Raw genomic sequence first — 115343 nt, forward strand, 5'->3', positions numbered from 1 at the left:
GGATTTTCTTTTCACTCGCCAAACGATTGTTGGGGATAACGCCTCCATCAAAGCGAACAACTTGCTTCACCTTGATGGTATGACCGAAGAAACGAGTCATTCTTTTCTCGCAACACTTTTTTCTGATGTCGATCTAGTTGACACGATAAAACCCTACCCCATTTTTATTAAGACACTGTGCAGTGAAGTAGAAAATATTCCATCACCACCAGCATCGTTTAATTTTGTCCTCTTTTTTGATGCGACAAAAATAGCCCTGAGACAAGCGAATGACACACAATGGGACGACATGTTTACCGAATTACGTCTACAAGGTTATCAGCTTGGCATTCGTAACCCATCCCTCGCCATCTTAAATCGAGTATCCATTGATCCGTTCATTTATGTTGAGTTTAATTTATCAGATAGCACTGTGACCGAAAGCATAAACCTTTGTAATCACCCATCGTTAAGCCAGAAAAACCTTTGGTTTAGTCACATCAACTCTCAACAGGACTTTACTCTGGTTAAAGACAAAACCACCGCCCAGTGGTTTAGTGGTGATTTTCTCTCGGAAAGTATTCCAGTGAAAGGACGGAAAATACCCACCTATCGCTTAATATTATCAAAGTTATTAACCATTTTAAAAAGCCAAGATGGCTCGTTAAAACAGATGGCAGAATGCATCGAAACCGATCCGACATTGACGTTTCGTGTCATCAAACTCACCAAAACCGTCACCTACTATCGCCAATTTAATGTGCAAAATGTACAACGTGCGATTGAAATAATCGGCTTTCGAGACTTGATTAAATGGGTAAGTTTGGCCATGTTCAGCAGCATAGATGGCAAACCCGATTGTTTATTCTCTATGGCCGTTCATCGTGCCTGCTTCTGTGAGTCCTTAGCGAAAAAACTATACCCTAGAGAAAATGGCGCGTTTTTAACCGGACTTTTCTCTTATCTACCCAGCTTTTTTGATGAATCGCTAGAACAACTACTGAAAGACTTGCCTTTATCCCCAGATATAACGGACGCACTGCTCAATAAAAAAGGCAACCTTGGCTACACCCTTAGTCTAGTCATGCACTACGAATCAGGGCGGTGGGATAATATTTTATTTGACTCCCTTGCTAAAAGTGGTGTGTCAAAACAAACGCTTCGAGAGCTCTACATTGAAAGCTTGCGTGACGCTAAAGAAATTTATTCGAAATGAGAGTGAGACATGATTGATATCGGTGTAAATATAAATCACAACGACTACTTAAAAGACTTGGAAGACACACTTCAGCAAAGCTACCAAGCAGGAGTGGAAGGCATCATTTGTATTGCCTCTGACTTAGCTGAAAGTAAAAAAATACAAAGTCTCTGCGAAAACCACCCGCGAATGTGGTTTACTTTAGGCTGCCACCCCCATCAGGCGAAAAGCTGGAGCGCTTCGAGCACAGAAAAACTCAATGAATTAATCGCTCAAAAACGTCCCGTTGCAGTCGGTGAAACCGGCTTGGATTTCAATCGTAATTACTCAACACGTGAAGAGCAAATCTCCGCCTTTGAACAACAAATAGACATTGCAAAAGAACATAATTTGCCTTTATATCTGCATGAACGCGATGCTCACCAAGAAATGCTGACAATATTAAAACGCCACTATCATAATGGGGTAAGGGGTGTCGTGCACTGCTTCACGGGTTCTAAAGAGGCTTTGAGTGCCTATTTAGACTTAGGGCTATACATTGGTATCACAGGCTGGGTGTGCGACGAACGCCGCGGACAAGACCTGCAAGAGGCAATTCCACATATACCGAACGACAAATTACTCTTGGAAACCGATGCTCCTTATCTCTTGCCTAGAAACATTCGCCCACGACCAAAGAGAAATCATCCCAAATATTTACCTTGGGTCGCCGCTGAAGTCGCACGACTAAAAGGCATTAGTGTTGACGAACTCGTTCAACACACACAAAAAAACACCAGCCGGCTATTTTTCTAAACCTTGCTGGTGTTTCCAGTTAATCAGTTATGTTTATTAGACAAACTCCATATCGTCGTAAGCTATTGCTAATGTTGAAATAGGTAATGGCGTTAGCGGCGTCACAGGGCAACTCATTAAACTCAGCTCACTAATATTCTCAACCTGTATTCCAACACTATTGAGACAAATATTCGCTACTTCATTCATGAAGTCTTCATCCAACGGCTGTTTCGTGAGATAGCGATTACGAATAATGAAAAATAAACCGCTCTCAATGAACTCAGTGGTGATGTCGATATCATTGACTCTAAAGACACGCTTAGACACCCCTTCGATCAAAATAGCTTTAAGGGCTTTACTAATCCCTCCTTCCAACCTTTCACCAAAACTATTGCCACCATAAAGGTAAGAGGCCCATTTAGGCTTGTTCATAGTCAGGCTAATGAAATATTTCACGAGTAAAGTGAGACGTTTATCAATTTCCTGATGCGTGGTTAACAACAAATCCAAATCGCGGAAAAGTACATCACTTAGCACTTTTCTCACATCCATCAGAGCCGTATCTTTACTATCAAAGTAGTTATAAAAGGTACCAATACTGACATTAGCGTGTTGAGCAATATCCTGAACAGAAACTTGATTCCACTCTCTATCAAGAATCATCTCTTGGATAGCTGAACGAAGTTTATCCAGAGTTTGACTACGTTTACTTGGCGACTTCATATTAAATCTCAATGTCATTTCTTCTTCCATCCATAGATAAACAAATTAACTTGAAGGATGAATATATACTGAAAAAGGTAAAATTTCTGCAAAAAATTAAGTGATTGAAAGATCTGTTGCGCAAAATATTGTCAGCTTTTCTTAGAAAAACAATCAATCTAACCACTCAAAAAACCTATAACAATGATATCTGTTTACTTAAAAGACTTTCCATATTAGTTTTGTAAAAAGGCAGGATGCTATCCGCAATTGGCTCAATTTGTTTACTGATATAGTGCTCATAATCTAAGTTTACAAGGTCAGCTTCACTTTCATAGGGTACCACACCCGTCACTTGGTAGAGATAATTTACCCGTTTACGCCCCTTATCAAACTCCAGAGGTTGACCTAGCTCAACTCGGCGCTGATCAATTATAGCGGCCGCTCGAACATGGGGCGGTTTGTTCTTCGTGTATGACGCCAAAGGACGACTAAGTTGCTTACTGTATACCAGCAAATGATCTAGCTCGCCCGCTCTTAATCTAGCAACCGTCTCTTGAATAAAGGTAATGGGGTTTTCATCATTGAAGATTTTCTCAAACAGTGTTTTTTGAAACTCTCGCGCCAATTTAGTCCAATCCGTTCGAGCAGCTTCTAGCCCTTTAAAAACCAATTCACCGCCAGTTAGCCCCGCATAGCGCTTTTTACTGCCCTCCTCTTGCCCTCGGATAGTCGGCATAAAGAAACGCTCGTAGACACGCTCAAACTCAAGCTCAAGATAAGAATCTATATGAGCGTAGTCTTGGCACCATTCGGACAACAGACCATTAATGTCGTCACAAAGTTGTTGCCCTAATAAACGCGGATCTTCTTTGTCATTATTGAGGGTGATAAACAAAGAGTCGGTATCACCATAAATCACCTTCGCCCCTTTCTCTTCCATCCATTGCTGTGTTCTTCCCAATAACTCATGCCCACGCATAGTGATCGAACTCGCCAATTCAGCATGATAAAAGCGACAAACATTTGATCCCAGTACACCATAAAACGAATTCATAATAATCTTAATCGCATAGCTTAAGATCGTGTTCCCTTCGCGCTTTGCTCGCTCCCTTGCCTGAGCAAGCTCAGAAACCAATTCAGGCAAAATGGCTTCTTTTTTATAAAAACTTGCGCCGAGATAACCTGGTACCAAATCCGTGCTCGTTTGCTTAACGGCGGGAGCCATATTGCCAGCAATAATCCGCGCTAACGGGTCGATATAAAATGTACGAATAATACTGGGATACAGGCTTTTGAAATCAAATACCAAAACATTTTTATACAACCCAGGAATCGACGACATCACAAAACCACCTGGGCTAGGAACAAACACATCTTCTCGCCATGCTGGCGCGACCCAGCCTGCCTTATGTAAGCGAGGCAAATAGAGATTTTCAAACGCGGCAACCGAGCCCCCCGTTTGCTCAAGTGGAATCCCTGTTAAATCCACACGGGTTTGCTGTAGTTCTATCAGTTTTAACTGATCGAAAATACGCAATACCAAATCACAATCTTGCAAGTTGTAATCAACAAACGCGAGCAAATCCTCACGGTGCAAACGCTCTATCTCTTGCCAGCGATCGCCACCATGGAGCAATTTCTCATCCTGTAGAATTTCTTTACTGACATTATTCAGACTATAGGATTCAAAATGATAGCCGCCCACTTTCAGTAGCGTAATGCCATCCAGTGCGACTCGCCCAGGGATGGCTGCAAAATACTTACCTTGGTTATCCGAAGAATGAATCCGCCATTTCTCGCCATTTACCCCGAAAGCAGGACGAATGCCTAGCGCTTGACAGCGCTTATCAATAAAGTTCAGATCGAAGCCAATTAGATTCCACCCGATGAAAATATCTGGAGCATGCTGACGAACATAATGGATAAAATCGAGCAACAGCGCTTTCTCGTTATCATAAGTACGGACATGAGGCGCGCTGATCATTTGATCCGTTACCACAAAAGCAATTCTCTGATCCCTAGCCGTTATGCCAATCGATAACAGACAATTATGGGTTACCGAGGTTTCAATATCTAACGACCACACCACCCAGTCTGGTTGCCAAGTTCCAGGAATCACTTTTGCTTTGCTAAAGCACCGTCCGCTAGCATCAGGAATACCGATGAATCTCACACTACCACGGACATTACGTTCCATAAGATAGCGATTATGGGCTTTGATATCTTCTTCGTAGACTTGATAACCATCTTTTTTGGCCAATGCCACCATTTGCTGATGTAAGGTCAAACTTTTACTTCGGATCAACCTGACAGGCTGATCTTGAAAGGAGCGAAAACCCGCCTCTGTTACCTTAACGCCAGACAAATGCTCTGGAAACACATGCGCAGGGGCGTCACTAAAAAACGTGGTGAATTGACGGTCCGGTAAAACCTGAACCGTCCCTTCTGAGGTTTTGACAAATAAACTCATCTCGAGCTGGCCATTCACCTCTTTCGTATGGCGACTGACAACATAGCCATTTTTTTCTACAAACATCTAGATAACCAAATTAAGTGTTAAATACCGCGCAACAAATGCATCGGCGGCACTTTTAACACAGTTCGACTGGCAAATACACCGACGGCTGTAATCAATAAAGCGCCAGCACCTGGGCCCAATAACCATAACATAGGATGCCAGCTTGGTTCTGAGTTAAAAATGTACACTTGAACACCGTATAAAGACGCCTCCGCCCCCATCGCAGCGATGCCACCGGCAAACACCCCTAAACAAGCAAATTCAATAATCAACGCTTGCCGAACCAAAGCACCACGCGCCCCGAGTACTCGTAACAAAGCCCCTTCTTCCATGCGCTCTTCTAACGTTGAACGAACGCTGGCCAGCAACACCAATCCACCAGCAGCTAAGATACATACCAGTACCAATTGAATGGCCTGTGACAACTGGGCAATAATGGATTGAATTTGTTTGAGTATGTCACCTACATTCAGTATGGACACCGTTGGGAATGTCGACATAGCATGATAGAAGGCTTGTGCCTGGCTGGGTTTAACAAAATAGCTGCTCACATAATTGGCTGGCGAATCATTTAATACGGATTTCGGTACAATCACATAAAAGTTAGGCCGCATAGAGCTCCAATCAACAGAGCGCAATGAGGTAATAGGCAAAGTATGGAACACCCCGCCGATATTGATCGTTAATTTATCACCCAGTTTTAGGCCGGCTTCTTTGGCAACCTTTTCCTCCACCGACAAGCCATTGGCTGCAAAATCCCCAGCAACGACCTTATTGCCCTCGCCCACTTGTTCTGCCCAGGTTAAGTTCATGGCCCGTTCAAATAGCTCTGGCTCAGGCTTATCATCAGGATACAATTTACTTACCTGCTCGCCGTTAACTTGCGTGATTCGGCCTCGCACCATAGGGTACCAAGAGGACGAAGCAATCTTTAGAGTGTGAGACATCTGGTTAATGGGCGCAATTTGATTGGCTTGAACATTAAACAAATAATGATTAGGCGCATCGGCTGGCAATTGCTTCTGCCAATCGGCAATCAAACTGGTTTTAATACCGACGAGCACCAAACCCAGCATGATAATCAGCGTAAACACCAAAAGCTGAAACAGATTGGGCACCAAGCGTCGGTATAACGCCGCCAAGCCAATTTGCCAACCACTGGTCGCCCCAGCCGTCACCGACCGCCCGAACTTAAACATGACCCAGCCTAATACAGACACAACCAAGCCAATGCCGACCATCGCAACCACCATGATAGTGGGTAGCATAACGCCCTGAGTGTATAAACACATCAAAGCGTACATGCCAGCAAAGCCGATTAAATACAACATAACGGAACCCTGCTCAACGCGGGCGGAAGGCTGTAAAACAGATAAAGGCGAAATGCGAATTAAGCGACGCATCAATGGCAAGCAAAAAGTAACCAAGGAAATCAGCCCCGTTGCCACACCCAACCACATTTTCCAAAGCTCAGGTTCTGGCAATGCCGTCGTCACTAGGCTTGATAGCAATGCGGCAATCATATTCTGGACAATCCAGCCAAACGCTAACCCCAGTACCGCCCCAATAACAAACAAAAACAACAGCTGTAGCAGAAATAAACGCGATAACGTTTTAGGCGTGGCCCCTAACGTTTTTAAAACCGCAACTTGCATCAAATGGCGCTTCACATAACGAGATGAGGCAAGCGCCATGGCGACACCCGATAACACCACCGCCAATGTCCCCGCTAACAATAAAAACGACTCCGCTCGATTAATCGTCTCACCAATTCGTTCACCCCGTTGTTTTGGGCTAATCCAACGTTGGCCATCCGTCAATTTAGGGGCGAGCCATGCTTGCAACGCATTGAGTGAGCTTGCCTCCCCAGCCACCAGCAAAGAATAGCGCACACGACTACCAGGAATAATCACATTAGTTGCCGCTAAATCGGCTTTATTCATCATTGCCCTGGGGGAAATAGAAAACGCGGACGAGCTCGCCCCCGGATCAAGAACCAAATACTTCGACACCGTTAATGTTTTGTCACCTACTTCCACTTTTTGCCCAATTGTCACCCCTAATAAACTGGCTAAGCGAGACGATATCCAAATGAAGCCCGGTTTCGGTGACTCACTCGATTTGATGCCTTGTCCAAACAACTTTGAGTCGATCAAAAAACGGCCCTTCAACGGATAACTGTTCGTCACAGCACTCACTTGAGAAAGCTGCAGCTTATCATTAGCAAAGACCATGGTGCTGAACGACGCCCGTTCTGCTACTGACAGTTTTAAAGACTCGGCCTTTTGCCGCCAAGATGGGGGAATCACCTGATCAGAACGTACTACCCGGTCAGCGGCGAGCAAAGAAGCGGACTCCTGCTCAAATGACAGACGTAAACGATCGATAAACAAGCTAATGGCCGTCACCGTACCAATGGCAATCACCAGCGCAACCAACAAAGTCACCACGTCGGTACTGCGCATTTCCTTACGCATAAAGCGCCAAGCAAAATTCATAATACTGGATCCTTCCGGTTATCTTGAGAGGATTCTTGCAGTCGACCTGAGGACATCACTAACTGACGATCACATTGCGTCGCTAGGTGATTATCATGGGTCACCATTACTAATGTCGTGCCTTCTGATTGGTTTAACTCAAACAGCAGCTTAATTATGATCTTTCCATTCTCCTCATCCAGATTGCCTGTTGGCTCATCGGCAAACAAAACCTTCGGCTCAGAAGCAAAAGCACGCGCGATGGCCACCCGCTGTTGCTCACCACCAGAGAGTTGTCGTGGGTAATGGGTTAAACGATGAGACAACCCCACTTTTTCCAACAATTGCAGCGCTTTTTGGCGCGCCATTTTGTCACCCTTAAGTTCAGCCGGTAACATGACATTCTCCAGCGCATCTAGGCTGGGCAATAAATGAAAGGATTGGAAAATAAAGCCAACATATTGACCGCGCAGCAAGGCACGCTTTTCTTCATTCAATGTTGTCAGAGAATGCCCGTACAAGGCAATGTCCCCTTGTGTGTTGACATCCAACCCCGCCAGCAGACCTAATAAAGTGGATTTGCCTGAGCCAGAAGCGCCGACAATCGCAACGGATTCCCCCTCCTTGATTTCTAAATCAATTCCTTTCAGTATAGTCAAATCACCTGTTTTTGAAGAAACAGTATGTGTCAGGTTTTTAACGTCAATGGCAACTTCAATAGCGGTTTGGCTTTCCATAAATAATGCGTCTCACTTAATAAGGTTTTATATGCGTATCACTCAACAAATAAGGGTCGCTTGTGTCGCCCTCATACTATTTTGCTCATATGCTCAGGCCGCCCAACCCCATAACCTACTGGTAATGGGAGACAGCTTAAGTGCCGCCCATAATTTAAGACAACAAGATGGCTGGGTTAGTTTACTAAAAACAAAACTTTCTCAATCACACCCACAGATTAGCATCATTAACGCCAGTGTGGGGGGCGAGACAACGCAAGGTGGCCTAGCCCGCTTTCCCGCGCTACTTAAACAATATCAGCCTCAGTGGATCATTTTAGAGCTCGGTGCTAATGATGCTTTACGTGGCTACCCACTGGATCAGACCACAAAAAATCTCAGCTCCATGATTGAGCAAGCTCAACAAAACAAAGCAAAAGTCCTGTTAATTGGCAATCGTATTCCACAAAACTACGGAAAACGCTATACAGAGATGTTTTTTGGGCTCTACAAAACCCTCGCCGCGAAATATAATGTGTCCTATGTGCCTTTCATGTTAAAAGGCGTCGCATTAAATAAAAACCTTATGCAAAGTGATGGATTACACCCGAATGCGAAAGGCCAACCGATCGTATTACAAACCATTCTTCCTTATCTTCTTCCTTTACTAGATAAAAACTGAGGGCACTATGAAAGCCGTTTTTTTAGATCGAGACTCATTTCCAAGTAATATGAAGTTTCACTACCCTGAAGGTATTTCAGAGGTCATTGAGTACCCCAATACTACCCTTGACGAAGTCGCTGAGCGTATTCAAGGGGCTGACATTGTGTTAACAAACAAAGTGGTACTGACAAAAGACGTTATCGAGCAGGCTCATGATTTAAAACTGGTTCAAGTCACCGCGACGGGGATTAATAATGTGGATGCTCAAGCCTGCAAAGAACAGGGCATCGCCCTACAAAATGTCGATGGCTACTCGAGCATCAGCGTGCCCGAACACACTTTTGCTCTATTACTTGCCTTACGTCGCAACCTAGTTGCTTACATTGATGATGTGCGAGCTGGCAAATGGGGAGAATCCAGTTTTTTCTGTTTTCTAGACTACCCAATTAAAGATTTGGCCAATACTAAGTTAGCCATTGTCGGTAAAGGCATCATCGGCAATAAAGTCGCAGAGATAGCCAAAGCATTTGGTATGCAGGTCATGTTTGCTGAGCACAAAAACGCTAAGGTCGTTCGTGAGGGTTATGTCCCCTTTAACGAGGCAATTCAGCAAGCTGATGTACTGTCTCTGCACTGTCCACTTACCGAGACCACAAAAGACCTGATTAGTACCACTGAATTTGAACAAATGAAGCCCGACGCCATCTTACTAAATATGGGGCGTGGTGGCATTGTTAACGAACCAGCATTAATCAAAGCACTGACAGAGAAGCGCATCATGGGGGCCGGCTTTGATGTCGCCACACAAGAACCCATGCCTCACCACCACCCGTTACAAGCCTTGACCAAGCTACCGAATTTCCTACTCACACCGCACATTGCTTGGGGAAGCAATGAAGCAATGCAAAAATTGGCCAACATCGCCATGGAGAAAATCGCTCAATTTATGAACCCAAGCTCATGACGCTAAACATTTTATTTCAAGACGACGATCTTGTGATCGTCAATAAACCCGCAGGGCTATTGGTTCACCGCACAGAGCTGGCAAAAGACGAGGAAGATGCCGTCGTCCAGCGGCTGCGTGATCAAACAGGAAAATGGGTGTTTCCAGTACATCGGTTAGATCGCGCCACCTCAGGTGTGCTTATTATGGCTTTTTCACCACACATCGCCCGCGCGCTGGGCGAGCAGTTTACCCATAATAAAAACCAAAAAATATATCATTGTTTGGTACGTGGTTTTTGTCACGACCAAGGTATTATTGATTACCCGTTAGTTAAAATCAGTGAGCCCAAAGGTATGCCGCGTTTTAAAGTGCCAGGGTCGGAAAAAGAGGCACAAACTGAATTTGAATTACTCGAACGCTATCAACTGCCCTACCCAGTCAGCCGCTACGACAGCATGCGATTGAGCTGGATAAAAGTAATGCCAAAACAAGGCCGTAAACATCAAATTCGCCGACATTTTAAACACACATTACACCCATTAGTGGGAGACAGTCGCTATGGGTGCCGTCATATCAATAAAGCAATGAACACATTGTGGCCTGAGGTGTTTCGATTAATGCTACATGCATCCAGCTTGTCTTTTACCCACCCTGCTACCCATCAAGCAATGACGGTCAGCGCCCCCTTTGACGGTAAAATACAAACCACTCTGGCTCGTTTAAAACCGCATCAAATCATATAGTCCAGAACCAAGCGATGTTTATGGCAATAAAGGGAAGTAAAACGAAGAGAAGAAAGGAAGAATGGCGGTCGCTCGCTAGTAGACAACGCCTATTGCAGGCGCTCTTGCGAGCCTACACGCCACTTGTAAACAACGGTATCCTGGATACCAGAGGGCATCTTGATCGAGGCCTCTTTGGTAACGGAATACTCAAAACCGCAAGACTTCAGAACACGGATAGACGCTTCATTTTCAGAACTCACCTGAGCGTATAACTCGTTAATACCATAGCAAGCCAAAATCGGCAGCAAGCTGCGCAAAGCAAATTGAGCAATCCCGCGGTTTGAGCACTGTTTAGCCACTCGATAAGACACTTCTGCCACCGTATGTTGTGGGTCGAGAAACTGGAAACTAAATCGACCGACTAACGCCCCATTGTGTAAATACACAAGAAACTGAACAAGGTTTTGCCCCCCTGATAATTGTTGCTTAAAATAACGCTCGTTTTGACGCATTAACACTTGAGATGGCAAAAACTCAGAGAACCAAGTTTTATTATGAAACTCGAATAATAAAATGGCCTCTAGATCAGTCTCTGAGGCTCGCTGTATTTTCAATAATCTATTCATGTTTGACCACGCTGTTCAACCTATAAAATTATAGTAGAAGAAAAAACTGAGTCCTGCCTCATTTTTTGTAAATCGTCATTATTTTTGCAATGTTACAATGCTTAATTCGCCACCATTTTACGATAAGAGATTGAATTACAATGAAATCACGCAACCTCGTTTACTCAACAGACCAAGGACGACTCTGCCCTCTTTGTGAACATCCTATTGATAATTGCACCTGTAAAAATAACCCTATTCTAGGAGATGGCAATGTACGCATCATGCTGGAAACAAAGGCAAGAAAAGGCAAAGGGGTCACCGTTGTTACTGGCTTAGCAATGACTACAGATGAATTAAAAGCCCTCGCTAAAAAACTGAAGGCGCAATGTGGCACAGGTGGTTCGGTAAAAGAGGGCAATATCGAGATCCAAGGTGACAATCGAGAAAAAATCAAACAATTACTCGAAAAGGAAGGTATCAAAAGCAAACTGGCTGGTGGTCGATAGCCCCTATGGAAAAACCATAGCACCGACTCCAATCACCGCATTTAAACGTACAATACATACAAAAATTTACATTAAAGTTTTTTTTATGGCTTTCGATAACAAAAATAGCAATATAACTGTTTGATTTTATGTAACAATGGCATTCAACTCATAGGTGAACCTATCTATGAGTTGAATCTTCAGCAAGCGCCAAAAGAAATAAATCACGGCGGCCATTTCTGTATTTGAGGTATAAATGTGGGATGAAAAACCAAAACAAGCACTAAAGTGGATGCAAAAAGCTGTGCCACTGATGCTTCAATTGGATATTTCACCAACCCCTTATAACTATGGGATTTGGTATGAGTATGTATCTAACCGTAACAAAGCGTTAAATCAGCTAGTTGATGAGACTCTAAGAAAGCTAGGTAACATCCCCAGCTTTTTATCCCGTGACCTTTTTCACGAGTTTGTACTACCTAACGAGTTTCATCAGAACAACAAAAACCAAAAAAGCGTAGAGCAAGTCGCTAATCAGCTTGAAATGTCATCTATTAAAATGGGGGACAACTTATCAGACTTAAATGCGGTCATCAGCAAAAGTAGAACCGCCCTCAAACATTCAGATAGTCCACATCAACTTAACAAAGTGATTGCCTATCTGGATCGTGGTTCTCGAAAAGCACTAGAAGCTTCACAGAAATTTCAGTCAGACCTATTAACGGCACAAAAAGATATTCAGCAACTCAAACTTGAATTAGAAACATTGAAGAAAAGCCTAGATATCGACCCTTTGACGAAACTGGAAAACAAAACGGCATTAGAACGCCACCTTTACGAACACTTACCAGAAGCAGAGGACGATATAAGTTTGCTTATCTTGGACATTGATTTCCTAGGCCGCATTAATAAAGACTATGGTCAGCGCGCTGGCACTTCGCTTATTCGCTATGTTGCCGCCCTATTGGAAACCCTACAATTAGAACAATCACACATTGCTCGGCTAGAAGGTGGAACCTTTGGCATTATGTTGTATAAATCAACGTCAGAAGAGGCGCACAACCATGCTGAACACCTACGTCATGAAATTTCACAACAAAAAATCCGACACAAACAGAGCAAGGAGACAATACCACAAGTGACTGTTTCCATCGGGGTCGCCACGTTAGTCGGAAAAGAAAGCATAGAGAGCCTCTTTACACGAGCAACCACACAGCTAAAACGGGCAAAACAGCAGGGCAAAAATTGCTTCTGCTTCCTTTAAGCCATATTTATTACAATATCGTTTACACAGACTCTGCTATCATGCGGATCATAATTACCCTTACACCCCTGAAATAGGACAGTTCTAATGGAAACAACTCATTCACAGGATCATACACTCTTTTTTGACGTCAGAGACTATGAATGTGATATGCAAGGCATTGTTAACAATGCGGTTTATCAAAACTATCTGGAACACGCTCGTCATCAATTTATCAAAAGCCGAGGGTTGGACTTTGCCGACATAACTGCACAAGGTATTCATCTTGTGCTCATAAAAGCCGAAACACATTACAAGCGTCCGCTAAAAAGCGGCGATCGCTTTTATGTTACGACAAAGACAGAAAAACTCTCGCGTTTCAAACTTTTGTTTCAACAAAACATTTACCGCGAAGATGACACGCTCATGCTGGAATCGCAAATGACCACCGCTTCTATCAATCCAGAAGGACGCCCTATCGTCTTTGCTGATTTAGACAAACTTCTTTAGAATGCGGCTTCCATAAGTCAACATTAGGTCGCCCCTAGCTCATGGTGTAACGCCCTACCTAATGTAAAAAAGTAGTCCTGAAAAGTGTGGTTAATACGTTGTCGCTGTTCTGCTTTCGGGTACAACCCTAATTTGGCCTCGTCAGAATAGCGGCTGCCTTTGACCAAAAAAGCACTTTTCGGCTGTGCATCCTCAATAAAAGCCTCAAAGGCTCTCGCACACATTTCTTCGGGCTTGGCGTAGTAGAGCACCTTCAGCTTTTCATCCATCAATTGCGAACAACGAAATAACTCACTGGGCTCACTGCCATTTTCACTGAGCATGATCGCTCTAAAACAGTCCGCCAATAATGTATTTAAACGATGCGGGTGAATAACATGATTTTCCAGCCAATGACTGGAAGCAAAATCCATATTTCCAGCCGTCACAAACATCTTCTCGCCAATATAATGATCGAAAGCATGAAACCACTCATGAGCCAAGCTTCCGGCACCCGCATTTTTCGCTAAAGACAACTGCCGCGTAGCAGGCACATAATGCGCAGCGACACCAGGTCGTCCGCCTTTTCCGTATTGCAACCCCAATGTACCACGCAATGAAATAAGCGGTTCTGGGCCTTGCAAAGCTGACATCAAATCGCACAAAGCTTGATAAAAATTCACCGCTGCTCTATCACGCTCCGCTGGCGTGACCCAACGCCCCATTTCTATTCCACGAAAATTGAATTGCCGACGAATGGCGACAAAATTCACACTACCATTCATTACATCCCACACTTTTTAACAAACAAACAACATTACTGTATATAAACAAGGGCTATCCATTTAGAGCAACCAGACACTATATTTAGTGTTTATCTGGTTTTAATGTCCTTATAGGTTAGGGGTTTTGTGGTTACCGATTGCTCAAGTAATCGATAAAACAATAGCCCTCTAGACCGAGATTTTCTTCTGTTAAATCTAAAGGTATATTCATCTAAGTAGTAATCGAGCTGCTTAGATTGAACAGCTCCTTGATAGGTTCCCAATAGCCAGCGCTTTAATAAAGAAGCTACTCTGTGAACCCCTGGCATAGTTTCGTGGGCTGGTATATTTGAACCAAGATGTACGGTCTTTTTTCTTGAATATCCCATGTTATCAACTGAACCATAAATGGCAGATCCGTCAGTGTGAATTCGACTATTCGGCTCAATAACATCTGTTATAAATTGCTCAACGTTGTTTTTTGTTGCTTTATCTACCTGTCTTAATCTAATGCGACCAAACCCTTTTGGTTCTATAAGCTCTATTGCAACCAATACAACAAATTTCTTCTTATCTTGTTGATTTATATCGACTACACCACCAACAAAGGTTTCGTCTACCTCAACAAGTCCAGATAATTTGTCTCTTTCAGGATTGATCATTGCGTAGCGTAATCGGTGTAATATCGCCCAAGCCGTTTGATAGCTGCCAAGTCCGAGTAAGCGCTGAATACCAAGTGCACTTACGCCATTTTTCTGATTGGTGAGGTACCAAATCGCAGCAAACCATTCTTTAAGAGGCGTTCTCGTTTTCTCAAAAATAGTGCCTGCTGTGACAGAAGTTTGTTTTCGACACTGAACACATTTAAGTTTATTTTTTGGAAGAGTATAGGGCACATTATGTACCAAACAATTGGGGCATATGAAGCCATTAGGCCAGCGAAGCGCGTACAGATAATCACGACAAGCTTGCTCATCGTGAAACCAGTCAACAAATTGGCTCCAATTTTTAGGGTAATCAATACCCGCTGTGAGTGAAGAAGATTTTTTGTTCATCACTATATATTGACATTGGTTGCTCTAAATGGATACCCCTTATATAAACACAGTACCAGTATAATCCGATAAAGCCAGTAAGTTAAGATATGGGCGCGTAAGAGATGTAAACGGAGACAGTCGCCCAAAGATCGGCACGAATACGAAGAAATAGATTAATGATGGAACACATCCAAAGCAGAAAACCAAGAAGAATGAATCAGCTGAGAAGAAACGATATACCCCAAAATTATAAACTGCCCTCCTCCAAGCAATAGACCTGCCGTGGACAACACAGTAAAGCGCAACCAACTTACTCGCATATTCCCAGCCAGAAAAGGCATAAACCAAGCGACAGGGCCCAGCACACGAGCAAACAGAATAGCCCAATTCCCTTTCTTATCCATTACTACTCGGCACAAAGCAACCTTACGCCTGAGTTTAGGTCGTAAACGACACAAAAACCGTTGCGCTCTTTGTCCATATCGAAAACCTACCCAATAACTTAACTGATCTCCCAGCCAACCACCAAGTAAGGCCATGAACACAGCAAACACATTATGATGGTAAAGCTGATAACCTGCGGCAAGGTAAAAAGGCTCTCCTGGTACAAAAATATTGATGCCAATAAACGAATCAGCAAAGGTGCCAAGTGCGAGACTTAACTCCTTAATCACGACTTAATTGTTCTCATGGTAGTGACCAAACTTGTACTCAATTTCGTTATTGTACATTTCACCAATAAAAAAGCGTCTGACATTCGCCCGAATGTATAAATACCCCATTTTTAGGACACCATCTTGCTTTAAGCGGCGTGGATCAAACTGAAAGGTCATCGCTAACATTCGAAAGCGCCAAGTCTTACTCGCTCGATTCACATAGTCACAGTCTTCGCATAAGTTAATTCTCTCATTAAAGCCACCTAACTCACGATGAAGACGTTTCGTGGAAAAGATACAAGCACCAACAGCAGTAGGGAAAAAGAACTGAGTCAAATAAATACCGACATTAAACATGCCATAACTTAGCTTCGTAGGTAGCCCTAATCTGCTCGCCCCCATATAAACCCCAGCGATCTCCAATTTGGACTTATCTAACTTTTTAATCGCCTTAGATAAAAAACGCTCATGCAAGCGAACATCGGCATCCAAAAATAAAATACGCTCATACTTCGCCAAGTTCGCCCCCACATTACGACCAAGACTTACCCCTCTTTTCTCCATTTTATGGACTCTGAATTCGTCAAAGCAAGTTTCATACTGGGCAGCGACCAATAGCGTGTCATCGTCACTATTCGAATCGACAACAATAACCTCAAAATCTTTGAATACCTGATTATTCAAATCTTCTAAAAGCTGTCCAATTCGCTTTTGCTCGTTGTAAGTAATAATAATGACACTTAATTTGTTCATCTGTTTTCCTCTCTCATTGCCTATAAAAGGCGTCATATTCACCATGGCTTACCCTCCTGTTTGGCAAAAATAGAGCTTGCTAAACAACACCAGACATATTCACCCTTGATAATAAAGGGCAAAGCTGACGGGAACCTTAACGGTTATAAATTTTGACTCCCAAGCCATAAGAGGTCATACAAGCCCCGATCAACAAACCTCTTTATCAACATGATGTCATCTATCGGTGAAAGAAAGTCGTGATTTTTAGGAAGCAATAAGGCTATTCAGTAACGCACAACAAAAGAACAGGAGATGCTCGGTGAATAACAAAGCCATCAGTAAAACATGTCTATATAACAAACCAATGACAACCTCTCGCCACGAAACGCTATTACCGCGCGATCTACGAAGCCAAGCAGCCCATCGAGTTGGTAGTGTGTAACAAGCTTTACGATGAACCATTCGTCCATACTATTGTCATAATTGTATGAGTGAAGACGTGCCATAATTCGAGCAACAGCGTTTATTTATCACCGACTCGATCCGTGCGTAATTACAAAGCTAAAGAAACGAAGACAAGAAGAGAGAGGCACATGAGCAATCCTTACAACAAACTAACGCCAGAAGAAGCCCGCGTCATTTTAGATAAAGGCACAGAACGCCCTTTTACTGGTGAATATACGGATACCATGGCAGCAGGCTTATACGTTTGCCGCCAGTGCGAAGCGCCACTTTACACCTCAGAGCATAAATTTATTTCCCACTGTGGCTGGCCTAGCTTTGACGATGAGATAGAAGGTGCTGTAGAGCGCATCCCAGATAGAGACGGACGCCGCACCGAAATCGTCTGCGCCAACTGCGGTGGTCACCTTGGACACGTATTTGAAGGGGAAGGACTCACCGCAAAAAACATCCGCCACTGCGTCAACTCCATTTCCATGAAATTTAAAAGCCAAGACTAACTGTCTTGGCTTTTAAACGCTCTATTCCACAAAGCAAAATATCAGGCATAAAAAACCCCGACTAGACGCCAATCTAATCGGGGTTTCTTGATAATGGCGGTAAGCAAATTCCGCTATAGGCTCCAATAAAGTGCATAAAAATACATTAAATCATTATATATCAGCAGCTTAAAAAAACACGTTTCCAATAGAGTCCAGCAGATACACTTAAACCCCACCTATATTGATGTACCTCTCCTTTTACATCCCCTTTAGCGATACAGCACTCGATGTTGGGGGCATCGAGATATCAGACTTTTATAGTACTTAAAAACTTCTGGTTCTGTGCTGCGATACAGTTCGATATTACTGGCTCACACTCGTAGTCTCTTGCAAAAGAACGGTGAAAGTCGCTGTCTCGCTCTAGAAACATAGCGCTTGGCCCATCGCTAAACTGGTCGGCGGTGATGTCGATAATCCAGCCGTCCCATCCAAGCCAAGCGTGTGTTTGGTACTGGCCGTTTACTGTTCTTTCGCCTGCTACATAGCGGACGTTTGCATATCCTTGGCTGATGAAAAAACAACCAAGGATATGACTCGCCGCAGCAACCTGTTGGGAAAGGCTCAAATAGATAGTTTCCTATTGGTTGCTTTGCCAGCTTTTCGAAGTAATTTCGAGCTTGCTGTAAATGCAGTTTTATCTGATCGACTTCAGGCAAAGCTACAGCTGGCCAGAGAATGCTCGTTGACCTAAAGATGAAAAGATAGCCTCACAATTAAATATACTTTCTTTTCGCGTTGTTAATGAGTCTTTATATCTCGTACATACAAGTTCAAATTCCGTTTGAAGTTCTAAATTTGGAACAATAACTTCTAATGATTTCACGTCCTGCTGATTGATACTTGATTGATTCACAGCATCTTTTGCAAGTTTAAGAACTTGATTTTTAACATATGGAGTTTGCAACTGATGGACCAAAAAGCATGGATTGATGATTTTTTCATTGGCCGAAAAGTTCATCATATTTGACTCAAAGACAGTAACTTCTTCCAACCTTTCAACAAAAGCACTTTTCCCCAAGTAATCACGACTATTAACACGGTTGATTAAAATACTTCTATCTTTTAATTGGTACTTTTCGATTTCGTTTTGCCCTAGATTTACGCGTTTTAGTTTTTCCTGTGGTGACAAAACGCCGTTATAAAAACCATCAATCCGAAGTATCCTTATTCCCGATCCATATTCAGTAGAAGGCTTATACAAACCATTTGTAGGACCCGACTCAATCAGACTTCCCAACGACTTAACCTCCCACCCCTTGGGATTGATCACTGGATCACCAAACATGTCCAAAAACACAGAACGCAGAAAGTCGTCGGCGAGGTCGATGGCTTGTTGGCGTTTGCGGCGGATGGCGTCGGCTTTGTCTAGGATAGCCGCGATGCGTTTTTGTTCTTCCAGTGGGGGAAGTGGGATTTCAATTTCTCCCATCACCTTTTTATTAACAAACTTAACAGTTCCACCAGTAAGGTATTGGTCGTAGTATTTGATACTTAGAAGACGATCAAAAAAATACTTTAGATATGAAACATCAATCAATTCTTGCTTTGGTCTGATTAAAAACACATTCCAAGCAAACAGGAAAGTGGAGCCAGTATCTATAATTAATGATTTCCCTATGGAACCAATATTTGCAAAAAGAATATCTCCTTTTTGTGGTACATATTTAGGGCTATATTTTTGAAAGTCCGACTCACTTAAATACTTAACACCATCAAAATCGACACAGTTTTCTTTAAGATGCTTTGATTGAATAATAGGATAGCCACTTTGCGAATATTCTACTTTATCCGCAGCCGTATTAATTCCTTGATGCATTACGTCAACTAAGTTTGATAAAGGCATTACAGGCCATGTCATAGCATCCCCTCCAGCTCTTTTAGGTCAGCCATGATGTCTTTTTCCAGCGCCATGAGTTTGCCAAGGATAACTTTTGGGTCTTCATAGACTTCTTCTTCGTATACGACTTCTTTGTAGCGGTTGATGGAGAGGTCGTATTTGTTGCTGGCGATGTCGGCGGCATCGACCACAAAGGCTTTCTGCGTTTTGTCCTGAAAATATGCTCCTGCATTTTCTGGATTAGCGCATCCCTGCGCGTCATCACCAAACTGCGAAAAATCAAAGTTGCTTTCAACGAGCTGACGATAGGCTTTCCATTTGGAGATGGCGTCAGGCAGGTCGTTAGTGCCTTCGCCTTTTAGTGGCGTGCGTTTATCGTCAAGGGAAAGGCCGTCTGCTTGAAGATCGTAGAACCAAACCCGCTCGGTGGTGCCGCCTTTGGTAAAGAGTAGAATCGCGGTGCTAACACCAGCGTAGGGTTTAAATACGCCGCTGGGTAGGCTGATGATGCCTTCCAGTTGGTTGTTCTCAATTAACTCTTGACGAAGTTGTTGGTGGGCTTTTGAAGAGCCAAATAACACGCCATCTGGCACGATCACGGCGGCACGGCCACCCAATTTGAGAGAGCGTAAAATGTGTGCGACGAACAACAACTCGGTCTTTTTGGTTTTCACCATGCTGAGCAGTTCGGGGTTGGTGTTGGTTTCGTCTAGGCTGCCTTTAAAAGGCGGGTTGGCTAGGATGACGTCAAAGAAGTTTTCTTCCTGCTGCGGGAAGTTCTCACGGATGGATTTGTTCAAAGTGTCTTGGTATAGAATGTTAGAGCCGTTTACCCCGTGTAGCATCATGTTCATGCTAGAGACGCGCAACATGGTGGTATCGAAGTCGAAGCCCCAGAACATGTCGTCACTGATGTGTTCGCGGTAGTTTTCCAGTAGGTCACCAGGGTAATGTTGGTTACCTTCTTCGTCTGTCCAAATATTTTCTGGACTGGTGTGTTTACGATTCAGGTATTCCATGGTGCGTGCTAAAAAGCCCGCTGTACCACAAGACGGATCGCAAATGGTGTCCCATGGTTGCGGATCGATAATTTCAATCATGGCGTCAATAATATGACGCGGTGTGCGGAACTGGCCGTTGATGCCGGCGGTGGTCAGCTTGCTGAGTAAGTATTCGTAGATGTCGCCTTTCACGTCGCTTTGGTTCAGCGGTAAGGAATCCACCATTTCTAGCGCAGCGACCAGCACAGATTCGTTTTTAATTTCGAGATCGGCGTCTTCCATGTAGTCACTAATGTGGCCCATGGCTTTGACTGGGGTATCTTCGCCTACTTGGTCTATGTCGGCCACTTGACCCAGTTTGGAAAAGTAAGGATAGACTTCGTTTTTCAGGTGTTTATGCAGGTCCTTCCCAGATAAGTTTTTGAAGTTTTTCCAACGCAGTAATTGACCTTCTTTGGTGTCCGGAAAAAGACGCACAAAGGCTTTGCCTGTGCGGTTGGCTTTGCGTTCTTCCGCTTCTTCCTGCATGTCGAGCATACGGGCAAACATCAGGTAACTGATCTGTTCAATCACGGTCAAAGGGTTAGTAATCCCCCCTGTCCAGAATTTTTCCCATAGTTTGTCGATGTCGTTACGGATTGGTCCGGTTAGCATAAGGTCTCTCTTGTATATCGTGTTTTAAACTGAAGTCGATTGATACGCCGCGCGCTGCTCTTGAATGCGGAGTATGTGTTCACGCTCGCGCTCTAACTCTCGTTGGAGTTCTTCTTCAGTCGGTAAAGTGGTGGTGTATTTTGAGGCAAACAGTTGTTTGCTCTCGTTGAGTACAGAATATTTGGCAACGGTGTTATTGCGCTCACTACACAAAATCAAACCAATGGTTGGGTTATCATCGTGGGCACGCTTTTGCTCTTCGTACATGCGAACGTACATATCCATTTGCCCCACGTCTTGGTGAGTCAGTTTGTTCATTTTTAAGTCGATCAACAGAAAGCATTTTAAATGAAAGTTATAAAATACTAAGTCGATGTAGTAATCACCATCTTCGGTACGAATGCGCTGCTGACGCTCGACAAACGCAAAGCCTTTGCCTAACTCCAATAGGAATTTTTGCAAGTTGTTGATGATGCCCTCTTCTAAGTCGCTTTCCTGATACGTTTTGTCCTGAAGATTCAAAAAATCGAGAATATACGGATCACGCAGATAATCTTGCGGCGAGTCTCCTAGCGGCGCTGTTTTATTAGCCGCTTCTTGCGTGAGTAATTGTTTATCTTTACTCGCTAACAAGCGCTCGTAATATAACACACCAATTTGGCGTTCTAGTGCTCGAACGCTCCAACTTTGTGAGACGGCCTCTTGGGCATACCATGTGCGAGCAGCGCTATTTTCAACACGTGCCAGTACATTGTAATGTGACCAACTCAATTCGAGAGACAGTGTCTCTCGAATTGGAAAAGCGAGATACATGCGGCGCATATTGCGCAAATTGGTCGTGTCGAAGCCTTTGCCAAACTCATCCGTTAGTCGTTTGGAAAGCTGTTGCAACTGTTGCTTACCGTATTCAGCACGCACTTGTCCTTGTTGCTCTTGCTCAACGATCAAACGCCCTATTTCCCAATACGCCATCACCATTTGATGATTAATGGTTTTTTTAACCTGCTGGCGTGCTTGATCGAGCACACTTTTAATTTGCGCAAACAGTGCGTCGTTTTGGTTAGTTATTGGCCCCATATTGAACATCCTGTTTGATAAAGGGTTTAAGTACAGAAACTAGATCTTTAACATCTGCTTCTTTAAATACACCATCAACACCATTTGGGCTGACACTCGTAAAAGGCGCTTCATATAGTTTGGCAATGTCGATAAAACCATAGTTGGTGATATAAGTTTTGAGTAGGTCCATGAATCTCACTTGTTGGGAAGTCAGATTCGGGTGACGATGCACAAAGTCGGTGAAGTGCTCACTGACTTTCTCTGGCTCTAGCCCTACCAATTCTTGCAAGGTGATATGCAGTTGATCGGCAGTCCGGCCATAAAATTCGTTCAGGGCATCCAAACTCACTGTGGGGTGCGTGGTTAAGATGGTTGATGTTAGATTTTTTAGGTCGTCTTCCGAAACCGCCTCATGGGCTTTGATTTTTTGCAGTATCGGGTTCGTCGCAACTAAGTTGTCTAGCAGCTCTTTGGCTCGTCGGCGATAAACGCTCACTTCATCTCTGTTATAAAGTTTATGCTCACGTACTTCTGTGACAACCTTGCCATCTTGAGTACGAGTTTTCAGTGGGTCATAACTGCCACTGGTATCACTCTGACGGAACTTCATAATACTGCGTAGCTGAGTTCGAGCGTTTTCTAGCTTAGTTATACTAGGGGCTTGCCAGAACTCAGCACTGTTTACTTCGTCGATGATAGCTTGCTTTTGGCGAACCGCTTGAATGTTAACCGCTAAGGTAGATATTTGCTCGATTAAGGTGTCTCGTCCATCTTCAAAGCTTGCTGACTGTTCAATAAAGCTGGTTTCCACGACAGCCATTAAACGATCCAATTGTGTTGCATGCTTACCTTTCAGTGGACGAACCGCCATCAGTGGCGCCACCGTTTCAGATAACAAATGCTGCGTTGTTGCATTCAGCGTTTGTAAGCTATCGGTTTGCAGAAGTGTATCGACTTGTCGCAACACTTTACGAACGGCCACACTGTCTTTTGGTAAATCAGCAATATCCGCTTTGATTAATTCAATGGCGGTATCGAAGCCTTCTCGGTGGTTATGTTTAAGGGCCTGAATCGCTAGATTTACACGAGCCTCAAAGCAGGTTTGCAGTAACGGCTTGCCACCCACATCTTGAGGTTCTTTGTACTCTTGTTCGAAAAATTCAAAATTACCGTAGTGATCGAAAATTAAAAACTCTGTTTTATCTTTGCCTTTACCAAACAAGTTTTTGCATAAGCGCGTTCCACGGCCAATCATCTGCCAGAATTTGACCGACGATTTAACCGTTTTCGCAAAGACGAGGTTCACCACTTCTGGCACGTCAATACCTGTGTCCAACATATCCACCGAGATCGCGATACGGAATTCGTTGTCGCCTTTTTTAAATTCTTTGATCAAGCTCTCTACATGGGACACTTTGTTATGAATGACTTTACAAACTTTGTTGCCATATTGTGGGTAGAGCTTGCAGAAGAGTTTTTCTAAATGCTCTGCATGTTTTTGGTTATTCGCAAAAACAATCGTTTTACCTACTAGCGAGTTGGTTTCATCCTTAATGCCATAATTCATCAAGTTTTCAAGAATCTCTTGGTCGGTTTTTTCACTAAAAATTTTACGCCCGATGTCTTTGCCTTGATAGCTAGCATTTTGCGCTTCTTCAAAGCCAAGATCGTCTTCTAACTGGCGTTTTTGATCATCGGTTAGGTCGTTGTAATGAATACCATCACGAAGAAACTCTGTGGTGACGTCTTTGACTTTAAAATCCACTAAATAAGGTGGCTCATGCTCGATGGCTTCTTTTAAGCCAAATTGATACGTCGGGTCCGTGGTTTCACAGCCAAACATATCAAAGGTATTACGGCTGATAAATTTGACTGGTGTGGCGGTCAAGCCCACCTGTAATGCATCAAAATAATCAAATATATCGCGGTAACGATTATAAATACTACGATGACTTTCATCGGCAATGATCAGATCAAAGAAGCCTACATCCAGCTGAGCAAAGCGGTTCATCATGCCGGGATAAGTGGACACGTAGATACGTGCATTTTCGTCAATCTTATTGGTTTCACCAATTTCACAGCGAGGCTCACTGGGTAAATTGGTTTTAAAGGCTTCACTCGCTTGGGTACGCAGCTCTTTGCGGTCACAAAGAAACAACACGCGCTTTGCCCAGCCAGCGTTTAGCATGAGATCTGCAAGCGCAATGGAAACACGGGTTTTACCTGTGCCCGTTGCCTGGATAATCAAGGCTTTACGACGCTGTTCTTGGAAAGTATGGGCAACCGATTTGATGGCATTGATTTGATACAGACGATCGGCAATGTTTAAGTTTGGATTGTTTTGTTCAAGTTGGTTATCACGGTACTGGCGTTGGTAAATGAGATAATCCAGACTGTCTTTACTGTAAAAACCATAAACAATTCGCGGTGCATTGTATTGTGCGTCGTCCCAAATAAAAGTCTCGTAGCCATTAGTGTAGAAAATCACTGGGCGCTGGCCAAACTGCCTTTCAAGCGAGTCAGCATAGAGCCGAGCTTGTTCTCGCCCCGCTTGATCTGAGCTATTGCTAGAACGTTTCGCTTCGACGACGGCGAGAGGTTTGCCATCGCTGCCCCACAACACATAATCTACATAGCCTTTACCAGAAGGGTTGTTCGGAAAAGCTACCTCGACTTCAATGCCGACTTGTTCTGAGTCTGACACATTCCAGCCAGCTTGCACCAGCATGGAATCAATTAAAAGCTCACGGGTTTTCGCTTCGCTCCATTGCAAGCTATCCGCAAGGGCTTGGCTTTCTTGCTTGCGTTTAAGTTGATCTGGATAAGCAGGCGCATCTAGGTGCTTAAGATTCTTAGTGCGCTCTTTTTCAATCTGTTCAAGCTGCTCGTCATTGAGCTTTTTCTGATTATCTAATTCTTCTTTGTATTTATTGATGGATCCAGACAAGGCAATGGCATTCGCACGATTGTCTTTTATATCAACAAACGCTGGGATGGTTGCCTTTTTCTTCATGTAGTATTTGATGGCAAGGTAGCAGGCGAGCTGATGGGCTATCCCCAATGCCATTAGAGCGGTTCGTAAATCCCCTTCCCCGCCATGTGCCGTTTCATTGCCTCGGGTACGTAGATAATTCAACTGATGAACAAGAGGTTTTGTCACACAGTTTTGGAACACAGTGTCACGTACCATGGTGTTCAAGGTTGATTCGGGTAAACGAGGCAGGCGCTCTTCTTTATAAATGGCCTTGGTCAGCTCCTCCGCAAAAGCGCGAAGACGTGTCAGTGCGCTGCCAGGGTCTATAAACAACACGGCTTCAGCCAAACCCGCAAGGTTTGCTAAGGTTTCGTTTTCAGGACGAAGAAACTCAAAATTTTGTGATTTCATAAATAATATTGTTTTCATACTCGTGCTATAGCGAAAGCTGTTCCAACTTCTATTTCACGTCGTATTTATCCATCCAGTTGGTTAGTGTTTGGTAGTTTTTAAGTCCTAATAACTCAGCCGCTTTGGACTTGCTGCCATTGGCATGCGCTAATGCTTTCGGAATATACTGCCTTACCAAATCAGAAATAATATTTTGAATATCAATACCTTGTGAAACATCTCTATCTAACAAACTGGTATTATTATGAGGTCTAACAAACAAGGCTTGTTTGATGTCTTCAGCCGATATTGCGTCTTCGCTACTCCATAGAGAATCCCGTAATAAAGTTGAACGTAATTCTCAAATATTACCCGGCCACTGTAGTGAAAGGATAATATTTTTTGCGTTTGTAGGAATTTTTTTATTTGTTAGGGCGACATCTTGCTCACCAAACTCATCTAAAAAAAGCGTTCCGCCATTAGCTTGTTGGAAATACCCTTGTCGACCAGCTTATGCGTCCGTAAAAGCGCCTTTTTGTGACAGTTGAAGCAGTAGTCCTTAAATCTGTTTCGCCAATCCATGAAAAAATACTTTTTCCACCACAAATACATCCCTAACAAAAACAACTAGTTACTGACTGTAAAGACTACTACAACTTTTCTAACAGCACATTAATAGATATAACTAATTTGGGCAATCCATACCTTTAGACCTAGCAACATCAGTTTTGCCCTTCTTTTTCGATCATTTCTCACCTAAGTTAGCGAGCTAAACGTACACAGTTTTTGTACCACAGCCTTATAGTATGTGTATTTTCACTAGATTACTGGTCTATAAATGCATAAATTCACAACACATTGTATATAGTGCGTTCGATTCATATTAGTAGACAAGGAACGTTTTATGGGTAAGCCCGCTGCGCGGTTAGGGGACATGCACGTACGCCCTAAAGTCGAGCCAGGCCTTGTGCCTCACGTAGGCGGTCCCATTGCTGGAGGGTCTCCAAATGTTTTCAAATGCGGCAGGCGATGAAAACTAATCTGCTTATTTTGGCTTTAAGCAGCAAGCTGATAATAAAAAACCCCGACTAGACGCTAATCTAATCGGGGTTTCTTTATAATGGCGGTGAGCAAGAGATTCGAACTCTTGATGCCTTTCGACATACACGCTTTCCAGGCGTGCTCCTTCGGCCACTCGGACAGCTCACCAAAACTTGTTAAATCTCGCCCTGCGTAATTTGTGCGCGTATCTTAATGGTGAAGTTATTGAATTGCAACTCTTTTTTATAAAAAGTCCCGTTGCAAGGATAATTTATTCTGTCACCCATTCTAGACGTGAGGCAAAGTCTGTCTCTTCAGGAATCTTCGGTGTTGAAGTGGGTGTTCCAACGTAGATTAGGCCCACAATTTGATCAGTCTCTTGTAAGTTGAGCAGGTCTTTGGTTTTTTGCGTGAAGCAGGCAGGGCCACTTCGCCACATAGCGCCATAACCTAAGGCATTTAGGCCAAGTATGGCTTGTTGAGCCGCCGCTGATGTCGCCATAATTTGCTCTATTGCTGGCACTTTAGGATGTTGCTCGATATGGGCATAAACCAGAAGAATCGCGGGGGCACGATGAGCTTTTTTTACAAAAGCCGCTTCTTTCTCTTCGGTTAAATCATGCACTTCACTTTTGGCGTGCTGCCAGTAGACCTGCCCTAGCTTGTCCAGCCCTGCTCCTTCGTAAATACGAAAACGCCATGGTTTGATTCCACCGTGATCAGGGGCACGGCAGGCAGCATCTAATATTGTCTCCCACTCGGCTTTACTTGGTGCGGGGGCTTCCAAGCCAGGCTGAGACACGCGATTTCTCATAAAAGTAATAATGTTGTTCGTCATAAGCTGTGGTATTCCAACTAAAAGTACATTCAACGTTCGTAAGCACAATTTCTTAATGATAATGAATATCATATAAGTGCTTTTTAGGTCTAGCGCTATTTAACAAAGCCGTATAAACAAAAAAGCCAAGTAACAAGACTTGGCTTTTTAGATGGTAGAGTCACTCGATAACGGCTGCTACTATTTCACTTGAAAATCGAGCATTCTCTGCAATGGAATCAAGGCCTTAACACGCGTTTCTTCATCCACATGAATTTCCCCTGTTCCGTCTCTCAGGGCATCTCGCAGCATCTCAAGAGAGTTTAATGCCATCCAAGGACAGTGCGCACAGCTACGACAAGTCGCTCCAGAGCCGCCAGTAGGCGCTTCAACAAAACGCTTCTCAGGAGATGCCTGTTTCATTTTATAGAAAATGCCACGATCCGTTGCCACAATGAAGGTATCATTAGTCATGGACTTAGAAGCATTGAGCAGTTGTGAGGTTGAGCCAACCACATCGGCAATTTCAACGACGGACTCAGGTGATTCTGGGTGAACGAGCACAGCGGCATCCGGATAAACCGCTTTAAGGTCTACAATTCCTTTGGCTTTAAATTCTTCATGAACAATACACGCACCATCCCACAGGATCATGTCGGCACCGGTTTCACGCTGAATGTAACCACCAAGATGTTGGTCTGGTGCCCAAATGATTTTTTCACCCTGCTCTGTTAGGTACTCAACTACATCCAATGCAATGCTTGATGTTACAACCCAATCGGCACGTGCTTTGACGGCCGCTGATGTATTGGCATACACCACAACAGTCCGATCAGGGTGCTGATCACAAAAAGCGGAAAATTCCTCGATAGGACAACCAATATCCAAAGAACAAGTAGCTTCCAGTGTTGGCATTAAGACAGTTTTTTCTGGGCTGAGGATTTTTGACGTTTCGCCCATAAATTTGACACCCGCAACAACCAAGGTATCCGCAGGGTGATTTGCTCCAAAGCGCGCCATCTCAAGAGAGTCAGCGATAACACCACCTGTTTCTTCTGCCAATTCTTGTATCGCATCGTCTGTATAATAGTGAGCAACCAAGACAGCATTTTTTGCTTTTAGCAGGGATTTGATTTCTGCGCGGATTTGCTCATTGTCTACAGATGACATTTTGAGCGTATTTTCAGCAGCAGAGAGGTGCTGTTGGACGGTGGCACGCAAAGCAACTTTATCAAGAAGTTCAGTCATACAACACCTCTTCAGGTAGGTACGTAAGAGCGTGTGATTCTGGTGGGTCGTACTGGATTCGAACCAGTGACCAATTGATTAAAAGTCAACTGCTCTACCAACTGAGCTAACGACCCGTAAATCACATAAGGTATATTATAAAAAGAAAGTTGGTGGGTCGTACTGGATTCGAACCAGTGACCAATTGATTAAAAGTCAACTGCTCTACCAACTGAGCTAACGACCCAACGGGTTGCGTATAATACAGAGCCCGTTGAGGATTGCAAGCTATTTTAGTTTAGCTTCGTCAGATAGCTTTTTGATAGCTTTGCCGCTTTGCTATCAGGAAAACGTCGAATCACTTCCTGTAAATAGGATTTTGATTTGTCGGTATTACCTAACTGATCATTAACAATACCTAACTTATAGAGAGCATCTGGCACTTTGTTATGGCCAGGAAATTTTTTTATGACGATATTAAACTGGTTAATCGCTTCTTTTGGTTTACCCAAAACAAGTTTTAATTCACCAAGCCAATAATGTCCATTCCCTGTCAGCTGGTTATCAGGAAAGTCTTTTACAAACTCAGTGAAAGACACCTCTGCTGTTTCAAACTGCCGTTCTCTAATCAGTTGATACGCATTGTTATAGGCTTGCCTAGCTTCAGGGGTAACTGGCTTAAGAGCAATCGGAGCAAGCTTAACATCGGATGCCGATGCACCATTCGCCTGCGCCCCCATATCAGAGATATTTGTCGGCTCGTTATCAGTCTTTGACGTTGATGGCGCATTACTAGGAGTAGCCGCTGGCATTGCAGACGGAGCTGCTGTTGGCACAGAACCAGGTGTCGCGGCTGGAGCAGCCGGTGCCTGTTGCTGAGCTAATTTTGCCATAAGCATAGAAACACGCTGGTCAAGATCTACATAACGATCACGCTGCTGCGACTTCATTTGATCAATTTGGTGTTGTTGATCCTCAAGTTTACCTGTAAGGGTTCTTACTTGACTCTGAAGCTGGTCGAGCTGAGTTAACAGCTGTGTTGCTGCGCTCACTGACAAATTCGTTTGATTCTGACCCTCAGCCATTGCAAGTGGTGCTGCTAAAAGCAGCACCACCGCAAAGGAGCGAAAAGTAAAACTATTCACGATCATTTTTCGTAACGAATTTCAACTCGGCGGTTTAGCTGCCAAGATTTTTCGTCATGACCGAAAGCAACGGGCACTTCTTCACCAAAGCTGACTGTTTCAATTTGAGAAGCAGGTACGCCTTGGATGGTTAGATAACGAGCTACCGCTTTAGCACGACGCTCACCCAGCGCCATGTTGTACTCGCGAGTACCACGTTCATCAGTGTTACCTTCTAAAACGGCATGTACATTTGGATTATCAATCAAATACTGAGCATGTTTTGCAAGTGCTTCACGCGCAGCAGGACGTACAATAGATTTGTCGAAATCGAAGTAAAAAACAGTGGGTACGCCATCAAGCATGGCTTTGCTGTTTTTCGCTTTGTCTTGTTGATTATCGACAACACTCGTCACTGAGTTATCTTGGTTTGCACCGTAGGTAGCACTTTTATCCGTATCCGCGGGAGCGGCTTGTTCAGTGGTCGCAGAACCTTCGTTTGTTGCAGTGGTTGCTGTAGACGCATCTGTATTTGCACCAGTCGTACTACAACCAGCAAGCCATGCTGCAGACAAACCAACTACTGCAAACTTTCCAAGTTTGTTTACACTCATTATTCACTCCTTCCAGTTATTTTAATTGAAGTACGGTGACCATGCTGGTTCACGTACATCACCATCAGTTGACGGTACTTTGTATTTAACAAGACCATCAACAGATACGACTGCCAGTATTTCTTTACCATGTTCGGTAGTTGCATACATTACCATAGTACCATTAGGCGATATGGTTGGCGATTCATCTAAGTCAGTATGTGTCAGTATTTTAACACGCCCTGTCTTAAGATCCTGTAACGCTATATGGTAATCACCATTGAGTTTTTCAATACAGACGAGGAAACGACCGTCTGGTGTTAAACGTGCTCGGTAATTACTGTCTCCTTCAAAGGTAATGCGTTCAACTTTTTTAGTCTTAATATCTAGGCGATAAATTTGCGGATTGCCACCTCTATCCGACGTAAAATAAATTGTCTTACCTTTCGGCCCCCAAGCAGGCTCAGTATCAATGGCGTAATTATTGGTCATACGCTCTAGTTTTTGCGTTGCTAAATCTAAGGTATAGATTTCAGCATTGCCATCTTTCGATAGCACTAAAGCCAATTTTTTACCGTCCGGAGACCAAGCAGGAGAGCCATTCAAACCTTTAAAACTCATTATCTGCTTTCTTTTCCCCGTCGCTAACTCTTGAATAAAGATCCTGGGGCGCATGTTCTTAAACATAACATAAGCAATATCACGTCCATTGCGACTCCATGCAGGTGACAGGATAGGCTCATTGGATTCGACAATAACTTGTGGACGATGGCCATCGGCATCCGCTACTTGTAACTTATAGAGAGGATGATGAGTACGATCATGCTGCTCCGTCACGTAGAGGATACGAGTGCTAAAGTCTCCGCGAATCCCAGTTAATTTCTTAAAGACCGCATCACTAATATAGTGTGCCGCATCGCGCAGGTGATTTTTCGTCACATCAATGGTGGTGTAATCATCCGCAGGCTTTTGCGTCAGTACGTTGAGTAGCTGGAAGCCGACACGATAGCGATCACCTTTAATTTTTTTAATAGAACCAATTAAGACATAATCCGCTTTTAATAAACGCCAATCTCGATAGTAAACATCCGACAATTTGCTGGGCTGGCTCAACATGCTAGAGCGAGGAATCGCCTTGAATAAACCGCTTCTCACTAAGTCGTCCTGAACGATTTGAGCGACGTCTTGTGGCAACGGATTTGTGCCATTATAGCCAAACGGAACAACGGCAATTGGCAAAAGTTTATCCGCCCCACTTGTCACTTCAATAACAAGCTGAGCCCTAGCAACGCTCGTAAAGAGCAAGCACGTAAATAATACTAAGCACCATTTTCTTAACATCATTAGTTTCTTAAGTCCTGTGGATTAAAAATGATCACAACGTTACGAAAGTTTCTCTCAAATACATAAGGATCCACTTTCGACAACTCTCGAATAACACCCATGTTTCTAGCCGCATTCACTGCGCGCTGATCAAACAAGGCATCCCCACTACTTTCAACGACTTGTACATTTTGCACCTCACCCGTCGGTAAGAAAGAAATTTGAAGTTTTGTCTTCATATTATTACGCGCGTTGGGCGGTCTTATCCAAGCTTGCGCAATACGATTATTAATTAAGCCACTAATAGACTGGACCAACTTAGCTTCTTGGGCGGCTTTCTTTTCCGCCTCAGCCTTAGCTTTTGCCTGCCTTGCCGCCTCTTTGGCTAAACGCTCTTGCTCTGCTTTTCGGGCAATCTCTTGTTTTTGGCGCTCAAGTTCTTTTTGACGTTTCGCCTCTTCTGCAGCTTGAGCTTTTTTCTTCGCTTCTTCTTGACGCTTTTTCTCTTCCGCAGCTTTCTGAGCGGCTTTTTCTTTCGCCCTTTGATCCGCTAACTGTTTCTGCCTAGCAATCTCTTGCTCTTTTTTCTTTTTCGCTGCAGCCGCTTCCTCTTTGGCTTTTGCTGCCGCCTCGGCTTTACGGATTGCCTGTTCTTGTGCTTTTTTGGCTTGAGCTAACTGTTTTTTCTGAGCTTCAAATGCTTTTCGCTCCGCTAGCTCTTTTGCTTTTTTCTTAGCGGCTAATTCTTTCTGTTTAGCTATCTCAGCCTGCTGCTGGGCTTCTTTTTTCTTTTCCGCTTCTCGCTTACCAATAATCGTCTTAGAAATATCGACCACAGTGGCATGCACAATAGGCGGACGCTTTGGCGCTGGCAACGAGTCATCACTAAAGTTAATCGTCACCACACCTATTAAAAGAATAGCCAGATGCAAGCCAACCGCCAGCACGATTGGTACACCGTATCCGTCTTTCTTAAAAAAACTCATCAAGTATTATCCGGATCCGTTACAAGACCAACATTCGGGACACCCGCACCCTGTAGGGCGACCATTAATCCAATAACCGCGCCATAGGAAACATTTTTATCCCCTCGAACCATCACAGGCGTACCTGGATTTTGGCTAAGCACCTTTCGCACGCGAGCTTTAAGCGCATCAAGCGTTATGGATTGTTGCTTACCGCCGACATCCAAATAAAACTGACCTTTGCTGTCCACGGAGGCAATCAAAACGTCTTTTGAATCCTCTTGAATGGCTGCGGCACTTGCCTTAGGTAATTCAACATCAACCCCTTGGGTAATCATAGGCGCTGTAATCATAAAAATGACTAGCAACACCAACATGACGTCAATGTATGGGACAACGTTAATTTCCGCCATTGGACGACGGCGCTTTTGTCTTCTGTTGGAGCGAGCCACTATGCTACGCCTCCCTCTCTCACATGAAGTTTACGATGCAAGATACTGCTAAATTCATCAGAAAAATTATCGTAACCTGCGGCTAGAGACTCAGAGGCAGCTGAAAAACGGTTATAGGCAATAACCGCTGGAATCGCCGCGAATAGACCAATTGCGGTCGCGATCAACGCCTCAGCAATACCCGGCGCGACCGTAGCAAGGGTCGCCTGCTGCACATCCGCCAAGCCAATAAATGAATGCATAATCCCCCAAACGGTTCCAAATAAGCCGACATAAGGACTGGTTGAGCCAACCGTTGCTAAAAAGCCTAGGTGCTTATCTAATTTTTCTTCTTCACGGTACAAAGCCACACGCATCGAACGCTGCACACCTTCCATCACTGCATCAGGGTCAACATGTTGACTTTGACGAAGACGAGTAAACTCTTTAATACCGGCAATAAAGATATTTTCAACCCCTTCAACTCGTCTACCTTCTTGATTGAGCTTTTTATATAACTTACTTAAGTCAATGCCAGACCAAAATTGGTCTTCAAATGCATTACGAACTTTCTTGGCTTGCTTTAGCACAAAAACCCGCTGAAAAATAACCACCCAAGATAAGATAGATGCAACCAGCAAGAGCAACATAACAATTTGCACAACTAAACTGGCACTGGCGACTAACCCCAAAATTGACATTCTTAACCTCTATTTAAAGTCCGACGGTAATTGATAATTAAAATGTTCGTAGGCGCGCTTAGTAACTTGGCGCCCACGTGGTGTTCGTATAACAAAACCTTGTTGTATTAAAAAAGGCTCAATGACATCTTCAATCGTATCTTTATCTTCGCCTAACGCTGCTGACACACTGTCCAAACCAACCGGACGTCCGTCAAACTTTTCAATCATAGTCAATAACATACGTCTATCCAAGTGGTCAAAGCCCTGACTATCAACACTGAGCATATCCAACGCTCGTTGAGCAATTTCTTGCGTCACAACACTTGCACCACTAACCTGCGCAACATCACGAACCCGACGCAACAGCCGATTGGCAATACGTGGCGTACCACGAGAACGCCTTGCCACCTCGAAGCTCCCTGTCTGATCCAAGTCCATACTCATTTTACTGGCTGAGCGAGCTACGATCGTCGTCAATGACTCCACATCATAAAACTCAAGACGTTGCACAATACCAAAACGATCTCGCAATGGTGATGTCAACAACCCTGCCCGTGTAGTAGCTCCGACAAGCGTAAACGGAGGAAGTTCGATTTTTATTGATCGAGCGGCTGGCCCCTCACCAATCATGATATCTAATTGGTAATCTTCCATCGCTGGGTACAATACTTCTTCAATGGCAGGACTGAGTCGATGAATCTCATCAATAAACAGTACGTCCCCTTCGTTCAAGTTCGTCAGCAATGCGGCCAAATCACCCGCCCGCTCCAACACTGGGCCTGAAGTGGTGCGAATTTCCGCCCCCATCTCATTGGCAATGATGTTTGCCAAAGTCGTTTTCCCAAGACCTGGCGGGCCAAAAATCAGCGAGTGATCCAGAGGCTCGTGACGCTGGCGGGCCGCTTGAATAAAAATCTCCATTTGCTCACGCACCACAGGTTGCCCAATATAATCAGACAAGGATTGCGGGCGAATGGCTCGATCAATCTGTCGATCGTTGCCTTTCAGTTCAGCTGAAATAATACGATCTGTTTCTATCATTTATATTACCTTAACATGGCTTTTAGAGCCGCTTTGATAACGTCTTCACTGCTGGCACCATCTACCGGGATGTTGGCTATGGCTTTTGCCGCCTCCTGGGGTTTATAACCAAGTGCAATCAGCGCCGCTTCCGCCTCTTGTCTTGGATCAGCCTGCACTTGTTTGAGCACAGCAGGTGCCGAAAATAAATCCGCTTTCGCCGCTTGGCCTAATTTATCCCTTAACTCAATAATCAAACGCTCGGCCGTTTTTTTACCGACCCCTGGAATGCGAGTCAGTGCCGTCACATCCGATTCTTGTACGTTTGCAATCAACTCTTCGGATGACATGCTCGACAGTACCGCTAAGGCCATTTTCGGCCCTATACCATTTACTTTTATTAGTACGCGAAACAGTGCTCGCTCCGCTTTATCAATAAAACCATATAATGTCTGCGAATCTTCTTTTACTTGAAAATGCGTAAACAAGACAACCTTCTCACCAATCGGAGGCAAGTCATAAATAGTTGTCATTGAGGCACTTATTTCATACCCCACACCCTGAACATCAACCAATAACTCTGGAGGTGTTTTCTCAATCAAGGTGCCAACAATACGTCCGATCACACAGACTTCCTTATATCTAATTCAGACCATCTTTTCGATGTGCGCCCTGCCCGTTTACCTACCCCAAACTCCATGCCACCCGACGTACGGGTATTGGCATGACACAAAGCGATGGCTAAGGCATCAGCCGCATCGGCTTGTGGTGGAGAAGGCAGAGACAAGAGTAATTGTACCATCGCCTGCACTTGGCTTTTATCGGCGTTACCATTTCCTACCACCGACTGCTTCACTCGCCGTGCAGCGTATTCATGTACAAATAGTTCTTGCAAAGAAGCCGCGACAATAGCCGCTCCTCTTGCTTGTCCCAGCTTTAGTGCCGAATTGGCATTTTTTGCTAGGAACACTTCTTCAATCGCAAACTCATTTGGTTTGTGCTCTTCCAACAAGGAACACACACTATTGAAAATATTTTTTAACCTAACGGATAATTCACCGCCTGGTAAACGAATACAGCCGCTAGCCACGTAGCTAGATTTCCCATTGATAACATCGATGATGCCAAATCCGGTGATGCGTGACCCTGGGTCAATTGCTAATATTCTTGTGCTTTTCAAAACCAGACCTATATCAATTTAGCATTGATGTATATTCCAACAGCCCTTTACAAAGTATGCAATCTATAAATTTAAAAAAACGTCTTTACACTGTTAGTTTTACGGATATTTTTCAATATCTTAGCACTAGTAAAGGTTAAAATAACAAGCTTTTACCCACGTGCAGAGACAAGAGCGCTTGCTCATGACTTCCCTAACATCATGCCTTATCACCAAACGCTAACTTGGTAAGAGTACACGAATATTTGATCTCTAAACATACAAGAACAAAAAAAACCTCTGGCAACCAAGGTCACCAGAGGTTTTTTAGAAAAATCAAACATCTTCAGTTCAAAACTTTTATGTTCAGTAAGCAGAATTAACCTTCTACAACGGGTTTTCTGACGCGAATGTTAAGCTCTTTCAGTTGCTTCTCGCTCACCTCACCAGGTGCTTGAGTCAATAAGCAAGTGGCGCTTTGCGTTTTAGGGAAGGCAATAACATCACGAATAGAGGTGGAACCTGTCATCAACATCACCAAACGATCCAAGCCAAACGCCAAGCCACCATGTGGTGGCGCACCAAATTTCAACGCATCTAACAAGAAGCCAAACTTCTCTTCTTGCTCTTCTTCGGAAATTTTTAATAATTCAAATACGGTTTCTTGCATAGAAGACTGATGAATACGAATAGATCCACCACCTAACTCAGTACCGTTCAAGACCATATCGTATGCTTGCGACAATGCTGTCAGTGGGCTTGCTTTAAGCTCTTCAGGAGAACAAGAAGGAGCGGTAAATGGATGGTGAATTGCAGTGATGCCGCCATCAGACGTTTCTTCAAACATTGGGAAATCAACGACCCACAAAGGCGCCCATTCGCAAGTATAAAGATCCATATCTTCACCTAACTTGCAACGCAATGCTCCTAGCGCTTCGTTAACGACGTTTTTAGAATCCGCACCAAAGAAAATCAAATCCCCATCTTGTGCCTCAAGACGCTCAAGCAACGATGCTCTCACTTCGGTGGGCAGGAACTTAACGATTGGCGATTGTAGACCTTCTTCTAAGTTCGATTTGTCATTCACTTTAATGTATGCCAAACCTTTTGCACCATAAATACCGACAAACTTAGTGTAGTCATCGATTTGCTTACGTGTCAGCGTATTACCACCAGGTACTTTCAGGGCTGCAACACGACCTTTAGGATCCTTAGCAGGGCCAGAGAAGACTTTAAAGTCTACATCGGCCATCAAATCCGATACAGACACAATTGTTAGAGGAATACGTAGGTCTGGCTTATCACTACCGTATGTTTCCATCGCTTCAGAGTATGGCATGCGTGGGAAGGCCCCTAAATCCACATTTAACAACTCTTTAAACAATTTCACGATCATATCTTCCGTCATCGCCATGATTTGCTCTTCGCTCATGAAAGACGTTTCGATGTCTACTTGAGTGAATTCTGGCTGACGATCTGCACGTAGATCTTCGTCACGGAAACATTTGGCAATTTGGTAGTAACGATCAAAACCAGACACCATCAACAATTGTTTGAATAGCTGCGGCGATTGAGGCAGTGCAAAGAAGCTGCCTTGCTGGGTGCGACTTGGCACCAAATAATCACGAGCCCCTTCTGGTGTGGCACGCGTTAAAATAGGGGTTTCAATATCTAAGAAGCCATTGTCATCCAAGTAACGACGCAACACGGACGTTACTTTTGAACGAAAACGCATTTTCTGTTGAATTTCTGGGCGACGCAAATCGATAAAGCGATTTTTCAAACGAACGTCTTCACCAACAGATTGGTGTTCATCAAGCTGAAATGGTGGTGTTTTTGCGGCATTAAGGATTTCAAGCTCTGTGCCCAAAACCTCTATCTCGCCGGTATTCATATTCGGGTTAACCGTCCCTTCTGGGCGAGCGCGAACCAAACCTTTTAGCTTCACAACAAATTCGTTACGAACGCTATCGGCTATGGCAAAGCTGTCGGCACGATCTGGGTCAAAAACAACTTGCGTGATGCCTTCGCGATCACGTACGTCCAAGAAAATAACACCGCCGTGGTCACGGCGACGATGAACCCAACCACATAAAGTGATTTCTTGTGAAATGTTAGAAGCATTTAACTCGCCGCAATAATGGCTGCGCATAATTTTTTTCCTATTACTGTCTCAGTGAGAGAGTGATGTGTTCTTACAATGTCTTTTTTGTTTCGCGGGTAAGTGATATTTCGATGGCACGACCAGTGTGTATATCATCGTCGTTACCATTTTGAGTCTACCGAACAAAAAAAAGAATCTTTTAAGGCGAAGCATTATATGCGAACCGCGCCGGACTCTCTAGAGCCAGAATCAAATTTGTCAACGACAAAGCATTCGGATAAGCGCCATCAGCACACTCTGGTTATTTCATAAACAACTTCTAGACCATTTTGCCGTAAACAAATCTCATCACCCTCTTCTTTTCCTATTAGCGCCTTTCCCACTGGACTAGAAGGCGTCACCAAAAAAACGCTTTGATGATGTTGCTCTACAGTGAGTCCGCCCGCACAAGGGGAAATAAAAAACCATTTAGTGTACGGCACATGTTTATCGACTTCATTCAGTTCTACCAGTGCCCATAGAGCAACCACATCATCTTCTTCAAACAGTACAACGCCCTTCTTTTCAAACGTTCGCCAATCATTCTCGCAGTCGAGCACACGCTGAGATTGCCCATGGGCGAGATAAGACGCTTCTAAACCGAAGGTATCGTATTTATTTTCGGCCACACTTTCTTCATTGGTAGCAGCATCATGTGCTTGCTTGGCCGCCCACACAGCCGTGTCAAAACGCTGGCGCAATGCATTTGTGATCGTTTCATATACTGTCAGTTTATTCATACCATCGATATACCTCGAATTACCTGCAGGCATTGTAGTCATTCGCCATTAGAAGAAAAGACATAATGAAAGCTTCGCCACTTCCCCCCTAAAAACAAGCTTAATAATGCACCTCAAAAAGACAAAAAATAAGAAAGTATCCTCTATTTTCAGAGAAACACATGTTATCAATCTTTCTAAGTTGACTTGATCAACTCAAAATAGTATTTTGATAATCATTCTCAACTACATGCAAGAGCACAGATCACCATGCAAGATTCCATAGGCGAATCGCTATACAAATTAATTCACAGCTATAAAAACACGCTTAGGGAGACGGCGATTCAGTCAGGTATCAAATTGCCAGTCGGGCACATCCGCCTACTCAAAAGCCTAAGAAAAAAAGAAAGCTGCAATGCTAAAGCGGTAGCTACTCAATTAGGCTTGGATAAATCTCAAGTGACGAGAGTAATTAAAGACCTTGTTGAACGAGGCTATCTCAGTAAGGAGCGCCACCCAACAAATCATCGCAGCAGCCTACTCGTCCTGACTCATTCAGGAAAAACACTACTGGATCACATTCAGACCTTTGAAAATACTATTTCACAGGAAATGGTCATAGGACTAACAGATCAACAAATAGACCAATTCATCCAGATCGCCGACACAATGCGGCATAATCTCGAACAAAACAATGACTAAGGAGTCAGCAATGAGCAGACCACAGCCAAGAGAACTCAGAGTGACCCGAAAAACACTGATCACACCTAATATGTTACGTGTCACACTAGGTGGCGAGAACATTCATACTATTCCTGAAGATCATGAAAGTGGTTACGTTAAACTGATATTTCCCCAAGGAGAAACAAAGCCACTCGTCCGAACCTATACAATACGTCAGCAGCGCCCAACAGAAATAGACATCGATTTTGTTTTGCACGAAGAGGCAGGCCCCGCTTCAACCTGGGCAAGAAACGTACAATACAATGAGACCATTATGGTCGGTGGTCCGGGCCCTAAAAAGATGATCACTCATACAACTGATTGGCAATTGTTAGTCGGTGATATGACAGCCTTGCCTGCCATTAGCGTCAATCTTGCTAAATTACCTGATAACGCAAAAGGCTATGCGGTAATCGAAGTGGCCAGCAAAGAGGACATTCAAGCACTTAGTCACCCTACTGGGGTTGAATTGAAGTGGGTTATAAACCCCCATCCAGGTCAGCACTCAAGCACCCTGCTTAACGCGGTTAAATCATTACCTTGGTTAGAAGGCATCCCCTCAGTATGGGCAGCCTGTGAGTTTAGCAGCATGAAAGCGCTGCGTGCCTTCTTTAAAAATGACAAAGCCATTAGCAAAGAAAATTTATATATTTCTAGTTATTGGAAACAAGGAAGCAATGAAGACCAGCACAAAATCGCAAAACGAGACGATGCAGAAACAGCGCCATAAGGAGCCCTCTCTTTGAGAACCTAAATAGCGACAATCATCGGATCAAAAAAAATGCCAGCTCAATTTGATGGGCTGGCATTTTTGTTATTAATACGCACTAGGCTTCAAGTTATTTAGAGCCAAGGCCCTTATAATCGAGTGCTTTCGATAAGCTGGTCTATCACATCATCAATACGGGTTTCTTTGATCTCCGATTCAGCAATATCCGCATTACCAACAAGGAAAACCACACCCGTTTGGCGAACTAATTGAGCTTCTTGCTCAGTAGCATCAGCTTTAACAAGGGCTACCACGCCTTTACGTAGCAATTGGCGCTCCAAGGAAACACTGTTTGCTAGTACGTCAGCGGACAAAGCAATGATAGCTGGCTTTTGCCCAAGGCGAGCAGCACGGTCTTCCCCGCTAACGTCTGACTCTTCATCCAACTCGGCAACGACTTCTTCGACCATACCCGCGCCCACAGTGACGTTAGTCAAACGGTCGATAACCACTAAGGCACCTGTAAAACGGCTATCTGTATATTGGTCAAAAGCAACGGGGGCATCAAACTGAATGACCGCATCACCAATTTCATTCAAACCTAACACGTCAATGTCGCTTTCTTCCAGCGTATTGACGTCCACACGATGGTTAAAATGATGGACTTTACCAGGCACCGTTTGTGTACCCAATTTGAAGTCATACAATTTGCCCGAGACCAATGGGTGGTCTGACATCCAAACCATAGAGGCTCGAAGTGTCGAACCAATTAAAGGCTCCTGACCAACGTGGGACAACATATCACCACGACTGATATCAATCTCGTCTTCCAGGGTAATAGTGACCGCTTGACCGGCTTTAGCAATCTCTAAATTGCCGTCGTAAGTCACAATCTCAGCGACTTTAGATTTTTTACCGGAGGGTAAAGCCACCACATCATCACCCGGCTTCACTGCACCAGCAGCGATGGTGCCTGAGAAACCACGGAAATCCAGATTAGGACGATTCACATACTGCACTGGGAAACGGAAAGCGTCGCGCTTCACATCGCGGTTGATCTCTACATTTTCCAGTATGGCCATCAGTGGCTGTCCAGCATACCAAGGTGTACTGTCAGAGGCATTCACTACGTTATCGCCACGCAAAGCAGAAATAGGCACAAATTTAATGTCTTCTGGACAGCGATTACCAAGCTGCTCAGTAAAATCCAAATAATCCGCTTGAATCTCTGTGTATTTGGCTTCTGAAAAGTCAACCAAATCCATTTTATTAATCGCCACGACCACATGCTTAATGCCTAACAGTGCGGCAATATAAGTGTGTCGACGTGTTTGTGTCTGTACGCCGTAGCGAGCATCAATCAAGATAATCGCCAAATCACAGGTGGATGCACCAGTGGCCATGTTGCGCGTATATTGCTCATGCCCTGGGGTATCCGCAATAATAAACTTACGCTTCTCGGTGGAGAAATAGCGATAAGCCACATCGATGGTAATACCTTGCTCACGCTCTGCTTGTAAACCATCGACTAACAGCGCCAAATCCACCTCTTCACCTTGGGTGCCAGACTTTTTGCTGTCACGTTTGACGGCATCTAAATGATCTTCATAGATCAATTTAGAATCATGCAGCAAACGACCAATCAGGGTACTTTTGCCATCATCTACGTTACCGCAGGTCAGCAAGCGAAGCAGGTCTTTTTCTTCGTGTTGTTTCAAATAACCAAGGATGTCTTGGCTGATCAATTCGGACTGGTGAGACATTCTTTCTTTACTCCAAACTTAGAAATAACCTTGTTTCTTCTTCTCTTCCATCGACCCAGAAGAATCATGGTCGATGACTCGGCCTTGTCGCTCTGAGCTCTTGGTTAACAGCATTTCCTGAATAATATCAGGCAAGGACGCCGCGTCAGATTCCACCGCGCCGGTCAGAGGATAACAGCCAAGTGTTCGGAAACGCACTGATTTCATATCAGGCACTTCACCTTCTTTAAGCGGCATGCGCTCATCATCCACCATAATCAAGGTGCCATCACGCTCAACTACAGGACGTTGTGCAGAGTAATACAAAGGAACAATAGGAATGCTTTCTAAATAGATGTATTGCCAAATGTCCAGCTCCGTCCAGTTGGACAAAGGAAAAACGCGAATACTTTCGCCTTTATTCACTTTACCGTTATAGATATTCCACAATTCTGGGCGTTGGTTTTTCGGATCCCAACGATGTTGCTTATCGCGGAAAGAATACACTCGCTCTTTGGCTCGGGACTTTTCTTCATCGCGGCGCGCACCACCAAAAGCCGCATCAAATCCATACTTGTCTAACGCCTGTTTAAGCGCTTGAGTCTTCATGACATCGGTATGTTTGGCACTACCGTGAGTGAAGGGATTAATCCCCTGCTCAAGGCCTTCTTTGTTTTGGTGAACGATCAGTTCCAAGCCTAGATTAGCAACCAGCTCATCACGGAATTTAATCATTTCTTTGAACTTCCACCCAGTATCGACATGCATCAACGGAAAGGGTGGTTTACCTGGGTAGAAAGCCTTCATGGCAAGATGCAGCATCACCGCTGAATCCTTACCAATGGAATAAAGCATTACCGGATTATCAAATTCAGCCGCCACTTCACGAATAATATGAATACTCTCAGCTTCGAGCTGCTTAAGGTGTGTCAATCTTGCTTCAGTCATAATTTCCCATCTCAGATTGTAGGACTCTAGCATTTTTTCCACTATAACATGCATAGAGGTTATAAAAACCATTCCAACTAGATCATGATGATATATAGATATTAAAAAAGGCTCATAAGGTGAGCCTTTATAGAAAGCGACAAGATAGAGAATGAAAATCAGTGACTAGGGCACCAAATCAGGCTAAGCATTAGGGAGATTGCGCATAATCATGCCGAATTGCAAATCATCAGGACAGCGATCCATGGGGATACGCACCTTATGACCAGAGCCTGGCGCAACGACCATAGACTCTCCATGGAGGGTCTCCATGGCTTGCAATTGTACAAATTGACTACCAGCGGGTGTCATTAACTCCAATGTGTCACCCACTTTAAAGCGATTTTTTACCTCCACTGTCAACCAGCCATTTTGCCAATCCAACATTTCACCAACAAACTGCTGCTGGGTGGAAATAGAATTGCCATTTTGGTAGTTCTGATATTGATCATGTACATGACGACGATAAAACCCTTCAGTATAGCCACGGTGAGCAAGCCCTTCTAGCTTGTTCATTAAGCCCATATCAAAAGCACACCCATACGTCGCATCATCGATGGCTTGGCGATATAGCTGGGCGGTACGAGCCGCATAAAAATGCGATTTAGTACGACCTTCGATTTTCAATGAGTGCACGCCCATTTCAATCAATTTTTCGACATGCTGAATGGCTCTTAGATCACGACTATTCATAATGTAAGTCCCATGCTCATCCTCAAAGGCTGGCATGAACTCCCCTTCTCGACCTTGTTCACGAAGCAATACCACCTCGTCAAACGGCTCCCCTATTCCCAAGGTGGTTTGCTCTTTTGGGTCAAACAACTGAGGAGAGGCTAAATGGCTACCATCAGCAGGGACAATATCGCCTGTTATTTCTTCTTTGGCAGCCTTGACATCATATTGCCAACGGCATGAGTTGGTACATGTACCTTGGTTTGGATCTCGACGATTAAAATAACCGGATAACAAACAGCGCCCTGAATAAGCGATACACAAAGAGCCATGAACAAAGGTTTCAATTTCCATGTCTGGCACCATGGTGCGAATCTCCCCGATCTCTTCTAAAGAAAGCTCTCGGGATAAAATGACACGAGTTAAACCGTAGTTGTGCCAGAATTTTACCGTTGCCCAGTTAACCGCATTTGCTTGAACCGAAAGATGAATATCCATATCCGGCCATTTTTCTTTAACCAGCATCATCATTCCAGGATCTGACATGATTAAGGCATCAGGCTGCATATCGATAACGGGCTCAATGTCCCGCAGATACGTTTTGATCTTGGCATTATGGGGAGCGATGTTACTCGCTACATACAACTTTTTGCCTTGTTGGTGGGCTTCTTCAATCCCCACTGCAAGGTTTTTCATGTCAAAGTCATTATTGCGTACACGCAAACTATAGCGTGGCTGCCCTGCATAGACCGCATCAGCGCCATAGGCAAAGGCGTAACGCATGTTTTTGAGAGTACCGGCGGGAGAAAGTAATTCAGTCATGAGATCAATAAATCAGAATAATAAGAATGGGCGCATTCTAATCATTTGTATGGCTGTGGCTATTTGCGAAACAAAAAAAGACCGACAAAGTCGGCCTTTCAATGACGTAGATCAAACGAGACCTAAGATACTCAGTTTGAACCTGAACTTAACTGCTGCTGTAGCATGATTTGATTGATCTGTTTGCGAATCCGTAAAATTTCAGAGTTAACTTGTGCTCGGAAGGCATCATTTGAATTGATCGCATCTTGGTGCTTGCTAAGCTCCTGCTTCATTGTCGTAAGATCAGATCCGCCGCCAAGTTTCGCAACTTTTTTCTGCAAACTAGACAAATCCTGAGACACTTGATCAATATCCAACGCTTGCGCATCGTTATTGTCACTTTGAGCCGCAATGTTTTTTTCAAGCTTAGCCAGTTTATCACTCATCTTAGTCAAGTTGCTTTTTAGGTCACTCATATCCGATGAGAGAGGCTTGACCTTATCCGTCACATCAGACACAGACTTGATCAACTTCTTATAGTTGTTTTCAAGATCATTAAACGAGTTGCCTTGCATCGCAACGCGTTGTCCCTGACTTGAAACATTATCCTTCAACAGTGCGAACTTTTTATTAAGGGCATCAATCGCATCACCATTATCTGCAATGTTTTTGCGGTTGCGATCATAGGCAACCGCCCAAAGCTTACGCACTTCACTCTCATTATCCTTAATACGATCTTCCAAGCTTTGGCCTTTCTTATTGGCTGACACATCTGCAGCAAGCAACTGGTTGTCCAAATTTTCAATCTTATTTTTCGCTCCTGACAACTCATTACGCAACTGTAGATTCTGCTGCCATAACCAGTAGCCCGCTCCTGCTGCAGCTGCCAGAATGAGGAAAAGTAGTAGATAAATACCAGCAAGGCTTGGCTTTTTGTACACCACAGATTGACTTGTGGTTGGTCTTGTAGGGGGTGGATTTAAACGGCGTTTAGGCTCCTGCTGCGGCCGTTGTTGTGGGCGTCTATCGCTGACTTCATCCTGGTCTAAAGTCAAACTTGGGATTTCGATGTCATCTTTTCTTGGCATGGCGTTATGGTATCTTCGCTATTAACAAAAATTATGAAACTAATAACCACAAAAACTTAATGATTATTATATTTCAAAGTTCGGTGCTACTATATAAGCACCATTAACTGCTTGATAACAAGCATTTTTCGTTAATACAAAGCAAGGAGAAAAGAAATGGCTTTTGAATTACCCGCTCTTCCTTATGCTAAAGACGCACTTGAGCCTCATATGTCAGTTGAGACCCTTGAGTACCACTACGGCAAGCACCATAACACATACGTAGTGAAGCTAAATGGTTTGATTCCTGGTACTGAATACGAAAACAAATCTCTAGAAGAAATCATCACTTCTGCTCCAGCAGGCGGCGTATTCAACAACGCAGCACAAATCTGGAACCACACTTTCTTTTGGAACAGCCTAAGCCCTAATGGCGGCGGCGAGCCTACTGGTGCGCTTGCTGAAGCGATCAATGCAAAATGGGGTTCTTTCGCGAAGTTCCAAGAAGCATTCAACGACAAAGCAGTTAACAATTTTGGCTCTAGCTGGACTTGGCTGGTCAAAACCGCTGACGGCTCTCTAGACATCGTGAATACGAGTAATGCTGGTAATCCACTAACAGAGGACTTAACACCAGTACTGACTGTCGACTTGTGGGAACACGCTTACTACATCGACTACCGTAACGTACGCCCTGATTATCTAAAAGGTTTCTGGGCATTGGCTAATTGGGACTTCGCTGGCGCAAACTTCGCAGCGTAATTCTCTTTTAGCAAGTTGTAATGCAGTCAAAAAACGCGGCCAAGTGCCGCGTTTTTTTATTATTAATTAGGCAACTATCGAAACAAGTTAATAAACACACTAAATAGTCATTATTTTTCAAACCCATCTAGGCTTAAAAAACCTCTAACTTAATAGCTTTTATTAATACATTGATCCCATCACTTTTGCATTTCTTTTTGTGCAATCAACTTAGCCTGAATAAATTCTGAGTGAGGCATGAACAGCAAGTCACTAATGGAACGAATACGATGATCTTCGTAAGCATCAACATCGCCATCGGCAAAGGCAACCCGCCATAAGCCAATCAATAACGCCATTTTCTGATCTAAAGAGGCATTATCATTTATCACTTTAGTAAACTGATAAAGATCATTCGCCTCCTTAATACCGGACTTAGCTTCCTCAAAAAGCATGTCCACATCATCTCCTAAATCTGTCACGCCTTTTAGGAAGTCTTTCATTTGGATGATTTCTTTTTCATTTACTTCATCGTCCGCCATGATGACTTCCATCATGAGAGCGGCTACCGCTCTTTGATAGGAAATACGTTCATGGGGCTCAGTTGGTACCTGAAAAAGGCTTTTTAATGCTTGTAACATGGACTCTCCAGTAAATTATCCAGAACCTGATGACGCAGCTCAGCAATTAAACGATTGGGGAATTGACGATAGTCAAGGTATGGGCACCAAATTTGATGTCCCCAAAAAGCAGCCTGCTGTTTCTCTCCCACAATGGTCGCACCTTCGTCAATGGCTATGTCTTGGCGAAAACTATTACCGACGATAAACACAACGCGCGCTTGTCCAACATTATTGCTTACCGCGTTATACTCCATAAGCTGTTGCTTATCCCAAACGATTGCACAACGAGAAAATAAACGCTCATCTCGATAATATCGCCAATCTTGTGGCGAGGGTGATAGCAACTTCGCCATAATGGTGAATATCTTACGCCAATGATTACCATTCAACTCAATTAGCAAAGGCACATTCGGGTTAGATAAAAACGCCTCATTATACTCCAGCGGCAAAACGGGCTTATTCGGCATAAGAAAAATACACTGCGCAGCCTCCTTTGGAGCGCCTAACCAAAAATGCGCTTCATTACTAAAATCAGACATTTCACACCATATATTGGCTTATTTTGTACAACCATAGTAACGAATTAATGTTCAAAGACGATGGAAAAAGAGAATATTCATTAAAAAAACAAATAACCTTCTAGATTAATCCTTTAATCCAACGAAAACACAATAGAATAAGCTTATTCTATTGTGTTATAATGCGAATTGTTTTCTCAGATAACTTCAAACGAGATTAGCACCATGACCGATATACTTTACCCCATTCTTGGTGGACTTTGCATTGGCCTTTCTGCCAGCATTTACCTATTAGCAACAGGTAAAATTATGGGGGTCAGCGGCCTCCTATCTCAAGCCCTGTTTAGCCCACCAAGCATGAACACAAAATGGCTACCTCTGCTATTTCTTATAGGCACCATTATTGGTGGCGCGAGTTATGGCGTATTAACCCATCAAACAGTCCCCTTTCCCGATCCCAGAAGCCCGCTTTTATTGATCGCGTCCGGTCTTCTTGTTGGCTATGGAACTCGCCTCGGCAGTGGCTGCACCAGTGGCCATGGCGTATGTGGCATTTCTCGCGGTTCCATTCGTTCGTTGGTGGCAACCGCCATATTTATGCTGACCGCCATTTTAACCGTTATGATCACCAAATGAGGCTCTTGTTATGATGATATTCATTACTTTATTGTGCGGCATTCTATTTGGTGTTGGCCTAGCTTTGTCGCAAATGACCAACCCTGCAGTCGTGCTTGGCTTTTTAGACATTCTCGGCAACTGGAATCCCTCCTTGATTTTTGTAATGGGCTCCGCCATTGTAGTAGGAGTTATAAGCTATGCCATTAAAAACGGACTTCAGGCTCCATGGTTAGCAAAAAACTGGTCTGTCCCAACCCATTCCCACATTGACGCCAAACTCGTTATCGGCAGCACCTTGTTTGGCATTGGCTGGGGGTTGAGCGGTTACTGCCCAGGGCCTGGACTAACCGCCTTGGTTAACAACCCTCAAGAAGGTTTTTATTTTATTGGCGCGGTTATCGTCGGAAGCGGAATTTTCTACATACAAAACAAACGGTTATCAAAAGCCTAACCCATCTAAGCATGGATTTTTTTAGCAATAAAAAATCCATGCTTTCTTCCTAGCCCCCCTCTACCTACACTTTCTTTTTTTGATGCAAAAAAACACTTGACGGAAGCACCATTGGGTTTTAAATTTCGCCCGCGTCATTGCTGAACATAATCCGCACCGCTTCAACTGCTGCGCTAGTCGCTTAAGGCCTTAGGGCCGGATAAGTAACAGCTTAAAGTAGGATGGAGGGAGGTAAAGGCGTTCTTACTTTTATACGGTTTATGTTTTGCCAGATAAGGAGCTTTAGCCCATGACTACTGACGTCTATTCTTTTTACACCCCAGAACGTTTCGCACGCTTCAAAGCATTTGCTGACACCAAAGAAACCCCTTTTGTTGTGATTGACACACAAATGATTGATGAAGCTTATAGAGAGCTGACTAAAGGGTTCCCCATTGCAGATGTTTTTTATGCCATTAAAGCGAACCCCGCACCCGAAATTTTAACCCTGTTACGTGACCGTGGCGCCAACTTTGATGTCGCCTCTCGTTATGAGTTAGATAAGCTGTTTTCTATTGGTGGCATTTCACCAGATCGTGTCAGCTATGGTAATACCATTAAAAAAGCCAAAGACGTTCGTTATTTCTACGAAAAAGGTGTGCGCATGTTCGCTACCGATTCCGAAGCAGACTTACGCAATATCGCCAAGGCTGCCCCGGGCTCTCGTGTCTATGTTCGTATTTTGACCGAGGGAACCGTGACAGCGGACTGGCCTTTATCGCGTAAATTTGGCTGTCGCCCAGATATGGCAATGGACCTATTGATTCTCGCAAAAGAGCTTGGTTTGATTCCTTACGGTGTCTCTTTCCATGTAGGCTCCCAGCAACGCGACATTGGAGCTTGGGACGCGGCAATTGCCAGCGTAAAAGTGATTTTTGAACGCTTAAAAGATGAAGATGGCATTCAATTAGAAATGATCAATATGGGCGGAGGTTTCCCGGCAAATTACATCGCTCGTACAAATGACCTTGCTACCTATGCGGAAGAAATTTCACGCTTTTTAGAAGAAGACTTTGGCACCGATTTACCAAGAATCATTCTAGAGCCTGGCCGCTCTTTGATATCCAATGCAGGCGTATTAGTCAGTGAGGTGGTGTTGATCTCTCGCAAATCCCATACAGCTCTTAACCGCTGGGTATTCACTGACGTAGGGAAATTTTCTGGTTTAATCGAAACCTTAGACGAAGCGATCAAATACCCTATTCATGTGGAAAAACAAGGGGAATTAGAAGAAGTCATTATTGCCGGACCAACTTGCGACAGTGCTGATATTCTATATGAACACTATAAATACGGCCTGCCACTGAACTTAGCCATTGGGGATCGTATGTATTGGCTATCGACTGGAGCTTACACCACAACTTATAGTGCAGTAGAATTCAACGGCTTTCCTCCCTTGGCATCTTACTATTTATAAGATGTGCACACAGTAAAAAACACCGCTAGTTGCTGGCTTTTTATGAGGCCAGCAACCTACCCCTTTATTTATTCATGTATTTTTAATTGGGTCAGCCTTTTTGCGTTTCCAAAATAAAGGCTCTTAGGGTGATTGCAGCTTCTCGACTCATATTCTCAAAACGCACACCATAAACATAAAAGTATTCTGAATTCATTTTTTCTAAGAATTCATTATCGACCAGACTAGCTTGAAGCTGATCGAGCATCTGTATCTCTTGAGAACGAATTTCACCATCAAGTTTTAGCGCAACATGGTAGCCAGCCACATTCAAACCCAAAGAGAGCTTAAGCTTCTGACTCACTAAACCAAAATCTTCTCTGGACACAAGCTTTGCACCACCAAGGCTAAGATCCACCAACACGCCTGAGGTAAAAGCAGGAATCGAATCCGGACCATCGACAGGCTCTAAACGACAAATTAGCTTTGTCTCTACCCTTGCGGCAGTTCGAATCATCGACGCCTCTACGTACTCAGGGTAGGCGATATGAATATGGGGCCCTGGCTCCAAATAACTTTTTGCCACCTTGCTACTAAACGCACACACCTCAGTATCTAGCATGACACGAATATTCACCAGTTGACTTTCACGAACCAGAATATTTTTGCCATTCACTTTGGGACAAGACAAAATGAGCGAGCGACCAGGTATCGCGCCTAAGACACGCACCATGTATCGACTTGGAGGAGAAATAAACTCCAACTGTACACTTGTCCCTATGGGTACATCCAATTCATCAAGATCTACTTGTCTTACTCCAGACATTCAATGCTCTCTTCTCATTTTTATGATCGATATCAAGACCCGTGAATCATTGTGGGCGAACTCCACCACGACAGATTTCAAGGTAAAAACGACTTAAAACCCCATTGCTTTTAGCTTTATAAGCGCCTGCTGGCTTGAGGATTCCACTGCACAGGTAGCAAATTCATCCCGTTCAACGTAATGCTTACGTAACCAGTCAAAAGTAGCCTTATCAGCATAGCGGCGATAATTAAATCGTAAACGCGAATCATCCCTTGCCACGTCATAGATTGCATGAGCTGTGCGGGCCAGTAATTCCTCTTCCTCTAACTCTTCTTGTAACGACAATGCACGAAGCCGACCAGGACTGATGGCATCTCTTAAGCTCACTTGTTTGTCGATATTGAAATACTGACAAAATGCTTGATAAACCATCCAAGTGCCTTTTTCACGCCCTTGCTTGCTATACCCCGCTATATGTGGCGTCGCAATGTCCACAATGGACAATGTCTCTAGGTCAAGCTCTGGCTCCCCTTGCCAAACATCCCAAACCAAATGCAAGTCGCCACGGCGCTCTTTATATAGCTCTCGCAACGCCGACTCATCGATCACACCACCACGACCGGCCGATATAATCGCAGTCCCCGCTTTTACTTGTTGCAATTGCCCCTTACCAATCATACCAATGGTTGGATAATCACCCTCTTTCGTCAGCGGTGCATGCAAAGAAATCACATCGCAAGCCATGATCGATGCCAAGGAAACAAACGGCACTGAGTCCTTATTTTGACTTGCATATTCTGCCTGCTTGATTGGGTCATAAACGCACACATCACACCCTAGCGCTGCAAAACGATCAAATACTGTCTTGCCGACATTGCCGTAACCAATCACGCCTATTTTTTTATTCAACCACCTGAGGTTTTTTGTTAATGCCAAAAAACCTAATCCACTAAAAACATAGTCCGCAACCGCATCGGCATTGCAACCAGGAGCACTACTAAAAGCAATGCCTTGCTCCGCCAAATACTCAGTATCAATGTGATCTACACCAATAGTAGCACTTCCAACAAAGCGAACACGGGAGCCCTTTAACAGCTCAGACGACACCTTTGTTACAGAGCGCACTAATAAGACATCAGCATCCTTAACTTGTTCTTTAGTTAATGTACGACCATTAACCAATTCAACCTCACCGAAAGCTGAAAACAACTTGGTCACGTTGGGCATATTTTCATCGGCAATTATTTTCATATTGCTGGTTCATGTACCTATTAAAGTCTGTATCTTGACAACGCATTGCCAACAAATACTGAGAAAAAGTGAAGGCTCGCTGAGGCAAGCCCGACATTAGATAACGCTTTACTTGCTCATAAACAGCACGCTCAAAAACACTGGCGTCATACTCAGGCAGCGCCAAATTATCAACGCTCACACGAAACGTCATACCCGCAGCCCAATGAAAAAGACACTCGACCGCTTGAGGTTTCACCTCTACGGTTTCAAAAAGTCGTTGCTGCTCTTCTGTACGTGTATCAGGCTCATACCAATACCCATAATCTTCGAGCTTACGCCGCTCTTCACCAGCAATACACCAATGACTGATCTCATGAAGCGCACTGGATGGATAATCTAGACGAAAGTACAATAAAGCTGGATGCGTCTTTGTGGCTGGAACATATAAGGGCTCATCAGCACCACTTACAAGCAAAGTGTTAAAATTCGATTGAAAACAGGCATCAAATGCCTCAACCAGCTGTTTGGCCGTTAGCAAAAGCACCACTCCAGTAACTGACAATATCAAAAGTGAAATTATTACACATTTACAATGTGTCGGCTATTTAGCATTTGACGCTTATTCACAGAAAAGTACTAGTACAGCCCAAAAAAACGCCTCATTAGATATCACCCAATGAGGCGCGTTGTGAATTTTGAATCAAGAACTTAAATCAAAGAACTTAACCTCTAAAGTAATGGGCAGGTACAAATGGCATTTTGGTTTGAATCAACGGAATGCTTTTACCCCGAACATTGGCAAACAAAGGTGTCTCATCCGTCAAGCTTTGTGTTTCAACATACGCCATGACAATAGGTTGCGACAGACTAGGTGAAAACCCCCCGCTGGTCACTGTACCTTTCACATCGCCAGCTTCATCAATGATCTCAACACCTTCACGAACTGGCGCCTTTCCATCCACCAAAAAGCCAACACGTTTGCGGTTTGGTTTGTTAGCGAATTCAGGCAAGACCACATCAGCCCCAATAAAGCCCCCTTCACGCTCGCCCCCAAGACGACGAACGGGTTGAATCGCCCAGTTTAGTGACGCTTCAACGGGCGTTGTGCTGGTATCGATATCATGACCATATAAGCACAATCCCGCTTCCAAACGCAGAGAGTCACGAGCCCCTAGGCCAATCCACTCCACTTCGGGCATATCAAGCAAGGCGTCCGTTAAAATTTGAGCATGCTCATTGGAAACGGATATTTCGTATCCGTCTTCGCCTGTATAACCAGAGCAACTTACCCATAACTCAATACCCTGCCATTCAAACTGAGTACTTTGCATAAACGTCATTTTAGCCGCATCAGGTACCAAGCGAGCAAATGCTTCACGAGCTTTTGGGCCTTGAATAGCCAATAAGGCTCGATTATCAATCACTTCAACTTCGCAACCAACAAGCGACGCTTTCATATGAGCAATATCATTGTCTTTACAGGCCGCATTGACCACCACAAAAAGCGCCTCTCCCCAATTCGCAAACATGAGATCATCAGAAATAGCACCATTTTCAGTAGTAAATAGAGCGTAGCGTTGCATACCTTCTGGCAAACCTAAGACATCGACAGGGACAATTTTCTCAAAGGCATGTTTGACATTGACACCACGCAGCATCACTTGCCCCATGTGCGAAACATCAAACAAACCAGCATTTTCACGAACCCATAAATGTTCTTTTTTAACACCTAGAGGATATTGAACAGGCATTTCATAGCCAGCAAACTCAACCATTCTGGCGCCTGCTGCAATATGCTGCTGATATAGAGGGGTACGTTTCATAAAACAAACCTTTCGATGATTTAGAGAATTTTTGTTTCCGATTGGAAACAGATTATCTAAAAAAACACCCATTTTACAAGTGATGCGTACAATTTAATCTAAACTAGAGATAATCCTGCTTCAGAAATCACCTATAGGATTAACCAAGTGGTCAGCATTTTTTGCTGATTTAAAATCTCTGACTTGCTTGTTTATTTCTTGTTTCCAATCGGAAACTTTTTCGCTATGATGATGCCAAGTTGACGCATAACAGTCGTTGATCGGCGCTCTTATAAAGATGATCTTTTTTCATCATCTTGGACGGCTCAGATGTTATCATTGGATAACGATTTATCGTATTGGACAGAAATGTTTATTTAAGAGGAATTACACCATGGCCAACACCGAAGCCTTTTTCAGCCAAACACTGGCTGAACGAGACCCAGAACTTTTCGCGACCATTGTTGAAGAACAGGATCGTCAAGAAACTGGCATCGAATTGATTGCTTCTGAAAACATCACCTCTAAAGCCGTTTTAGAAGCTCAAGGCTCTGTGCTAACAAACAAATACGCGGAAGGCTACCCACATCGTCGCTACTACGGTGGTTGTGAAGCGGTTGACGTTACTGAACAGCTTGCCATTGACCGTGCAAAGCAACTTTTTAATTGCGAATTTGCTAATGTTCAACCACACTCAGGTGCTCAAGCAAACGGTGCGGTTATGCTTGCTCTACTTCAGCCAGGTGATACGATCCTAGGTATGTCTTTAGACGCTGGCGGTCACTTAACTCATGGCGCGCCACCAGCTCAATCGGGCAAATGGTTCAACGCTGTTCAATATCAAGTGAACCCTGACACACTATTGATTGATTACGACGCGATTGAAGCACAAGCATTGGAATGCAAACCAAAAATGATCATTGCAGGTGGTTCTGCCATCCCTCGCGTGATCGATTTCAAACGCTTCCGTGAGATTGCTGACAAAGTTGGCGCTTACCTTTTTGTGGATATGGCTCACATCGCTGGTCTAGTTGCAACAGGCGCTCATCCATCTCCACTTCCACACGCTCACGTTGTCACCACCACTACACACAAAACACTGCGTGGCCCACGTGGCGGTATGATCCTGTCTAATGACCTTGATCTTGGCAAGAAAATCAATTCTGCGGTTTTCCCAGGCTACCAAGGCGGCCCATTGATGCATGTAATTGCAGGCAAAGCCGTCGCGTTTGGCGAAGCGCTAAAACCTGAATTCAAAACCTATATTGATCAAGTCGTTGCCAATGCGAAAGTATTAGCTGAAGTCATGATGGAGCGTGGCTGTGATATTGTGACGGGTGGTACAGATAACCACTTGATGCTTGTTGATCTTCGTCCAAAAGGCCTAAAAGGCAACGTCGTCGATAAGGCTCTTGAGCGTGCGGGCATCACTTGTAACAAAAATGGCATTCCATTTGACACTGAAAAACCAATGATTACCTCTGGTATTCGTATTGGTACGCCAGCGGCCACTTCTCGCGGCTTTGGTGAAGAAGAATTCCGTAAAGTAGGTCATTTAATCAGTGATGTTCTAGATGGCTTGGTTGAAAAACCCGAAGGCAATCCAGAAGTGGAAGCTCGCGTACTTGCAGAAGTAAAAGAACTTTGCAAGCGCTTCCCTCTTTATCGCTAATCACAAACAACCCGAGCCTGACATCTCGGGTTATTTTTTAAATGGGGCAAAGATATGAGCACTATTCCAGATAACCTAAAATACGCTGATTCTCATGAGTGGGTATTAGATAATGGTGACGGCACTGTGACCGTGGGCATTACAGACCACGCACAAGACCTTTTAGGTGACGTGGTTTATGTTGAATTACCTGAAGTCGATACAGAAACCGTTGCAACCGAGCAATTCTCCTTGGTTGAATCAGTTAAAGCCGCTTCAGACATTTATGCACCGGTCACTGGTGTCATAGTCGAAATAAACGAAGCATTAGAAGACTCACCTGAGTTGATCAATGAATCGCCATACCAAGATGCATGGATTGCTAAAATCAAACTTGCTGAAGACGCAGACCTGAGCAAGTTAATGGATGCAGACGGTTACGCGTCCAGCATCGAATAATCTGTTATCTGCTCTCTTACTGCTAGCACGTATTTTGCTGTTATATACAGTAAGAGAGCTCATCTCTTCTGCTTTATTTTAATAGGTGATTATTACCATGACCTCGTGCATCCGTGATTTGCAAAACAATGACGAATTTATCGCACGCCACATTGGCTCTGACATATCTGAACAGAGTCTGATGTTGCAGACAATTGGTGTCGACTCTTTAAATGCGTTGGTTGAAAAGACCATCCCCGAAGCGATTCGTCAAGCAAACCTTGACCTGTCTACCCAACCAGCCAGTGAAAGCGACGCACTAAAACAACTCAAAGCCATTGCTAACAAAAACACGGTGGCACGCTCCTTTATTGGCATGGGTTATCACGATACACATGTCCCTTCGCCTATTGTACGCAATTTATTGGAAAACCCAGGCTGGTACACGGCTTATACCCCTTACCAACCAGAAATTTCGCAAGGCCGCTTGGAAGCGCTATTAAACTTTCAACAAGTGATCATTGACTTAACCGGCATGGAAATCTCTAACGCTTCACTGTTAGACGAAGCCACCTCCGCCGCCGAAGCCATGACGCTCATGAAGCGCTCTAACCGCAAAAAAAGCAATACCTTGTTTGTTTCAGAGCAGCTACTGCCGCAAACCATTGATGTAGTAAAAACACGCGCCGAACTACTGGACATTGAAGTAGTTGTTGATAATAACGATAACCTAGGCCATTACGATGTATTCGGTGCCATTTTCCAATACCCAGGCACCAATGGCGAGGTTATCGATCTAACCGATCTTATCGCTCAAGCGCATAAGCAAAATGCATTGACCAGTGTTGCCGTCGATTTATTAGCCCTTGTGTTAATTAAATCCCCAGGCGATATGGGAGCGGATATTGTTTTCGGCAGTGCACAGCGTTTTGGCGTACCAATGGGATTCGGTGGTCCTCATGCAGCATTTTTAGCGACCAAAGATGCGTTCAAACGCTCTATGCCAGGCCGTGTTATTGGCGTTTCTAAAGATAGCCATGGCAAACCAGCCCTTCGCATGGCCATGCAGACTCGCGAACAACACATTCGTCGCGAGAAAGCCACTTCCAACATTTGTACGGCTCAAGCACTACTCGCTATGATGGCTGGCTTTTACGCCGTTTACCACGGCCCTGCTGGTTTGAAGAAAATCGCTTCTCGCGTTGCCGCATTGACCCACTGCTTTGCAACAGCTTTGCAACAGAAAGGCTTTACGACCAATGCCAACTACTTTGATACCCTTGTTGTCGATACCCAAGACAAAACACAGAGTATTATTGAGGCCACTCAAGCTAAGCTGATCAACCTTTTTCAAGTGTCTGATCGTGCGTTGTCGATTTCTTTCAGCGAAACCACCACGACAGAAGATGTGATCGATCTAGCGGCGTGTTTTGGCATAACATTAAACCAAAACGATATCGACTCAAGTGCGGCAGGCGTTGGCTTTGATGAAAGTTTACTGCGCCAAGATGCCATCTTAACGCACCCCGTCTTCAACTCCCATCACAGTGAAACCGAGTTGATGCGCTACCTACATCAACTTGAAGTCAAAGACATTGCTTTGAACCAAAGCATGATTCCACTTGGCTCCTGTACCATGAAGTTAAACGCGGCATCAGAAATGATTCCCGTCACTTGGGCCGAGTTCGGCAGTATCCATCCATTTGCGCCGCAAAACCAAGCAGCGGGCTACCACGCCCTGTTGTCTGAGTTGATCGACATGTTAGCAAAAGCCACTGGTTACGATACGATTTCTCTTCAGCCGAATTCAGGTGCCCAAGGAGAATACGCAGGTCTGCTTGCTATCGACAAATACCATAAGTCACGTGGTGATCACACTCGAAATGTGTGCTTGATCCCAAGTTCTGCCCACGGTACAAACCCTGCTTCTGCTGCTTTGGCTGGCATGAAAGTCGTGATTGTTAAATGTGATGAAAACGGCAACATCGACTTGGTCGACCTTGCCGCAAAAGCGGAAAAACACGCGGCGGAACTCAGCTGTATCATGGCAACCTACCCATCCACTCATGGCGTATTCGAAGAGCACATTCGCGAAGTATGTGAGGTTGTTCATAAATTCGGCGGCCAAGTATACATCGATGGCGCCAATTTGAACGCGCTTGTTGGTGTCGCTCCTCCGGGTGCATTTGGTGGCGATGTTTCCCACCTGAACCTACATAAAACCTTCTGCATTCCACATGGCGGTGGCGGCCCAGGCATGGGGCCAATTGGTGTTAAATCACACCTTGCACCTTTCCTTCCTGGCCATAGTATTGAACCGGTTATGGGCATGGCCGAGCAACATGGTGCTGTCTCCGCAGCCCCATACGGTAGCGCAAGCATTCTTGTTATCACTTGGATGTACATCAAAATGATGGGAGACAAAGGTCTACGTGATGCGACGTTTAATGCTATTTTGAACGCCAACTACATTGCTAAGCGTTTAGCCGATCATTACCCAGTGCTTTACACGGGGAAAAATGGCACGGTTGCTCATGAATGCATTATCGACATTCGCCCAATCAAGGCTGAATCAGGCATTAGCGAAGAAGATATTGCCAAGCGATTGATGGACTTTGGTTTCCATGCTCCAACGATGTCTTTCCCTGTGGCTGGCACCCTTATGATTGAACCGACAGAATCCGAGTGCAAAGAAGAGCTTGATCGTTTCTGTGATGCCATGATTCAAATTCGTAACGAGATCAGCAAAGTATTGGCGGGTGAATGGCCCCTAGCAGACAACCCATTAGTCAACGCTCCGCACACAGCAGACAGCCTATTGGATATGGAATGGAACCATGCGTACTCTCGAAAAGAAGCAGCATATCCATTACCTTGGATCAAAGGGCGCAAATATTGGCCGAGCGTTGGTCGTATCGACAATGTTTACGGTGACCGCAACTTGTTCTGCGAATGCCCACCAATCGATAGCTACGAAAGCTAAACCAGCGTTTTAAAAGTAACACACCCAAAAGGCAAGCCAGAAAACGGCTTGCCTTTTGGATTTTCATCCTCAAGCTAGGCACCAGTATTAAAAATCACCCGCATGGGGATCTAACACACCAAAAATAGCGACAGCCAAAATCACCAAGATCCCAAAACCCAGTTCAAGCATGATTGCTTTTTTTAGTGAGGCAATGCCTCCTTGTCGAAGAGCAGATTGACCAAGCATTGGAGCCAACACCACCCTATTACGAATCGCCAATCCTATCATTAGTGCAACCAAGAGTATTTTGCCAGTCAACATGGCCTGATAGGTATTTTGCAAACCAAATGGCAAATGCCCGAGAATCAATAATGTATTAATCATGCCAGAGCAAACAATAATACTAACAGATACCATACCAAGGCGAGAAAAACGCTGGACTGCCTTTATTAAAAACAAAGAATTCTCTGTATCGCTAAGAACTTTAAAAACAAAATAAAGAGCAAATAAGCCGCCAACCCAAGAAGCTCCCGCAAAAACATGAAGAATATCTGAGAGCTGATGAACAACGCCTCGCCATCCCTCATTCATTTGAGCATGCCCTGTAAAAGAAAAACTCACCAAAATAAGCCCTCCCCCAAGTAACAACAGAAACATTTTATATTTCTGCACCATCTTGGAGTTGGAGGCAAAAAAGTTGCTCAGCAGTAATATACATCCCCCTATCAGGCTAATTTGCCAAGCAAGGCCTGCTGATGTTTCAGTCACTACAGGCCACCATAGCGAGCCAGAGAACACATCTGACCAGCCATCACCGATCATAGCAACATTAATAGGAAGGGTAAGTAAAACACAAACAAACAACACCCAGACACAGGGAGTTATAAATTTAGAAATGGAAACCAGTAGCGTTTGAGCGACCTCTTTCTGGAGAAAAAGGATGGGATAAAAAAGCATCCCCCAAAATAAAGAACCAACCGATTCCAGCAAGAAACGATTGGTTACCAATGCCAAATGAACCGTTAAATCCACGCAGCTTTATTTCTTAATGACAAAAGTATAATGACCTTTTGTTTTATGGCCGTCTTTCGATAATGCGTGCCAATCTACTGTGTATTTGCCTTTAGCCAGCATATCAGGTAAAGGCACCACCATGGCTTTATCATCACTGCCGGACAACAATGCGTTCCCTGTTTTGATAGGCTGGTGATTCGCATTCATTAATTTTACACCCGTAAAATGAATATTAAGCCCTTCGCTAAATTTTAAGACTAGATTAGAAGGAGAGTTAACCGCAACACCATTTATCGCAGGAAAAGCAGATTTCAAATGAGCGTGCGCAAAAGCGGCACCAGACATTGTAATTGCGGCGGTTGCCATCATACCTAAAAAGATTTTTTTCATACTTTTTATACTCGTTAAAAACAGAAGTTGAGAGAAGTGTAGCTCGATATACAACAGCAAAGTAAGCATTTACTGTCTTACGAACGGGACTGGGTAATCAATCAGTTACACCCCCCAGCCTGACATCATTAACCCTAAATACGCTATCTGACATATAACCAACAATCACTTAATAATCGGAGGTTCGTTTTATGAAAGCAAAAACATTATGCCCCCAAAAAAAGTCATTTTTCAGTAAACAATAAGCAAGATAGGGCATTTTTATGAAATCACCCTATAAATAGCGACATCATTCACCCTCTCTTTGAAATCATCTTAACTTGCAAAAGAACAGCCCTCCAAGACAACTCAACAGGCTAGCAGAGGAACCGTGGGGGGGCATAAAATCACCTTTCATAGACGCGGATAAGATAAATAAATTATTTTATTTATTAAATTGTGATGGGAGAACTACGTGATGTCACCCAACTTGGATCTTCGCCAAATCGGTTATCACCAATCGAGCCCTCTAAAGATAAAAGAAAGATCAGTAGAAGAGTACCAAATACAGGGATTGCATTAAGCAAGATAAACCAACCAGAGCGATTTATATCGTGTAGACGGCGGATACTCACTCCTATGGTTGGCAATAAGGTCAAAAGATTAAATGCCAAAACAACCACTATAAATTGATCTACGGTAAACAATGATCTTGATAAGAAGGAGTGCAAAAAAAACAACAAAGCAAGCAATAGATTGAGCATCATATTACTCATCACAAAACACCAAAACTCTTTACGACACGAACGGCCTGAAAACACAGCATATTTCTTAAAGGCAACCAGATACCAACCCATATCTTTCCTTCTCTTTTCATTCAGTTAGCTGATAGATAAACGCTCTGTAAAGAATATAACAGCATGGAGTTAATCGCTAAAAAAATTGCGCATGACTAACAAGAAAAAAGAGAGAAAATTCAAAGGCTAGCCTAGAAAACCATAAAAAGCGTCATACCACTCCAAACTGACGGGCAAATTCATCAAGCTTTTTACTGCGAATCAATTTCAGTTGCTCCAACTCAGTTTTTGCTGATACTTTTGCCTCTGCGACAAGTTTAGGATCTTGGTTTACATCAGCTTTTTTTAATGCCTCTTCATAGGCATCTAGCACCTCATCAAAATGATCTTGATAAGCCTCCTCCACCATCGCAAGCGCTACGTGATAAGAACCATTAGCCGATTCTGCATTGCGTTTTATATGATCTAAAGAATTTTGAAAATACAAGGACTGTAAGGTCGCGTGGGGTGAAGAAGTGCCTCGAGATTGTCTCCTTTCATTTACAACAACGCCTGATGAAACAGGCTGTGTCGAAAAAACCGTGCTCGCCTGCGTATAGCTAACAGGCATTGTGTTCAAAACAAGAATAGCAGTGAGCGACTGCAACTTCTTAAAGAAAACTTTTTTCATGCTCACCTACCTCTATTAAAAAATAGCAACACACAATCTCCTCTATAAAAACGCGATTCGATTCTATGAAAAGTGAGTTTTCATTCTATGGAGCAAATATCATCAACACAATCCAATCGCTGCCATTGCACATTTAAACCTCACCCTTGCGCTTTTATGACAAGGTAATAAGCAAATAAACACATCAACCATGCACAAATTGCAAACAAACCCAAATAAAGGTAAGTATTTTGTCATGAAAACGTCATTGTTTCTGTGATCTACTGATTAAGATAAATTCGATCGGGCAGTGATCGATATTTCTACTACATATCAATCAGGTATCCCCTGACTCAATGAGGAACGAAAAATGACCCAGTCCATTGATAATACTCGTCGTCGTATGCTTGGTTTTATGGCCGGTGCCCCTTTACTCCCTCTAGCTGGAGGCATATTCACTTCCAAAGCATTTGCTGACAACATCACAGACTCTCCATTGGCTTCTGTCAGCTTTGTCCCAATGGCCGCGCCGTCGTTAAGCAACCCAGCCGCCATGGCGACAACCTATATCAATTCGGCAATGCAGCTTAAGTTCGAAGATGGCTCTAGCCGCCTAGTTAAACTGGACTACCATCCTTTTTTCATTTCTGGCGATAAAGTTCCTGATGGTCAAGGCGGAACAGTCGTTGCAGGCGGTTATTATGATATTAACAACCGTCCAATCAACGACCCAACAGCGGGTAATCGCCAATTTTTCTCAGACTGTCCAGATGGTTCAAGTCTATTAACGGTAGAAGGTGCAAACGTACCTGGCGTTTACGGCAAACCAGTATTTGCGGTGGTTCAATTTGAATACACCTCCCGTGACGGTGGCGGTAATAATATGTATGGTCGTCTCCCCTCTCCTATTGCTGTATTAACACTAGACCAAAACCAAGAAACGGGGGAATTGAAACTAGTGAAATATCACAATGTTGATACCTCCAGTGTTGGTGGTTTATGGATCACCTGCGGGGCGAGTTTGTCACCATGGGGCACTCACCTTTCCAGCGAAGAATATGAGCCAGACGCATCAAAAATGGATGATAAGCGTTTCAAGGCCTACAGCAAAAATTTATTCGGTAATGAAAACACGGCCACACCTTATAATTATGGTCACCTGCCAGAAGTCACCGTCAACAAAGACGGTACAGGGTCTATCACCAAGCATTACTGCATGGGCCGTATTTCTCATGAGCTGGTTCAAGTCATGCCAGATGAACGCACCGTCATCATGGGTGACGATGCCACAAATGGTGGTCTGTTCATGTTTATTGCTGACAAACCACGTGATTTATCTTCTGGTAAGCTATATGTAGGAAAATGGCACCAAACTTCTAACGAAGGCCCAGGTGCGGGTGATATTTCTTGGATCAAACTGGGCGAAGCCAATAGCGATGAAATCAAACGGCTGGTTGATGCGGGCATCAAATCTTCTGACATCATGGAAATCCATCATAAAGACCCAAAAGACCCAAGCTTCACTAAGATTGGCTACGGCGGCAAACCAAACTGGGTAAAACTGAAACCAGGTATGGAAAAAGAAGCAGCCTTCTTGGAAACACACCGTTATGCAGCGCTTGTTGGTGGCTCTTTAGGATTTACCAAAATGGAAGGTACAACGGTCAACATAAAGGACAAAAAAGCCTACTCAGCAATGTCTTACATCTATAAAACCATGACGGATGGCAGCAATGACATCCATGTTCAAGGACCAAAAGCTGGTGCCGTATACGAGCACAAGCTAACAGGCGGTCAAACAGACAGCGATGGCAACCGCATTGACAGTGAATGGGTATCAGTTCACATGCACGCTCCATTCAACCTAACGGGTGAAGACCTAAAAACAGCCGATGCAATTGGCAATACAGCCCATGCTGACCGTATCGCTAACCCGGATAATATCAAGTACTCTGAAAAGCTTCGCACTTTGTTTATTGGTGAAGACAGCGGCAATCATGTTAACAACTTCCTATGGGCCTATAATGTAGACAGCGGCGACCTATCTCGCATTATGTCTTGCCCAGCAGGCGCGGAATCAACTGGCCTGCATGCGGTTGACGAAATTAACGGCTGGACCTACATCATGAGCAACATGCAACACCCAGGCGACTGGGAAAGCCCATTGCATGACAAAGTAAAAGATGCATTAGATCCATATATCCGAGCTAACTACAAAGATCGTTATGGTGCTGCTGTTGGTTACATCACAGGGATTCCTAAAGTCTCTTAAGTAAGCGACTTTACAATGGTTTATCTGATCGAATAAACAAAAGGGCAACCATCTGGCTGCCCTTTTTTCTAAGCCATGAGCTAAGCAATTAATACCAATGAAAAAAACCATTTATCACGTAAAGTAGGATTGATAATAAAAGTGCACCAGCAAACCCAAGAGCAATCCTATTCTCATCTTCAATATTATCTTTAAAAAAATGCTTCTGGCATGCACCAAGAACGCAAACCACAACCAAAAACGTCACCCCTTGACTTATCCAAAAGTAGTTACCAAATAAAGGCAGTATAGGGCTTATGACTCCATATAAAACAAGAAATTTAGACGCAGCGAAACGATTTCCATCTGATACCAATATCGTCGCACTCATGGCTAACGCCGCAACACTCACACTTAAAAAAGCAATCACAGGCCACCAGACAGGCTCTGGAAAAGCCAACAGCTCATGAAATGAGGCCGATATTTTTTGTACAGAAGGCAAACTAAGATAAGAAGCAATAAAGCGTATTATCCCAAAAAGCATAAACCAACAAATAACACCTGAGAAGAAATAGCTGGGAGAGAACGCTGTATATCCTTTACGCTCCGCTAACTTAACAAGTAACACACCGACTAAATTAACTCCGCCAAAAATAAACAATGCATGCAAAAAGTCATGACCGTAAAAAATACTCATTGGCACCGTTATAGCAATAAAAATACTAGGACGAACAACACTATTTATGTATAAATAAACAAAAATCGGCTGTAATATCAGCATGATGATGGCTAACGTCTTTAATTCCATTTGCTTTTCCTTAAGTGTTCATAATCATTAATTTTTCTAAAAAAAAGCGCTTCAAAATTGAAGCGCTTTTTAAAACATATAAAACTATGCAAATCAACTAGATATTAATCGACTAGAGACAATGCAGTTCTAGCTAAACGATAAACCATCTTTAGCGTTTGCTCAAAAACCCAGCGAATAAAACTATAGGACAAATCTTTAACCTTAACGCCCGCATATCCAGAAAACTTCAGCATACATGCAAGGAGCCCAGTCGCAGCTCCCGCAAGACTTGGCGAACCAAGAGCTCCTTCTGATAAGATCATAGCTATTTTATCATATAGATTTAAACCGTTAGCTACTGCAGACTGCAACACTTGAGCTGCTCCATGCTTGGTATCATTTAATAGAGTCAATAACCCTTCGCTTAGACGATTCATCCAGAAAATAGATGGCTGTACCTGTGAAGCCTGTTTTACACTTAAAACAACTCTTTTATTTGAATGAAAACCAACTTCTTTATTAATAGACGTCCATGTTTTACCCTCACAATTACGACTATAACGCACCATTTTATGCTGAAGAGGGTTTATTAATTTATTATTATCAAGGCAATATTCAGCTGCATTATAGGGAACATGAACAAATGGCCATACAGGAACCATTGGAACGACATCGCCACCATTTACACAACGATAAATGTTTTTTAATCCAATTCTATTGGTTGCAGACAAAGCAAAATCAGTATACCCAACTTTTGGTGCTCCAAAACTATAAAGCTTCACCTCACAGGAATATGTTGACTTAACCCAATCGGCAACCATCAGGGCTAGCGCTCCTCCTAAACTATGACCGACACAGTGCAAAGTTCCACCAGGTTTCATTTGCTCTACATGTTTCGCTAGGGACCCCTTGATCATTTCAAAAATTTCATAAAAACCAGAATGCACTGTTTTCCCAGAATCACTAACGCATATGGATGTTCTAAAATCACTAGACCAATCACTGGCAGCGTCAGTACCTCGCATAGAAAAAACTAGGTCATTTTTAAAGGGATTCGATCGGCCGACAGTTGAAACCCCCTTGCCTACCAAAACGAAACCAGTCTCATTTCCTTTCATATGAGACACAAAACCACCTGAAGTAGCTTTAATCGGACCGTTTGACAAATCGAAACTGAAAAAGCCTTTTACTGTTGAAGTTATTTTAAGATCATAACCGCCAAATACTGATGATGGTTTTTTAACATCGTATGATAAAGCTGCCAGTTCAACGGATAAGCTCGGTGTTAATAAGCTCATATTATAATTCCTTTTATATATTTTCCCAACGACAAATACTTTCTACACTATATTTTTCAAGTTTATCATTGGGGTCTGTAAAGTCATGATCTATCGATTCTAAACTTAAATCACCATTCAAAGATGACATTCTTTTTTTATATTCATTAGGTATGTTAATTCCTCTTTGATTACTAAACCATAGAGTATGCATTACCCCTTCATATCGTGTTATAATAATCACACGAACTACTGGTTGATGAAAAATACTACCGGGTTGACGTGATTTTAATGACTTAGCTGGCATGGTAAAATAGCCACCATCGTCTGTATAAACACTATCAACTTCTTCTTCATCGTAAGTCAGGCTACGCTCAACTAGCTGATTTATTAGTGGTTTGCCACCTACAGTCAAACGCCCTTTCACCTCACAGCATAAATGAACCTTATATCGTATCAATCCAAACATCGATAATTCCCTGTGCATTACTTCATATAAGCGCACCAAGCTATCAAAACAACGCGGTACTTTCAATATATCTAGGAACAGCTTGCTTTATATTGAAATATCTTACAAAAACCTATAAGTATCAGACCAACTTCTTCATATGAAATTTTTTATTACTAACACATACCACCACGCAGAGCGATTTGTGTCGTGTAGTCTTCGCACCGTTAAAGACAACATGGGAAGCAAAATCAGCAAGCTGTAAATGACTTCAACTTTCCATGTCGTCAGATAGAAGGCTTCCAAAGCAAAAAACACCGCAGAGATCAACATATTCACTAAAAAGAAGGTCAAAAAGGCTCCTCGCGATGCTCTTCCTGAAAATTGCCAAAAACGCCGCCACCCATCAAAATACCCGTTCATATTTTTCTCCAACAAAACCGATCGAAGATGAAAATCTAGAGTTTTGAGGAGACAATAGCGTCCTAAATCAGGTTCTAGGACGTCCTTGATGGCTTTCTAGGTCATAATAGCGACCAAAGAAATAAGAAACGGAGTTTAGATGATTGCTATTCCCTTACCTTTTGTGGTCGCCCTGTTGCTAGGCATTTTGGCTATTATGCTGTTTATTCGACGTGAAGAGAACACGCCTTCAGCATTTGTCTTTATTGCTTTATGCACCCTAACAACAACAGTCGTTGGTCTACGTTGGACATTTGATTATCCACTGTTTCGTTTTTTCCAACCGATCTTGGCGTCATGTATCCCTGTTACCGCTTGGTACTGTTTTGCGAACGCTCATCAACGTCATAGATTTCGATTTTGGCATCTATTACCACCCATTTTTGTCTTTTTAGGCTCACTTACCTACCCCTTTTGGCAACCACCTTTAGACCCTCTTTTGACATTACTCTACGTAAGTTACGGCGTCGCACTGATTCGAGCCTCATATAGAGTAACCAACATTCCTGAGCAGGTGCGTTTATCCGATATTGAACAAGCACTAAAAGCAGAACGAGTGGCGGGGGCCATGTTGTTAATGTCGGCTTGTATTGATGGCGCGTTGGCCATTGATTTCTCGCTTTTCGCAGGCGTTCACGCCATTCATATCTTAGCCATAGGTCATGCCATATTATTGCCAATGCTCGCTATCGCAGTGATCAGGATTAGCCTAAGTATCGCACCAAGCATGACAGAAACAGCCAATCAAAATAAAGAAGAAACCACGGTAGAGGAACAACAAAAGAATAAGACTCATCAGCAAACAGACGACGAAGCGAAAACTATAATAGATCAAATAGACACCTTACTCACTAAAACAGAAGTCTTTTTAGACCCAGACCTCTCTCTAGACAGACTTGCCAGAAAGGCACGCATTCCCGCACGCCAGATTTCCAGCGCAATAAATCAAATGTATGGGCGAAACGTGTCTCAAGTGGTTAACGAATATCGTATTGAGCGCGCCAAACAGTTGCTCATCACAACAGATAAGCCCATCACTCAAATCTACTTAGATTCCGGCTTCCAAACCAAATCCAATTTCAATAGAGAGTTTGCCCGTGTCACTGCGCAGACGCCGAGCGCCTTTCGACGCTCGAACAGACAATAAATTAGGACTGACGTAGAAAAGACAAAATGTCCTGATACATGGCTTGGTGCAACGCCTTTCGTGAACGTCCTTTACCATCTCGACAAACAATCCCATCGCCTGGGTTTTCTTTGTCGATCATCGTTATCGCCCCTGGTTTACAAAGCTGGATAAAGCTAAAGTGCGCAGCATCAGGATAGACAATGTAATGACGTCTGTTTTTAGGGATATGCTTTGCGAGAAAGCCCGATTCTTCCGCTTGCGGTAAATCGCCAATATCGACACCAGCAGCGAGTATCAGAGTGGGTGTGGTCAAAGTTTGTAAACTGTGACGTAGCAAGCTTCGCGCTAGGCCCAAATCCAACGAAACGACTCGTTTAATCCGCTTGTCTTTTAGGCTGCCTGTTGGTTCACCGATTTGTGGCTTATCCAAGCCCAATTCAGGCATCAAACCACATATTCGAGGATTTGGCTTGGCAATGCATTCCTGCCTCAACTGGCTTCGATCAAATTGCGCGCCCGCTAAAAGCATGACAGTCCAACCTCCCAAAGAGTGGCCTATGGCAGTGATATCATGGCGATTAATATCACGACGCCACATGGATGAGTGTAACAACCAATCCAATAAACGTGATATATCTTTGGGGCGTTGCCACCATTGCGCAGCCGCTTGTGGTGAGTGATCGAACGTCGTGGTGCCAGGATGATCGATGGCTGCCACTATATAGCCATCGTGGGCCAACTTAGTTGCTAACCAATTCTGATTACGCCAGTTCCCCCTATAACCGTGAGAAATCACTATCAGCGGAAAACTTCCCGTCATCGGCGTCCCAATTCGGACCACATCTGTTCCAATAAACGCTGCATTTTCGGCAATTTTTTCCAATGGAAAACGCGTCTGTGACGGATACCAAATACTGGTTTTTAAGGGTCTATCACTGCCTGGATACAAAATAATTTGCTCAAAGCCCACCGCACCTTGTGCACTGACCTTACTGGTCATACCCATTGCAAGTAACATCAAAACCAACACTAATTTCATTACTTTACTCCTCATAGTGATTGCAAACACAATCACTATGAGGAAAAGAGAAACACAGAACGACCTAAAACAAGATCGAGGACATAATATAAAACACGGATTCGGCAAATAGGGTCATACCAAATAAATTTCGACTCGCTCTTTCCCTTTGCCTATATTTTTGCGTTTTAGTTTGATATGTCCCACTTCTGAGGTGCGGTTAATATGAGTGCCACCGCAAGGCACTTGAGCAAAATGTTCGACCTTCCAATAACGCCGCCCCTTTTGTACATCCGAAAAGTCTTTCTCGATGGGCAAATCCGCATCAAACAACGACTGAGCTTGAGCTTGTATCTCGGGTAACATGGGCGAGATGCTTTCTGGCAACTCAAAATCAATACGGCTTTTCGATTCTGAAATGTGCGCACCCATTTTTTCAAGATTGGGAATTGCTTTATAAAACAATTCAAGAACCACTTCCGCAGCGAAATGCAGACGCATCAAGTTGTATCGCCTTGGCCAATCTATTTTGACATCAACGGTTTGCCCAATCTGAAAACCTGCAGTCGACTCTAGCGTATAAAGAATCGATTGATCCCTTTTCTCAGCGCTGACTACCTGGTAACCGCCAATCGTGCCCCCATCACTTTCTTGGCCACCCGACTCCGCATAGAAAATCGTTTCGGCAAGTTCAACTTGGTTTCCATCCAGTTTGCTAATAGTCATCGTCAGTTCAGTCTGATACGGATCCACCCAAAATTGTTTTTTTGTCACGTTCCTTTCTCCTCAGCTACATCAAGCCAAAAGCTAATGCTTCATGTTACCCAGTAGAGAAAGGAAATACAGTCAAACGTGAACCTTTACAAGCAAATGATGACCTACCAGAGACCTTTGCACGAAGCCGCAGGCACGACCATCATAACAGTACTCTACCAATAACCCAGTACTTTCCACCATAGACCACCAACGATACCCCAAACCGAGAGGTTCACTAAGCTCATGATAAAGCCCATAATCCACCAATCTTCCATAGACACATAACCAGAGCCGAAGATAATCGGCGACGTCCCTGTGGCATAGTGAGTCAGTGACATCATCAAAGAAGAAGCACCAGCAAGCAATAAACCAAGGTACAAAGGAGGCGCGCCTAATAACAAACCCGCAGCGTAAAAAGCCGCAAACATGGCGGTGATATGGGCCGTCGTACTGGCGAAAAAGTAATGCACATAAAAATAGGTTGCCACCAAGATCAATACCGATATTTCCCAACTAAAACCTAAATGCTCAATATTGGTTTCTACCACGGTGGAAAACCAATGCACCAAGCCAAGCTTGTTTAAAAAGGTGGCCATCATCACCAAGGCAGAAAACCAAACAACGGTATCCCAAGCGGATTTTTCCTTAAGAACATCCTCCCAACTTAATACACCTGTGACTAAGAGCACCGACAACCCTAAAAAAGCGACTGCGGTTGTATTGACGGCAAATGCCGAGCCAAACAGCATCGCAGGTACACCGGCCCAAAGGATCAGTAGGAGAGCAAACACCGCCACCATGACTTTTTCACCGTAGCTCATCACCCCCATTTCACTGAGTTTGGATTTAGCAAAGGCACTCGCATCTGGCGTGCTTTTCACCTCTGGCGGATAAATGGCGTAAACCACTAAGGGCACAAGCGCAATACACACTAAGCCAGGCAAAAGAGCGGCCAATGCCCAAGTGCCCCAAGTGATGCTAATGTTCGCTCCAGTTGCATCGGATATTAGCTTCACAATCAAGGGATTGGGAGCGGTCGCCGTAATAAACATAGCCGAGGTAATCGGATTAATATGGTAATTCACCAAGGCTAAGTAATGACCAATTTTACGCGATGAGCCCTCTTCTGGTGAAGAACCAAAACTGGTTGCGATGGATTTCATAATGGGGTGAATAATACCGCCGCCACGAGCAGTATTACTGGGTGTCACGGGGGCAATCACTAATTCCGAAATAGCCAAAGCATAACCAATACCAATGGTTTTCTTGCCAAACAGAGAAATAAAATAATAGCCAATGCGATTCCCTAGCCCCGTTTTAGCAAGCCCACGTGAAATCATAATAGCAATACCGATCAACCATATAAGTGAGTTTGAAAAGCCACTTAACGCATCTTTGATTGCACCTGAAGGCGAATTATTAGTCACTCCCGTGAAGGCAACCAAAGTGATCGCTAAAATCGCAATGGCGCCAATGGGCATCACCTTACCAATGATCGCAACGACGGTCCCCACAAACAAAGCCAGCAAATGCCAAGCGTTGGCAGAAACGCCTTCAGGCACTGGCACGACAAACCAAAGCCCCAACGTGACAATGATCGAAATAATTCCTGGCACAATTTTTACGCCACCCACCTTCATAGAGATTCCTTTTACAGCAACATGAAAAAGACTTTAAAAGGACATAATAACGGGACAGCCAAAGTCTCGTGATGACTTATATCAGATAAGCTTTGATCATGAGTAAAATAGGAAAAACAAGATAATCGACTGACTCTATTTTATTGCTCGACAAAAGGTTACTGTCATGTATTCTTCATTTTTTTGACTTGTCTAGATAACCAAACCGTCACATATCTCCCCTACCATGGTTTCAACAAACCCATAATTTGTTTCTTTTTTTTGTCTTATAAATTTGTCTAGACAAACCAAGAAATATGAATGAGAACATCATGGCCATTTATTTAGATATTGCCCAACAACTAAAAAATGAAATTCACCATCAGTACGAGTCAGGTGATTTACTGCCACCCGAACAAAAACTAGCCAGTCGTTTTAATGTCAATCGGCACACCGTTCGTCGTGCTATTGATGAACTGGTACAAGATGGTTTAGTAAAACGATTTCAAGGGCTGGGTAATCAAGTGACCCGACCTGCTATTGGTTACTCTTTAAATAACCAGTCATGCTTTACCTACAACCTTTCAAAAGCTGGCTTAACCTTAGACACTCAGGTGCTTGAATGCTGTGACTATCAACTACCCCAAGACCTTGCCTTGCGTCTTAAGCTGAACGCAAACCAAGAGGTGTTGTTAATCAAAACCTGTCGCTCTATTAATAAGCAAGCCACCACACTGATCAAGCATCACTTATTTGGCGTCGACAAAGAGATTATGAGCCAATACCAATCGGGATCCTTACACAGCTTTTTAAAAACACACTATCACTTTCATGCCACCCGAGGCACCACACGACTTAAAGCCCGAATGCCAACCTTTGATGAATGCCAGCAGCTACAAATTGGTCGTGGGGTTCCTGTCATGGAAATCCATTCTCAATATTATCTGATTGAAAGCGGTGAGCTGATGGAGTATTCCATTAGCATCAGCCGCAGCGATATTTTTGAATACAGCGTGGAGCCTTAATGATGCCGAGTGAAAACCTTAACGAGTCAAACCAACAAGCGCGACAGCACTGGATGTCAGTAATAGCAAAGTCAAGTTCAGAAGCGCTCATCGACTTATCAGATACCTATATTAATGGGCATCGCTTTGAAACCATCCGCGCCGCCGAAGTGGGCCTAACCCAAGTTCGTGGGCGCATGGGCGGTACCGGCTCTCAATTCAACCTTGGCGATATGACCATGACCCGATGTGTGGTGCGTTCCAGCAATGGTTACTATGGCCACAGCTACATTGCAGGACGCAATAAAGAACACGCTACTCGCGCTGCACAACTGGATGCCATGCTACAAGACCAAACCTACCAACAAGACTTGATAACGAACATTATTCAGCCTTTGGCAAACCACTTAGCCGAGCAGAAAAAAAGGAAAGCGGATGAGGTCGCCCAAACCAAGGTGAACTTTTTTACTCTAGTGAGAGGGGAAGACTAACCATGATCAAACCTACCTTAGTAAAGGGTTTCCAACATTTCATTCATGACAGTCAAATAGCCTTTCGACAATTACTCAAAGCCATGAGCGAGCCCGGCACACTGGTTTCAGTGAATTCACCTGACCCCATCGATCATCTCAATGCCAGCACCTTCGCCATATGCCAAGCCATGCTAGACCAACAAACACCGCTTTGGCTATCACCCTATTTTCATACCACGAATATAAAACACAATCTGCATTTTCATACTGGCGTGTCCATTATTGACGAAAGCCAACAAGCCCTATTCGCTCTGCTTTGCCCCGATGATTTGGATTCATTTGCCGACTTGTCTCAACACTTTTCAAAGGGAACAAATGAATACCCAGAAACAGGCTGTACCCTGATCGTACAAGTCGGCAGCATAAAAGACGATCTCTCAGACGAGGGGAATTTACGCCTCACTGGACCTGGCATAGAAACGGCGAAATTCGTTTCTATCAGTGACCTTCCACTTGCGTTATTGGACTACTTATCAAACCAAACAGGAGAACGAAATGCCTCTTTTCCACTTGGTTTGGATTTTATCTTCGTCGATCAAACGCACTTAGTTTGCCTACCCCGAACCACTCAAGTGGAGGTACTTTAAATGTACGTTGCCGTTAAGGGTGGAGAAACCGCCATAAACAACGCACACAAATTACTCGACAAAACCCGTCGTGGTAGTTTGGACATTCCTGAATTATCAGTGGCACAAATCAGCGAGCAATTGCCTTTGGCGGTTGCCCGTGTGATGACAGAAGGTTCCATTTATGATCCGCAGTTAGCGGCTTTGGCCATCAAGCAATCCGCCGGAGATCTGGTTGAAGCCATTTTTTTATTACGCGCCTATCGCACCACACTCAGCCGCTTTTACTGCAGCGATCCAATCGATACCACACAAATGCAAGTTGAACGGCGTATTTCAGCTACTTTTAAGGACCTTCCCGGTGGACAACTGCTAGGCTCCACATTTGACTACACACACCGACTATTAGACTTCACTCTGCTTGCCGACGGCCGAACACCCGAAGAACTCGAAACAATCACTTCGACCAACCAAGAAGATGATGCCGAAGCCATGACACGTGTACTGCATATGCTGGAGCGAGAAAACCTTATGGTGGAGGAAGTCGATGAACAAACCACACCCACTGACATCACCCAAGACCCACCAGCTTACCCTTGTCATCGCAGTGCTCGACTACAAGCCCTAGCCCGAGGTGATGAAGGTTTTTTACTGGCACTGGGGTATTCCACTCAGCGGGGGTACGGGCGCAATCACCCTTTCGCGGGAGAAATCCGCACAGGGGACGTCACCATTAGCATCACCCCAGACGAACTGGGCTTCAGTATCGATATAGGTACTCTGCAAGTCACCGAATGCGAAATGATCAATGGCTTTAGCAAGTTAGAAAACGATGATATTAAGTTCACTCGCGGCTACGGGCTGGCCTTTGGACAAAACGAACGTAAAACCCTGTCCATGGCTTTAATCGACCGCGCCTTGCAAGCCGAGAAATACGGAGAAGAGCGTGTTTCTCCGGCCCAGCAAGAAGAGTTTATTTTATCCCATTGTGACAATGTGGAAGCCGCAGGCTTTGTTTCTCACTTAAAACTTCCCCATTACGTTGACTTTCAATCTGAGTTGGAATTATTACGTCGCCTTCGCAAAGAGAGGATGGATAACGAACAACAAGGAACCTCAGGAGAACAAGCATGAGCATTTCTTCTACTACATCGATAAACAAAGCCACTCTTGAGCCCATCAAAGACGGCTACAATTTTGCTTATCTTGATGAACAAACCAAACGCATGATACGCCGTGCGCTTCTCAAAGCCGTAGCAATCCCTGGTTATCAGGTACCCTTTGGCGGCCGAGAAATGCCCATGCCTTATGGTTGGGGAACGGGTGGAATACAATTAACCGCTGCGCTCATCGGTGAATCTGATGTACTAAAAGTCATCGACCAAGGGGCCGACGACACAACAAATGCCGTCAGTATTCGTGCCTTTTTTAAAGCCCTAACGGGAGTCAAGACAACGGAAAACACCGTAGAAGCCAGCTTGATTCAAACCCGCCACCGTATTCCAGAAACCCCATTAAAAGCCGACCAGATTCTCGTTTACCAAGTACCTATTCCTGAGCCGCTACGCTTTATCGAACCCAGCGAAGTGGAAACGCGAAAAATGCACGCCCTACAAGACTACGGCGTTATGCACGTCAAACTCTATGAAGACATCGCCCATTTCGGCCATATTGCGACCACCTACGCCTACCCGGTGCAAGTCAATGATAGATACATTATGGACCCATCGCCCATTCCAAAATTTGACAACCCAAAGATGCATCAAATGCCAGCCTTGCAGTTATTTGGCGCAGGACGCGAAAAGCGTATTTATGCCATTCCACCTTTCACTAAGGTCAAAAGTTTGGACTTTGAAGACCATCCGTTTGAAATACAAACATGGCAAGAGCGTTGCGCAATTTGTCACTCAGAAGACAGCTTCTTAGACGAGGTCATCATCGACGATCAAGGCACTCGCAGCTACATCTGTTCAGACACGGATTACTGCCGACAGCAGATAAGTAAAAACGAGGCGACTCCCTCCCAGGCTGGAGAAAAAACCCATGACTAATACCCAGTTGTTCCAACAAGATCGTTCAAATTCACCGTTACTCAAAGTGAACAAGCTGACCAAGCTGTACGCCCCAGGAAAAGGTTGTGAAGACATTAATTTCGACCTCTATCCCGGTGAAGTATTAGGTATTGTGGGTGAATCAGGCTCTGGAAAGTCCACATTATTAACTTGTCTATCCGCCCGCCTCGCGCCAAATGATGGCGAGGTACTGTATCTCAACCGAGAAAATAACTGGCTTAACCTATACCAACTATCAGAAACCGAACGTCGTTACTTATTAAGAACCGAATGGGGAGTGGTCCACCAGCACGCCCGTGATGGTCTACGCATGGGGGTCTCGGCAGGAGCAAACATTGGAGAACGCCTGATGGCCATCGGTGAGCGACATTACGGCAAAATCCGCGAAAAAGGCATGAAGTGGATGCAAGATGTTGAACTGGACGTGGACCGCATCGACGATAAACCCGCCACCTATTCAGGCGGTATGCAGCAGCGTCTTCAGATTGCCCGCAATCTGGTGACGCACCCAAGAGTCGTTTTTATGGACGAACCGACTGGTGGTCTCGATGTGTCGGTGCAAGCCCGCTTGTTAGACCTGTTACGTACCTTGGTTACCGAGATGAATCTATCGGTGATTATCGTCACCCATGATCTGGCGGTCGCCCGCTTGCTGGCCCAGCGTTTAGTGGTGATGCGCCACGGCAAGATAGTCGAAACCGGACTGACCGATCAGGTGCTCGATGATCCGCAACATGCTTACACCCAATTATTAGTGTCTTCCGTGCTGACCCCTTAATCCTCTTTAACAAGGTAGATTTAACATGACAACAATGATCAATGTGGAGCAGCTCAGTAAAACCTTCACTTTGCACAATCAAGGCGGTATACAACTGCCTGTTTTAGACAAGGTTGATTTACAGGTTTTTGCCGGTCAATGCACCGTGCTGCATGGTGACAGTGGTTCGGGTAAAAGCACCTTGCTACGTACTTTATACGCCAATTACCTGCCAAGCTCCGGTGCTATTTACGTTCGTCATCAGGGAGAGATGTTGGATCTGGCCAGAGCCTCTAGCCACCAGTTGCTGAGCGTCAGACGGGATACAATGGGATATGTCAGTCAGTTTCTGCGCGTGATTCCCCGTATCGCCACGTTGCATGTGGTCATGCAGCCGCTAAAAGAGCGAGGGATTGCCGACAAGGAAGCCAAAGACAGAGCCGCCGACCTACTACAAAAACTCAATATTCCTGAACGGCTATGGTCACTTGCCCCCAGCACCTTTTCAGGCGGTGAACAGCAACGGGTTAATATTGCCCGAGGATTCATTCAAGATTACCCGATTTTATTGCTGGATGAACCGACCGCTTCTTTGGATCAAAAAAATGCTGATGTCGTCGTGCAATTGATTAAAAAGGCGCTCGCCAACAATACCGCTGTCGTAGGTATCTTTCATGATGCGCACGTTCGTGACGCTGTTGCTGATCAGGTCTTTTCAGTCTATAGCGATACCTCCCATGCAAATGATCAAACACCATCGCACATAAATTGATGCTGGAGCACTCACCATGATCTTAACCAATGCTCGAATCGTCTTACCAAATGAAATCATCAAAGGCACCCTAGTCATCAATGAAGGGGTCATCACACAAATAGATCAAGGCAATGTTTCACTGCCTACGGCACTAGATTGCGAAAATGGTTACCTAACCGCTGGCATGATAGAGCTGCATACAGACAATATGGAGAAGCATTTCACTCCACGACCCGGCGTCAACTGGCCAGCCATCCAAGCCTTTAAAGTGCACGATGCGCAAATGGTTAGCGCGGGTATTACATCCGTGTTCGATGCTATCTCGGTGGGGGATGTCATCGAAGGCAGTGAACGATTAAATAACCTAAGCCGTATGGTAGAAGCACTCAATGAATCCCGTGACCGTGGTTTAACACGTGCAGATCACTTCTTGCATTTACGCTGCGAAGTCAGCCATAAAGATACGTTAGCAAACTTTCACGCCTTATTAGAACAAACGAACGTGCAGTTAGTATCGGTGATGGATCATTCCCCAGGGCAACGTCAGTTCGCCAATATAGAGAAATATCGTGAGTACTATCAAGGCAAATATAAATTATCCAATGCGGAGATGGAGGCCTTCATTACTCGCCAACTGGATGACAGCCAACGCTATAGTGCACAGTTTAGAGAAGCCATATGCGACACTTGTCACAACCGCCATATTCCTCTTGCCAGCCATGACGATGCCACGATTGACCATATTGAAGAGTCACATCATTTCAACATGGTGATTGCTGAGTTCCCCACAACGGAGAAAGCGGCAAAAGCAGCCCATGAAAAAGGTATGAGTGTTTTAATGGGCGCTCCCAACGTTGTTCGTGGCGGCTCTCATTCAGGCAATATTGCCGCTCATGAACTCGCTTCTGCTGGGGTATTGGATATTCTCTCCAGCGATTACTACCCCGCCAGTCTTTTGGAGTCGGCTTTTAAAATCGCACGATTAGAAGATAATGATTACGACATTCCAAAAGCGATGAACCTAGTCAGTCTTAATCCCGCAAAAGCCGTTGGTTTACACGACAGAGGTTTAATTGATTTAGGGTGTAAAGCGGATCTAATTTGGAGTAGCGCGAAGGAAGACCATGTGCACATTGAGCAGGTTTGGAAAAATGGTCAACGTGCTTTTTGACCCCAAGCCTCATCCATGTTGACGAGTATTATCACGATAAACCGTCTGTAAAGTGAAACATAGCGATGAAAAAAACAAGCAAAATCCTTTATTTAATTGGCGCTTCAGGCAGCGGTAAAGACTCTATTATCTCCGCGTTACGCCAGCATATTGACGTTTCTCAGGCGCGGCCAAACCTAATGGTTACTCATCGCTATATCTGTCGAGATTGGCACTCTGGCAGCGAAAATCATATTCAGTTGAGCGAAAAGGAGTTTTGTCAGCGCAAACAATTAGGGCTCTTTGCCCTAGATTGGCAAGCCAATGGCCTACGCTATGGTATAGGTCGTGAAATAGACCTTTGGCTGGCACAAGGGCAAACAGTGATTGTTAATGGTTCCCGTGGCTATTTACCCACCGCACGAGCGTTATACCCTGAGCAGTTAATGCCGGTATTGATCACAGTCGATGAGGCCACCTTACGTCAACGTCTTATCGACAGAGGACGAGAGTCGCTTGATGACATCGACTCACGCATTATTAGGAATCAACAACTCATGCGGGAACAAAAGTTACTCGCTGATTGCTATCGGATTGACAATAGCACGCAAATTGATCATGCCGTTAAACAACTGATGGCGTATATCAACCGTCTATTGGATCATCATTAAAGGAGTCAGTCATATGCTAAAGCGCCCTGAGAAAAGACCAAGCTTAGAGCAAACCAAAGCGGCGAAATCTCTATTAACGATTCGTATTCTTGGCTCGGGCAACGCAGCACAGGTTCCTGTGTGGGGTTGTCACTGCTTAGCCTGCGAGCGCGCCAGACGGGATCATTCCTTTCGGCGTGGCCCTTGTAGCCTTGAGATTCGCACGGAACTTGGCACCACACTCATCGATGCAGGCTTTAGTGATTTGGCCGAGCGCTACGACTTCGAAGAGATAACACGCATTGTGTTGACGCATTTTCATATGGATCATGTACAAGGGTTATTTCATCTCCGCTGGTCAGAAAGAGCGCAGAAAATTCCGGTCTTTCGGCCGGATGATGAGAAAGGCGCAGACGATCTCTACAAACACCCTGGCGTACTGGATTTTCAAGCGCCTTTTATTCCATTTAATACCGTTCAACTTCAGGATTTTTCCATTACGCCTTTACCTTTGATTCACTCTAAAATTACCTTGGGTTATGTGATCGAAAAAGACGATTTCACCTTCGCCTATCTGACGGATACCGTAGGATTACCAGATGCTAGCTTGGCCTTCTTAAGAAACAAAACCCTCGACTGTCTGATAGTTGATTGTTCCGAACCACCGACTCCAACCGCTCCAAGAAATCATAATGACATCAACCTTGTCCTTTGGATGTATAACACCCTAGAGCCCAGGCAAATGGTACTGACTCACATTAGTCATCGACTTGATTGTTGGTTGTTAGAACATAAGGAAGGTTTACCCGCCAATATAAAGATAGCCAGCGATGGACTGACAATATATCAAAGCACAGAATTTTCATCAGGAAGGCATTAAAAATATATGATAAAACGATATTAAACATTTTATATTTACATCCTTCCCTCTCTTTAATGGCATTTTAATATAGCATGACTCACTACGTTCTCTATTTATAAAATCCATTCAATTATCTTATAAAACCTTTCTGTTTATTCATTATTAAATCAGCATTTAACAAAAATGTAAGATAAATATGTTCTATTGATTTTATTAAAACTCATCGGAACAAAAATCATATGCAATCTGAAAAACTTCTTTCCATTGTCAATTTGGATAAAAGTTATGGAAACCATCATCCTGTTATTAAAAAACTCAGTATGGATTTATACGCAGGTGAATTGGTGGCCATCATTGGGCGATCTGGCGCGGGAAAATCGACACTTTTGCATATGATTAATGGCACAATCAGCACCACAGGTGGCGACATCATCGCCTTTCCCGATAGCGATACTCCTCAAAAAGCCCACTTACTCAAGGGCAAAGCGCTGCGCCATTGGCGCTCTCAATGCGGCATGATTTTTCAAGATTTTTGTTTGGTCCCTAGATTAGATGTGATCACTAACGTGCTGTTAGGAAGATTAAGCGATACGGGTACGCTGCGCTCTTTATTTAAATTTTTCCCCAAGAAAGACGTGGAACGTGCCATTGAATTATTAGAATGGACAGGGCTAATCAACCAGGCCTTACAGAGGGCGGAAAACCTATCTGGAGGTCAAAGTCAGCGTGTTGCCATTGCCCGAGCATTGATGCAAACACCCCGTATTTTATTAGCTGATGAGCCGGTTGCATCTTTAGACCCCAAAAACACTCACCGAGTCATGGAAGCCCTACAAGAAATCAGCGCACAAAATATTGCGGTGATGGTCAACCTGCACTCCATCGAACAAGTGAAACAATACTGTTCCCGTGTTGTTGGCATTGCTTCAGGAGAAATTATTTATAACGGCTCGCCAGATGGACTGACCGAGGACATTCAGCAACGGATTTATGCAAACCCGGCCTCTTAGGCATTCATAATACTTATCTCAACGAGGATATTCAGACAATGAAAACCAAACTCATTAGCCTACTTTTAGGCTCAACGATTTTAGCCTACAGTGCCACCGCTTCTGCCGCTGTTCGTGAATTAAACTTAGGCATTTTAGGTGGTCAAAATGCCACTGAGCAAATCGGCGATAATCAATGTGTCAAAGCGTTCTTAGATAAGAAATTAAATGTTGATACAAAATTACGTAATTCATCTGATTACTCTGGCATTATTCAAGGACTCATCGGTGGCAAAATCGATGCCGTCATCAATATGTCTCCGTCAGGCTATGCTTCTGTTTATATCAACAATCCTAAAGCGGTTGATATTATTGGTATTACTGCAGATGACAAAGATCAATCTAAAGGTTATCACTCTGTTGTCCTCGTTCGTGCGGATAGCCCTTATCACAAATTGGCGGATTTAAAAGGCCACTCTTTTGGTTTTGCTGACCCAGATTCAACCTCAGGGTTTTTGATACCGAACCATGTTTTTAAACAAAAATTTGGTGGCAACAAAGACAACGACTACAACCATTTTTTCAGCTCAACGACTTTCTCTGGCGGTCATGAACAAGATATTTTGGGCGTATTAAATAAACAATTTGATGGCGCCGTGACTTGGACATCCATGGTCGGCGATTATAATAAAGGTTACACCGCCGGTGCTTTTAGGCGTTTAATGCGTGTAGACCAGCCCGATTTAATGAAAAAAATTCGCATTATCTGGGAATCCCCATTAATTCCAAATGGCCCAGTGATTATCCGTCATGACCTACCTGCTAAGTTCAAAAAAGAATTAACTCAGGCGATTTATGATCTCGATAAAAATGACCATAGCTGCTTTGCTAAATCAGCAGGCGGTATGGTTCATATGGTTCCAGCTTCGGTCAAAGATTACCAAAACATAATCGATCTAAAACGTGAGCTTATGCAAGGTAATCGTTAACTCCAACGAAAACAGCAAAGACCAGACGCAGCCATTAAAAGAGAAACGCGGGATATGCCAAGCCAAACATTTGAATCTTATTATCAAAGTATTCGACAACGTCAAAAACGTGAGAGTTTACTTTGGTCTATCGGAATTTTAATCGTCTATTTTTATTCAGGTTATCTATCCGAATTTAGTTTATCAGTCGTTTGGCAAGGCATACCGCATTTTTTTGACTACCTGTCGGATATTTTGCCGACTCTGCATCTTCCGGTTTTATTTGCTGATGGTCACACCAAAGGGTCTTTTGCCTATTGGGGGTATCGCTTAAATATTCAGATTCCTCTATTAGGACAAACCATTGCCATTGCCATTGCCGCGACTTTATTTTCAAGTTTAATGGCAACCTTTGCCTCTTTTCCTGCTTCCAATAACACACAAATACATTGGTCATTACGTTATGGCTTACGCTCTATTGCCGCGTTTTGTCGAACAATGCCAGAACTTGCTTGGGCCGTCATGTTTGTCATGGCGTTTGGCGTTGGCCCCATTCCAGGCTTTTTTGCTCTATTCCTACATAGCTTTGGATGCCAAACAAAATTGTTTTATGAGACCGTGGAAGTTGCCTCTGACAAACCTGTCCGCGGCCTTCGTGCTTTAGGGGCCAGCCGATTAATGCGAATGCGTTATGGACTGTGGCCTCAGGTAGCACCCACCTTTATGTCCTATACCTTTATGCGCCTAGAAACCAATTTTCGTCAATCCACTATTTTGGGGTTAGTTGGCGGCGGGGGTATCGGCCAAGAGCTAATGACGTCAATTAAGCTCGACCATTACGATCAGGTCAGCATTGTACTCATACAAATTATTCTCGTTGTCTCATTACTGGATTTTATATCCGGCAAGTTACGTCATCGCCTATTAAAAGAGATGTCAGTATGATAAATCACAGCAATACAATCTCAACATCAGAGCGCTCTAATAATGAGCGGCAATATGCTGCAATCTATGCCAGCCGAAGAAGACATATGGTGATCACCTTCAGTCTGGGTCTGATTATCCTCTTCTATTATATCTTCTTTTTCTATTTCAATGGATTAACACCAGAACAGATGTTTCAAGGGCTTGATAAACTGGGGCAATATTTTGCTCGAATGTTTATTTGGCGCAATGTCAGTCAGTGGCCATTCGGCTACTATTTCACACAAATTGCAGTGACATTAGGCATTGTTTTCGCTGGCACTTTCACAGCAACATTACTCGCCCTGCCTCTCTCCTTTTTAGCCTCTCGAAGGGTGATGAACACGTTTATTTTAGCCTCTATTTCTGTTGTCATACGACGTCTTTTTGACATTATGAGGGGCATAGACATGGCAATCTGGGGGATGATTTTTATTCGTGCCGTGGGTATGGGGCCCCTGGCTGGTGTCATGGCGATATTTATTCAAGATACTGGGCTACTGGGTAAACTGTATGCTGAAAGCCACGATGCGGTTGATAAGCGCCCCAGCCGAGGATTAAGCGCCTTAGGAGCAAACCACCTACAAAAGCACCGATTTGGTATTTTCACTCAGTCCTTCCCGCAATTTTTAGCCCTAACACTTTACCAAATAGAGTCCAATACCCGCTCGGCAGCGGTTCTTGGGTTCGTGGGTGCTGGAGGAATAGGCTTGGTTTACGCGGAAAATATGCGACTTTGGAATTGGGACGTGGTGATGTTTATTACACTGGTTCTCGTCTTATTAGTAATGATCATGGACAAAGCCTCAGAACTCTTGCGCAAAAAATACATCATCGGCGAGGACATCCCGCTGTTTAATCAGCCAATACAGCATATAGAAAAATAAACACTCTTTATAGCATATTATCTGATCAATAAAGGTCTGCCAGAGCCGAAAAGAGAGACCACTTAGGCCTCTCTTTTGGTAACAATATAAAAAAGCCTTAACCCCCACACCCAAGCAAGAGTTAAGGCAAAACAGTACAAGAAAAAGCTAAAACGACTCTTTCTCTATCAGGCGTAAGAGTATTTCGGCAACCTCTTCGCGCCACTCAATCCATTTTTACCAATAACCAAGCGCCTTCCACCACAGGCCGCCCACCACGCCCCAGATCACTAAGTTGATCACGCTCATCAAAAAGCCCGCTTTCCACCAGTCTCCCATGCTAACGTAACCAGAACCAAAAATAATTGGCGAGGTTCCCGTTGCGTAGTGTGTCAGTGACATCATAATAGAAGAAGCACCAGCCAGCAGAAGACCAAGATATAATGGTGGTGCCCCTAGCGCTAAACCTGCAGAATAAAAAGCGGCAAACATGGCGGTCACATGAGCTGTTGAACTGGCAAAAAAGTAATGGGCATACAGGTATACGCAGACAAGAATCAAAGCAGACGCTTCCCAACCCAGACCAAAATCAGCAATGTTGCCCTCAATGACATGAGAGAACCATTGCACTAAACCTAGCTTATTTAGATAGGTTGCCATCATAACCAAAGCGGAGAACCAGACAATCGTATCCCAAGCAGACTTTTCTTGGAGCACATCTTCCCAAGTCAAGACACCGCTAACCAATAACACAGAGAGTCCCATGAAAGCCACTGTTGTGGTATTCACAGCAAAGGCTTCACCAAAAATCATCCCTGGAATGTTTGCCCACAACAACAGCAACATGGCAAATACACCAATCATGACTTTTTCGCCGTAAGCTATTGGCCCCATTTCTGCCAATTTCGCTTTCGCTTGCTGGCTGGCGTTAGGCGTTTCTTTCAACTCTGGCGGGTACAGCGCGTAAATAATCATTGGCAAAAGAAGAATACAGACTACACCGGGTAATAAAGCGGCTAATGCCCATGTTCCCCAAGTAATGCTGATCTTCGCCCCCGTTGCATCGGCAATCAATTTCACAATCAATGGATTGGGCGCGGTTGCCGTTATAAACATACCTGATGTAATGGTGTTAGCGTGGTAACTGACCAAGGATAGATAGTGGCCAATTTTACGCGATGTTCCTTGCTCTGGGGAGGAGTTAAAGCCAGCCGCAATGGATTTCATAATGGGGTGAATAATGGCTCCACCTCGGGCGGTATTACTTGGGGTTACTGGGGCGATGACCAAATCAGACAAAGCTAAGGCGTAACCGACACCAATGGTTTTTTTACCAAAAACAGAAATAAAGGCGTAGCCAATACGACGCCCCAGTCCTGTTTTGGTTAAACCGCGCGAGATGATAACAGCAATCCCGATTAACCAAATCAAAGAGTTAGAGAAACCACTTAGCGCATCTTTCATCGCAATCGATCGATTTGCATTGGTCACACCAGTCAAAGCAACTAGAGCAATCGCCACGACGGCAATCGCACCGATTGGCATCACCTTACCGATAATTGCTGCAATCGTTCCGACAAATAAAGCAAGCAAATGCCACGCATTCGCCGATACACCTTCTGGCACTGGGATAACAAACCAAATCAGCAGAATCAACACCACTGAAATGATCCCTGGTAAAATGTTTATACCGCCAACCTTCATCTCAACTCCTTCCAAAATCGATAAGCTCCCACTCGAGAGTGGGATGTCGGCGCGATTCTAGCATGAGAAATTCAACTATATGAATTTTTGAGACTTTAGAAACTTACATAACTAATTTTTTTGACTATTTGATCAATATGACACATAAAAATAAAAAAGGACTGGTATTTACCAATCCTTTCTATTAACTCAAGCTAGATGACATCATCCAAATTTTGCTTCGAGCTTTTCATTCATTAAAGTTTGCCATTCTCTATCTAGAGGTGCCTCAAACAACATACGCTCACCATTTAGCATAATATCTAAGCGTGTTGCATGTAGACACAAGCGCTTAAAGCCCAACGCTTTAGTTTCTTTTAAACACTCTGAAGGCGAGTACTTGTCATCGCCGACAATGGGATAGCCGGCGTGAAGCGTATGTACACGAATTTGATGGGTTCGTCCTGTAACGGGCTCACATTCCACCAAACTATACCCTTCAAACTGTCTGACCAACTTAAAGCGCGTTAGGCTTTCTTTACCGTCAGTATGGACTTTAACAACCCGCTCGCCAGATTTGAGCTCATTTTTCAGTAACGGCGCATTTACTTGAAGCTTGCGCTTAGGCCAACTTCCGTAAACCAGTGCTAAGTAGGTTTTCTGTACACCTTCTTTTTCCCGCAGCGCCGTATGCAGTTCTTTCAGAACGCTGCGTTTTTTAGCGATCATGATCAAGCCAGAGGTATCCCGATCCAATCGATGAACAAGCTCAATGAATTTTTCCTGTGGCCTCATCTGACGAATGACTTCCACTAAGCCAAAACTAAGACCACTACCACCATGTACGGCTAAGCCGGATGGTTTATTGACGACAATCAACCCCTTATCTTCATAGACAATGCGAGCCTCAATATCATTTTTTAAACGATCCGGTAATGCCGGTTTTTCCGACTCCGGTGCGACCACAATAGGTGCAATGCGGACGATATCGTCATGGGCCAATCGATAATCGGGTTTTGTACGTTTTTTGTTAACGCGGATTTCACCCTTTCTAAGCAAATTGTAAATTTTTCCCTTTGGCACACCTTTTAGTAAGGTAACCAAGAAGTTATCGATTCGTTGACCGGAATTATTGCCATCAATGGTGACATAACGTACCGCTGGACGAGGGGCTGAATTTTGTTCTGAATCCGACATAACCAAAGATTGGTTTCCTTTATAATTGAAGCACTTAGTTTTTACTGCTATATTCACATTCGCAGAGGGTAAGAGGCAACAAAACACCTCGAAGATAAGACGCTGAAAATGAAATATATAGCCGAAGCGACACTTCGGCCCCCTATCTTACCTCTGTAACAGTTAAGCTTAAATAATAAACCGCATGATTCGGATAATTCTGTCTCAGTGGAAGAATTTCTCATTAGTTGCACGGCCGCGCGTTCGCGTCGTTTGGTAAAAACGCAAAAAACGAGACTGGTATAGAGACTTTTTGTTATTGATTTGGCGGCGACCGCATAAAAACGTTTTATTTTAATAAACGCACCGCGCACTCCTTTGCTAAATACAACGAAATAGCACCTCAAGACTTGGGTCAGCGCATCTAACTGTGGCTCTCTTCCACTGAACACTTGTTCGCATCAGCTAACAGAGTTCACACATATAATGATTAGAATGTTAATAAATGCAACTCAACAAGAAGAGTTGCGAGTCGCCCTCGTCGATGGACAGCGCCTTTATGATCTTGATATCGAGTCTGGTTCACGCGAACAGAAAAAAGCCAATATTTACAAAGGCCGTATCACTCGTATTGAACCCAGCCTAGAAGCCGCATTTGTGGATTACGGCGCGGAACGCCATGGCTTTCTTCCGTTAAAAGAAATCTCCAAAACCTATTTTTCTAAAAAATCGAACCACGACGGCCGCATCAACATCAAAGATGTGTTAAGCGAAGGCCAAGAAGTTATTGTACAGGTTGATAAAGAAGAACGTGGTAACAAAGGTGCCGCACTAACCACATTTGTTAGCTTGGCTGGTCGTTACTTAGTATTGATGCCAAACAATCCTCGTGCTGGCGGTATTTCCCGTCGTATCGATGGCGATGACCGCTCACAACTCAAAGAAGCCATGTCAGGTCTCAACACACCTGAAAATGGCGGCTTGATCGTTCGTACCGCTGGCGTTGGCCGCTCCACAGAAGAACTGCAATGGGATTTGGATTATCTAGACACCCTATGGAGCTCCATTACCAAAGCCGCATCGGAAAAACCCGCTCCGTTCTTAATTTACCAAGAAAGTAACATTGTCATTCGTGCGATTCGCGACTATCTTCGTGAAGACATCGGCGAAGTGTTGATCGACGAAAAAAGCGCCTATCAAGATGCCATCAACTTTGTGATGCAAGTCATGCCGCATTTCAAGTCGCGCATCAAAATGTACACGGATTCTACCCCACTATTTAACCGTTTCCAGATCGAAACCCAGATCGAAACGGCTTTCCAACGTGAAGTCCGTTTGCCGTCGGGTGGTTCTATCGTTATAGACCCAACAGAAGCCCTTGTGTCTATCGACATTAACTCCGCTCGTGCTACAAAAGGCGGTGACATTGAAGAAACGGCACTACAAACGAACTTAGAAGCCGCTGACGAAATTGCCCGTCAATTACGTCTTCGCGATATTGGCGGCCTAGTGGTCATTGACTTTATCGATATGACCCCGGTTCGCAACCAAAAAGAAGTCGAAAACCGCATGAAAAATGCACTGGAAGCGGATCGTGCCCGTGTCCAGCTTGGCCGTATTTCACGCTTTGGCTTATTAGAAATGTCACGTCAACGTTTGCGTCCTTCCCTAGGTGAGACCAGTGGCATTGTCTGCCCTCGTTGTAATGGTCAAGGCTTCATCCGTGACGTTGAATCTCTAGCTCTGTCAGTACTTCGCCTTATCGAAGAAGAATGCTCTAAAGAGCGTACGGCTCAGATCCGTGCCGTATTACCTGTCTCTGTGGCAACCTTCTTGCTAAACGAGAAACGTACTAACATTGCGAAAATTGAGAAGCGTAATAGCGTTCATATTATCTTAGTGCCCAACCCGCACATGGAGACGCCACATTTCGAAGTTGAACGTATTCGTGATGATAGCTCCGTTGTCTCTCAAAATGAAAACAGCTACACCCTAGTTGAAACACCAGAACAACCACCTTATGAGCCTCGTCAGGTTAAAGAAAGTGCTCGACCACAGGCAGCAGTGACCAGCATTGCGCCCAAATCCCCTGCACCAGCTCATACTGCAACATCTCCCTCTCCTTCAGAACAAACTAAGAAGAGTGTGACGACACAAAAACCTGGCTTACTCAAGCGCATTATGACTGCGCTATTTGGTGATGCAGAGCCGGCCCCTGCTGCTGCGAAATCAACACCAGCGGGCAAAGCACAAACCAACAAGCCTGCCGCCAAAACTGAGCGCCATAGCGGTGGTGAGCGAAACACTGACCGCGACCGTAATAATGAGCGTCCAGCCAGCAAAAATTCGAACCGTAATAACCGCAATAAACGCAGCAAACATCAAAATGCTGATCGTGATAATGCAACTGAATCGAGTAAAGAAAATAGCCGTTCGACTCGTCAATCTCGTCGTGAGCAAGCGGAAGCAAGTGCAAAAGGCAGCCGAAACAACACAAATACACGCTCGAATAACAAACAAGATTCTCAAGAGGCGAAATCTGAAAGGAAAGACAGCTCTACTAAGGCGCCACGCCAGGAAAAGTTTGTTCCAGAAGTTGCCGAGCGTAAACGCGAGAAAAATGAAAACATCCGCCGTAGCGGCAAGATCAAAGATGAAGCGATTGAAGCTGAAAAGCTAAAAGAGCAAGAAGATGCCGCTTTGGTCGAAGCAGCAGCTCAGGCAGAAGAAACACGTCGCAACGATGAAGCCAGTAACGAAGATGGTACGCCTCAGCGTCGCTCTCGCCGTTCTCGCCGTTCTCGTAAGCCTGCTAACAGAAACGAGGACAGCAACACAAACGAAGAAAGCGAAGTAGAGCAAGCCGCTACTCAGGAAGAAAGCAAACAGGAAAAGGCACCTGAGACTCAAGAGCCTGCTCAAACAGAAAAAGCAGCCTCTTTCGATAAAAAAGCACCTGAAGAGAAGGCTCCTGAAGCAGCTCAACCAACTGAAGCTACTGAAGAGATTGCCGATGCACAGGCTACTCAAATGCCTACTGAGCAAACTACTGTAGTGAGCGAAGAGAAAGCCGAGACAGAAGACAAACAGTCTAATGCCGTACCAACAGACGCTGAGGAAAAAGCAGATGTCGCTCCTGAGCCACGCCCTGCTAAACCTAAAATGTCTGCGAAAGCGCAATTAGGCGATGTCCGTGCTACGCCATCTCAACCAGATCAGTCTGAAATGGTAGCCACTGAAAGTACTGAGCAGGCACAGTCATCTGAAGCAGTACAATCAACGGAACCGGCTGAAAAAGCGGAATCCGCTGATATCTCCGAAGAGGCCGCTTCTTCTCAAGAACCAGTTGTTGCTGATGAGCCTGTCGCAGTCACACAACAACCAGTTAAAACAGCTGAAGCAGAACTAAGTGAAGAGAAATTAGAACTGCCTGAAGCAGAAGCAAGTGATGCCGTAACAACAAACACTCAGACAACCTCTGCCGAAACAGAAGAAGTGTTAGTAGAAGAAGTGTTAGTAGAAGAAAGTAAGCCGTCTGAGCCTGAAGCCGCAAACACTGCCACTGAAGCAACAGAGCAAGTAGAAAGTGTGGAAGAATCCAAAGAGGAAGCAGCTGAAACACCAGAAGCCCCGGCTACAGGGAAACGCATTCGCACTCCCCGTAGAGGACGCGGCAAGCCCGCTGTGACAGCTAATACCGCCGATCAAAAAGAGCCCGTAGCGCTGCCTGAAGCCATTCTCGCACAGCAAGAAAAGCTCAAGCTAGAACAGGAAGAAAAACGTAAAGCCGCCACCTCTCGTCGTCGCTCTTCAACAGGACGAGTGAAAAACGATCCACGCCTTGAAAGAGAGAAAGAAGCATCTCAATCAATTAAGGCGGAAGCAGTGGAAGCAACTGATACGGAGTAACCCTTAGTCTTAACTAACGCTACTCCATAAAAAAACCCGCCTATTTGGCGGGTTTTTTATTTACTCAAGAAAGCTAAAAAAGGTCATCAACCTCTGTTTACCAAGATCTCTGGGTATCAGATCAAAGCAGAACATACTCTTTCTGACAGATAGAAGCACTATCCTCTATCCATTGCGTCAGACGGTCCATATTCATGGTTCCTTGCGTGCTAAACAAAGCAATTTGCCCAAAAGACTCTGAACTCAAATCTATCTGCGCTTCGTCAGAGTAAACCTGATCCAACCGACGAATAAGCTGTGCAACCACACCATCATTCGGCTCAATGATTTCACAGTTTGGCCCAAGAGCCATTTCGAACAGGTTTTTCACTAAAGGATAATGCGTACAAGCTAATACCAAGGTGTCTACTTCTTGCTCCAACATTTGTCGGCAAAGGCACTCAACGGTTTCAATCACCTTTGACTGAGACTCAGGCCAACCATCAATCGCAAACGCTAATGTAGGAGACGACATCACATTCACTTGACTATCTTCTCGCCAACGATCAATAAGCTCCTTTAGACGCTCACTCTTCGCTGTTAAGGGCGTCGCTAGGACAGCGACATGACGCTTTTTACTTACCCGACAGGCTGGCTTTACAGCAGGCTCGACTCCAATAACAGGCAAATGGGTACTTGCTCGCAGCGCTTCGATCGCCACCACCGTAGCCGTATTGCAAGCCACAACAATAGCCTTGGCATGCTGAGCTTCAAAGAAAGCTCCTATCTTGATCAAACGGGACTGAATTTGCTCTGGACTTTTTTCTCCATACGGTGCAAACGACTCATCCGCCAAATAAATAAGGTCCAGTGCCGGACTTTTCTGGCGAATGGCATTTAAGATCGTCAAACCACCTGCACCAGAATCCAATATGCCAATTTTCACTGAATACCACCCTCAACAATGCTTGCCATCGCATCTACCGCAGGTAATTTAACAGGCTCCCGCTCCAAGAACACACCATACTTATCTAATACCGACTGCTTTATTTTAGATTCAAGCTCTAACAATGCATCCGCTTTATGCTCTGAGTAATTCACTAATACTAAAGCCTGCTTATCGTAGACCCCCACCCCCTTGTGAATGACCCCTTTCCAGCCTGATTGATCGATTAACCACCCCGCCGCTAATTTAAACGCCTCTCCAAAAGGAAAAGACACCAAATTTGGAAAGCGACGTTTTAACTCTTCATGTTGCTCAGCATTAACTATAGGATTTTTGAAAAAGCTGCCAGCGTTAGCAAGCTTAGCGGGATCCGGCAATTTACTTTGGCGCACCGCACAAACAGCATCAAACACTTTTGCAAGCGTCACCTCACCTTGGATTTGCTGCTTAAGGCCACCATAGTTAAGAGAATAGGATGGCAAACAGTGCAATTGCATTTCAACGGCGGTAATAATATACCGCCCTTGCCAAAGCCCTTTAAAATGACTATCTCGATAAGCAAAACCACAAGACTCTGCTGTCAACCACTCAAGCGCCTCTGACATGACATCTAAGACTTGGACCCGCGTTAATACATCCTTAACTTCAACCCCATAAGCACCAATATTCTGTACGGGCGCAGCACCCACGGTACCAGGAATAAGCGCTAAATTCTCAATGCCATACCACTGATGCTCAACCGTATAAGCCACTAGCTGATGCCAGTTTTCCCCCGACGATACTTGCAAAAGAACACTATCTCCTGACACTTCAGCCGTCTTCCCCATTAGACGGTTAACTAAGACGAGACCAAGCACCTCATCGCTAATCAGTAAGTTACTACCTCCACCAATCACGGTCACAGGAATATCGATATGCTTTGCCCAGCGTAATGCCTCAGTCAAAAGGTCAAGGCTATCAATCTCGGCAAAATATTGTGCTTTATGCTCAAAACGGAAGGTATTATAAGGGGCTAAAGAGACATTTTTCTGAATAAACAGCGGTTGTAAAAAGGTTTCAAGGGAATCGTCAGTCATGACATTACAGCCTTGTTAATTGAAATTAAGAGTGAGCAGTAAGATGCTCAATAAAAGATTGAGACATGAGTTGCAAATGCTCTCGCATTTTCACAAAACCATCCTCTTTACCATAATAGGGATCAGCAACCTCACCCAAAGAGACACCCTCCGCAAATTCACCGAACATAACCAATTTTGCATGACTGTTATCAGGCTGTATTTGACGTAGATAGTTAAGATTGTCTTTGTCCATCGCGAGAATCCAATCAAAATAATCGAAATCCTCTAACACAACTCTTCTGGCTTTTTGGTTTGCGATAGTGATCCCAATGTCTCCCAGCGCTTCAATGGAGCGCGAGTCAGGACACTCACCAACATGATATGCCGCCGTCCCAGCCGAATCGACCTCAAGGTCAACACCATACTCATCTGCACAAGACTCTAAAATACCTTGAGCTGCCGGCGAGCGACATATATTCCCCAAACAAACGGTTAATATTTTGATACGTTTCATTTTGAGGAACTGGATTCCAAACGTTCATCAGTCGTTAAGGTGCGAGCCTCGGACTCAAGCAACACTGGAATATCGTCACGAATCGGATAAGCCATCCCACCCACTTTACTAATCAGCTCTGAGCCGTCTTTGCTCAATGTGAGCGGTGTTTTGGTCACAGGACAGACCAAGATATCCAATAGCACTTTATTCATGATGTTTCTCATTTTTGAATGTTGTTTAATTTTTGAAGTAATTGCACTTTCAATTCAGCTGGCAAGGCCAACTTAACAGGCAAAAACCACAGGTCATTATTGACTAGAGATAATGTTTTGCATTTTACAGCATCTTTTTCCGTCATGACCACAGGGCCCTGTTTTGGTATATCGTCCGCTTGATAGACATAATGATCGGCAAACCAACGCACACCGTCCACTTTATTCAACCCTAACGATCCTAAAGTTGATAAAAATCGCTCAGGGTTCCCAATCCCTGCCATCACACTCCAACTTCGGCCCCCCTTAACAAATGCCTCGTCAAAAGACAAAGAGCGAGAGCCATCTAGAGATAATAAGCAATCACTTTGTAACGCTGCAGGCATCACCGGAAAAGGCAAGCTATTTAATTTGGCGGTCAATTGCTCCGTTATACTAACAATGAAGTCCACACTCGCCAAACGCTCAACAGGCTCTCTTAACGGCCCCACTGGTAATAAATAACCATTGCCAATGCCACGCTTTGCATCAATCATCGCAATTTCGATATCTCGATTCAGCGCATAATGCTGCATACCATCATCACTGATGACAACATCTACGTCAAACCGCTCTAACAGACATTGAACCGCTTCTGCACGCTTGGAGTAAACCACCATAGGACAGTGGGTACGACGAGCCAACATAACGGGCTCATCGCCGACATCTTGTGCTAAGCTTGACTCCATTACATTTGTTGGAGCCGACAATTTAGCCCCATGACCACGGGACACAATACCAGGCTTAAAGCCCTCACTTCTTAACCATTCACATAAAGCCACCACCATGGGAGACTTACCCGTGCCCCCTGTAGTGATATTCCCCACGACAATAACTGGAACAGGGGCCGTGTAAGACAGATCAGGATTCGCTAAGAAGGCCGCTCGCTTTTTCTCCACAACGCGTTGTACAAGAGGCATCAGGGGCAAAAAAAGTTGCGTCCACTTTGCCTCACCATACCAAGAACGGGTCAGTAGCGATTCCAAGCTCACTTAGCTGGCTCTTTTTGTGTCGTATGAGCAATTTTCGTGATACCTAGCTGAGAGGCTGCATCATAAATTTTCAGCACCATCTCATAAGGAGCTTTAGCGTCCGCCGTGATAATTAAAGGTCTGGAGTAATCACCATGGGAGACTTCTTTTATGCCTTGTACTAGTGTATTGGTTTTTTCATTAATCAGTGTTTGTCCATTAATCACATACTGACCATCTGCGGTCACAACAATATCAACATCTTTACTGTTATCGTTAGCAGGAGCACCTGCTTCAGAAGATGGCAAATCAATAGTCAGCTCAGAGCGATGATTAAAAGTGGTACTGATGACAAAAAACAGCAACAACAGAAAGACCACATCAATCAGAGGTGTTAAATTGATTTGCACGTCATCTAATTTTTGACGACGAAACTTCACTGTGCGGCTCCTGATTTTGTTTCTCTTTCACCATGAAGAGCATCGACAAGCTTAGTCGAATTCTGTTCCATTGAGACAACCAACACATCGATTTGACGACTGAAATAACGATGAAAAATCAGTGCTGGAATCGCCACACCAAGACCTCCCGCCGTAGTTAACAATGCCTCTGAAATACCACCAGCAAGCAAAGCCATATTACCCGATCCCTGCTCCATCAAAACGGAGAAAACCTTAATCATACCAACCACAGTACCAAGCAAACCAAGAAGCGGAGCGACGGCCACAATGGTCCCCAAAAAATTCATAAACCGTTCGAGTTCATGTATGACATGGCTGGCAGCCTCTTGCATACTTTCTTTCATGGCAACACGCCCATGCTTTGAATTAAGCAGACCAGCAGCAAAAATAAAGCCTAAACCTTTTTGAGCTTGCATTGAACGAATATATTCGACGTTCATTTTATCTTCGCGAAGACGCGTCATTACCTCTAACAATAAATTTTTTGGGGTAACTTGTGATTTACGTAACGTCCAAAAACGCTCAATAATAATCGCAAGCGCTAAAATAGAACAGGCCAATAAAGGCCACATAAAAAAGCCACCAGTTTGAATAAAGGTTAACACTGCGCACTCCCTTCTAAATTTTTTGTTAATTTAACACAAACTCTAACGTTTCAACACGCTTGCAAGTGTCAGATTTAAAGAGAAAAAAGGCAAAAGAACAAGCCTGATGCCAGACATAAATATGATGATCCACATTGCGAAACTGTAACTGTTCATCAATTGGTACAACAATCCATTTCACTTGCAATGCAGATAAGCGTTTCGACATCGTCTTAGAAGGAACTTTCTTAAGCACCACCCAATCAATGTGATTCTTCAAAAGACTGTCTGCTGACAAGGTTTTCTTATAGGCATTAGGTAACAATATCCTCGGAGTCGCTTTGGGATCACCAAGCCATTGATTAATAAACTGACTAGATACATTGTCATGCCAATGATCGGACATCAACAACTCCCCTCCGCGCGTAGCCACCAGATAACTTCCTACGTGCCGCACAGTTAAAGATGCCGTACCAGCAAAAAAGCCGCGTGGTAACAAGAGCACTCCCCAAATAGCCACCACTCCAAACCAACCCCGTTTCAACGGTGTTTGCCATACCCAAAAAGCCAATACACCCAACAGTAAAACTTTTAATAGATCAGAAAAGATCAACTCAAATGACACTTGAGGCCAATAAAACGCCACGACCTCGAGACCATGAATAACTGGCTTTAATAATGAGTCGAGCAAAGCATAGCAGTAGCTACTGCTGGACAAATAACATGCAAAACAAGCAATGATCGCCCATGGGAACCAAACAAACGCAGCCAATGGAATCATGATGACATTAATTAAAATAGTCGCGACGGAAATATCAGATTGCCAACCAAGAATTAACACCGAAGACGCAGTAGAAAACATGATTTGCATTATCAGTAGTTGTGACCACTTCTTCCCACTCTGCACAAAACCAATTAACAAGCATACCAAACTAAATGACAACCATAGCCCTGGCTCCAGCACATTTCTTGGGTCAATGAGCAAGATCAACCATAATGCGAAACCAACAGTCCTATAAGGGGACAAACGCATCACGGACGCTCTGGATAACAGATACAGGCTTAGCATAATCCCTGCTCGCACCACAGGTGCCCCCCAGTTAGTTAAATACGCATAGACAAACAACAAGGGAATAATCAGCAAAGCATCCAATCGCCAAGCAGTCATCTTACCGGACAGCAAGAGTGACTCAGGTATCAATCGCCATGTCCCGCGACTTAGTAAGCGCCCAAAACCATAGACAAAACCCGTATGCAAGCCTGACACAACAAACAAGTGAGCCAAGCCCAATACTCGAACAAGCCATTTGTCTCGTTCACTCCAATCATCACTGTTTCCTAATAGCAAGGCTTTCGTGAAACGCCAGCTTGAAAAATTAGCAAAGTGCTTATCAAGGTAAGCATTAATCTGCTGCCTTAATGAATTTTTCTCAGTAACTATACTGTTATTGTGATGACGAGCCCGATTTGATTTATAACTAAGCCAATGAACATCTTGCAACGAGAGACGAGCCACTTGGTGTTCAATGTAAAGTTGTCGCTCTACCCATCCACCTTGCTTATTCGGCAACATGAAGCTGGCGACCTTTCCAACCAATATCGGGACTGCCCTTTGCCCACCACCCCATTCACTAAATGCTGTCTCTCCATGAGAAAACGGTATGTTTTTTACTGACACATTTGCAACACGTTGACGCTCTCCATTTGGCATCATGAGGACAAGAGTAGCCCTTGCTGCTCCCCAAAAAGGCTGCGTTGGTAATGGATTGGTATAAAGAACCTTCTCTTTAAGATTGACATAAACAAGCTGCCCTGTATTAGGGCGCCAATTCAGATTCGATGAATAAAACCCATCGATGACGATAGAAGTAAAGGAAATTAATACTAAAATAAGGGATAAAAAGCGATGATGGCGGATTAAGTAGAGACACAAGATAATGATATGAGTAGAATACAGCCACGAGTATTCACGCGGCACCACAATGGCGCCAATCAAAATTGACACAACACTTAGTAACATCAGACCTCCATGTCTTACGTTGCTAACTTAACATTGACAGCTTATGCCAAAGCGCTATATAAAAAAATTCATCCCAAATCCAGAAAAACTAAGACAAAACAAAGCCTTGGGGCTATTAGGAAGTCAGATTTATGAGCCTGACCTCTGGCATCTTAGTCGCCGATCTGTCGCAAAAGCCTTTTTAAATGGGTTGTTTTGGGCTTTTATCCCAATGCCCTTTCAAATGCTTGCATCAGCCCTCGTAGCCATTCCAATCAAAGCAAATATTCCTTTGTCTATTGCTCTTGTCTGGATAACCAACCCACTGACGATGCCGTTTGTCTTTTATTTTAATTACAAATTAGGCTCATGGATACTTGGCTCAGAGAGCCAAAAAAACTTCCATCTCTCCGTCGAGTGGATTTGGGCCAAACTAGAACACATTTGGTTGCCCTTGTACGTTGGCTCAGCCAGCGCTGGATTGGTTTGCGGCATCATAGCCTACTTCACTATTTTGTTTGTTTGGCGCTTACATGTCATCAAACGTTGGAAGCAACGCAAGACAAACCGCTCGTAATATTCTCAGAACCACAATTGCAAAGCATAAGCGAATAGCTTGAGCACAGAAAAAATGAAATAAAAAAGCCGCTTAGAGACTCTCTGAAAGCGGCTTTTTCGTTTATTCATACCGTTAAAACAAGCTATTTAGCGCAACAATATCATTCGTCATGCATTGATTCCACTTTCTCAGGGATCGGTTGGAGCTGGCCTTTTGACAAGCGGAATGCACTGTCCATCCAGCCAAGCATTTTCTCGTCATGAGTCACTACTAAGAAGGCCATGTTATGACTGATTTTTAATTCATTAATCAGCTTTTGAATCTCCTGAGAGGTGGTTTCGTCCAAGTTCCCCGTTGGCTCATCCATCAACACACAGGCAGGCTTGTTCGCTAAGGCTCGAGCGATAGCAACCCGCTGACGCTCACCACCAGAAAGTTGCGCGGGTTTATGATTACCACGTTCTGCTAAGCCGACCTGAGCAAGCAATTGTTTACCTTGCTCAATAGCAACCGATTTTGCAACGCCAGCAATCCACATTGGCATCATAATATTCTCAAGCGCAGTGAATTCCGGGAGCAAATGATGAAATTGATAAACAAAGCCCATGTCTTTATTTCTCATCATGGCGCGCTTTGAATCCTTAAGACTCGCCCAAGACACATTCGCCAACTTCACTTCACCACTGGTGGCCAGATCTAAGCCAGCCAACAAGTTTAACAATGTTGTCTTACCTGAACCCGATGCCCCTACGATGGCGCATGCTTCGCCTTTGTGCAAAGTAAAATCAATGGACTCAAATACGTTGACGATCTGCTTACCGTCTTTATAGTGTTTAGATAAGCTCTGGCACTCTAAAACAATGTCTTTACTCATAACGTAATGCCTCGGCTGGTTCTACTTTTGAGGCGCGCCATGCGGGATAAATAGTCGCAGCCACCGTCATGATAAACGCGCTGGAAACAATCACTTTAACATCAGACCATTCAAGCTGAGACGGCAAGTAATTGATAAAATACACATCTGAACTTAAAAATTGTACATGCAACAATGCTTGCAACCAATTCACCAAGGTACTGACGTTCAACGCTAAGGCAATACCACACGCTAAACCAACCAAAGTACCAACCAACCCGATAAACATACCTTGAACAATAAACACGCACATCACTTGTCGAGATGTCAGCCCCATTGTTCGCAAAATAGCAATATCATTACGCTTGTCGGTAACCACCATGACCAAGGTAGACACAATATTGAATGCCGCTACCGCAACGATTAACAGCAACAACAAGCCGATCATGGTTTTTTCCATTTTAATCGCATGGAATAAATTACCCTGTGTACTGGTCCAATCGCTGACGCGATTTTGTCCAGGAATAGCCCGAGCAATCTGCCAAATCTTAGTTGGAGCCATAAATAAATTATCAAAACTAATGCGCAGCCCTTCTATTTGATCAGGCTTATAACGCTTCAAGCGAGCAGCATCTTTATAATTTATATATGCCAAGGACGCATCCAACTGAGCGCCGACTTCAAAAATACCCACTACCGTAAATCGCTTGAGCTCTGGAGAAACCCCTGCAATTGATACATTTGCCCTTGGCAAAATGGCGGTAACCTTATCTCCCACCCCCACTTGCAGCATTTGAGCCAGTTGCGACCCTAAGACGATACCATAGCGTGTTGTATTAAGTGCTTCTAAGGATCCTTGTATCATGTGTTTGCCAATAATAGAGACCTTTTGCTCCATTTTTGGATCAATACCATTTAGCAATGCCCCATGCACACTTGAGCCCGCTTGGAACATCACTTGCGCTTCTGTATGGGGAGCAACTGCCTTAACCCCCGGCATCGCCTCAATCTTTTTCATATCCTCTTGCCAATGCGGCAAAGTGGGATTTCCCCACAAAGTGGCTTGAGGCACCATTCCTAATATTCGCTGCTGAAGCTCACGGTCAAAACCATTCATGACCGACAGCACCGTAATTAATACCGTCACCCCCAGAGCAAGCCCTGCGACAGAAGAAAAGCTAATAAAGGAAATAAAATGATTGGAACGTTTTGCTCTCGCATAACGCAAGCCAATAAGAACGGGAAGAAAGTTAATCAAAGTGAGTCCTTATATACGAAAAATGAAGGAGGCATAAAAGCCTCCCTCATCATTTACGGCGTCACCAAATGTTAGGCATTAAAATCAATACCGATACGACGACCTACGTCCTCGTATGCCTCAATGACACCACCCAACCCCTGACGGAAACGATCTTTGTCTAATTTTTCCTTAGTGTTGGCATCCCATAAGCGGCAGCCGTCTGGAGAGAACTCATCGCCTAAAACAACTTCCCCCTTAAACAAACCAAACTCTAACTTATAGTCCACCAACATCATGCCACCATCTGCAAACAATGCTTTTAAGACATCATTGACTTTAAAGGTAAGCTCCTTTGCTTTTGCCAGGTCACTGGCTTTTGCCCAACCAAAAGCCTCAACGTGAGACTCGTTGATCATTGGATCACCAAGCGCATCATTTTTTAAGAAAAGCTCAAAGGTTGGTTTCGTCAGGACAAGCCCTTCTTCCACCCCAAGACGACGACACAAACTACCTGCCGCCACGTTACGCACAACGCACTCTATCGGCATCATATCAAGGCGTTTAACAAGGCTTTCAGTGTCGCTTAACACTTTTTCAAAATGCGTGGGAATGCCAGCTTCTTGTAGCTTTGTCATGATGAAAGCATTGAACTTATTGTTCACCATGCCTTTACGGTCAAGCTGCTCAATTCTTTTACCATCAAATGCTGACGTATCATCACGGAATACCAGAACCATCTTGTCAGGGTCATCTGTTTCAAAAACAGATTTGGCTTTACCTGCGTATAGCTCTTGTCGTTTTTCCATTGGAGAGTCTCCGGTTTTTGCTGTGAGGGTTAATCTTATTTCGCTATAAAGCGTTGCACCAATTGGAACGACGCAAATTCTGGATCAGTCACTTTAGAGGCATCGATCACTAAAAACTTACCATCCCGCTGGGTTTCTACTTTATACGGAAACGTTTGCTCATCCAGCTTCGCACCTGACTGTGCCTCTTGTTTATCAATCGCCAACTTATTTGATTGACCATCAACGAAATGCAAGCCTGCCGCCTTTACCTGAGCAGCCAGATCGACTGTTGTTTTAAGGTGAACAGCAAAAATCCCTCTGTGATCCACCCAAATCGGAAAGGGTGAATTTTCACCACGTTGAGAAAGATAAGCTGACGCCTCACTAATTTGACGACCTAAATTGCCCCACAATCGAATGGCATCCGTATAGCGCTTAGGATCTTTCTCTGGGCTCTGCCAAGACGTGACATCTTTGCCTTGTTCTTGCTGTTTAAACTGCATTGATACAATCGTGTCATTCCCAGATGGCTTAAAGGTAAAGGAGAAGACCGTTTTCTCAGGAAAATTACGTGTAAACGTACTGGCAACAGAGCCCCAAAAACCTTGTTTTACAAACTCAAAAGGCACACTGATTATTTGGTTGTCTTTATCTGTTGCAATAGCTTCACCTTGCCCATGCAAAGCGCCTAAAAATCCCTTGACCATTTCTTTGGTTTTATCCAAACCCGCTGGCACATCAAATACCATCCGATCAGCCTTGTTAGAAACAGGAATTTTAGTCATTGGATAGAAAATAAAAGGGGCTCTGGGCGTAACAAATTTCCCCGTTTTTTGAAGATCTGGGATTTCGTTTGCATTAGGAATCACCAAATCATCCCGCACCTGAAGAGAACCTGGCGGCTCTTTCAATTGCGTTGTGTTAGAAACAGCATATTGATAATCGTTAGCATGATCAGTCAATATGGAACTACAGCCAGACATCGCCAACGCGAGCACTCCAGCACTGGCTAATTTAAAAGAAGTATTTTTCATTAAAGGATTCCTGCTTGAATCATCGCTTGTTTCACGGCTTCATGATGGGCTGAAGACAGCTCTGTCAAAGGCAAACGAATGCCTGTACCACACAACCCCATTTGAGCACATGCCCATTTAACAGGAATAGGATTGGATTCGACAAACAGATTCATATGCAAAGGTGAAATGGTTTGATCAATTTCATGAGCGCCTTGAGAATCTCCCGCTATTGCCAACTCTGCTGCTGTAGCAACCGCCTTAGGCGCAACATTCGCCGTAACAGAGATATTACCTTTGCCACCCAAAAGCATTAACCCAACCGCAGTAGGATCGTCGCCCGAGTAGACAAAAAAATCGCTCGGTACAGCCTCAATCAGTGCTTGCCCCCTTTCCAAATTACCCGTCGCATCTTTAATGCCAACAATATTGGGAACACTAGATAAACGCACTACCGTCTCATTTTGCATATCACAAGCAGTCCGGCTTGGTACATTATACAGAATTTGAGGAATATCAACGGCTTCAGCAATGCTTTTGAAATGCTGAAAAAGCCCTTCCTGAGTTGGCTTATTGTAATATGGCGTTACTAATAGACATGCATCAGCGCCAGCCTCTTTGGCTCGGCGAGTTAAATCTATAGCTTCGTGTGTGGAATTCGCCCCCGTCCCTGCGATGACAGGAATGCGGCCATTCACGGTCGCAATCACTTGACGGATAACATTGGCATGTTCCTCATGAGTCAATGTGGAAGACTCACCTGTCGTACCAACAGCAACAATGCCGTGAGTTCCTTCTTGGATATGAAACTCAATTAGATCATCTAACTTTTTCGCGTCAACCGCTCCATCTGATGTCATAGGGGTAATGAGAGCGACTAAACTGCCTGTGATCATTTTGAGCCTCCAATTAATTATAAGCGTGCATATAGTACCGTTCAGACTAAGGTTTAACAATCATTCAGGGACGTAAAGCACGAGTAAATTCCAAGGAAGCGATTTTTGAGGGGGATTTTTCTCTCGACTGTTGATAAGCTAATAATATTAAGCGATTTTTTACCTTAACCATAACGGAATCGGAGATGAAAGTATGTCACTAAAAGTTGGCGATATCGCCCCTGACTTTTTAGCAAAAGACCAGCACGGTGAAAACATCACCCTAAGTCAATTTAAAGGCAAAAAGGTCATTCTGTATTTTTACCCAAAAGACTCCACACCCGGTTGTACTGCCCAAGCCTGTAACTTACGCGACAACTATGAAGAGCTTCTGGAAAAAGGTTATGTGGTTCTCGGTATCAGCACAGACAGCGTAACTCGCCATCAAAACTTTATCGCGAAAAACGAACTTCCCTTCTCTTTAATTGCAGATACTGAGCGAGTGGTACATGAACTCTATGGAACTTGGCAGCTTAAAAAGTTCATGGGACGAGAATTTATGGGCACAGTTCGCACTACTTTTGTTGTCGATGAAAAAGGCGTTATCAGTAAAATCATAGAGAAAGTGAAAACAAAAGATCACACCGCTCAAATTTTAGACTAATTTCTGAAACCTCTTGCTCTCCAATGGAACGCTTCCTTTAATAGCGTTCCATAACCCCAACAAAATAAGCCGTATTGAAAATGGCATATAAAGACAAAGCCCAAAAGCCACCTTGTCACATTTTAACAAGGTGGCTTTTGGGTTTATCTTATGTGTAGCGGTCTATTGCCTGGTAAGGCGATCATTTCCCAACACTAACGGAGCAGAAGAACGATATGGATTTATATCCAATCCTCCACGACGAACGTAACGAGCATAAACAATCAAACTCTCAGGTTGGCAAAGCCGCATAATATCAATATAGATGCGCTCCACACATTGCTCATGAAAATCCGTGTGCTCACGAAATGACACGATGTATTTTAATAAACTCTCATGATCAATTCGGGGCCCTCTGTAATCAATAAACACAGACCCCCAATCAGGCTGATTGGTTACAGGACAATTGGATTTAAGCAAGTGGCTTACCAAGCGCTCTTCAACGATACCTGCATCACGATCAAGGGTCAGTAGATCTGCTTTCGGATGATACTCATCGATCTCGACATCCAGCTCATCAATACAATAATCAGGTGTCAGAACAACAAGAGAAGACATAGAGTCAACCTCTCGCAAAACAACTGTCACTGTCACACCAGCAGCATTGGATAGATCCTTCTCCAACGTTGCCTGAACATCTTCTTGCGAATCATACCGCATCTGATTCAAAGAATTTAAGTACAATTTAAAAGACTTCGACTCAATAATATTAGGAGAATTGCAGGGGAAACGAAATTCAGCCAGTGCAACAATCGGCTTACCTTTACTGTTTAACCATGACACTTCATAAGCGTTCCAAACATCTTCGCCATAGAAAGGAAGACGCTCAGAGGCGACTCCCATTTCAGACCATTTATCTACTCGAGCAATGGGATAAAGCAACCCTGGATCGTATTCAGAAACGTATTCAGTTTGCTGACCTAAGGGTAAAGTGCCCATATTTATTTCCTCAATTTCTAATGCCTTTGCCTTTATTAAGCAAATGCAAACCAAACGTAAATAACACTACGATAAAAATGCCGACAATCACGAGCGCCATGTATACATTAATATCAGAAACACCAAGAATACCGTATCTGAAAGCATTTACCATATAAAGAACAGGATTCAGAAGAGATACGTGTTGCCAGAAACTAGGCAACAAATCAATCGAATAGAATACACCTCCCAAATAGGTCAACGGCGTCAAAATAAACGTTGGCACAATAGAAACATCATCAAAATTTCTTGCGTATATAGCATTCACAAAACCACCCAGTGAAAACATAATGGCTGTTAAGCACACTACGGCAATCGTCAAAAACAAATTTTGCAAATGTAAGTGAGTAAAAAATAACGACAAGACAGTAACAATGGCTCCTACAAACAGGCCACGGGCCACACCACCTAACACATACCCTACCAAAATCACCCAATTAGGGGTCGGTGATACCAATAGCTCTTGAATACTATGCTGAAACTTTGCAGAGAAGAATGAAGACGAGACATTCGAATAAGAGTTGGTAATCACAGACATCATAATCAAACCTGGCACAATGTACTGCATATAGCTAAAGCCACCCATTTGGCCAATTCGACTACCGATCAAATTACCAAAAATGGCAAAATACAAAGACATGGTAATAGCTGGCGGCAATAAAGTCTGTGGCCAAATACGAGTGAAACGACGTATTTCACGACGTAGGATAGTATAAAAAGCGATAAAAATTTCCGAATTAGACATATTGCTTAACCTTTAATCAATTTGACGAAGAGCTCTTCGAGACGATTCGATTTATTTCTCATACTGATCACATTAACGCCTGCCTCATCCAGTGCTTTAAAAATATGATTAATCGATTGCCCTTTGATCACCTCTACTTCAATAGTGGATAAGTCCTTGCTTAGTTTTGTCGAATAACCATCAACATGCCAGTCATCACTCACTGGTTGATCAAGATCTAAAATAAATGTCTCTTGATTCAAGGTTTTTAATAGAGCTTTTACACTGGTATTTTCAACAATTTGCCCACTATTAATAATGGCTATATTGCGACACAATTGCTCAGCCTCTTCCAAATAATGGGTAGTCAGAATGATTGTCGTTCCCTGCTCATTAAGGTTTTTAATAAATTCCCACATAGAACGACGTAGCTCAATATCCACACCTGCAGTTGGCTCATCTAAAATAAGCACTTCAGGCTCATGAATCAGGGCGCGAGCAATCATTAGGCGACGCTTCATTCCCCCCGATAGCATGCGGGACTGCACATCTTTTTTATCCCATAGATCCAATTGCTTTAAATATTTTTCAGCTCTCTCTTCAGCGACTCGATTACTGATACCGTAAAAACCCGCTTGAGTCACAACAACATTAAAGACGGTCTCAAATACATTAAAGTTAAATTCTTGCGGCACTACGCCAAGGTACTGTTTCGCTTTAGCAAAATCTTTATCAATATCAGCCCCAAAGATAGACACTTTCCCTGAAGTCTTGTTTACCAGAGAGCATAAAATACCAATGGTTGTGGATTTGCCCGCCCCATTAGGGCCAAGCAAGGCAAAAAAGTCTCCCTTTTCAACATTTAGATTTATTCCCTTAAGGGCTTCAAATCCACCTTCATAACGCTTTTTAAGATCACTTATTTCAATTGCATATGTCATAATGGTATATCTCGTTAGGCTATTGCCAACTTAATCGTTACATTTAAATAGGTTTTTTACGTGGAATCTCGCAATCAATACATTCTTAACGCTTTTACAGAACTACGCCAACGCATCGCAGAGCACGACCCATTCCATAGAGAAGATCTGGCCGAAGAAGAAGTTGATTTTCTTGATAAATGGGATCAATTGGAACCCAAAATAGAAGCGAACAACGTAGACTATATATTTGATGCACAAGAGCTACTATCACGCTTTATTCGTTGCTACCCCAACCTAGTTCCTCTCATTAAGAGAGAGCTACTTTGGTTTGTTGGAGGCGAATGCTTGCATTTCTTAGGAGATGAAGAAATTTCGCTTTATCAACACCTTGAAGAGCATCTATACGAGCTAGACTCACAAGGTAAAACTTACAATATTTCAACAGAAATCAGCGTACTCAGAGGCGACTTAACACAACGACATTAATAAACATTCAGGGCAGTTGCGCTGCCCTGAATAAAATCACACTCGCTTAAACACAAGCGTCCCATTGGTGCCGCCAAAGCCAAATGAATTATTTAATACCACATCGATTTTACGCTTTTGTGGAGTCGATGCCACATAATTCAAGTCACACCCTTCACTTGGTTCTTCTAAATTTATTGTGGGTGGCGCCACTTGATCACGGATGGCTAAGATAGAAAAAATCGACTCTACCGCCCCAGCTGCCCCCAATAAATGACCAATCATTGATTTAGTTGAACTGATCGCAACATCTGATGCATCAGCCCCCATCAATAATTTTACGGCTTGCGTTTCTGCCAAATCACCAGCCATCGTTGACGTGCCATGAGCATTAATATAATCCACTTCATGAGAGGCAATACCAGCATCTTTAATGGCTGCATTCATGGCTGCAAATGCACCCTCTCCCGTTTCTGGAGGGGCCGTGATGTGATACCCATCATCACTCATACCAAAGCCGGCTAACTCGGCATAAATAGTCGCACCGCGCGCAACAGCGTGCTCATACTCCTCAAGAACTAAAATCCCCGATCCTTCCCCCATCACAAAGCCATCACGATCTTTATCCCAAGGACGACTTGCTGTTTTAGGGTCATCGTTACGAGTCGATAGCGCCCTTGCCGCACCAAATCCACCAACACCCAACGGTGTTATGGCCATTTCGGCTCCACCAGCCAGCATGACATCCGAATCCCCATAGGAGATCATCCTTGCAGCCATGCCGATGTTATGAGTACCCGTTGTACAAGCAGTAACGATGGAGATATTCGGCCCTTTAAAGCCAAAGCGTATCGCTACATGACCAGAAATCATATTAATAATGGCACCCGGCACAAAAAAAGGTGAGATACGCTTAGGACCAGATGCTTTTAAAAGGTCGAGGTTTTTTTCTATCATCGGCAAACCACCAATGCCTGACCCTATAGCACAACCCACGCGAGTCAAATCTGCCATTTCTGCATTCAGCTTTGCATCCTCAATAGCCTGCACTGCGGCAGCGATACCATATTGAATGAAAAGATCCATTTTTCTGGCTTCTTTAGCACTCATATATTGAGTCACATCAAAGCCTTTCACCTGAGCTGCAAAACGTGTAGAAAATTGACTAGCATCAAAAGAAGCAATATCAGAGACACCGCTTTTCCCTTCCAACACATTATCCCACGTGTCTTTTACATTGTTGCCAAGGGGTGTCACCATTCCCATTCCAGTGACGACAACTCGACGACGCGACATAGGATTCCTCCGAAAATAGCCCTAAACCTTCAGGGACTTATTAATAAGAAAAGCCGCTGTAACGAATACAAGCGGCTTTTCGGGAAACTCAATTCACTGAAAATTACAAGTTAGCGTTAATGTAGTCGTTCGCTGCTTGTACTGTAGTGATTTTTTCAGCTTCTTCATCAGGAATTTCAGTATCAAATTCCTCTTCAAGAGCCATAACCAATTCAACAGTATCTAGGGAATCGGCACCCAAATCATCAACAAAAGATGCTGAAGGGACAACCTCTTCCTCTTTAACACCAAGCTGTTCGCATACGATTTTTTTAACGCGTTCTTCAATGCTACTCATTAGAAGTTCCTACTTTACTCGTTAATAGCTCATTTTGAGCAATATTATAATGTTCGACAACCTAAACTAAAAGGCGTGATTCTCAACATGAACCGGAGACGTATTTTCGTTGAATTAAATATAAAATTCAACTCAAATTACGACATATACATGCCACCATTGACATGTAATGTTTCACCGGTGATGTAAGCTGCGCCATTAGACGCTAAAAATGCGACAGCTGCCGCGATTTCTTCTGGTTGACCAAGACGCGAAGCTGGTACTTTTGACACCAAATTCGCTTTGTGCTCTTCAGGAAGCACCTTAGTCATATCCGTTTCAATGAACCCTGGCGCAACACAATTGACTGTGATGCCTCGAGATCCAATTTCTGCCGCCAAAGAACGACTAAAACCTTCTAGTCCGGCTTTAGCTGCAGAGTAATTAGATTGTCCGCCATTGCCCATAGAGCCAACGACTGAACTAATGCTAATAACACGACCAAATTTTGCCTTGGTCATGCCACGCAAGCAAGCTTTTGTGACACGAAAAACAGATGTTAAGTTAGTATTAATTACTTGATCCCATTCATCTTCTTTCATTCGCATCATTAGGTTATCACGAGTTATCCCCGCATTGTTAACCAAAATTGTAGGCGCTCCGTATTCTGCGTTAATTTCTTTGATTACCGCATCAACAGACTCGCTAGATGATACATCCAACACCCAGCCCTTGCCATTTTCACCAAGATATTCGCTAATGCTTTGGGCACCAGACTCACTTGTCGCGGTTCCGATGACCGTCGCACCTTGCTGAACAAGAGCAGTCGCAATGGCTTTACCAATGCCTCGAGTTGCTCCTGTTACCAGTGCAATCTTGCCTTCCAGACTCATCATTGTCTCCAATTTTCGATTTACTTAGTTGCTATATGGTACTAAAAAATCCCGTCACAACCCCAGTTATGCAGAAATTGCTGCTTCAAAGCCACCCAGATCCCCTAAGGACGAAGCAGCCATACCTTTCACAATACGCTTATTCAAGCCACATAGGACCTTACCAGGACCACATTCTAAGGTGGTGCTGACTCCCAGTTCAGCCAGTAACTCAATGGATTGAGTCCATAATACAGGCTCGCTCAATTGAGACACCAAGTTAGCTTTAATCACTTTAGCATCAGATACCGCTTGAGCACTGAAATTTTGCACCAAAGTACACGTTGGCTCATGAAACTCGATTGAAGCAAGCTTTTCAGCCAACTTTTCACCGGCCGGCACCATCAGCTCGCAATGGGAAGGCACACTAACAGGGAGAGGTAGCGCACGTTTTGCTCCAGCCTCTTTAGCATGGCTCATCGCCTCTTCTACCGCCTTCACATGACCTGCAATCACCACTTGACCTGGTGAGTTAAAATTCACAGCACTAACAACCCCTGTTGCCGCCTTACAGGCCGCCATGACATCATCGTCACCTAATCCAATGATGGCTGCCATTGCCCCTTCACCAGCGGGTACGGCGTCGAGCATGTATTCACCACGCAGCTTAACGAGTTCCACCGCTTCTAAAAAGGAAATAACGCCAGAACACACCAATGCGGAATATTCACCCAAACTATGACCGGCAACATATGCTGGCTTAGGGCCGCCTTGCTGTTCCCACAAACGCCACAAAGCAACACTGGCCGTTAACAAAGCGGGTTGTGTTTTATCGGTTTGATTTAGCTTATCTGCATCATTTTGAACAAGGTCCCATAGATCATAACCAAGCACTTCTGACGCTTCAGCGAAAGTCTGACCAATAACGTCATACTTCTCAGCCAAATCCGCCAGCATACCCAACTGCTGGGAACCCTGCCCAGGAAAAACAAAAGCTAACTCATTACTCATTTAGACCCCTCATTATCAAGTCGCGCAGTTATAGCCTTAGCTAAATCCGCTTGCGCAATGTCAATTCCATATTCTATCGCCCCGATCATGGCCGCTAAATCCGACCCACCGTGACCCTTTACCAAATTACCGTTCACCCCCACAAGGCAAGCCCCATGTCGACGCTTAGTTTGGTAAAACGTCTCGAACAACGATTGATCGCCGCCTTGCTCCTTTAGCTGCTTCATCAAAAAAGACAACAGCCCCTCTGACGCTTTTAATACCGCATTTCCCACCATACCATCACAGACAATGACATTTTTCTCACCATGAAACAGTTCACTTCCCTCAGCGTAGCCTAAATACATAGGCCATGTTTTCTCAGAAAGCAATGTATCCGCTTGACGAATTACGGAACTACCTTTCGTACTTTCTACTCCAACATTCAGCAAACCAACCTTGGGCGCTTCACTGCTCAACACTTCAACATAAGCTGCACCAAGCTGTGCAAACCCCTCCAACATTGACGCTGGACAATGAACATTTGCCCCCAAATCCACCAGACAACGTAGCGGATCAGCGTGCAACTCGCGAATCAACGCGGGATACAACTTAGGCCGAATAACCCCTAATAAATGCCTTGCTAGAGCAACCACCGCTCCGGTATTACCAAATGTCACCACCACATCAGCCCCATCACGCAAGCTGTCAATCGCTTTAAATAAAGTACTGTCTCGACGCTTAAACAAAGACAGGACTATATCGTCCTCCGCATGGATTTCATCCAGACAGGACACGAGCGTTAATCGACTATGATGAATTTGGGGAATACATTCTGATGTTAAATAAGAAGAGTAGTAGAGAGTAATTTCTACATTAGGGTACTGAGAAAGCACCTCAAGCGCACTTTCAAATGCAATGCGGGGACCTAAGTCCCCGCCCATAGCGTCTAAAGCTACCCTGATCATGGGTATCTTAGTTACTCACCTTTAGGGGTGATAACTTGACGACCACGGTAGAAACCGTCTGCAGAGACGTGGTGACGACGGTGAAGTTCACCAGTAGTCTGTTCTACAGATAGAGTTGCACTTGTCAAAGCGTCATGTGAACGGCGCTGGCCGCGACGTGAACGTGTCACTTTACTTTTTTGTACTGCCATTTTTGGAGCTCCTAACTTTTACTTGGCTTAAAATTAGCCAATATACTAAATGGATTCGGTTTTTGTTCGTCATCCGGTGCGTCATCGGTAGACGAGGCATACTTTACAGCTGTTGGGTTGCAACCACTTTCTTCATGATAGGCGACGATAGGTAAAGCGAGTATGATTTCTTGCTCTACCATGTCTGCCAAGATTACTTCACCATCGGTCATGACAACAGGGTCATAATCACTCGGTATATTTTTCGCGTGCTCCTCGTCATAAACGAAAGCAAGCGACAAATCGACCGCCAGCTCCTGTGAAACCGAGTCCATACAACGTTGACAAACAACCTGAACAACGGTTTTTAAAGAACCAGTAGCAATGTAGCGCCTATCTTCATCAACTCTAAAGTCTAGATGAATAAACGCATCACCCTCATCAGACGCCAAGACAGCACAAAGCTCCTTAAGCTGGTTAAGGGGCAAGTACCCTTCAATCGCTGACTCATGGTGAGCGTATTTGCGAGGGTCAAAATATTTAGGTAATGAGTCATTCAACATGGCGGCAAATAATATGGTCAAGTGCTCGACTTGTCAAAGTCTAAGTGCACTCAAAGGCCTTTTTTTCACTGTTTTTCACTTTCAGGAAGAAAAAAACGTAAAATAACACGCTTCTCTAATCAACTAGCGATTTTTTATGACCAAAAAACTCATTCTCGGCTCATCATCCCCTTATCGTCAAGCTTTATTAGAACGACTCAACTTGGCATTTCAGTGTCACTCACCCGACATTGACGAAAGCCCAAAAGAACACGAAATGCCAGAACAATTAGTTAAACGACTGACCATCCAAAAAGCACAAGCCGTTTGCCAAGACTTAAACCGCCACGACCTTCTTATTATCAGTTCAGACCAAGTCGCGGTGTTAGATGGCCATATTCTTGGTAAGCCGCATACGATAGAAAATGCGACGGCTCAATTATTGCGCTTCAGTGGACGAAAAGTCACTTTTTTAACTGGCTTATGTGTTTTAGATTCAGAAACCATGACACACTCATATACACTCAATGAATACCATGTGTATTTCCGAGAACTTAACCGAGAAGAGGTTGCTCGTTATGTCTGTATAGAGCAACCCTTGGATTGTGCAGGCAGTTTTAAATGCGAAGGACTGGGCGTCGCCCTCTTTGAAAAAATGGCAGGTGATGACCCCACGAGCCTAATAGGGCTCCCTTTAATCACGCTCTGCAAAATGTTACGCCAATACGACGTCTCACCTTTCTCTTAAGACAAGAGATTTAAAAACAAGAGACAAGACACGCTTGCCTTCCCTTATCACACCCCTTTAGGAAAAGAGAAGTGAATGGGGTTTTCAGAAGTGAGCTCCTTCAGTGCTCTTACTGTTACCTCATAACCAAACTCTATCAGCTCAGTGGCACGCCAGAACTCATAAAAACCAGAAAGATCCTTAGGAATTGAGATCAATAAATTGGGAGAATATCCTGCAAGTTTATACTGAGCTAAAGACTCTTGCATGGTTTCAAACATCATATTAACGGTTTGAATCCGCCCCCAACTAACCGCATTATTTTTACGAGCCAAGTTTGCGGTAGAAGCCTTCTGCTCCTCCTCATCGGATTTATGACGACCAAACAACCCCTTAAAGGTTAACCACCATTCAGGCGTATTACTTTGCTCAACCAAAGATTCGGAGGTTAATTCTTGAGCTGGACCATTGAGATCAACCGCAACTAAATAATCCGCACCAGCCGACACGGTTGGAATAATCGGCAAAGGATTCAACACCCCACCGTCCACATACACTCGTCCATTCAATTCAACAGGCGATACAATAGAAGGAATCGCCGAAGAAGCGCGCATTGCATCGATGAGATCCCCTTTTTGAAACCAAAACTCTTTTTGATTGAGAAGATCCACCGCAACAGATGTAAAAGGAATAGGCAGTGATTCAATAGTAGGACGGCCGATAATCTCTTCGATCACCTTAAAAAAGCGATCCCCTTTAATATAAGCCCCATTTCGAAATGACATATCCAACATGCGAAGCACTCGCACCTTATCTAAGGAAGATGCCCACTCAGAAAAGTCAGACAATCGCCCCGCCGCATAAACCCCGCCGATGACAGACCCAATAGAACACCCAGAAACACTTATAATTTTATAACCATGATCTTCAATCGCTTTTATAACACCAATATGCGCATACCCTCTTGCTGCGCCACTGCCCAGCACCAAAGATACTGTTTTCTTCATACTCACAAGCCTTAGGGTAAAATATAAACAAAGGAAACACGATCTTGACCAAGAGACGCTCGCCCCATATCCGCCACATTAATGAAACGCACTTTAGACTGCAATCTTTCCCCGATCCCTAGCTGCATCTGCTTAATAAATCGATCCCCTCGAGATATAGCACTATAACCCGCTTCCGCCTTACTGGAGACATACCCCACAACGTGTTGAGTCGGCAACAAATCGCTCAAAAAGCGGCGAATTCTAGGTATATCCTGAACGTCAAACTGTGCAGCCACCTCAAAATCCGCTTTGCCCGTTGCATTGGTAGAAATATCGCTCACCCATACCATGATGTCGCCTGCACCACGCTGATTAATATACAATACCTGATAATCACCAAGACCATCCTGCAACGACATCAGCATCTGATTGTCATCAGCGCCATACAGCAAATACTGTTTAAAAAAATTATTGGCCCACGCATTACTACTACCACAGTTACGACCATCACATTCAAACAACAGACGCCTATCTCCCTTAAGCATCACGGATTTGTAGTAAGCCAAAACGCTACTTAAGGGTTCATTACGATTAATTTTATACAAGGAGTAGCTGTTTTCGCCTTTCACCCGAATCACTGATTCTGGCTCCCAACCCCGACCTGATCGACGAATTTTCCCTAAAGGCACTTCGATTAAAGCAGCCTCCTCAGTACCACTTTTTACTAGCTGAGCCCCTCGGTAAGGCTCAATATTGGATAAATCCGCCAACGCGACGCAACTCACCAACATCGAACATGCGACTATAACTTTCTTAAAATTGACCATGAACCTTACCTGCCAGCTAAATCACCATTGTATTGGTGTTAGTTTTGATCAATGAACTTCCTCACTTCCTCTGCAACCATTGGTGCTGTATCGCGCTCCAGATGAAAATGATGATTCCCTTCTAACCATTTAAGCTTAATCCACGGAAACTGAGCCGCACGAGCGTTAACAAATGCCTCACCTTCGCGGTTTGCATACACCCCCTCTTTAGCAACTAAGGACAAAGCGGGGCATTTTATTTCAGAAATAAGCGCAGCCACACCCTCTTCGTCCATTCTATAAGGGGATGGAAAAGACAGCTTATGATCATGGCGCCACCCCCAACGATCGTCATCGGTTAAAATAGCCCCACGTTCAACCAACTCACTTGCCGCCTCACGAGACAAACTGGTAAAGCCATACATACGCGCACCGACCATATCATCCAAAGTCTCGTAGCGAGCAAAACGCCCCTCTCGATGTTTTGCCATACGCTGAATCGAGCGCTGTAACATTGAAACACGCTCCGAGGGCTTCGCTGTCAAAGGCCCCATATTATCCAACACGACCAAGCCTCGCACTTTTTCCGGCGCAATTGCAGCCACAATCATCGCAACAGCGCCCCCCATACTATGACCAACCAACCAAGTACTTTGATTCGATAAATTCAGAATGGAAACCACATCTAACGCGTAATCCCAAAGATGATAAAACGACCCTGCCACACGATGGTCCGATAACCCATGACCAGCAAGATCAATCGAACTATGAGTCAAACCAGACAAATAAGGAGTGAGACGATTAAAACTGGCGGCATTATCCAGCCAACCGTGCAAACATAAAACTTTGACTGCCGAAGGATTGGATGACAGTGTCTGCAACCCTGCGATTTTGGTGTGGGCTAGATTAAAAACAACATCACTCCCCATGAAACCTACTCCTTAAAAACAACCTCTACATAACACGGCATTCAAAATTATTTAAGAGACCTTTCTTCGCCCCTAACGACAAACATCTTCCTGAGAGATAAACCAACGAAATTGACAGCACGCCGTAGCAAAAAGCTCCCCTTCAAGGGCGGCTAATGATGCCGTCCCCATTGAAAAGTCATGTGGCAACGGCTCATCTGCCAATAAATCAACCAACTGATAAGCAAACGGCTGATGAGTCACCAATAAAATAGACTCATAGGGCTGTTCATTTAGCCATAACGCTACATCCAGCGCCTTTCCACTCGGCGTAATCATCGAGCAAGTTTGTCCTTCTAAAGACGCTCCATTGCCATCGTTAAGTTGATTTAACTCTGTCAAAAAATGTTGTGCCGTTTGTTGAGCTCGAACATATGGACTAACGAAGACAGCGTCCAACGATTCACCTTTTTTTCGAAACGCCCCAGCTGTCGCAATAACCTCATCCACCCCAAGTGGCGTCAGCTCGCGAAAAGCGT

Annotated in this window: 118 protein-coding genes, 3 tRNA genes and 1 pseudogene (2 of these 122 cut by a window edge); 40 read left to right on the forward strand and 82 right to left on the reverse strand. The window is 44.1% G+C overall.

Going from position 1 to position 115343, the window contains the following annotated elements:
• Window positions 1-1195 carry the 3' portion of an EAL and HDOD domain-containing protein gene (locus MSP8886_RS14455; protein ID WP_067017675.1) on the forward strand. Its footprint begins 11 nt before the window's first position, so only the last 1195 of its 1206 coding nucleotides appear in the window; its start codon lies off the left edge, out of view; the stop codon is at window positions 1193-1195.
• A gap of 9 nt (window positions 1196-1204) precedes the next feature.
• On the forward strand, window positions 1205-1972 hold the full coding sequence (locus tag MSP8886_RS14460) for a TatD family hydrolase (protein WP_067017679.1): 768 nt from the start codon (window positions 1205-1207) through the stop codon (window positions 1970-1972).
• A gap of 36 nt (window positions 1973-2008) precedes the next feature.
• On the opposite strand, the gene MSP8886_RS14465 is transcribed toward MSP8886_RS14460, so the two are convergent.
• The 4 genes from MSP8886_RS14465 to MSP8886_RS14480 all read right to left on the reverse strand — a co-directional run bounded on the left by MSP8886_RS14465 (window position 2009) and on the right by MSP8886_RS14480 (window position 8391).
• Window positions 2009-2695 carry a TetR/AcrR family transcriptional regulator gene (locus tag MSP8886_RS14465; protein ID WP_067017681.1) on the reverse strand — a complete coding sequence of 229 codons (687 nt, stop codon included), beginning with the start codon at window positions 2693-2695 and terminating at the stop codon, window positions 2009-2011.
• Window positions 2696-2852: 157 nt separating this feature from the next.
• On the reverse strand, window positions 2853-5195 hold the full coding sequence (locus MSP8886_RS14470; protein WP_067017683.1) for a DNA polymerase II: 2343 nt from the start codon (window positions 5193-5195) through the stop codon (window positions 2853-2855).
• Between the two features lie 20 nt (window positions 5196-5215).
• Complete coding sequence (locus tag MSP8886_RS14475; protein ID WP_067017685.1) at window positions 5216-7675, reverse strand: ABC transporter permease; 2460 nt, start codon at window positions 7673-7675, stop codon at window positions 5216-5218.
• Window positions 7672-8391: an ABC transporter ATP-binding protein gene (locus MSP8886_RS14480; protein ID WP_067017687.1), complete on the reverse strand. Its 720-nt coding sequence runs from the start codon at window positions 8389-8391 to the stop codon at window positions 7672-7674. The genes MSP8886_RS14475 and MSP8886_RS14480 overlap by 4 nt, the downstream gene beginning before the upstream one ends.
• Window positions 8392-8422: 31 nt before the next feature.
• Between MSP8886_RS14480 and MSP8886_RS14485 the strand changes: the two genes are divergently transcribed.
• From MSP8886_RS14485 to MSP8886_RS14495, 3 genes are read left to right on the forward strand one after another with little or no spacing between them, the layout of a single operon-like run.
• Entirely contained in the window at window positions 8423-9052 is a 630-nt protein-coding gene (locus MSP8886_RS14485) for an arylesterase (protein WP_067017689.1), read from the forward strand.
• A gap of 7 nt (window positions 9053-9059) precedes the next feature.
• Complete coding sequence (locus MSP8886_RS14490; protein WP_067017690.1) at window positions 9060-9998, forward strand: D-2-hydroxyacid dehydrogenase; 939 nt, start codon at window positions 9060-9062, stop codon at window positions 9996-9998.
• Window positions 9995-10723, forward strand: a complete 729-nt coding sequence (locus MSP8886_RS14495; protein ID WP_067017691.1) for a pseudouridine synthase — start codon at window positions 9995-9997, stop codon at window positions 10721-10723. The genes MSP8886_RS14490 and MSP8886_RS14495 overlap by 4 nt, the downstream gene beginning before the upstream one ends.
• 89 nt (window positions 10724-10812) lie before the next feature.
• Here MSP8886_RS14495 and MSP8886_RS14500 read toward each other — a convergent pair whose 3' ends face one another.
• A complete protein-coding gene (locus MSP8886_RS14500) occupies window positions 10813-11331 on the reverse strand; it encodes a GNAT family N-acetyltransferase (protein WP_067017692.1) in 519 nt (172 codons plus the stop codon).
• 140 nt (window positions 11332-11471) lie between these two features.
• Between MSP8886_RS14500 and yciH the strand changes: the two genes are divergently transcribed.
• The 3 genes from yciH to MSP8886_RS14515 all read left to right on the forward strand — a co-directional run bounded on the left by yciH (window position 11472) and on the right by MSP8886_RS14515 (window position 13551).
• A complete protein-coding gene (gene yciH, locus MSP8886_RS14505; protein ID WP_067017694.1) occupies window positions 11472-11819 on the forward strand; it encodes a stress response translation initiation inhibitor YciH in 348 nt (115 codons plus the stop codon).
• A gap of 235 nt (window positions 11820-12054) precedes the next feature.
• Window positions 12055-13062, forward strand: a complete 1008-nt coding sequence (locus MSP8886_RS14510; protein ID WP_067017696.1) for a GGDEF domain-containing protein — start codon at window positions 12055-12057, stop codon at window positions 13060-13062.
• Between the two features lie 87 nt (window positions 13063-13149).
• Entirely contained in the window at window positions 13150-13551 is a 402-nt protein-coding gene (locus tag MSP8886_RS14515) for an acyl-CoA thioesterase (protein ID WP_067017698.1), read from the forward strand.
• Between the two features lie 23 nt (window positions 13552-13574).
• On the opposite strand, the gene MSP8886_RS14520 is transcribed toward MSP8886_RS14515, so the two are convergent.
• The 4 genes from MSP8886_RS14520 to MSP8886_RS14535 all read right to left on the reverse strand — a co-directional run bounded on the left by MSP8886_RS14520 (window position 13575) and on the right by MSP8886_RS14535 (window position 16740).
• Window positions 13575-14315: a CLCA_X family protein gene (locus MSP8886_RS14520; protein WP_067017700.1), complete on the reverse strand. Its 741-nt coding sequence runs from the start codon at window positions 14313-14315 to the stop codon at window positions 13575-13577.
• 89 nt (window positions 14316-14404) lie between these two features.
• Window positions 14405-15349: an IS1595 family transposase gene (locus MSP8886_RS14525; RefSeq protein WP_067017702.1), complete on the reverse strand. Its 945-nt coding sequence runs from the start codon at window positions 15347-15349 to the stop codon at window positions 14405-14407.
• Between the two features lie 155 nt (window positions 15350-15504).
• Window positions 15505-16005: a DedA family protein gene (locus MSP8886_RS14530; RefSeq protein WP_067017704.1), complete on the reverse strand. Its 501-nt coding sequence runs from the start codon at window positions 16003-16005 to the stop codon at window positions 15505-15507.
• A 3-nt stretch (window positions 16006-16008) separates the two neighbouring features.
• Window positions 16009-16740, reverse strand: a complete 732-nt coding sequence (locus tag MSP8886_RS14535) for a glycosyltransferase family 2 protein (RefSeq protein WP_067017949.1) — start codon at window positions 16738-16740, stop codon at window positions 16009-16011.
• A 301-nt stretch (window positions 16741-17041) separates the two neighbouring features.
• Between MSP8886_RS14535 and MSP8886_RS22675 the strand changes: the two genes are divergently transcribed.
• Entirely contained in the window at window positions 17042-17164 is a 123-nt protein-coding gene (locus tag MSP8886_RS22675; RefSeq protein WP_281197850.1) for a hypothetical protein, read from the forward strand.
• A gap of 151 nt (window positions 17165-17315) precedes the next feature.
• Window positions 17316-17684: a methionine-R-sulfoxide reductase gene (locus MSP8886_RS14540; protein ID WP_067017707.1), complete on the forward strand. Its 369-nt coding sequence runs from the start codon at window positions 17316-17318 to the stop codon at window positions 17682-17684.
• Window positions 17685-17973: 289 nt separating this feature from the next.
• On the opposite strand, the gene MSP8886_RS14545 is transcribed toward MSP8886_RS14540, so the two are convergent.
• The 23 genes and pseudogenes from MSP8886_RS14545 to MSP8886_RS14650 all read right to left on the reverse strand — a co-directional run bounded on the left by MSP8886_RS14545 (window position 17974) and on the right by MSP8886_RS14650 (window position 38907).
• Complete coding sequence (locus MSP8886_RS14545) at window positions 17974-18291, reverse strand: hypothetical protein (protein ID WP_067017709.1); 318 nt, start codon at window positions 18289-18291, stop codon at window positions 17974-17976.
• Window positions 18292-18384: 93 nt separating this feature from the next.
• Window positions 18385-19584, reverse strand: coding sequence for a restriction endonuclease subunit S (locus MSP8886_RS14550; protein ID WP_067017711.1), 1200 nt, complete (start codon window positions 19582-19584; stop codon window positions 18385-18387).
• Window positions 19581-21218: a type I restriction-modification system subunit M gene (locus MSP8886_RS14555; protein WP_067017713.1), complete on the reverse strand. Its 1638-nt coding sequence runs from the start codon at window positions 21216-21218 to the stop codon at window positions 19581-19583. The genes MSP8886_RS14550 and MSP8886_RS14555 overlap by 4 nt, the downstream gene beginning before the upstream one ends.
• 24 nt (window positions 21219-21242) lie before the next feature.
• Entirely contained in the window at window positions 21243-22295 is a 1053-nt protein-coding gene (locus tag MSP8886_RS14560) for a PDDEXK nuclease domain-containing protein (RefSeq protein ID WP_067017715.1), read from the reverse strand.
• Window positions 22279-25662 carry a DEAD/DEAH box helicase family protein gene (locus tag MSP8886_RS14565; RefSeq protein WP_067017951.1) on the reverse strand — a complete coding sequence of 1128 codons (3384 nt, stop codon included), beginning with the start codon at window positions 25660-25662 and terminating at the stop codon, window positions 22279-22281. Before MSP8886_RS14565 ends, MSP8886_RS14560 begins: the two co-directional genes overlap by 17 nt.
• Window positions 25663-25711: 49 nt before the next feature.
• Window positions 25712-25924 carry a helix-turn-helix domain-containing protein gene (locus MSP8886_RS14570; protein WP_067017717.1) on the reverse strand — a complete coding sequence of 71 codons (213 nt, stop codon included), beginning with the start codon at window positions 25922-25924 and terminating at the stop codon, window positions 25712-25714.
• A 78-nt stretch (window positions 25925-26002) separates the two neighbouring features.
• A pseudogene (locus tag MSP8886_RS22810) lies at window positions 26003-26134 on the reverse strand (hypothetical protein); the annotation flags it as partial.
• A 628-nt stretch (window positions 26135-26762) separates the two neighbouring features.
• Window positions 26763-26850 (reverse strand) — tRNA-Ser (locus MSP8886_RS14575).
• Window positions 26851-26953: 103 nt separating this feature from the next.
• Entirely contained in the window at window positions 26954-27520 is a 567-nt protein-coding gene (locus MSP8886_RS14580; RefSeq protein ID WP_067017719.1) for a nitroreductase family protein, read from the reverse strand.
• A 180-nt stretch (window positions 27521-27700) separates the two neighbouring features.
• Window positions 27701-28747 (reverse strand): quinolinate synthase NadA, encoded by a 1047-nt coding sequence (gene nadA / locus MSP8886_RS14585; RefSeq protein WP_083200971.1) that lies wholly within the window; start codon window positions 28745-28747, stop codon window positions 27701-27703.
• Window positions 28748-28787: 40 nt separating this feature from the next.
• Window positions 28788-28863 (reverse strand) — tRNA-Lys (locus MSP8886_RS14590).
• 34 nt (window positions 28864-28897) lie between these two features.
• Window positions 28898-28973 (reverse strand) — tRNA-Lys (locus tag MSP8886_RS14595).
• Window positions 28974-29019: 46 nt separating this feature from the next.
• Entirely contained in the window at window positions 29020-29877 is an 858-nt protein-coding gene (gene ybgF / locus MSP8886_RS14600) for a tol-pal system protein YbgF (RefSeq protein WP_067017721.1), read from the reverse strand.
• A complete protein-coding gene (gene pal, locus MSP8886_RS14605) occupies window positions 29874-30464 on the reverse strand; it encodes a peptidoglycan-associated lipoprotein Pal (RefSeq protein ID WP_067017723.1) in 591 nt (196 codons plus the stop codon). Before pal ends, ybgF begins: the two co-directional genes overlap by 4 nt.
• 21 nt (window positions 30465-30485) lie before the next feature.
• Window positions 30486-31787 carry a Tol-Pal system beta propeller repeat protein TolB gene (gene tolB, locus MSP8886_RS14610; protein WP_139063155.1) on the reverse strand — a complete coding sequence of 434 codons (1302 nt, stop codon included), beginning with the start codon at window positions 31785-31787 and terminating at the stop codon, window positions 30486-30488.
• Window positions 31787-32752, reverse strand: coding sequence for a cell envelope integrity TolA family protein (locus MSP8886_RS14615; protein WP_067017727.1), 966 nt, complete (start codon window positions 32750-32752; stop codon window positions 31787-31789). Before MSP8886_RS14615 ends, tolB begins: the two co-directional genes overlap by 1 nt.
• A complete protein-coding gene (tolR, locus tag MSP8886_RS14620; protein ID WP_217491166.1) occupies window positions 32752-33183 on the reverse strand; it encodes a protein TolR in 432 nt (143 codons plus the stop codon). The genes MSP8886_RS14615 and tolR overlap by 1 nt, the downstream gene beginning before the upstream one ends.
• The gene (tolQ, locus tag MSP8886_RS14625; protein WP_067017729.1) at window positions 33183-33863 is read right to left on the reverse strand and encodes a protein TolQ; all 681 of its coding nucleotides are present in this window, start codon (window positions 33861-33863) and stop codon (window positions 33183-33185) included. The genes tolR and tolQ overlap by 1 nt, the downstream gene beginning before the upstream one ends.
• Before the next feature lie 9 nt (window positions 33864-33872).
• Window positions 33873-34886, reverse strand: a complete 1014-nt coding sequence (gene ruvB / locus MSP8886_RS14630) for a Holliday junction branch migration DNA helicase RuvB (protein ID WP_067017731.1) — start codon at window positions 34884-34886, stop codon at window positions 33873-33875.
• Window positions 34887-34891: 5 nt separating this feature from the next.
• Window positions 34892-35491: a Holliday junction branch migration protein RuvA gene (gene ruvA, locus MSP8886_RS14635; protein WP_067017733.1), complete on the reverse strand. Its 600-nt coding sequence runs from the start codon at window positions 35489-35491 to the stop codon at window positions 34892-34894.
• Window positions 35488-36045, reverse strand: a complete 558-nt coding sequence (gene ruvC / locus MSP8886_RS14640) for a crossover junction endodeoxyribonuclease RuvC (RefSeq protein ID WP_067017735.1) — start codon at window positions 36043-36045, stop codon at window positions 35488-35490. Before ruvC ends, ruvA begins: the two co-directional genes overlap by 4 nt.
• A gap of 358 nt (window positions 36046-36403) precedes the next feature.
• Window positions 36404-38176, reverse strand: coding sequence for an aspartate--tRNA ligase (gene aspS / locus MSP8886_RS14645; protein WP_067017737.1), 1773 nt, complete (start codon window positions 38174-38176; stop codon window positions 36404-36406).
• Between the two features lie 239 nt (window positions 38177-38415).
• Entirely contained in the window at window positions 38416-38907 is a 492-nt protein-coding gene (locus tag MSP8886_RS14650; RefSeq protein WP_067017957.1) for a GreA/GreB family elongation factor, read from the reverse strand.
• 249 nt (window positions 38908-39156) lie between these two features.
• Here MSP8886_RS14650 and MSP8886_RS14655 point away from each other — a divergent pair, with 249 nt between their 5' ends.
• Both MSP8886_RS14655 and MSP8886_RS14660 read left to right on the forward strand, forming a co-directional pair.
• Window positions 39157-39588 (forward strand): MarR family winged helix-turn-helix transcriptional regulator, encoded by a 432-nt coding sequence (locus MSP8886_RS14655; protein ID WP_067017739.1) that lies wholly within the window; start codon window positions 39157-39159, stop codon window positions 39586-39588.
• Window positions 39589-39598: 10 nt separating this feature from the next.
• A complete protein-coding gene (locus tag MSP8886_RS14660; RefSeq protein ID WP_067017741.1) occupies window positions 39599-40339 on the forward strand; it encodes a siderophore-interacting protein in 741 nt (246 codons plus the stop codon).
• Window positions 40340-40467: 128 nt separating this feature from the next.
• Here the strand turns inward: MSP8886_RS14660 and cysN are convergent, their stop codons facing one another.
• From cysN to MSP8886_RS14680, 4 genes are all read right to left on the reverse strand, one after another.
• Window positions 40468-42081, reverse strand: coding sequence for a sulfate adenylyltransferase subunit CysN (cysN, locus tag MSP8886_RS14665; RefSeq protein WP_067017743.1), 1614 nt, complete (start codon window positions 42079-42081; stop codon window positions 40468-40470).
• A gap of 18 nt (window positions 42082-42099) precedes the next feature.
• Window positions 42100-43008: a sulfate adenylyltransferase subunit CysD gene (gene cysD / locus MSP8886_RS14670; RefSeq protein WP_067017959.1), complete on the reverse strand. Its 909-nt coding sequence runs from the start codon at window positions 43006-43008 to the stop codon at window positions 42100-42102.
• Between the two features lie 183 nt (window positions 43009-43191).
• A complete protein-coding gene (gene trhP, locus MSP8886_RS14675) occupies window positions 43192-44541 on the reverse strand; it encodes a prephenate-dependent tRNA uridine(34) hydroxylase TrhP (RefSeq protein WP_067017745.1) in 1350 nt (449 codons plus the stop codon).
• 131 nt (window positions 44542-44672) lie between these two features.
• Window positions 44673-45611, reverse strand: a complete 939-nt coding sequence (locus MSP8886_RS14680) for a hypothetical protein (protein ID WP_067017747.1) — start codon at window positions 45609-45611, stop codon at window positions 44673-44675.
• A 156-nt stretch (window positions 45612-45767) separates the two neighbouring features.
• Between MSP8886_RS14680 and MSP8886_RS14685 the strand changes: the two genes are divergently transcribed.
• Window positions 45768-46352 carry a superoxide dismutase gene (locus MSP8886_RS14685; protein ID WP_067017749.1) on the forward strand — a complete coding sequence of 195 codons (585 nt, stop codon included), beginning with the start codon at window positions 45768-45770 and terminating at the stop codon, window positions 46350-46352.
• 179 nt (window positions 46353-46531) lie between these two features.
• Here MSP8886_RS14685 and MSP8886_RS14690 read toward each other — a convergent pair whose 3' ends face one another.
• Together MSP8886_RS14690 and MSP8886_RS14695 are read right to left on the reverse strand one after the other, a co-directional pair.
• Window positions 46532-46972: a tellurite resistance TerB family protein gene (locus tag MSP8886_RS14690; protein ID WP_067017751.1), complete on the reverse strand. Its 441-nt coding sequence runs from the start codon at window positions 46970-46972 to the stop codon at window positions 46532-46534.
• Window positions 46957-47493 (reverse strand): DUF6942 family protein, encoded by a 537-nt coding sequence (locus MSP8886_RS14695; protein WP_067017753.1) that lies wholly within the window; start codon window positions 47491-47493, stop codon window positions 46957-46959. Before MSP8886_RS14695 ends, MSP8886_RS14690 begins: the two co-directional genes overlap by 16 nt.
• Before the next feature lie 204 nt (window positions 47494-47697).
• Here MSP8886_RS14695 and MSP8886_RS14700 point away from each other — a divergent pair, with 204 nt between their 5' ends.
• The 3 genes from MSP8886_RS14700 to MSP8886_RS14710 all read left to right on the forward strand — a co-directional run bounded on the left by MSP8886_RS14700 (window position 47698) and on the right by MSP8886_RS14710 (window position 49997).
• Complete coding sequence (locus MSP8886_RS14700) at window positions 47698-48108, forward strand: YeeE/YedE family protein (RefSeq protein WP_067017755.1); 411 nt, start codon at window positions 47698-47700, stop codon at window positions 48106-48108.
• A gap of 10 nt (window positions 48109-48118) precedes the next feature.
• Window positions 48119-48541 (forward strand): DUF6691 family protein, encoded by a 423-nt coding sequence (locus tag MSP8886_RS14705; RefSeq protein WP_067017757.1) that lies wholly within the window; start codon window positions 48119-48121, stop codon window positions 48539-48541.
• Between the two features lie 289 nt (window positions 48542-48830).
• On the forward strand, window positions 48831-49997 hold the full coding sequence (locus tag MSP8886_RS14710) for a type III PLP-dependent enzyme (RefSeq protein ID WP_067017759.1): 1167 nt from the start codon (window positions 48831-48833) through the stop codon (window positions 49995-49997).
• A gap of 91 nt (window positions 49998-50088) precedes the next feature.
• Here the strand turns inward: MSP8886_RS14710 and MSP8886_RS14715 are convergent, their stop codons facing one another.
• The 4 genes from MSP8886_RS14715 to gcvT form a co-directional block, all read right to left on the reverse strand.
• Window positions 50089-50802 (reverse strand): flagellar brake protein, encoded by a 714-nt coding sequence (locus MSP8886_RS14715; RefSeq protein ID WP_067017761.1) that lies wholly within the window; start codon window positions 50800-50802, stop codon window positions 50089-50091.
• Between the two features lie 93 nt (window positions 50803-50895).
• A complete protein-coding gene (locus MSP8886_RS14720; RefSeq protein ID WP_067017763.1) occupies window positions 50896-52035 on the reverse strand; it encodes a 4-phosphoerythronate dehydrogenase in 1140 nt (379 codons plus the stop codon).
• Window positions 52016-52561 (reverse strand): elongation factor P hydroxylase, encoded by a 546-nt coding sequence (locus MSP8886_RS14725; RefSeq protein ID WP_245659107.1) that lies wholly within the window; start codon window positions 52559-52561, stop codon window positions 52016-52018. Before MSP8886_RS14725 ends, MSP8886_RS14720 begins: the two co-directional genes overlap by 20 nt.
• A gap of 178 nt (window positions 52562-52739) precedes the next feature.
• Complete coding sequence (gene gcvT, locus MSP8886_RS14730; RefSeq protein ID WP_067017767.1) at window positions 52740-53840, reverse strand: glycine cleavage system aminomethyltransferase GcvT; 1101 nt, start codon at window positions 53838-53840, stop codon at window positions 52740-52742.
• Between the two features lie 373 nt (window positions 53841-54213).
• On the opposite strand from gcvT, the gene glyA reads away from it, so the two are divergent.
• The 3 genes from glyA (at window position 54214) to gcvP (ending at window position 58891) form a co-directional block, all read left to right on the forward strand.
• Window positions 54214-55491, forward strand: coding sequence for a serine hydroxymethyltransferase (glyA, locus tag MSP8886_RS14735; protein WP_067017769.1), 1278 nt, complete (start codon window positions 54214-54216; stop codon window positions 55489-55491).
• Between the two features lie 54 nt (window positions 55492-55545).
• Complete coding sequence (gene gcvH, locus MSP8886_RS14740) at window positions 55546-55929, forward strand: glycine cleavage system protein GcvH (RefSeq protein WP_067017771.1); 384 nt, start codon at window positions 55546-55548, stop codon at window positions 55927-55929.
• A 97-nt stretch (window positions 55930-56026) separates the two neighbouring features.
• Entirely contained in the window at window positions 56027-58891 is a 2865-nt protein-coding gene (gene gcvP / locus MSP8886_RS14745; protein WP_067017773.1) for an aminomethyl-transferring glycine dehydrogenase, read from the forward strand.
• Between the two features lie 87 nt (window positions 58892-58978).
• Here gcvP and copD read toward each other — a convergent pair whose 3' ends face one another.
• The 4 genes from copD to MSP8886_RS14765 all read right to left on the reverse strand — a co-directional run bounded on the left by copD (window position 58979) and on the right by MSP8886_RS14765 (window position 61723).
• Entirely contained in the window at window positions 58979-59905 is a 927-nt protein-coding gene (gene copD / locus MSP8886_RS14750) for a copper homeostasis membrane protein CopD (RefSeq protein WP_067017775.1), read from the reverse strand.
• Window positions 59906-59911: 6 nt separating this feature from the next.
• Window positions 59912-60277: a copper homeostasis periplasmic binding protein CopC gene (gene copC, locus MSP8886_RS14755; RefSeq protein WP_067017961.1), complete on the reverse strand. Its 366-nt coding sequence runs from the start codon at window positions 60275-60277 to the stop codon at window positions 59912-59914.
• Between the two features lie 431 nt (window positions 60278-60708).
• Window positions 60709-61113 (reverse strand): DUF805 domain-containing protein, encoded by a 405-nt coding sequence (locus MSP8886_RS14760; RefSeq protein ID WP_067017777.1) that lies wholly within the window; start codon window positions 61111-61113, stop codon window positions 60709-60711.
• Between the two features lie 151 nt (window positions 61114-61264).
• Window positions 61265-61723 carry a helix-turn-helix domain-containing protein gene (locus tag MSP8886_RS14765; RefSeq protein ID WP_067017779.1) on the reverse strand — a complete coding sequence of 153 codons (459 nt, stop codon included), beginning with the start codon at window positions 61721-61723 and terminating at the stop codon, window positions 61265-61267.
• A 349-nt stretch (window positions 61724-62072) separates the two neighbouring features.
• Here MSP8886_RS14765 and MSP8886_RS14770 point away from each other — a divergent pair, with 349 nt between their 5' ends.
• Window positions 62073-63974, forward strand: coding sequence for a PhoX family protein (locus MSP8886_RS14770; RefSeq protein ID WP_067017781.1), 1902 nt, complete (start codon window positions 62073-62075; stop codon window positions 63972-63974).
• Between the two features lie 88 nt (window positions 63975-64062).
• Here MSP8886_RS14770 and MSP8886_RS14775 read toward each other — a convergent pair whose 3' ends face one another.
• From MSP8886_RS14775 to MSP8886_RS14790, 4 genes are all read right to left on the reverse strand, one after another.
• On the reverse strand, window positions 64063-64761 hold the full coding sequence (locus tag MSP8886_RS14775; protein ID WP_067017783.1) for a hypothetical protein: 699 nt from the start codon (window positions 64759-64761) through the stop codon (window positions 64063-64065).
• A 104-nt stretch (window positions 64762-64865) separates the two neighbouring features.
• Window positions 64866-66041 (reverse strand): lipase family protein, encoded by a 1176-nt coding sequence (locus MSP8886_RS14780; RefSeq protein WP_067017786.1) that lies wholly within the window; start codon window positions 66039-66041, stop codon window positions 64866-64868.
• Between the two features lie 13 nt (window positions 66042-66054).
• A complete protein-coding gene (locus MSP8886_RS14785; RefSeq protein WP_067017788.1) occupies window positions 66055-66489 on the reverse strand; it encodes a DUF6795 domain-containing protein in 435 nt (144 codons plus the stop codon).
• Between the two features lie 135 nt (window positions 66490-66624).
• Complete coding sequence (locus MSP8886_RS14790; protein WP_067017790.1) at window positions 66625-66891, reverse strand: DUF805 domain-containing protein; 267 nt, start codon at window positions 66889-66891, stop codon at window positions 66625-66627.
• Between the two features lie 139 nt (window positions 66892-67030).
• On the opposite strand from MSP8886_RS14790, the gene MSP8886_RS14795 reads away from it, so the two are divergent.
• Window positions 67031-68077, forward strand: a complete 1047-nt coding sequence (locus MSP8886_RS14795; protein ID WP_067017792.1) for a helix-turn-helix domain-containing protein — start codon at window positions 67031-67033, stop codon at window positions 68075-68077.
• 1 nt (window position 68078) lies between these two features.
• Here MSP8886_RS14795 and MSP8886_RS14800 read toward each other — a convergent pair whose 3' ends face one another.
• From MSP8886_RS14800 to MSP8886_RS14810, 3 genes are all read right to left on the reverse strand, one after another.
• Entirely contained in the window at window positions 68079-69098 is a 1020-nt protein-coding gene (locus tag MSP8886_RS14800; protein ID WP_067017794.1) for an alpha/beta hydrolase family protein, read from the reverse strand.
• Between the two features lie 114 nt (window positions 69099-69212).
• A complete protein-coding gene (locus tag MSP8886_RS14805; protein WP_067017796.1) occupies window positions 69213-69851 on the reverse strand; it encodes an alanine--tRNA ligase-related protein in 639 nt (212 codons plus the stop codon).
• 155 nt (window positions 69852-70006) lie between these two features.
• Window positions 70007-71473: an anion permease gene (locus tag MSP8886_RS14810; RefSeq protein WP_067017798.1), complete on the reverse strand. Its 1467-nt coding sequence runs from the start codon at window positions 71471-71473 to the stop codon at window positions 70007-70009.
• A gap of 311 nt (window positions 71474-71784) precedes the next feature.
• Between MSP8886_RS14810 and MSP8886_RS14815 the strand changes: the two genes are divergently transcribed.
• The 14 genes from MSP8886_RS14815 (at window position 71785) to phnE (MSP8886_RS14880) (ending at window position 83607) form a co-directional block, all read left to right on the forward strand.
• Complete coding sequence (locus tag MSP8886_RS14815) at window positions 71785-72477, forward strand: GntR family transcriptional regulator (protein ID WP_067017800.1); 693 nt, start codon at window positions 71785-71787, stop codon at window positions 72475-72477.
• Window positions 72477-72947, forward strand: a complete 471-nt coding sequence (phnG, locus tag MSP8886_RS14820) for a phosphonate C-P lyase system protein PhnG (protein ID WP_217491165.1) — start codon at window positions 72477-72479, stop codon at window positions 72945-72947. The genes MSP8886_RS14815 and phnG overlap by 1 nt, the downstream gene beginning before the upstream one ends.
• 2 nt (window positions 72948-72949) lie before the next feature.
• The gene (gene phnH / locus MSP8886_RS14825; RefSeq protein WP_067017802.1) at window positions 72950-73576 is read left to right on the forward strand and encodes a phosphonate C-P lyase system protein PhnH; all 627 of its coding nucleotides are present in this window, start codon (window positions 72950-72952) and stop codon (window positions 73574-73576) included.
• Window positions 73577-74689: a carbon-phosphorus lyase complex subunit gene (locus tag MSP8886_RS14830; RefSeq protein WP_067017804.1), complete on the forward strand. Its 1113-nt coding sequence runs from the start codon at window positions 73577-73579 to the stop codon at window positions 74687-74689.
• Window positions 74686-75606 carry an alpha-D-ribose 1-methylphosphonate 5-phosphate C-P-lyase PhnJ gene (locus MSP8886_RS14835; protein WP_067017806.1) on the forward strand — a complete coding sequence of 307 codons (921 nt, stop codon included), beginning with the start codon at window positions 74686-74688 and terminating at the stop codon, window positions 75604-75606. Before MSP8886_RS14830 ends, MSP8886_RS14835 begins: the two co-directional genes overlap by 4 nt.
• Window positions 75599-76405 (forward strand): phosphonate C-P lyase system protein PhnK, encoded by an 807-nt coding sequence (phnK, locus tag MSP8886_RS14840; RefSeq protein WP_067017808.1) that lies wholly within the window; start codon window positions 75599-75601, stop codon window positions 76403-76405. Before MSP8886_RS14835 ends, phnK begins: the two co-directional genes overlap by 8 nt.
• Window positions 76406-76430: 25 nt before the next feature.
• Window positions 76431-77156, forward strand: coding sequence for a phosphonate C-P lyase system protein PhnL (gene phnL, locus MSP8886_RS14845; protein WP_067017810.1), 726 nt, complete (start codon window positions 76431-76433; stop codon window positions 77154-77156).
• A gap of 16 nt (window positions 77157-77172) precedes the next feature.
• Window positions 77173-78309, forward strand: coding sequence for an alpha-D-ribose 1-methylphosphonate 5-triphosphate diphosphatase (gene phnM, locus MSP8886_RS14850; protein ID WP_067017812.1), 1137 nt, complete (start codon window positions 77173-77175; stop codon window positions 78307-78309).
• 65 nt (window positions 78310-78374) lie between these two features.
• Window positions 78375-78959, forward strand: coding sequence for a ribose 1,5-bisphosphokinase (gene phnN / locus MSP8886_RS14855; RefSeq protein WP_067017814.1), 585 nt, complete (start codon window positions 78375-78377; stop codon window positions 78957-78959).
• A 13-nt stretch (window positions 78960-78972) separates the two neighbouring features.
• Window positions 78973-79818 (forward strand): phosphonate metabolism protein PhnP, encoded by an 846-nt coding sequence (gene phnP, locus MSP8886_RS14860; RefSeq protein ID WP_067017816.1) that lies wholly within the window; start codon window positions 78973-78975, stop codon window positions 79816-79818.
• Between the two features lie 221 nt (window positions 79819-80039).
• Complete coding sequence (phnC, locus tag MSP8886_RS14865) at window positions 80040-80810, forward strand: phosphonate ABC transporter ATP-binding protein (protein WP_083200974.1); 771 nt, start codon at window positions 80040-80042, stop codon at window positions 80808-80810.
• A gap of 38 nt (window positions 80811-80848) precedes the next feature.
• Complete coding sequence (phnD, locus tag MSP8886_RS14870; protein ID WP_067017820.1) at window positions 80849-81778, forward strand: phosphonate ABC transporter substrate-binding protein; 930 nt, start codon at window positions 80849-80851, stop codon at window positions 81776-81778.
• Window positions 81779-81832: 54 nt separating this feature from the next.
• Window positions 81833-82702 carry a phosphonate ABC transporter, permease protein PhnE gene (gene phnE / locus MSP8886_RS14875; RefSeq protein ID WP_067017822.1) on the forward strand — a complete coding sequence of 290 codons (870 nt, stop codon included), beginning with the start codon at window positions 81833-81835 and terminating at the stop codon, window positions 82700-82702.
• Window positions 82699-83607 carry a phosphonate ABC transporter, permease protein PhnE gene (gene phnE / locus MSP8886_RS14880; RefSeq protein WP_067017824.1) on the forward strand — a complete coding sequence of 303 codons (909 nt, stop codon included), beginning with the start codon at window positions 82699-82701 and terminating at the stop codon, window positions 83605-83607. The genes phnE (MSP8886_RS14875) and phnE (MSP8886_RS14880) overlap by 4 nt, the downstream gene beginning before the upstream one ends.
• A 216-nt stretch (window positions 83608-83823) precedes the next feature.
• Here phnE (MSP8886_RS14880) and MSP8886_RS14885 read toward each other — a convergent pair whose 3' ends face one another.
• Entirely contained in the window at window positions 83824-85290 is a 1467-nt protein-coding gene (locus tag MSP8886_RS14885; RefSeq protein WP_067017825.1) for a DASS family sodium-coupled anion symporter, read from the reverse strand.
• A gap of 204 nt (window positions 85291-85494) precedes the next feature.
• Window positions 85495-86466, reverse strand: coding sequence for a 23S rRNA pseudouridine(955/2504/2580) synthase RluC (gene rluC, locus MSP8886_RS14890; protein WP_067017827.1), 972 nt, complete (start codon window positions 86464-86466; stop codon window positions 85495-85497).
• Window positions 86467-86931: 465 nt separating this feature from the next.
• Between rluC and rne the strand changes: the two genes are divergently transcribed.
• Entirely contained in the window at window positions 86932-90354 is a 3423-nt protein-coding gene (rne, locus tag MSP8886_RS14895; protein WP_067017829.1) for a ribonuclease E, read from the forward strand.
• Window positions 90355-90475: 121 nt separating this feature from the next.
• On the opposite strand, the gene murI is transcribed toward rne, so the two are convergent.
• From murI to MSP8886_RS14935, 8 genes are read right to left on the reverse strand one after another with little or no spacing between them, the layout of a single operon-like run.
• Window positions 90476-91279, reverse strand: coding sequence for a glutamate racemase (murI, locus tag MSP8886_RS14900; RefSeq protein ID WP_067017831.1), 804 nt, complete (start codon window positions 91277-91279; stop codon window positions 90476-90478).
• The gene (gene murB / locus MSP8886_RS14905) at window positions 91276-92355 is read right to left on the reverse strand and encodes a UDP-N-acetylmuramate dehydrogenase (protein WP_067017833.1); all 1080 of its coding nucleotides are present in this window, start codon (window positions 92353-92355) and stop codon (window positions 91276-91278) included. The genes murI and murB overlap by 4 nt, the downstream gene beginning before the upstream one ends.
• Window positions 92356-92380: 25 nt before the next feature.
• A complete protein-coding gene (locus tag MSP8886_RS14910; RefSeq protein WP_067017835.1) occupies window positions 92381-92851 on the reverse strand; it encodes a low molecular weight protein-tyrosine-phosphatase in 471 nt (156 codons plus the stop codon).
• A complete protein-coding gene (locus MSP8886_RS14915) occupies window positions 92848-93045 on the reverse strand; it encodes a Trm112 family protein (protein ID WP_067017837.1) in 198 nt (65 codons plus the stop codon). The genes MSP8886_RS14910 and MSP8886_RS14915 overlap by 4 nt, the downstream gene beginning before the upstream one ends.
• Window positions 93046-93053: 8 nt before the next feature.
• Complete coding sequence (gene lpxK, locus MSP8886_RS14920; RefSeq protein ID WP_067017839.1) at window positions 93054-94076, reverse strand: tetraacyldisaccharide 4'-kinase; 1023 nt, start codon at window positions 94074-94076, stop codon at window positions 93054-93056.
• Window positions 94073-94495, reverse strand: a complete 423-nt coding sequence (locus MSP8886_RS14925; RefSeq protein ID WP_067017841.1) for an ExbD/TolR family protein — start codon at window positions 94493-94495, stop codon at window positions 94073-94075. The genes lpxK and MSP8886_RS14925 overlap by 4 nt, the downstream gene beginning before the upstream one ends.
• Window positions 94492-95121: a MotA/TolQ/ExbB proton channel family protein gene (locus tag MSP8886_RS14930; protein ID WP_067017843.1), complete on the reverse strand. Its 630-nt coding sequence runs from the start codon at window positions 95119-95121 to the stop codon at window positions 94492-94494. The genes MSP8886_RS14925 and MSP8886_RS14930 overlap by 4 nt, the downstream gene beginning before the upstream one ends.
• A gap of 25 nt (window positions 95122-95146) precedes the next feature.
• Complete coding sequence (locus MSP8886_RS14935; RefSeq protein ID WP_067017845.1) at window positions 95147-97120, reverse strand: ComEC/Rec2 family competence protein; 1974 nt, start codon at window positions 97118-97120, stop codon at window positions 95147-95149.
• Window positions 97121-97163: 43 nt separating this feature from the next.
• Here MSP8886_RS14935 and MSP8886_RS14940 point away from each other — a divergent pair, with 43 nt between their 5' ends.
• Window positions 97164-97676, forward strand: a complete 513-nt coding sequence (locus tag MSP8886_RS14940; protein WP_067017847.1) for a DUF2062 domain-containing protein — start codon at window positions 97164-97166, stop codon at window positions 97674-97676.
• Between the two features lie 142 nt (window positions 97677-97818).
• On the opposite strand, the gene MSP8886_RS14945 is transcribed toward MSP8886_RS14940, so the two are convergent.
• The 5 genes from MSP8886_RS14945 to dapA form a co-directional block, all read right to left on the reverse strand.
• A complete protein-coding gene (locus MSP8886_RS14945) occupies window positions 97819-98532 on the reverse strand; it encodes an ABC transporter ATP-binding protein (RefSeq protein WP_067017849.1) in 714 nt (237 codons plus the stop codon).
• Window positions 98525-99769, reverse strand: coding sequence for a lipoprotein-releasing ABC transporter permease subunit (locus tag MSP8886_RS14950; RefSeq protein ID WP_067017851.1), 1245 nt, complete (start codon window positions 99767-99769; stop codon window positions 98525-98527). Before MSP8886_RS14950 ends, MSP8886_RS14945 begins: the two co-directional genes overlap by 8 nt.
• Window positions 99770-99840: 71 nt before the next feature.
• A complete protein-coding gene (purC, locus tag MSP8886_RS14955) occupies window positions 99841-100557 on the reverse strand; it encodes a phosphoribosylaminoimidazolesuccinocarboxamide synthase (RefSeq protein ID WP_067017853.1) in 717 nt (238 codons plus the stop codon).
• 35 nt (window positions 100558-100592) lie between these two features.
• Window positions 100593-101573: a hypothetical protein gene (locus tag MSP8886_RS14960; RefSeq protein WP_067017855.1), complete on the reverse strand. Its 981-nt coding sequence runs from the start codon at window positions 101571-101573 to the stop codon at window positions 100593-100595.
• The gene (dapA, locus tag MSP8886_RS14965; RefSeq protein WP_067017857.1) at window positions 101573-102448 is read right to left on the reverse strand and encodes a 4-hydroxy-tetrahydrodipicolinate synthase; all 876 of its coding nucleotides are present in this window, start codon (window positions 102446-102448) and stop codon (window positions 101573-101575) included. The genes MSP8886_RS14960 and dapA overlap by 1 nt, the downstream gene beginning before the upstream one ends.
• A 193-nt stretch (window positions 102449-102641) precedes the next feature.
• Here dapA and bcp point away from each other — a divergent pair, with 193 nt between their 5' ends.
• On the forward strand, window positions 102642-103091 hold the full coding sequence (gene bcp, locus MSP8886_RS14970; RefSeq protein WP_067017859.1) for a thioredoxin-dependent thiol peroxidase: 450 nt from the start codon (window positions 102642-102644) through the stop codon (window positions 103089-103091).
• 162 nt (window positions 103092-103253) lie between these two features.
• Here bcp and queF read toward each other — a convergent pair whose 3' ends face one another.
• The 3 genes from queF to MSP8886_RS14985 are packed head-to-tail and all read right to left on the reverse strand — an operon-like array spanning window position 103254 to window position 105773.
• Window positions 103254-104069 carry an NADPH-dependent 7-cyano-7-deazaguanine reductase QueF gene (gene queF / locus MSP8886_RS14975; protein ID WP_067017861.1) on the reverse strand — a complete coding sequence of 272 codons (816 nt, stop codon included), beginning with the start codon at window positions 104067-104069 and terminating at the stop codon, window positions 103254-103256.
• Between the two features lie 10 nt (window positions 104070-104079).
• On the reverse strand, window positions 104080-104853 hold the full coding sequence (locus tag MSP8886_RS14980; RefSeq protein ID WP_067017863.1) for an ABC transporter permease: 774 nt from the start codon (window positions 104851-104853) through the stop codon (window positions 104080-104082).
• A gap of 5 nt (window positions 104854-104858) precedes the next feature.
• Window positions 104859-105773 (reverse strand): ABC transporter ATP-binding protein, encoded by a 915-nt coding sequence (locus MSP8886_RS14985; RefSeq protein WP_067017865.1) that lies wholly within the window; start codon window positions 105771-105773, stop codon window positions 104859-104861.
• A 60-nt stretch (window positions 105774-105833) separates the two neighbouring features.
• Between MSP8886_RS14985 and MSP8886_RS14990 the strand changes: the two genes are divergently transcribed.
• The gene (locus MSP8886_RS14990) at window positions 105834-106241 is read left to right on the forward strand and encodes a PA2817 family protein (protein WP_067017867.1); all 408 of its coding nucleotides are present in this window, start codon (window positions 105834-105836) and stop codon (window positions 106239-106241) included.
• A gap of 36 nt (window positions 106242-106277) precedes the next feature.
• On the opposite strand, the gene fabF is transcribed toward MSP8886_RS14990, so the two are convergent.
• The 7 genes from fabF to MSP8886_RS15025 form a co-directional block, all read right to left on the reverse strand.
• Complete coding sequence (gene fabF / locus MSP8886_RS14995) at window positions 106278-107516, reverse strand: beta-ketoacyl-ACP synthase II (protein WP_067017869.1); 1239 nt, start codon at window positions 107514-107516, stop codon at window positions 106278-106280.
• A gap of 103 nt (window positions 107517-107619) precedes the next feature.
• Window positions 107620-107853: an acyl carrier protein gene (gene acpP, locus MSP8886_RS15000; RefSeq protein ID WP_067017871.1), complete on the reverse strand. Its 234-nt coding sequence runs from the start codon at window positions 107851-107853 to the stop codon at window positions 107620-107622.
• Window positions 107854-107990: 137 nt separating this feature from the next.
• Window positions 107991-108725 (reverse strand): 3-oxoacyl-ACP reductase FabG, encoded by a 735-nt coding sequence (gene fabG / locus MSP8886_RS15005; RefSeq protein ID WP_067017873.1) that lies wholly within the window; start codon window positions 108723-108725, stop codon window positions 107991-107993.
• A 66-nt stretch (window positions 108726-108791) separates the two neighbouring features.
• Window positions 108792-109715: an ACP S-malonyltransferase gene (gene fabD / locus MSP8886_RS15010; protein ID WP_067017875.1), complete on the reverse strand. Its 924-nt coding sequence runs from the start codon at window positions 109713-109715 to the stop codon at window positions 108792-108794.
• The gene (locus tag MSP8886_RS15015; RefSeq protein WP_067017877.1) at window positions 109712-110662 is read right to left on the reverse strand and encodes a fatty acid synthesis protein; all 951 of its coding nucleotides are present in this window, start codon (window positions 110660-110662) and stop codon (window positions 109712-109714) included. The genes fabD and MSP8886_RS15015 overlap by 4 nt, the downstream gene beginning before the upstream one ends.
• Before the next feature lie 11 nt (window positions 110663-110673).
• Window positions 110674-110853, reverse strand: a complete 180-nt coding sequence (gene rpmF / locus MSP8886_RS15020) for a 50S ribosomal protein L32 (RefSeq protein ID WP_013661159.1) — start codon at window positions 110851-110853, stop codon at window positions 110674-110676.
• An 11-nt stretch (window positions 110854-110864) separates the two neighbouring features.
• Window positions 110865-111416 carry a YceD family protein gene (locus MSP8886_RS15025; protein ID WP_245659108.1) on the reverse strand — a complete coding sequence of 184 codons (552 nt, stop codon included), beginning with the start codon at window positions 111414-111416 and terminating at the stop codon, window positions 110865-110867.
• A gap of 115 nt (window positions 111417-111531) precedes the next feature.
• Between MSP8886_RS15025 and MSP8886_RS15030 the strand changes: the two genes are divergently transcribed.
• Window positions 111532-112122 carry a Maf family protein gene (locus MSP8886_RS15030; protein ID WP_067017879.1) on the forward strand — a complete coding sequence of 197 codons (591 nt, stop codon included), beginning with the start codon at window positions 111532-111534 and terminating at the stop codon, window positions 112120-112122.
• 47 nt (window positions 112123-112169) lie between these two features.
• On the opposite strand, the gene MSP8886_RS15035 is transcribed toward MSP8886_RS15030, so the two are convergent.
• The 4 genes from MSP8886_RS15035 to MSP8886_RS15050 all read right to left on the reverse strand — a co-directional run.
• The gene (locus MSP8886_RS15035) at window positions 112170-113108 is read right to left on the reverse strand and encodes a patatin-like phospholipase family protein (RefSeq protein ID WP_067017881.1); all 939 of its coding nucleotides are present in this window, start codon (window positions 113106-113108) and stop codon (window positions 112170-112172) included.
• Between the two features lie 11 nt (window positions 113109-113119).
• On the reverse strand, window positions 113120-113917 hold the full coding sequence (locus MSP8886_RS15040) for a DUF4892 domain-containing protein (RefSeq protein WP_067017883.1): 798 nt from the start codon (window positions 113915-113917) through the stop codon (window positions 113120-113122).
• 38 nt (window positions 113918-113955) lie between these two features.
• Window positions 113956-114825 (reverse strand): alpha/beta fold hydrolase, encoded by an 870-nt coding sequence (locus tag MSP8886_RS15045; RefSeq protein WP_067017885.1) that lies wholly within the window; start codon window positions 114823-114825, stop codon window positions 113956-113958.
• 72 nt (window positions 114826-114897) lie between these two features.
• Window positions 114898-115343, reverse strand: partial view of a SixA phosphatase family protein gene (locus MSP8886_RS15050; protein WP_067017887.1) — the 3' portion only. The gene runs 67 nt beyond the window's last position; only the last 446 of its 513 coding nucleotides appear in the window; its start codon lies beyond the right edge, outside the window — the gene reads right to left on this strand; its stop codon occupies window positions 114898-114900.

The sequence above is a fragment of the Marinomonas spartinae genome (assembly GCF_900089775.1).
GTDB lineage: Bacteria > Pseudomonadota > Gammaproteobacteria > Pseudomonadales > Marinomonadaceae > Marinomonas > Marinomonas spartinae.

Bases quoted from the DNA above. Each gene is read 5' to 3' on its own strand.
- ybgF (WP_067017721.1), bottom strand. From the start codon at position 29,877: ATGATCGTGAATAGTTTTACTTTTCGCTCCTTTGCGGTGGTGCTGCTT.
- MSP8886_RS14785 (WP_067017788.1), bottom strand. From the start codon at position 66,489: ATGTTTGGATTGATACGATATAAGGTTCATTTATGCTGTGAGGTGAAA.
- yciH (WP_067017694.1), top strand. From the start codon at position 11,472: ATGAAATCACGCAACCTCGTTTACTCAACAGACCAAGGACGACTCTGC.
- MSP8886_RS14910 (WP_067017835.1), bottom strand. From the start codon at position 92,851: ATGAAACGTATCAAAATATTAACCGTTTGTTTGGGGAATATATGTCGC.
- MSP8886_RS14500 (WP_067017692.1), bottom strand. From the start codon at position 11,331: ATGAATAGATTATTGAAAATACAGCGAGCCTCAGAGACTGATCTAGAG.
- phnE (WP_067017822.1), top strand. From the start codon at position 81,833: ATGCCAAGCCAAACATTTGAATCTTATTATCAAAGTATTCGACAACGT.
- MSP8886_RS15040 (WP_067017883.1), bottom strand. From the start codon at position 113,917: ATGGTCAATTTTAAGAAAGTTATAGTCGCATGTTCGATGTTGGTGAGT.
- MSP8886_RS14560 (WP_067017715.1), bottom strand. From the start codon at position 22,295: ATGGGGCCAATAACTAACCAAAACGACGCACTGTTTGCGCAAATTAAA.
- MSP8886_RS14475 (WP_067017685.1), bottom strand. From the start codon at position 7,675: ATGAATTTTGCTTGGCGCTTTATGCGTAAGGAAATGCGCAGTACCGAC.
- fabF (WP_067017869.1), bottom strand. From the start codon at position 107,516: ATGTCGCGTCGTCGAGTTGTCGTCACTGGAATGGGAATGGTGACACCC.
- MSP8886_RS14800 (WP_067017794.1), bottom strand. From the start codon at position 69,098: ATGAAATTAGTGTTGGTTTTGATGTTACTTGCAATGGGTATGACCAGT.
- MSP8886_RS14465 (WP_067017681.1), bottom strand. From the start codon at position 2,695: ATGACATTGAGATTTAATATGAAGTCGCCAAGTAAACGTAGTCAAACT.
- MSP8886_RS14715 (WP_067017761.1), bottom strand. From the start codon at position 50,802: ATGTCTGGAGTAAGACAAGTAGATCTTGATGAATTGGATGTACCCATA.
- phnM (WP_067017812.1), top strand. From the start codon at position 77,173: ATGATCTTAACCAATGCTCGAATCGTCTTACCAAATGAAATCATCAAA.
- MSP8886_RS14760 (WP_067017777.1), bottom strand. From the start codon at position 61,113: ATGGGTTGGTATCTGGTTGCCTTTAAGAAATATGCTGTGTTTTCAGGC.
- ruvB (WP_067017731.1), bottom strand. From the start codon at position 34,886: ATGATAGAAACAGATCGTATTATTTCAGCTGAACTGAAAGGCAACGAT.
- MSP8886_RS14520 (WP_067017700.1), bottom strand. From the start codon at position 14,315: ATGAATGGTAGTGTGAATTTTGTCGCCATTCGTCGGCAATTCAATTTT.
- pal (WP_067017723.1), bottom strand. From the start codon at position 30,464: ATGAGTGTAAACAAACTTGGAAAGTTTGCAGTAGTTGGTTTGTCTGCA.
- tolQ (WP_067017729.1), bottom strand. From the start codon at position 33,863: ATGTCAATTTTGGGGTTAGTCGCCAGTGCCAGTTTAGTTGTGCAAATT.
- MSP8886_RS14780 (WP_067017786.1), bottom strand. From the start codon at position 66,041: ATGAGCTTATTAACACCGAGCTTATCCGTTGAACTGGCAGCTTTATCA.
- glyA (WP_067017769.1), top strand. From the start codon at position 54,214: ATGGCCAACACCGAAGCCTTTTTCAGCCAAACACTGGCTGAACGAGAC.
- MSP8886_RS14485 (WP_067017689.1), top strand. From the start codon at position 8,423: ATGCGTATCACTCAACAAATAAGGGTCGCTTGTGTCGCCCTCATACTA.
- MSP8886_RS14555 (WP_067017713.1), bottom strand. From the start codon at position 21,218: ATGCTAACCGGACCAATCCGTAACGACATCGACAAACTATGGGAAAAA.
- MSP8886_RS14680 (WP_067017747.1), bottom strand. From the start codon at position 45,611: ATGCCAAGAAAAGATGACATCGAAATCCCAAGTTTGACTTTAGACCAG.
- cysN (WP_067017743.1), bottom strand. From the start codon at position 42,081: ATGTCTCACCAGTCCGAATTGATCAGCCAAGACATCCTTGGTTATTTG.
- copC (WP_067017961.1), bottom strand. From the start codon at position 60,277: ATGAAAAAAATCTTTTTAGGTATGATGGCAACCGCCGCAATTACAATG.
- MSP8886_RS14775 (WP_067017783.1), bottom strand. From the start codon at position 64,761: ATGGAATTAAAGACGTTAGCCATCATCATGCTGATATTACAGCCGATT.
- MSP8886_RS14685 (WP_067017749.1), top strand. From the start codon at position 45,768: ATGGCTTTTGAATTACCCGCTCTTCCTTATGCTAAAGACGCACTTGAG.
- MSP8886_RS14815 (WP_067017800.1), top strand. From the start codon at position 71,785: ATGGCCATTTATTTAGATATTGCCCAACAACTAAAAAATGAAATTCAC.
- MSP8886_RS14770 (WP_067017781.1), top strand. From the start codon at position 62,073: ATGACCCAGTCCATTGATAATACTCGTCGTCGTATGCTTGGTTTTATG.
- MSP8886_RS14695 (WP_067017753.1), bottom strand. From the start codon at position 47,493: ATGTCTGATTTTAGTAATGAAGCGCATTTTTGGTTAGGCGCTCCAAAG.
- phnE (WP_067017824.1), top strand. From the start codon at position 82,699: ATGATAAATCACAGCAATACAATCTCAACATCAGAGCGCTCTAATAAT.
- bcp (WP_067017859.1), top strand. From the start codon at position 102,642: ATGTCACTAAAAGTTGGCGATATCGCCCCTGACTTTTTAGCAAAAGAC.
- phnN (WP_067017814.1), top strand. From the start codon at position 78,375: ATGAAAAAAACAAGCAAAATCCTTTATTTAATTGGCGCTTCAGGCAGC.
- queF (WP_067017861.1), bottom strand. From the start codon at position 104,069: ATGGGCACTTTACCCTTAGGTCAGCAAACTGAATACGTTTCTGAATAC.
- phnK (WP_067017808.1), top strand. From the start codon at position 75,599: ATGACTAATACCCAGTTGTTCCAACAAGATCGTTCAAATTCACCGTTA.
- MSP8886_RS14720 (WP_067017763.1), bottom strand. From the start codon at position 52,035: ATGAAAATAATTGCCGATGAAAATATGCCCAACGTGACCAAGTTGTTT.
- MSP8886_RS14790 (WP_067017790.1), bottom strand. From the start codon at position 66,891: ATGAACGGGTATTTTGATGGGTGGCGGCGTTTTTGGCAATTTTCAGGA.
- rne (WP_067017829.1), top strand. From the start codon at position 86,932: ATGATTAGAATGTTAATAAATGCAACTCAACAAGAAGAGTTGCGAGTC.
- phnG (WP_217491165.1), top strand. From the start codon at position 72,477: ATGATGCCGAGTGAAAACCTTAACGAGTCAAACCAACAAGCGCGACAG.
- phnD (WP_067017820.1), top strand. From the start codon at position 80,849: ATGAAAACCAAACTCATTAGCCTACTTTTAGGCTCAACGATTTTAGCC.
- MSP8886_RS14835 (WP_067017806.1), top strand. From the start codon at position 74,686: ATGAGCATTTCTTCTACTACATCGATAAACAAAGCCACTCTTGAGCCC.
- cysD (WP_067017959.1), bottom strand. From the start codon at position 43,008: ATGACTGAAGCAAGATTGACACACCTTAAGCAGCTCGAAGCTGAGAGT.
- MSP8886_RS14515 (WP_067017698.1), top strand. From the start codon at position 13,150: ATGGAAACAACTCATTCACAGGATCATACACTCTTTTTTGACGTCAGA.
- MSP8886_RS14660 (WP_067017741.1), top strand. From the start codon at position 39,599: ATGAGCAGACCACAGCCAAGAGAACTCAGAGTGACCCGAAAAACACTG.
- purC (WP_067017853.1), bottom strand. From the start codon at position 100,557: ATGGAAAAACGACAAGAGCTATACGCAGGTAAAGCCAAATCTGTTTTT.
- MSP8886_RS14985 (WP_067017865.1), bottom strand. From the start codon at position 105,773: ATGACATATGCAATTGAAATAAGTGATCTTAAAAAGCGTTATGAAGGT.
- dapA (WP_067017857.1), bottom strand. From the start codon at position 102,448: ATGATCACAGGCAGTTTAGTCGCTCTCATTACCCCTATGACATCAGAT.
- MSP8886_RS14690 (WP_067017751.1), bottom strand. From the start codon at position 46,972: ATGTTACAAGCATTAAAAAGCCTTTTTCAGGTACCAACTGAGCCCCAT.
- MSP8886_RS15015 (WP_067017877.1), bottom strand. From the start codon at position 110,662: ATGATCAGGGTAGCTTTAGACGCTATGGGCGGGGACTTAGGTCCCCGC.
- aspS (WP_067017737.1), bottom strand. From the start codon at position 38,176: ATGCGCAGCCATTATTGCGGCGAGTTAAATGCTTCTAACATTTCACAA.
- MSP8886_RS14980 (WP_067017863.1), bottom strand. From the start codon at position 104,853: ATGTCTAATTCGGAAATTTTTATCGCTTTTTATACTATCCTACGTCGT.
- MSP8886_RS15035 (WP_067017881.1), bottom strand. From the start codon at position 113,108: ATGAAGAAAACAGTATCTTTGGTGCTGGGCAGTGGCGCAGCAAGAGGG.
- MSP8886_RS14945 (WP_067017849.1), bottom strand. From the start codon at position 98,532: ATGAGTAAAGACATTGTTTTAGAGTGCCAGAGCTTATCTAAACACTAT.
- acpP (WP_067017871.1), bottom strand. From the start codon at position 107,853: ATGAGTAGCATTGAAGAACGCGTTAAAAAAATCGTATGCGAACAGCTT.
- MSP8886_RS14615 (WP_067017727.1), bottom strand. From the start codon at position 32,752: ATGAGTTTTTTTAAGAAAGACGGATACGGTGTACCAATCGTGCTGGCG.
- MSP8886_RS14915 (WP_067017837.1), bottom strand. From the start codon at position 93,045: ATGAATAAAGTGCTATTGGATATCTTGGTCTGTCCTGTGACCAAAACA.
- gcvH (WP_067017771.1), top strand. From the start codon at position 55,546: ATGAGCACTATTCCAGATAACCTAAAATACGCTGATTCTCATGAGTGG.
- phnH (WP_067017802.1), top strand. From the start codon at position 72,950: ATGATCAAACCTACCTTAGTAAAGGGTTTCCAACATTTCATTCATGAC.
- MSP8886_RS14830 (WP_067017804.1), top strand. From the start codon at position 73,577: ATGTACGTTGCCGTTAAGGGTGGAGAAACCGCCATAAACAACGCACAC.
- MSP8886_RS14705 (WP_067017757.1), top strand. From the start codon at position 48,119: ATGATGATATTCATTACTTTATTGTGCGGCATTCTATTTGGTGTTGGC.
- MSP8886_RS14565 (WP_067017951.1), bottom strand. From the start codon at position 25,662: ATGAAATCACAAAATTTTGAGTTTCTTCGTCCTGAAAACGAAACCTTA.
- rluC (WP_067017827.1), bottom strand. From the start codon at position 86,466: ATGTCGGATTCAGAACAAAATTCAGCCCCTCGTCCAGCGGTACGTTAT.
- MSP8886_RS14655 (WP_067017739.1), top strand. From the start codon at position 39,157: ATGCAAGATTCCATAGGCGAATCGCTATACAAATTAATTCACAGCTAT.
- MSP8886_RS14580 (WP_067017719.1), bottom strand. From the start codon at position 27,520: ATGACGAACAACATTATTACTTTTATGAGAAATCGCGTGTCTCAGCCT.
- nadA (WP_083200971.1), bottom strand. From the start codon at position 28,747: ATGACTGAACTTCTTGATAAAGTTGCTTTGCGTGCCACCGTCCAACAG.
- phnC (WP_083200974.1), top strand. From the start codon at position 80,040: ATGCAATCTGAAAAACTTCTTTCCATTGTCAATTTGGATAAAAGTTAT.
- tolB (WP_139063155.1), bottom strand. From the start codon at position 31,787: ATGATGTTAAGAAAATGGTGCTTAGTATTATTTACGTGCTTGCTCTTT.
- MSP8886_RS14550 (WP_067017711.1), bottom strand. From the start codon at position 19,584: ATGACATGGCCTGTAATGCCTTTATCAAACTTAGTTGACGTAATGCAT.
- gcvP (WP_067017773.1), top strand. From the start codon at position 56,027: ATGACCTCGTGCATCCGTGATTTGCAAAACAATGACGAATTTATCGCA.
- phnP (WP_067017816.1), top strand. From the start codon at position 78,973: ATGCTAAAGCGCCCTGAGAAAAGACCAAGCTTAGAGCAAACCAAAGCG.
- rpmF (WP_013661159.1), bottom strand. From the start codon at position 110,853: ATGGCAGTACAAAAAAGTAAAGTGACACGTTCACGTCGCGGCCAGCGC.
- MSP8886_RS14765 (WP_067017779.1), bottom strand. From the start codon at position 61,723: ATGAAAAAAGTTTTCTTTAAGAAGTTGCAGTCGCTCACTGCTATTCTT.
- fabD (WP_067017875.1), bottom strand. From the start codon at position 109,715: ATGAGTAATGAGTTAGCTTTTGTTTTTCCTGGGCAGGGTTCCCAGCAG.
- MSP8886_RS14935 (WP_067017845.1), bottom strand. From the start codon at position 97,120: ATGTTACTAAGTGTTGTGTCAATTTTGATTGGCGCCATTGTGGTGCCG.
- fabG (WP_067017873.1), bottom strand. From the start codon at position 108,725: ATGAGTCTGGAAGGCAAGATTGCACTGGTAACAGGAGCAACTCGAGGC.
- MSP8886_RS14460 (WP_067017679.1), top strand. From the start codon at position 1,205: ATGATTGATATCGGTGTAAATATAAATCACAACGACTACTTAAAAGAC.
- MSP8886_RS14710 (WP_067017759.1), top strand. From the start codon at position 48,831: ATGACTACTGACGTCTATTCTTTTTACACCCCAGAACGTTTCGCACGC.
- gcvT (WP_067017767.1), bottom strand. From the start codon at position 53,840: ATGAAACGTACCCCTCTATATCAGCAGCATATTGCAGCAGGCGCCAGA.
- MSP8886_RS14510 (WP_067017696.1), top strand. From the start codon at position 12,055: ATGTGGGATGAAAAACCAAAACAAGCACTAAAGTGGATGCAAAAAGCT.
- MSP8886_RS14810 (WP_067017798.1), bottom strand. From the start codon at position 71,473: ATGAAGGTGGGTGGCGTAAAAATTGTGCCAGGAATTATTTCGATCATT.
- MSP8886_RS14795 (WP_067017792.1), top strand. From the start codon at position 67,031: ATGATTGCTATTCCCTTACCTTTTGTGGTCGCCCTGTTGCTAGGCATT.
- trhP (WP_067017745.1), bottom strand. From the start codon at position 44,541: ATGACTGAATTACTTTCTCCCGCCGGTACTCTCAAAAACATGCGTTAC.
- MSP8886_RS14700 (WP_067017755.1), top strand. From the start codon at position 47,698: ATGACCGATATACTTTACCCCATTCTTGGTGGACTTTGCATTGGCCTT.
- MSP8886_RS14470 (WP_067017683.1), bottom strand. From the start codon at position 5,195: ATGTTTGTAGAAAAAAATGGCTATGTTGTCAGTCGCCATACGAAAGAG.
- phnL (WP_067017810.1), top strand. From the start codon at position 76,431: ATGACAACAATGATCAATGTGGAGCAGCTCAGTAAAACCTTCACTTTG.
- MSP8886_RS15045 (WP_067017885.1), bottom strand. From the start codon at position 114,825: ATGGGGAGTGATGTTGTTTTTAATCTAGCCCACACCAAAATCGCAGGG.
- MSP8886_RS14490 (WP_067017690.1), top strand. From the start codon at position 9,060: ATGAAAGCCGTTTTTTTAGATCGAGACTCATTTCCAAGTAATATGAAG.
- murB (WP_067017833.1), bottom strand. From the start codon at position 92,355: ATGACTGACGATTCCCTTGAAACCTTTTTACAACCGCTGTTTATTCAG.
- MSP8886_RS14940 (WP_067017847.1), top strand. From the start codon at position 97,164: ATGCCAAAGCGCTATATAAAAAAATTCATCCCAAATCCAGAAAAACTA.
- MSP8886_RS14650 (WP_067017957.1), bottom strand. From the start codon at position 38,907: ATGAATAAACTGACAGTATATGAAACGATCACAAATGCATTGCGCCAG.
- MSP8886_RS14535 (WP_067017949.1), bottom strand. From the start codon at position 16,740: ATGAACAAATTAAGTGTCATTATTATTACTTACAACGAGCAAAAGCGA.
- MSP8886_RS14525 (WP_067017702.1), bottom strand. From the start codon at position 15,349: ATGAACAAAAAATCTTCTTCACTCACAGCGGGTATTGATTACCCTAAA.
- MSP8886_RS14960 (WP_067017855.1), bottom strand. From the start codon at position 101,573: ATGAAAAATACTTCTTTTAAATTAGCCAGTGCTGGAGTGCTCGCGTTG.
- MSP8886_RS14495 (WP_067017691.1), top strand. From the start codon at position 9,995: ATGACGCTAAACATTTTATTTCAAGACGACGATCTTGTGATCGTCAAT.
- MSP8886_RS15030 (WP_067017879.1), top strand. From the start codon at position 111,532: ATGACCAAAAAACTCATTCTCGGCTCATCATCCCCTTATCGTCAAGCT.
- MSP8886_RS14540 (WP_067017707.1), top strand. From the start codon at position 17,316: ATGAGCAATCCTTACAACAAACTAACGCCAGAAGAAGCCCGCGTCATT.
- MSP8886_RS14885 (WP_067017825.1), bottom strand. From the start codon at position 85,290: ATGAAGGTTGGCGGTATAAACATTTTACCAGGGATCATTTCAGTGGTG.
- MSP8886_RS14480 (WP_067017687.1), bottom strand. From the start codon at position 8,391: ATGGAAAGCCAAACCGCTATTGAAGTTGCCATTGACGTTAAAAACCTG.